Origin of the sequence: Pseudoalteromonas sp. MMG007 (genome assembly GCF_018100985.1) — a bacterium.
Classification (GTDB): Bacteria; Pseudomonadota; Gammaproteobacteria; order Enterobacterales; family Alteromonadaceae; genus Pseudoalteromonas.
This window is the reverse complement of record NZ_JAGJEI010000006.1, coordinates 1-115343: the sequence shown is the minus strand read 5'-3', so window position 1 is coordinate 115343 and position 115343 is coordinate 1. Positions and strand designations below refer to the sequence as shown.

97 protein-coding genes and 3 pseudogenes (1 of these 100 running past the window's edge) are annotated in these 115343 nt (G+C 39.5%); 29 read left to right on the top strand and 71 right to left on the bottom strand.

Annotated elements, in window-relative coordinates; all coding sequences use genetic code 11:
• The 22 genes from rng to J8L71_RS09525 all read right to left on the bottom strand — a co-directional run.
• Positions 1-593 carry the beginning of a ribonuclease G gene (gene rng, locus J8L71_RS09630; RefSeq protein WP_058547573.1) on the bottom strand. 880 nt of this gene lie to the left of the window's left edge, so only the first 593 of its 1473 coding nucleotides appear in the window; the start codon lies at positions 591-593; its stop codon lies beyond the left edge, outside the window.
• Between the two features lies 1 nt (position 594).
• On the bottom strand, positions 595-1164 hold the full coding sequence (locus J8L71_RS09625; protein WP_211000353.1) for a Maf family protein: 570 nt from the start codon (positions 1162-1164) through the stop codon (positions 595-597).
• The gene (mreD, locus tag J8L71_RS09620) at positions 1164-1643 is read right to left on the bottom strand and encodes a rod shape-determining protein MreD (protein WP_211000352.1); all 480 of its coding nucleotides are present in this window, start codon (positions 1641-1643) and stop codon (positions 1164-1166) included. The genes J8L71_RS09625 and mreD overlap by 1 nt, the downstream gene beginning before the upstream one ends.
• Positions 1636-2478 (bottom strand): rod shape-determining protein MreC, encoded by an 843-nt coding sequence (gene mreC, locus J8L71_RS09615; RefSeq protein ID WP_211000351.1) that lies wholly within the window; start codon positions 2476-2478, stop codon positions 1636-1638. Before mreC ends, mreD begins: the two co-directional genes overlap by 8 nt.
• On the bottom strand, positions 2478-3521 hold the full coding sequence (locus J8L71_RS09610; protein ID WP_007586338.1) for a rod shape-determining protein: 1044 nt from the start codon (positions 3519-3521) through the stop codon (positions 2478-2480). The genes mreC and J8L71_RS09610 overlap by 1 nt, the downstream gene beginning before the upstream one ends.
• 136 nt (positions 3522-3657) lie before the next feature.
• Positions 3658-5706 carry a formylglycine-generating enzyme family protein gene (locus tag J8L71_RS09605; protein WP_211000350.1) on the bottom strand — a complete coding sequence of 683 codons (2049 nt, stop codon included), beginning with the start codon at positions 5704-5706 and terminating at the stop codon, positions 3658-3660.
• A 121-nt stretch (positions 5707-5827) separates the two neighbouring features.
• Positions 5828-9568 (bottom strand): H-type lectin domain-containing protein, encoded by a 3741-nt coding sequence (locus J8L71_RS09600; protein ID WP_211000349.1) that lies wholly within the window; start codon positions 9566-9568, stop codon positions 5828-5830.
• Positions 9565-10056, bottom strand: a complete 492-nt coding sequence (locus J8L71_RS09595; RefSeq protein ID WP_211000348.1) for an agglutinin biogenesis protein MshP — start codon at positions 10054-10056, stop codon at positions 9565-9567. Before J8L71_RS09595 ends, J8L71_RS09600 begins: the two co-directional genes overlap by 4 nt.
• Complete coding sequence (locus J8L71_RS09590; protein WP_211000347.1) at positions 10046-10885, bottom strand: prepilin-type N-terminal cleavage/methylation domain-containing protein; 840 nt, start codon at positions 10883-10885, stop codon at positions 10046-10048. Before J8L71_RS09590 ends, J8L71_RS09595 begins: the two co-directional genes overlap by 11 nt.
• On the bottom strand, positions 10885-11424 hold the full coding sequence (locus J8L71_RS09585) for a prepilin-type N-terminal cleavage/methylation domain-containing protein (RefSeq protein ID WP_211000346.1): 540 nt from the start codon (positions 11422-11424) through the stop codon (positions 10885-10887). Before J8L71_RS09585 ends, J8L71_RS09590 begins: the two co-directional genes overlap by 1 nt.
• Positions 11411-11902, bottom strand: coding sequence for a prepilin-type N-terminal cleavage/methylation domain-containing protein (locus tag J8L71_RS09580; RefSeq protein WP_211000345.1), 492 nt, complete (start codon positions 11900-11902; stop codon positions 11411-11413). Before J8L71_RS09580 ends, J8L71_RS09585 begins: the two co-directional genes overlap by 14 nt.
• 8 nt (positions 11903-11910) lie before the next feature.
• Positions 11911-12438 (bottom strand): prepilin-type N-terminal cleavage/methylation domain-containing protein, encoded by a 528-nt coding sequence (locus tag J8L71_RS09575; protein ID WP_211000344.1) that lies wholly within the window; start codon positions 12436-12438, stop codon positions 11911-11913.
• A gap of 13 nt (positions 12439-12451) precedes the next feature.
• A complete protein-coding gene (locus tag J8L71_RS09570) occupies positions 12452-13042 on the bottom strand; it encodes a prepilin-type N-terminal cleavage/methylation domain-containing protein (RefSeq protein ID WP_211000343.1) in 591 nt (196 codons plus the stop codon).
• Between the two features lie 4 nt (positions 13043-13046).
• Complete coding sequence (locus J8L71_RS09565) at positions 13047-14267, bottom strand: type II secretion system F family protein (protein WP_211000423.1); 1221 nt, start codon at positions 14265-14267, stop codon at positions 13047-13049.
• Positions 14254-15981: a GspE/PulE family protein gene (locus J8L71_RS09560; protein ID WP_211000342.1), complete on the bottom strand. Its 1728-nt coding sequence runs from the start codon at positions 15979-15981 to the stop codon at positions 14254-14256. The genes J8L71_RS09565 and J8L71_RS09560 overlap by 14 nt, the downstream gene beginning before the upstream one ends.
• Entirely contained in the window at positions 15978-17117 is a 1140-nt protein-coding gene (locus J8L71_RS09555) for a tetratricopeptide repeat protein (protein ID WP_211000341.1), read from the bottom strand. The genes J8L71_RS09560 and J8L71_RS09555 overlap by 4 nt, the downstream gene beginning before the upstream one ends.
• Positions 17114-18016 carry an AAA family ATPase gene (locus J8L71_RS09550; RefSeq protein ID WP_211000340.1) on the bottom strand — a complete coding sequence of 301 codons (903 nt, stop codon included), beginning with the start codon at positions 18014-18016 and terminating at the stop codon, positions 17114-17116. The genes J8L71_RS09555 and J8L71_RS09550 overlap by 4 nt, the downstream gene beginning before the upstream one ends.
• 2 nt (positions 18017-18018) lie before the next feature.
• Positions 18019-19674 carry a pilus (MSHA type) biogenesis protein MshL gene (mshL, locus tag J8L71_RS09545; protein ID WP_211000339.1) on the bottom strand — a complete coding sequence of 552 codons (1656 nt, stop codon included), beginning with the start codon at positions 19672-19674 and terminating at the stop codon, positions 18019-18021.
• A complete protein-coding gene (locus tag J8L71_RS09540) occupies positions 19658-19984 on the bottom strand; it encodes an agglutinin biogenesis protein MshK (protein ID WP_211000338.1) in 327 nt (108 codons plus the stop codon). Before J8L71_RS09540 ends, mshL begins: the two co-directional genes overlap by 17 nt.
• Positions 19962-20651, bottom strand: a complete 690-nt coding sequence (locus J8L71_RS09535) for an agglutinin biogenesis protein MshJ (RefSeq protein WP_211000337.1) — start codon at positions 20649-20651, stop codon at positions 19962-19964. Before J8L71_RS09535 ends, J8L71_RS09540 begins: the two co-directional genes overlap by 23 nt.
• The gene (locus J8L71_RS09530; RefSeq protein ID WP_247655255.1) at positions 20648-21247 is read right to left on the bottom strand and encodes a PilN domain-containing protein; all 600 of its coding nucleotides are present in this window, start codon (positions 21245-21247) and stop codon (positions 20648-20650) included. Before J8L71_RS09530 ends, J8L71_RS09535 begins: the two co-directional genes overlap by 4 nt.
• On the bottom strand, positions 21244-22167 hold the full coding sequence (locus J8L71_RS09525; protein WP_211000336.1) for an MSHA biogenesis protein MshI: 924 nt from the start codon (positions 22165-22167) through the stop codon (positions 21244-21246). Before J8L71_RS09525 ends, J8L71_RS09530 begins: the two co-directional genes overlap by 4 nt.
• Before the next feature lie 76 nt (positions 22168-22243).
• Between J8L71_RS09525 and J8L71_RS09520 the strand changes: the two genes are divergently transcribed.
• Positions 22244-23152, top strand: coding sequence for a pyridoxal-phosphate dependent enzyme (locus J8L71_RS09520; protein WP_211000335.1), 909 nt, complete (start codon positions 22244-22246; stop codon positions 23150-23152).
• A gap of 20 nt (positions 23153-23172) precedes the next feature.
• On the opposite strand, the gene J8L71_RS09515 is transcribed toward J8L71_RS09520, so the two are convergent.
• The 3 genes from J8L71_RS09515 to J8L71_RS09505 all read right to left on the bottom strand — a co-directional run bounded on the left by J8L71_RS09515 (position 23173) and on the right by J8L71_RS09505 (position 27140).
• Complete coding sequence (locus J8L71_RS09515; protein WP_211000334.1) at positions 23173-24861, bottom strand: EAL domain-containing protein; 1689 nt, start codon at positions 24859-24861, stop codon at positions 23173-23175.
• A 183-nt stretch (positions 24862-25044) separates the two neighbouring features.
• Positions 25045-25752: a single-stranded DNA-binding protein gene (ssb, locus tag J8L71_RS09510; protein ID WP_211000333.1), complete on the bottom strand. Its 708-nt coding sequence runs from the start codon at positions 25750-25752 to the stop codon at positions 25045-25047.
• A gap of 20 nt (positions 25753-25772) precedes the next feature.
• A complete protein-coding gene (locus tag J8L71_RS09505) occupies positions 25773-27140 on the bottom strand; it encodes an MFS transporter (protein ID WP_211000332.1) in 1368 nt (455 codons plus the stop codon).
• Positions 27141-27302: 162 nt separating this feature from the next.
• Here J8L71_RS09505 and uvrA point away from each other — a divergent pair, with 162 nt between their 5' ends.
• Positions 27303-30122 (top strand): excinuclease ABC subunit UvrA, encoded by a 2820-nt coding sequence (uvrA, locus tag J8L71_RS09500; protein WP_211000331.1) that lies wholly within the window; start codon positions 27303-27305, stop codon positions 30120-30122.
• Positions 30123-30198: 76 nt separating this feature from the next.
• Here the strand turns inward: uvrA and J8L71_RS09495 are convergent, their stop codons facing one another.
• Positions 30199-32343, bottom strand: a complete 2145-nt coding sequence (locus J8L71_RS09495) for a winged helix family transcriptional regulator (RefSeq protein ID WP_211000330.1) — start codon at positions 32341-32343, stop codon at positions 30199-30201.
• A 280-nt stretch (positions 32344-32623) separates the two neighbouring features.
• Here J8L71_RS09495 and J8L71_RS09490 point away from each other — a divergent pair, with 280 nt between their 5' ends.
• Positions 32624-32989, top strand: coding sequence for a hypothetical protein (locus tag J8L71_RS09490; RefSeq protein ID WP_211000329.1), 366 nt, complete (start codon positions 32624-32626; stop codon positions 32987-32989).
• Between the two features lie 36 nt (positions 32990-33025).
• Positions 33026-33946 carry a TraB/GumN family protein gene (locus J8L71_RS09485; protein WP_211000328.1) on the top strand — a complete coding sequence of 307 codons (921 nt, stop codon included), beginning with the start codon at positions 33026-33028 and terminating at the stop codon, positions 33944-33946.
• Between the two features lie 123 nt (positions 33947-34069).
• On the opposite strand, the gene trpS is transcribed toward J8L71_RS09485, so the two are convergent.
• From trpS to rpe, 3 genes are read right to left on the bottom strand one after another with little or no spacing between them, the layout of a single operon-like run.
• Positions 34070-35074: a tryptophan--tRNA ligase gene (gene trpS / locus J8L71_RS09480; RefSeq protein ID WP_211000327.1), complete on the bottom strand. Its 1005-nt coding sequence runs from the start codon at positions 35072-35074 to the stop codon at positions 34070-34072.
• 33 nt (positions 35075-35107) lie between these two features.
• The gene (locus J8L71_RS09475; protein ID WP_211000326.1) at positions 35108-35773 is read right to left on the bottom strand and encodes a phosphoglycolate phosphatase; all 666 of its coding nucleotides are present in this window, start codon (positions 35771-35773) and stop codon (positions 35108-35110) included.
• The gene (gene rpe / locus J8L71_RS09470) at positions 35773-36456 is read right to left on the bottom strand and encodes a ribulose-phosphate 3-epimerase (protein WP_211000325.1); all 684 of its coding nucleotides are present in this window, start codon (positions 36454-36456) and stop codon (positions 35773-35775) included. The genes J8L71_RS09475 and rpe overlap by 1 nt, the downstream gene beginning before the upstream one ends.
• A 214-nt stretch (positions 36457-36670) precedes the next feature.
• On the opposite strand from rpe, the gene J8L71_RS09465 reads away from it, so the two are divergent.
• Both J8L71_RS09465 and J8L71_RS09460 read left to right on the top strand, forming a co-directional pair.
• Complete coding sequence (locus J8L71_RS09465) at positions 36671-36967, top strand: hypothetical protein (RefSeq protein WP_211000324.1); 297 nt, start codon at positions 36671-36673, stop codon at positions 36965-36967.
• Positions 36968-36970: 3 nt separating this feature from the next.
• Positions 36971-37156, top strand: a complete 186-nt coding sequence (locus J8L71_RS09460; protein ID WP_211000323.1) for a DUF2970 domain-containing protein — start codon at positions 36971-36973, stop codon at positions 37154-37156.
• Here the strand turns inward: J8L71_RS09460 and J8L71_RS09455 are convergent.
• The 9 genes from J8L71_RS09455 to J8L71_RS09415 all read right to left on the bottom strand — a co-directional run bounded on the left by J8L71_RS09455 (position 37113) and on the right by J8L71_RS09415 (position 46010).
• The gene (locus tag J8L71_RS09455) at positions 37113-37970 is read right to left on the bottom strand and encodes a Dam family site-specific DNA-(adenine-N6)-methyltransferase (RefSeq protein WP_211000322.1); all 858 of its coding nucleotides are present in this window, start codon (positions 37968-37970) and stop codon (positions 37113-37115) included. The genes J8L71_RS09460 and J8L71_RS09455 overlap by 44 nt on opposite strands.
• A gap of 53 nt (positions 37971-38023) precedes the next feature.
• A complete protein-coding gene (locus J8L71_RS09450; RefSeq protein WP_211000321.1) occupies positions 38024-39358 on the bottom strand; it encodes an AAA family ATPase in 1335 nt (444 codons plus the stop codon).
• The gene (gene aroB, locus J8L71_RS09445; RefSeq protein WP_211000320.1) at positions 39358-40428 is read right to left on the bottom strand and encodes a 3-dehydroquinate synthase; all 1071 of its coding nucleotides are present in this window, start codon (positions 40426-40428) and stop codon (positions 39358-39360) included. The genes J8L71_RS09450 and aroB overlap by 1 nt, the downstream gene beginning before the upstream one ends.
• 28 nt (positions 40429-40456) lie before the next feature.
• The gene (aroK, locus tag J8L71_RS09440) at positions 40457-40975 is read right to left on the bottom strand and encodes a shikimate kinase AroK (protein ID WP_004589350.1); all 519 of its coding nucleotides are present in this window, start codon (positions 40973-40975) and stop codon (positions 40457-40459) included.
• Positions 40976-41159: 184 nt separating this feature from the next.
• Positions 41160-43253 carry a type IV pilus secretin PilQ family protein gene (locus tag J8L71_RS09435; RefSeq protein ID WP_211000319.1) on the bottom strand — a complete coding sequence of 698 codons (2094 nt, stop codon included), beginning with the start codon at positions 43251-43253 and terminating at the stop codon, positions 41160-41162.
• Entirely contained in the window at positions 43240-43779 is a 540-nt protein-coding gene (locus tag J8L71_RS09430; protein ID WP_211000318.1) for a pilus assembly protein PilP, read from the bottom strand. The genes J8L71_RS09435 and J8L71_RS09430 overlap by 14 nt, the downstream gene beginning before the upstream one ends.
• Complete coding sequence (locus J8L71_RS09425) at positions 43776-44381, bottom strand: type 4a pilus biogenesis protein PilO (RefSeq protein WP_211000317.1); 606 nt, start codon at positions 44379-44381, stop codon at positions 43776-43778. The genes J8L71_RS09430 and J8L71_RS09425 overlap by 4 nt, the downstream gene beginning before the upstream one ends.
• Positions 44371-44943 carry a PilN domain-containing protein gene (locus J8L71_RS09420; protein WP_211000316.1) on the bottom strand — a complete coding sequence of 191 codons (573 nt, stop codon included), beginning with the start codon at positions 44941-44943 and terminating at the stop codon, positions 44371-44373. The genes J8L71_RS09425 and J8L71_RS09420 overlap by 11 nt, the downstream gene beginning before the upstream one ends.
• Positions 44931-46010 carry a pilus assembly protein PilM gene (locus tag J8L71_RS09415; RefSeq protein WP_211000315.1) on the bottom strand — a complete coding sequence of 360 codons (1080 nt, stop codon included), beginning with the start codon at positions 46008-46010 and terminating at the stop codon, positions 44931-44933. Before J8L71_RS09415 ends, J8L71_RS09420 begins: the two co-directional genes overlap by 13 nt.
• A gap of 131 nt (positions 46011-46141) precedes the next feature.
• Between J8L71_RS09415 and J8L71_RS09410 the strand changes: the two genes are divergently transcribed.
• Complete coding sequence (locus J8L71_RS09410) at positions 46142-48634, top strand: PBP1A family penicillin-binding protein (RefSeq protein ID WP_211000314.1); 2493 nt, start codon at positions 46142-46144, stop codon at positions 48632-48634.
• A gap of 61 nt (positions 48635-48695) precedes the next feature.
• On the opposite strand, the gene metL is transcribed toward J8L71_RS09410, so the two are convergent.
• Together metL and metB are read right to left on the bottom strand one after the other, a co-directional pair.
• Positions 48696-51041, bottom strand: coding sequence for a bifunctional aspartate kinase/homoserine dehydrogenase II (metL, locus tag J8L71_RS09405; RefSeq protein WP_211000313.1), 2346 nt, complete (start codon positions 51039-51041; stop codon positions 48696-48698).
• Between the two features lie 267 nt (positions 51042-51308).
• Positions 51309-52496, bottom strand: a complete 1188-nt coding sequence (gene metB / locus J8L71_RS09400) for a cystathionine gamma-synthase (RefSeq protein WP_211000312.1) — start codon at positions 52494-52496, stop codon at positions 51309-51311.
• 268 nt (positions 52497-52764) lie between these two features.
• Here metB and metJ point away from each other — a divergent pair, with 268 nt between their 5' ends.
• On the top strand, positions 52765-53085 hold the full coding sequence (metJ, locus tag J8L71_RS09395; protein WP_002958371.1) for a met regulon transcriptional regulator MetJ: 321 nt from the start codon (positions 52765-52767) through the stop codon (positions 53083-53085).
• 65 nt (positions 53086-53150) lie between these two features.
• Here metJ and J8L71_RS09390 read toward each other — a convergent pair whose 3' ends face one another.
• The gene (locus tag J8L71_RS09390) at positions 53151-54392 is read right to left on the bottom strand and encodes a malic enzyme-like NAD(P)-binding protein (protein WP_211000311.1); all 1242 of its coding nucleotides are present in this window, start codon (positions 54390-54392) and stop codon (positions 53151-53153) included.
• A gap of 522 nt (positions 54393-54914) precedes the next feature.
• A complete protein-coding gene (rpmE, locus tag J8L71_RS09385; protein ID WP_002958369.1) occupies positions 54915-55130 on the bottom strand; it encodes a 50S ribosomal protein L31 in 216 nt (71 codons plus the stop codon).
• Between the two features lie 230 nt (positions 55131-55360).
• Between rpmE and priA the strand changes: the two genes are divergently transcribed.
• From priA to J8L71_RS09360, 5 genes are all read left to right on the top strand, one after another.
• A complete protein-coding gene (gene priA, locus J8L71_RS09380) occupies positions 55361-57547 on the top strand; it encodes a primosomal protein N' (RefSeq protein WP_211000421.1) in 2187 nt (728 codons plus the stop codon).
• 20 nt (positions 57548-57567) lie between these two features.
• Positions 57568-58095 (top strand): SPOR domain-containing protein, encoded by a 528-nt coding sequence (locus J8L71_RS09375; RefSeq protein ID WP_211000310.1) that lies wholly within the window; start codon positions 57568-57570, stop codon positions 58093-58095.
• A gap of 79 nt (positions 58096-58174) precedes the next feature.
• Positions 58175-58693, top strand: a complete 519-nt coding sequence (gene hslV / locus J8L71_RS09370) for an ATP-dependent protease subunit HslV (protein WP_002958366.1) — start codon at positions 58175-58177, stop codon at positions 58691-58693.
• An 11-nt stretch (positions 58694-58704) separates the two neighbouring features.
• Complete coding sequence (gene hslU / locus J8L71_RS09365; RefSeq protein WP_211000309.1) at positions 58705-60033, top strand: HslU--HslV peptidase ATPase subunit; 1329 nt, start codon at positions 58705-58707, stop codon at positions 60031-60033.
• A 62-nt stretch (positions 60034-60095) separates the two neighbouring features.
• Positions 60096-60470: a gamma-butyrobetaine hydroxylase-like domain-containing protein gene (locus tag J8L71_RS09360; protein ID WP_211000308.1), complete on the top strand. Its 375-nt coding sequence runs from the start codon at positions 60096-60098 to the stop codon at positions 60468-60470.
• Between the two features lie 29 nt (positions 60471-60499).
• On the opposite strand, the gene J8L71_RS09355 is transcribed toward J8L71_RS09360, so the two are convergent.
• The 3 genes from J8L71_RS09355 to J8L71_RS09345 form a co-directional block, all read right to left on the bottom strand.
• Positions 60500-62380 (bottom strand): methyl-accepting chemotaxis protein, encoded by a 1881-nt coding sequence (locus J8L71_RS09355; RefSeq protein ID WP_211000307.1) that lies wholly within the window; start codon positions 62378-62380, stop codon positions 60500-60502.
• Between the two features lie 109 nt (positions 62381-62489).
• Positions 62490-63521 (bottom strand): MJ1255/VC2487 family glycosyltransferase, encoded by a 1032-nt coding sequence (locus J8L71_RS09350; RefSeq protein ID WP_211000306.1) that lies wholly within the window; start codon positions 63519-63521, stop codon positions 62490-62492.
• The gene (locus tag J8L71_RS09345; RefSeq protein ID WP_211000305.1) at positions 63518-64057 is read right to left on the bottom strand and encodes a phosphatase PAP2 family protein; all 540 of its coding nucleotides are present in this window, start codon (positions 64055-64057) and stop codon (positions 63518-63520) included. Before J8L71_RS09345 ends, J8L71_RS09350 begins: the two co-directional genes overlap by 4 nt.
• A gap of 205 nt (positions 64058-64262) precedes the next feature.
• Here J8L71_RS09345 and rraA point away from each other — a divergent pair, with 205 nt between their 5' ends.
• A complete protein-coding gene (gene rraA / locus J8L71_RS09340; protein WP_058547623.1) occupies positions 64263-64760 on the top strand; it encodes a ribonuclease E activity regulator RraA in 498 nt (165 codons plus the stop codon).
• 1 nt (position 64761) lies between these two features.
• Positions 64762-65805 (top strand): formimidoylglutamase, encoded by a 1044-nt coding sequence (locus J8L71_RS09335; RefSeq protein ID WP_211000304.1) that lies wholly within the window; start codon positions 64762-64764, stop codon positions 65803-65805.
• Positions 65806-65838: 33 nt separating this feature from the next.
• On the opposite strand, the gene J8L71_RS09330 is transcribed toward J8L71_RS09335, so the two are convergent.
• Together J8L71_RS09330 and J8L71_RS09325 are read right to left on the bottom strand one after the other, a co-directional pair.
• Positions 65839-67503 (bottom strand): GGDEF domain-containing phosphodiesterase, encoded by a 1665-nt coding sequence (locus J8L71_RS09330; RefSeq protein WP_211000420.1) that lies wholly within the window; start codon positions 67501-67503, stop codon positions 65839-65841.
• 122 nt (positions 67504-67625) lie between these two features.
• A pseudogene (locus tag J8L71_RS09325) lies at positions 67626-68742 on the bottom strand (amidohydrolase family protein).
• A gap of 182 nt (positions 68743-68924) precedes the next feature.
• Here J8L71_RS09325 and hutC point away from each other — a divergent pair.
• On the top strand, positions 68925-69632 hold the full coding sequence (gene hutC / locus J8L71_RS09320) for a histidine utilization repressor (RefSeq protein ID WP_211000303.1): 708 nt from the start codon (positions 68925-68927) through the stop codon (positions 69630-69632).
• Positions 69633-69673: 41 nt separating this feature from the next.
• Here hutC and J8L71_RS09315 read toward each other — a convergent pair whose 3' ends face one another.
• Positions 69674-70444 (bottom strand): NADP-binding protein, encoded by a 771-nt coding sequence (locus tag J8L71_RS09315; protein ID WP_211000419.1) that lies wholly within the window; start codon positions 70442-70444, stop codon positions 69674-69676.
• A gap of 248 nt (positions 70445-70692) precedes the next feature.
• On the opposite strand from J8L71_RS09315, the pseudogene J8L71_RS09310 reads away from it, so the two are divergent.
• From J8L71_RS09310 to J8L71_RS09295, 4 genes and pseudogenes are all read left to right on the top strand, one after another.
• Positions 70693-70881: pseudogene (locus J8L71_RS09310) on the top strand (hypothetical protein); the annotation flags it as partial.
• Between the two features lie 374 nt (positions 70882-71255).
• Entirely contained in the window at positions 71256-73964 is a 2709-nt protein-coding gene (secA, locus tag J8L71_RS09305) for a preprotein translocase subunit SecA (protein WP_211000302.1), read from the top strand.
• Positions 73965-74024: 60 nt separating this feature from the next.
• Positions 74025-74423, top strand: a complete 399-nt coding sequence (gene mutT, locus J8L71_RS09300; RefSeq protein WP_058547631.1) for an 8-oxo-dGTP diphosphatase MutT — start codon at positions 74025-74027, stop codon at positions 74421-74423.
• Between the two features lie 5 nt (positions 74424-74428).
• Positions 74429-75496 (top strand): phosphotransferase, encoded by a 1068-nt coding sequence (locus J8L71_RS09295; RefSeq protein ID WP_211000301.1) that lies wholly within the window; start codon positions 74429-74431, stop codon positions 75494-75496.
• Between the two features lie 100 nt (positions 75497-75596).
• On the opposite strand, the gene J8L71_RS09290 is transcribed toward J8L71_RS09295, so the two are convergent.
• The 3 genes from J8L71_RS09290 to pmbA form a co-directional block, all read right to left on the bottom strand.
• Positions 75597-77672: a M13-type metalloendopeptidase gene (locus tag J8L71_RS09290; protein ID WP_211000300.1), complete on the bottom strand. Its 2076-nt coding sequence runs from the start codon at positions 77670-77672 to the stop codon at positions 75597-75599.
• 257 nt (positions 77673-77929) lie between these two features.
• A complete protein-coding gene (locus J8L71_RS09285) occupies positions 77930-78412 on the bottom strand; it encodes a DUF721 domain-containing protein (protein WP_211000299.1) in 483 nt (160 codons plus the stop codon).
• 117 nt (positions 78413-78529) lie between these two features.
• Positions 78530-79879: a metalloprotease PmbA gene (gene pmbA / locus J8L71_RS09280; RefSeq protein WP_211000298.1), complete on the bottom strand. Its 1350-nt coding sequence runs from the start codon at positions 79877-79879 to the stop codon at positions 78530-78532.
• 144 nt (positions 79880-80023) lie between these two features.
• On the opposite strand from pmbA, the gene yjgA reads away from it, so the two are divergent.
• Positions 80024-80557, top strand: coding sequence for a ribosome biogenesis factor YjgA (yjgA, locus tag J8L71_RS09275; RefSeq protein WP_211000297.1), 534 nt, complete (start codon positions 80024-80026; stop codon positions 80555-80557).
• 112 nt (positions 80558-80669) lie between these two features.
• Positions 80670-82043: an oxygen-independent coproporphyrinogen III oxidase gene (gene hemN / locus J8L71_RS09270; RefSeq protein WP_211000296.1), complete on the top strand. Its 1374-nt coding sequence runs from the start codon at positions 80670-80672 to the stop codon at positions 82041-82043.
• Positions 82044-82119: 76 nt separating this feature from the next.
• Here the strand turns inward: hemN and J8L71_RS09265 are convergent, their stop codons facing one another.
• The 3 genes from J8L71_RS09265 to J8L71_RS09255 form a co-directional block, all read right to left on the bottom strand.
• Entirely contained in the window at positions 82120-82635 is a 516-nt protein-coding gene (locus tag J8L71_RS09265) for a DUF2489 domain-containing protein (RefSeq protein WP_211000295.1), read from the bottom strand.
• A gap of 12 nt (positions 82636-82647) precedes the next feature.
• Positions 82648-83244 (bottom strand): Der GTPase-activating protein YihI, encoded by a 597-nt coding sequence (gene yihI, locus J8L71_RS09260; protein ID WP_211000294.1) that lies wholly within the window; start codon positions 83242-83244, stop codon positions 82648-82650.
• 748 nt (positions 83245-83992) lie between these two features.
• Positions 83993-84625: a c-type cytochrome gene (locus J8L71_RS09255; protein ID WP_211000293.1), complete on the bottom strand. Its 633-nt coding sequence runs from the start codon at positions 84623-84625 to the stop codon at positions 83993-83995.
• Between the two features lie 283 nt (positions 84626-84908).
• Here J8L71_RS09255 and yihA point away from each other — a divergent pair, with 283 nt between their 5' ends.
• A complete protein-coding gene (gene yihA / locus J8L71_RS09250; protein ID WP_211000292.1) occupies positions 84909-85574 on the top strand; it encodes a ribosome biogenesis GTP-binding protein YihA/YsxC in 666 nt (221 codons plus the stop codon).
• A 3-nt stretch (positions 85575-85577) separates the two neighbouring features.
• On the opposite strand, the gene J8L71_RS09245 is transcribed toward yihA, so the two are convergent.
• From J8L71_RS09245 to polA, 3 genes are all read right to left on the bottom strand, one after another.
• Positions 85578-86096 (bottom strand): DUF1285 domain-containing protein, encoded by a 519-nt coding sequence (locus J8L71_RS09245; protein WP_211000291.1) that lies wholly within the window; start codon positions 86094-86096, stop codon positions 85578-85580.
• Entirely contained in the window at positions 86093-86680 is a 588-nt protein-coding gene (locus J8L71_RS09240; RefSeq protein WP_211000290.1) for a YceI family protein, read from the bottom strand. The genes J8L71_RS09245 and J8L71_RS09240 overlap by 4 nt, the downstream gene beginning before the upstream one ends.
• A 487-nt stretch (positions 86681-87167) precedes the next feature.
• On the bottom strand, positions 87168-89903 hold the full coding sequence (polA, locus tag J8L71_RS09235) for a DNA polymerase I (RefSeq protein ID WP_211000289.1): 2736 nt from the start codon (positions 89901-89903) through the stop codon (positions 87168-87170).
• Positions 89904-90427: 524 nt separating this feature from the next.
• Here polA and elbB point away from each other — a divergent pair.
• From elbB to J8L71_RS09220, 3 genes are all read left to right on the top strand, one after another.
• The gene (gene elbB / locus J8L71_RS09230) at positions 90428-91075 is read left to right on the top strand and encodes an isoprenoid biosynthesis glyoxalase ElbB (protein WP_211000288.1); all 648 of its coding nucleotides are present in this window, start codon (positions 90428-90430) and stop codon (positions 91073-91075) included.
• A gap of 225 nt (positions 91076-91300) precedes the next feature.
• Positions 91301-91696 carry a cytochrome c5 family protein gene (locus J8L71_RS09225; RefSeq protein ID WP_211000287.1) on the top strand — a complete coding sequence of 132 codons (396 nt, stop codon included), beginning with the start codon at positions 91301-91303 and terminating at the stop codon, positions 91694-91696.
• Positions 91697-91860: 164 nt separating this feature from the next.
• The gene (locus tag J8L71_RS09220) at positions 91861-94413 is read left to right on the top strand and encodes a diguanylate cyclase (RefSeq protein ID WP_211000286.1); all 2553 of its coding nucleotides are present in this window, start codon (positions 91861-91863) and stop codon (positions 94411-94413) included.
• Positions 94414-94429: 16 nt separating this feature from the next.
• Here the strand turns inward: J8L71_RS09220 and rep are convergent, their stop codons facing one another.
• Positions 94430-96448: a DNA helicase Rep gene (gene rep, locus J8L71_RS09215; protein WP_211000285.1), complete on the bottom strand. Its 2019-nt coding sequence runs from the start codon at positions 96446-96448 to the stop codon at positions 94430-94432.
• A gap of 161 nt (positions 96449-96609) precedes the next feature.
• Between rep and J8L71_RS09210 the strand changes: the two genes are divergently transcribed.
• Complete coding sequence (locus J8L71_RS09210; protein WP_138682595.1) at positions 96610-96873, top strand: accessory factor UbiK family protein; 264 nt, start codon at positions 96610-96612, stop codon at positions 96871-96873.
• 214 nt (positions 96874-97087) lie between these two features.
• Here J8L71_RS09210 and J8L71_RS09205 read toward each other — a convergent pair whose 3' ends face one another.
• The 8 genes from J8L71_RS09205 to ilvG form a co-directional block, all read right to left on the bottom strand.
• Positions 97088-97732 (bottom strand): short chain dehydrogenase, encoded by a 645-nt coding sequence (locus J8L71_RS09205; protein WP_211000284.1) that lies wholly within the window; start codon positions 97730-97732, stop codon positions 97088-97090.
• Positions 97733-97740: 8 nt separating this feature from the next.
• The gene (can, locus tag J8L71_RS09200) at positions 97741-98400 is read right to left on the bottom strand and encodes a carbonate dehydratase (protein ID WP_211000283.1); all 660 of its coding nucleotides are present in this window, start codon (positions 98398-98400) and stop codon (positions 97741-97743) included.
• 31 nt (positions 98401-98431) lie between these two features.
• Positions 98432-99607: a methyltransferase gene (locus J8L71_RS09195; protein ID WP_211000282.1), complete on the bottom strand. Its 1176-nt coding sequence runs from the start codon at positions 99605-99607 to the stop codon at positions 98432-98434.
• A 57-nt stretch (positions 99608-99664) separates the two neighbouring features.
• A complete protein-coding gene (locus J8L71_RS09190) occupies positions 99665-100699 on the bottom strand; it encodes an ABC transporter substrate-binding protein (RefSeq protein ID WP_211000281.1) in 1035 nt (344 codons plus the stop codon).
• 92 nt (positions 100700-100791) lie between these two features.
• On the bottom strand, positions 100792-102345 hold the full coding sequence (gene ilvA / locus J8L71_RS09185) for a threonine ammonia-lyase, biosynthetic (protein ID WP_211000280.1): 1554 nt from the start codon (positions 102343-102345) through the stop codon (positions 100792-100794).
• Positions 102346-102347: 2 nt separating this feature from the next.
• Positions 102348-104204: a dihydroxy-acid dehydratase gene (gene ilvD, locus J8L71_RS09180; RefSeq protein ID WP_211000279.1), complete on the bottom strand. Its 1857-nt coding sequence runs from the start codon at positions 104202-104204 to the stop codon at positions 102348-102350.
• A 99-nt stretch (positions 104205-104303) separates the two neighbouring features.
• Positions 104304-104546: an acetolactate synthase 2 small subunit gene (gene ilvM, locus J8L71_RS09175; protein ID WP_006793049.1), complete on the bottom strand. Its 243-nt coding sequence runs from the start codon at positions 104544-104546 to the stop codon at positions 104304-104306.
• Positions 104543-106192 carry an acetolactate synthase 2 catalytic subunit gene (gene ilvG, locus J8L71_RS09170; protein WP_211000278.1) on the bottom strand — a complete coding sequence of 550 codons (1650 nt, stop codon included), beginning with the start codon at positions 106190-106192 and terminating at the stop codon, positions 104543-104545. The genes ilvM and ilvG overlap by 4 nt, the downstream gene beginning before the upstream one ends.
• 666 nt (positions 106193-106858) lie before the next feature.
• Here ilvG and J8L71_RS09165 point away from each other — a divergent pair.
• Positions 106859-107737 (top strand): TraB/GumN family protein, encoded by an 879-nt coding sequence (locus J8L71_RS09165; RefSeq protein WP_211000277.1) that lies wholly within the window; start codon positions 106859-106861, stop codon positions 107735-107737.
• A 51-nt stretch (positions 107738-107788) separates the two neighbouring features.
• On the opposite strand, the gene J8L71_RS09160 is transcribed toward J8L71_RS09165, so the two are convergent.
• From J8L71_RS09160 to J8L71_RS09140, 5 genes and pseudogenes are all read right to left on the bottom strand, one after another.
• Positions 107789-109198 (bottom strand): ATP-binding cassette domain-containing protein, encoded by a 1410-nt coding sequence (locus tag J8L71_RS09160; protein ID WP_211000276.1) that lies wholly within the window; start codon positions 109196-109198, stop codon positions 107789-107791.
• Between the two features lie 52 nt (positions 109199-109250).
• Entirely contained in the window at positions 109251-110996 is a 1746-nt protein-coding gene (locus tag J8L71_RS09155; RefSeq protein ID WP_211000275.1) for a response regulator, read from the bottom strand.
• A 155-nt stretch (positions 110997-111151) separates the two neighbouring features.
• Positions 111152-113485 (bottom strand): fatty acid cis/trans isomerase, encoded by a 2334-nt coding sequence (locus J8L71_RS09150; RefSeq protein WP_211000274.1) that lies wholly within the window; start codon positions 113483-113485, stop codon positions 111152-111154.
• Positions 113482-113847 carry a hypothetical protein gene (locus J8L71_RS09145; RefSeq protein WP_211000273.1) on the bottom strand — a complete coding sequence of 122 codons (366 nt, stop codon included), beginning with the start codon at positions 113845-113847 and terminating at the stop codon, positions 113482-113484. Before J8L71_RS09145 ends, J8L71_RS09150 begins: the two co-directional genes overlap by 4 nt.
• A gap of 141 nt (positions 113848-113988) precedes the next feature.
• A pseudogene (locus J8L71_RS09140) lies at positions 113989-114748 on the bottom strand (VOC family protein).
• A gap of 301 nt (positions 114749-115049) precedes the next feature.
• Here J8L71_RS09140 and J8L71_RS09135 point away from each other — a divergent pair.
• Complete coding sequence (locus J8L71_RS09135) at positions 115050-115241, top strand: hypothetical protein (RefSeq protein ID WP_211000272.1); 192 nt, start codon at positions 115050-115052, stop codon at positions 115239-115241.
• The last annotated feature ends 102 nt before the right edge of the window (positions 115242-115343 follow it).

The window sequence follows — 115343 nt, the reverse complement described above, 5'->3', positions numbered from 1 at the left end:
GTAATTCTCTCCCAAAGCTTTCTTAAGAAACCAGCGTCGTGACGTAGCTCTTCTTCACTTGCACCCTCAGCTGCAGTACGCACAATGAAGCTACCATTATCGTCGCCATACTCAGCCACTATTTTTTTAAGGCGTGAGCGCTCTTCTTCTGTTTCTATACGCTGACTAACACCTACATGGGTAGCATCAGGCATAAATACCAAGTAGCGAGATGGGATAGTGATATCGGTAGTAAGCCTTGCACCTTTAGTACCTAATGGGTCTTTAACCACTTGCACCATAATGTATTGCCCTTGGCGGACAAGCTCGCGAATATCTTGTACTTTTTTAATAGGCTCGTCGTCAACACCTTCAACAATTGAGGCGCTGTTTACAATATCAGATGCGTGTAAAAAAGCCGCTTTATCTAGGCCTATATCTACAAACGCAGCTTGCATACCAGGTAAAACACGGCTAATTTTTCCTAGGTAAATATTGCCTACAATGCCGAGGTTTCCAATTCGCTCTAATTGAATTTCTTGAAGTACACCATTTTCGATCAGGGCAACACGGCTTTCACTTGGCGTGACATTTATTAGTAATTCTGTACTCATGCTACCTTCTTAAGAATGCTTGTAATAATTGTTCGGTCTCGTATAAAGGTAAGCCTACAACGGCAAAATAGCTACCTGCAATGTGAGTTACAAAGCGACCACCCAACCCTTGGATGCCATAGCCACCGGCTTTATCAAGTGGCTCTTTTGACTCCCAATAGTCATTTATCTCTTTATCAGTTAATGTTTTAAAGGTTACATCGGTACTGACTACGCAGCTCACTACGTCAGTTTTATTGGCAAATGCGATGGCAGTTAAGACTTGGTGTGTGTTACCTGATAGGCGTTTTAGGGTGGCTGTAAAATCGTTTTTATCTCGAGGTTTACCAAGTGACTCGTTATCGATAACAACGACGGTATCACTGCCGAGTACTGGACGGTCTGTATAACCAAGCGCAACACCACTTTGCGCTTTTAATCGTGCTAAGCGTTCAACAAGGGCGCTAGGTTGTTCATTTGGTAGTGGGCTTTCATCGGCATCAACACTAAATTGTGTAAATTCGATGCCTAGCTGACTCAATAACTCTTTACGGCGTGGGGAGGCTGATGCCAAATATACTGCACAAGTCATTACCTGATCCTAAAGTGTCTACGGTATTTACGAAGTAGTAAAAACACCCAAAACCAGCTCACCATACCGGTTGCTACTGGCCATAAATACTGAGGATTAAAATAAACCCCTAACAAAAAGTGATTTAGCCAAAACTGCATTAAGTGATACAGCGTTAAAAATAAACCAATCAGTAAACTTTGTTGCCAAAGCGAGAAGTTACGAATTTTTTGAAAGTTACTTGCAGTAACAAATATACATATAGAAAATGTTAGCGAATTTACGCCAAGCGGAGAACCAGACGCTAAATCTATGAGTAAGCCAACAACCCAAGCCGCGCCAATATTTAATCTGTGCGGGACGGCCAGAGACCAATACATAAGTACAAGTAAAACCCAGTCGGGTCTAAACGGTTCAAATGAAAACGGCAGTGGCATTAATGCCATTATTAAAGCAAAAAAGATGCTCAGTGCAATTAACAATGAATAGCGGTCAATCATCGTTGGTTTGCTCCTGTTGATTACGCCATAAAATAACAAGTAATCGAATACGGTCTAGCTGCGCTATAGGCTCTGCAAATACTTGTGCAAATGGGCGCCCTTCATCACGGTTTATCTCTGTGACGACTGCTACAGGGTAACCCTCTGGGAAGGTCCCGCCTAAGCCGGATGTAACAAGTACATCACCAATTCGTACATCTAAGCTATGTGGCACGTGAGAAAGCTTAACAACGTTAATTTTACCAATACCTTCAACCACGGTACGTACATCGTTTCGTAATATGCGTACAGGCGTTGCATGCGTTGTATCGGTCATCAGCAAAACGCGCGATGTAGTAGAACCCACCTTAGTAAGCTGCCCCACTACACCCATTTCATCAATTACAGCTTGCCCTTCACTAAGCCCATCAGTAGTACCCCGATTAATAACGACCTGGTGACTGTAAGGGTTAGAGTGTACAGAGAGCACCTGAGCAATAATTTTGCGATTAGATTGCTTAGCCGATGAGCCTAACAAAGCGCGTAGCTTTTGATTCTCTCTCGCTAAAAATTGGTACTGCTGCAATTGTTCGCTTTGAAGCATTTGCTTTTTTTTCAGCGCTTCATTTTCAGTAAGGAGTTGCTCGCGAGTGTGCAAACTTTTAGCACCTAAGCTAAATAATTCGTAAGGTAAATTAGCAACGTAAATTAGAGGGCTTACAAGCGTGTTAAGAGTAGTACGTACAATCGTACCGCCTTGCGTGTATCTGTCTCCTACTATGAGTACGATACTCAAAAGCACTGCGACAAAAAGTCGCAGTTGCAAAGAGACTGTGCGTCCAAACATTAATTTCATTAGTCGTAACTAAAAACATCACCACCATGAACATCGATCATCTCAAGTGCTTTACCACCACCGCGTGCTACACAAGTAAGTGGATCGTCAGCAACAACAACCGGAATGCCTGTTTCTTCCATTAATAAGCGATCTAAATCTTTTAATAATGCGCCACCACCAGTCAGGACCATGCCGTGCGCAGAAATATCAGAAGCAAGCTCTGGTGGCGACTGTTCAAGTGCAACCATTACTGCACTTACAATACCCATTAATGGCTCTTGCAGTGCTTCTAGTATTTCGTGAGAATTAAGCGTAAACGAACGTGGAACCCCTTCTGCAAGGTTACGGCCGCGCACTTCAATTTCAATCGGTTCATCTGTTTTAAACGCAGAACCAATTTGATGTTTAATATTTTCAGCTGTCGCTTCACCAATTAAGCTACCAAAGTTACGACGCACATAATTAATAATAGCTTCGTCAAATTTATCACCACCGATACGTACTGATGATGAGTAAACAACACCGTTGAGTGAAATAATAGCAACTTCAGTAGTACCACCACCAATATCAACAACCATTGAGCCTGTTGCTTCAGATACAGGTAAGCCTGCGCCAATTGCCGCAGCCATAGGTTCTTCAATTAAGTAAACTTCACGAGCACCCGCCCCCATTGCAGATTCGCGTATCGCGCGTTTTTCTACTTGCGTTGCACCACACGGTACACATATAAGTACACGTGGGCTTGGGCGCATAAAGTTATTATTGTGTACTTGTTTAATAAAATGCTGGAGCATTTTTTCTGTTACAAAAAAGTCAGCAATAACACCGTCTTTCATTGGGCGAATTGCTTTTATATTGCCAGGGGTACGACCTAACATAAGTTTTGCTTCCGTTCCTACAGAGGCAACACTTTTAGGTCCACCAGCTCGTTCTTGGCGAATAGCTACAACAGAAGGTTCATTAAGTACAATACCTTCGTCTTTTACATAGATTAGGGTATTGGCTGTACCCAAGTCGATCGATAGATCGTTAGAAAAAATACCACGGAGTTTTTTAAACATGAGGCTGGATGACCTTTGAAATACGTTCTTATATTAGCTGCCTCACTTTAACATGCTTGAATAGATGAGCAATATAAAGCGCAGCTGCCTTTTTAAATTTTCGGAAAAAAGGAAGCAAAGCTTCCTTATTGAGTTTTTATCGTTCGCGAACTAAGCGAAAACCAATGTAGTTAGATCTAAAGTCAGGCGCTAAAATTAAGCGCGTAGATGCACGTGCAAGACTTGGTGCAAAATTCCACGCTCCGCCTCTAACCGCCACATCTGACTTACCAGATTCTTTGCTGGTCCATTCCCATGCATTGCCTACGGTATCGTATAATCCAAATGCATTAGGAGAAAAAGACCCTACCGGTGCAGTGCGTCTGTTTGACCACTCGCTACCACACCAACCACAGTTTGCTAAGTTTTTACCAATTTCGTTACCCCAAGGGTATTCTGTTTCGGTTCCTGCGCGGGCGGCATACTCCCATTCAACTTCGTTTGGTAAACGAAATTGTTGACCTGTTTGACCTGATAACCACTCAGCGTAAGCTTTAGCATCGTTATACGTTAAACACACAGCCGGAAAGTCACTGCCCTGCTCAAAACCGGGATTGCGCCAATTTAAATTAGCTTCCCATACTGGTTCACCATTTAAATAATATGCACACCCTTTGTTTTGCTCTGCTTGCGTTTTATAGCCCGTGTTTGCTACAAATTTTTCGTAGTCTCCCACGGTTACTTCTTTGCTTTGCATAGCAAAAGAGTTCGCTATCACTTTTTCAATTACTGGACGCTCATTGGCTAAACCGTTGCCATTTATGTCGCCCATTTTAAATTTACCTGCAGGAATAACAACAACCGGAGTTTCTACGTTTGTATTGAGTACATTAACGTTTTCACTAACCTGACGAGTTTTTATTTCTGGTTGCTCACGGGTGTAGGTCGGTGCAGCAATCGACTCAGGCTTTTTTACTAACTTTGCATGAATAGTCTGTGCTTTATTCAAATCAACACGAGCTTGAAATGGCTTATAACCTAACTTTCGCACTTCAACATTGTGTACTCCACGCGGTAAACGTGTAATTAAACGTGTTGAACCAAAGCTAACGCCGTCAATAAATACTTCATCATCGTATACATTAGAGCGTAATGTTAGCTCTACTGTTTGACCCTGCTTTTTATTAACTATTGTAGGGTAATCTCTTTTAACAGCTGCCGATTTAACCGAATAATCGCGCACGGGTTGTTTTTTTAAACGAGAAACCGAAACAGTGCTGGCATTATCCTTGGTATTACTGAATGTTAACTGACTATCAGTAAATGTTGTGCCGTAGGCTGGTTGATAAGTTGCAGTGAGTGGCGTGCCATACTCTGAGCAATAACGATTATCAATACTTAATAAACTACATAAACGGCTGCTGTTTACTTCGCCGCGCATAGTAACGCTTAAATTAACGTTGTAATTACCTTGTCCGCTAAAGGCACTATTTACTACGTGGCTACTTAGAATTTGTACTTGAGCGCCCGCTAAATTGCGTTTTGGCTCAACAATGCGTTCTTCTGTTAAATTTGCAAATATTTGATCGACAAAGCGTTTAGTCGCTTTTTGGAGGCCCATTTGTTGGCCGCGCTGCTCACATGCCGCAAGCGTTTCTGTACGCTTACAGTTAATAGTGTGGTTAACTTCAAGTGTACCTTCGCGCGTAAACTCGTTACGTAAGCGCTCTACACGAGCTGTAGTTAACTGCTCTTTTAAGCTCTCTAAAGTATTTAACAGCGTATGCTTCGCTACACGAATTTGTTCAATGTCTTTACGGTGGGATGCAATTGCCGCCAACTGCATAGAAATATCATCTTTATTTTGCTTATGATCAACCACAGCTTTTTGATAGCGCGACTGCGCTGCACTAATATCAATAGTTGGATCGTCAATCAAACGACGGTACATTTCGTTCATCGCATCGAGCGCTTGGTTTTTTTCTTTATCTAGCTCTGTGGAACGAGAGCGAAGTAGCTCTAATTGATTTTGTAACTGACTTTCTTCTTTAAGATGTTTTTTAAGTATTCTTGTCGAGTTATCGTATTCTGTTTGTTTAACACTAATCTCTGACTCAATTCCAGTTACTGTTGCTGTGTCTTGTGCAAATGCACTAGTAGCTAACAAACTAGCTGAAATTAACAGAGATAAAGGAGTAATTCGCATATATTCCAGTCCCAAAAAGCGGCAATTATTTGGTCGTTATTATTTTTTATAATTAAAGCCTTATGCTATGTACTTGCAGCACAAAACACAAGCTTTGTTCAATTATTATCTTAGTTTACAACTATTCGCGTGTTTCACGCCAGTAAATAACCCGATCATTTCCTCTAAAGCGGCCAAATTGTAAAATAGCATGAGGATTAAGCTGTGTGCCATCGCCTTGCCAGTCCCATTTTAGCCAGTCATTAGTATTATATTCTAATGTAAATTCACCTGACCCATTGGTTTGGGTATAAATACCATTATTTGTAGGGTAGTTGCCCGACTCTAATTGCCCAGATACTCCTGCTGCATACTCATAGTTTAATATAGGGCTCGAAGGCGCTACTTGTGTAATTTGAGTATGCTCAAACACGCTGCAATTATCTTCTGCATTATTAACAAAACCACTACCGTTGTAATGTTGAGCCTGCATAGGAACAAGTAAAGGGTCTAAGTCAGAACCTGAATTATTGCCAAGCACTAAACGTCCAAACTTAAACTCTATGGGTACAGAGTTTAACCTTACGCTATTGCAGCCACCTGAGCATGTTGTTTGGGTATTAGGTTTATCGTTTGCACCTACAAGTGTTGCGCCTTCAATGTTATTTAGGGTTGCCATTAAACTAACCATAGAAAAAGGACCATCAGGCTGATCTACACCTAACCTTTTAAGCGTGGTATTAATTTGGCTCATTTGCCATTGACCATCGCTTATATCTCCCCAGCTGTTATTACCGAGGTTTACAAGTCGGCTGGTAAAACTTGTTGCGGGTATATAATTACCGGCTTCGTTATTTTCAGCGTTAATAAATACTAAAGATTTATCAAACCCATCACGGTAGTTTGCCATTAACTGACTGTTCTGGTTTTGTGCTTGTACTGTAAAGCCAAGCTCAAATGGTTGCTCAAGGTAAGTTAAATTACTGCCATAACGTGTACATTGTGCAGCAGCTTGTATGCCCAATATTTGAAACTGCGAAGGTGCAAAACGGCCGACGTTATAAAGCTCTCCCTTTACATCACCAGCGCCAAAGTAATCTGCATCTTGCAGCCCTGCGGTTAAATCAACAATGCCTACTTGGTCGTAATTATACTGCGATATAGATTCGCTTAAGCTTCCTGTATCACTAAAAGCAGCAGTAATCACAGCTTCAAGCGTACCTGACACACCTGATACAGGGGCTTTAATTGTAGCCGCTACTAACGGTTGCTCTGCAATAAAGTGTTTAGCAATGGGGTTATTGCTAATGTTGCTGTAATTATCAGGATTACCATCATTATTACTATCTTGCCCTGCAAGCCATTGCACAGCATTCATCTTTAAGTTAAATGCTTCACCGGTTAGTCTAAACAAACTACCATTAGAGTCTGCTGCGTAACCATCATTTTCAACGCTCATTGCGAGCCCAAATGGTTTAATAACATACTCATTCGAGCTACCTGTTAAATTAACCGACAGATTAGTTACGGGATCTAATATGAGATTGGTTTTTACATTTAGGCTGAGTTTACCTGCATCAGGATAATTAATAATAATGGGCGCTTTAGAATCATTATCAAAATTTATAGTAAAAGTTTGGTGCGCCTGCTCAACACTATAGTCATTATTGTTATTGCTTAGTACAACAGGGTCAGTACAGCTCGCCCCTGCACTGCAGGTATAGGCTAAATCTAAGTTTACATCACCACCTGCAGGAAAAGCAGCTTCGCATACGCCGGTAGTAGTATTTGTTTTAACTGCCTGGATTGAGAGCGCTTTAGCGTTAAAACCTATGTTTGAAGGTTTAGCTGATAACTGAGTAGGTATAGTTGTGTTGCCATCGGTTTCATTATTAAAAATAAACCCCGCATCTGAAAACGTCACTTTACAGCCACTGAGCCCCACATTATTACCTGCAATATAACAGCGAAGCGGTGCTGAAGGGTCTGCGGTGTTATAGCCAAAAGTGACACTACCAGTTGTGCGCTTTGCAAACTCGACCACTGTAGAGCCGGTAAAACTAATATCTTCTCCTGTAACCCAGCTCTGTTGAGCGCTATTATCTGGCGATAAATTAAAACTAGACGGTTCGTCAAACAATAGATCACACGCATCGTTTGCACAGGCCGTAAGCGTCATTTCTTTTGCTTCACACGTTAACCCCTTGTTATCACTTATTGATAAACGATAATGATCTAAAGTTACCGGCTTATAAATACCACAAAACCCAGGGATACTTTCAGGGACTGTTAGTGCATCAAATGTTGAACTTCCTTCTGTAATGACTTGTGTTGCAGAAGTAATAGACCCTTTATATGTAACATTTTGCGCTATTCTTACTTCACCTGTTGCGACAATATATGCTGAGATATTCGCATCTGCGGCAATGGCCACTGCACCATCAACATAAATTGCTAAGTATGCCCCCGGTGCCACTTCTATATTAGTTTTACCAATATTTAAAAATGAAGTAGATACAAGAGATGTTGTGTCTTTTAAAAAAATCCGTGTGGGTGCTGTTACTTTATATTGTGTTTCAAGCATACTTAGCTGCAGCTCATCGTAAAAATAATCCCCTGCAAGCGAATTAGGAATAGGACCTGTTGAGCTACCATCGTTTGTAACTGTCGGTACCTGTGCAGCTTGATTTGGCTCTAATGAATTATAGCCACTTGCAACACAGCCTTGCCCGTTACACAAAGGGGGGTTCGTTAATGCTGTAGAAATTAAATTTGTCGTGGTTACAAATTGTGCATTACCATCTGTTATTTCAACCCCCTGAACAAGCTGTACTTCACCATTATTGTAAGTAGATATAGCGCCGGGAAATAAGGTCTCGCAATCTAAAATATCACCATTAAACACAAAGGTACTGGTCATCGCGAGAACTGATGCTTCTTCTTCAACATGATTTCGTTCGTTATCTGCGTTACGGTCCTCATCTACCACCAACCCCAATCGGTCTGTTCTGAGGTTACAACTTCTCAGCCAACCCCCGTCCTCTTCCAAACGTGAATTTTTACTCGCCACTACCAAAGGAGCTACAGCAAAGTCGTTCGTAAAATTAAAGTAATTACACCCATTACTCCATCCATCAACCTCAAAGCCAGTAAAAAATGTCTCCCATGAAACCTCTACACCATTATCGTCGCTAAAAGTACGATTACTTCCAGGTTCTACAGCCATATAAGCAACGGTTTCACTTTGAATAACACCCAAAGCAGTTTCAGATGCCTCAAGCGCTATATTTACAGCACTAGTTGATAACGAACCACTTTCTACCGCTACAGTTAAAAATGGTATTAATGCCTCAGAGGGAGGATTGCCATCAATACTATTAAGCGTTTGCAAAGAATGAAAAAAGTTTGGCCTTTGAGAAAAGGGCTCTGCGAAAACTAACGACTTATAACTTTTAGGTGTGATCGGTGAAAAACCTGATTTAGAACCATATTGTAGCTCTAGCTGCAAATCGGTACTCCCGACTTCCATAACTGTTCCATCGGGAAATTCATGCACACCGTATTCAACAGCTAAGTAATGAGCGCCCATACTAACGTGTCCGCCATCTTCGCCTGAGGGCTCAAGCGGTAATGCCTCAAAGCCGGTTGTGGTTATATTGCGTATCCTTATTATTGCAGGGTTTCCGCCTTGATTTGTTGAGAGCATAAACACGGCTGGAGGCGTTATATATTGTTGCTGAAAATTTATTTTTGTCCAAATAGGCGACGTATATGTATCCTGTAATTCAATATAACGCCCTTCTATTTTAGGCGGTACGGCGTATGCGTAATTACAAAGCAACACGCTACTAAAAAATATAATGACTAATGCATTTTTCATCATGGTAACGTTTTAGCCTCTACGCTTAGTGTTCTTTGTGTTTGCCAATAGTCTTTTGTGCAACTACTCCCTGCAGGGCAATCAAGTGCAGCACACGTTGCACTGCTTTGAAGATAATATATATTCACAAGCCCATTAGTTGTGCTGCTATCGGGTAAACCTATATATTCATCGCAACTTATCACTACTTTACAGTTAGCTAAGTATGTAGTTTGGTAGGTTAAATCAGTAGTGACTGATGCACAGCTTTGAACTGAGCTATTTACAGGAAATAGTTGCGTTAAACCACTTTCAAGGCCGCTTTGCGCCGCCATATAGGCACGAGCGCCGTAATACTCAATCGTGTTTTGTTGCGATGCACCAGAAAGCACTTTAGCTAATGCTAATCCCAGTGCTAATAAAGCAATAATAATGACCAAAGAAACGATTATTAAGTTTCCTTTTTGTTTACTGGGTAAGGCTTTTCCGTGAAGATTTTTTTTAAGGTACATTAGGAATATGCACCTCATGGTTAAAGCTCATAACCTCAGTATCGTTAAATTGCATTTGCGCATTTACATTAAGCACAGCGTTTCTTTGTAAGGAGGGCGAATCCAGAGTAAAAAATAAATCACTCGCTAAATTGTTAGCAATATAAATACCTAATAAATCCCGTTTAACACCACTGATTATTTGTAAGCTCACGGCATCCAATTGTTTAACAGTAAAACCGTAATTGGTATATCTATATAAATACTGCCCTTCAACGCAAAAACTTACAGGTTGAGAGAGTAAATAAAGGCGCTTACTTGGCGACTCCTCGGCAAATGCTTTACTAAATTGCCACTCATCAATTGCACTCGCTGAACTATTAAATGCAGATACTTTTAAGCGCTTATTATTATTCTCATCGTATATATCAGCACTGCTTAATGGGTATATCGTTGCCCAATCTCCAGCTTGCGGCTGCGTTAAATTATTAAGTGCAAAATCAACAGCGCTAACATTAAAAGGTCCTAAGGTAGGTAGATAATTTGTATAGTGAGTGGCCGACAAAAACGGCGTAAACTCTAAACATTGCTGAACGCTACACGCGCCACGGGCATTGTTATCGCAAGAAAGCCTAAGTGAGTTTGGTGTAGCATGGCGTAACTCTTTGCTTATACGCGTTATTACAAAACGAGCCTGCGCAACGGCTTCTTGGCGCTCTATACCTTGTGAATAGATGCTGACACCTGCACCAATGAATGAAAATGCGCTTACCGCTAAAATACCAATGATCACCATAACAATTAATAGTTCTATAAGCGTAAATGCATATTGATACTTAGCTGCTTGCATTAGTAGTTTCCTTTATATGCACTAAATCCATAAACCTCACCGAGAGATGAAGTAACTTCAATAGTAATTCGCTTAAAGGTTGTGCCATCGTTATTCGTTGATTCGTTAAAGTCACTATCGTATTCAACATCAATAACGATATTAAAGTCGCTGTATTGTGCTAACGCCTCTCCTAAACTATTTGTAATAGGCTGATTAGAGAGCGAAATATAATCATCAACATCGTTGTAGTTAGTTCGGGTCTCTGAGTTGTCAGCCCCTAAATCAGCAGGTGCGGTACACGCCTCAGCACCTAGAGATATTTCGCCACATCGCTTAAAAGGAGGACTTCTGTCGCTGTGTTCATCAAATGATTTACTTTGGATCTCGTTCATCAGAGATTGGCCTAATTCTGATGCTCTTAAAGCAATAATAGGCTCTGCACTTTTTTGTGCCTGAGGGGCAATTAACGCAGTAATAATGCTAAGCGTTATAGCAAGCATGACTATGCCTATGATCAGCTCTATTAATGTAAAGCCCTTAATTTTATGGGCATGCATAAATAAGCCCTTCACCACTTATACATATAGCAGCCAAGCCAACATCAATTTTACATTGTGTTGTACAGGTTTGATTAGCACGCCCTAGCGGATCAAAGCTAATTTCAGTAAAGGTGTTTGCATTACTATCTATCGCGTTAAAAGTAATATCGCTACGTTGCGTGTTGATTTGAACAACTAAATGTTCGCTGTTGTTGGCGTCTGCGTTACCTAAACATGTATCTGGCGCGGGTGGCGCGATAAGCGTGGGAGTTATATAAAGTTTATGGCAACTGGTTGTTGCTGTATTTTGCATTGCACGTAATTGCACTATTCTAAGCGCATTTAAAGCACTATCTCGATATGAGTAGGCATCTTCTGTTGAGCTTCCCAGAAATTTGGGAACTGCCGTTACCGACAGTATTCCCAATATCACCAGAGTAATAATTAACTCAATGAGTGTGAAGCCACGCAACCGTTGCTTACAACTGCTTTTCATTTATGTAATTAACAACCATCTGTAACTAAAGTGATTCCAGGCGCTGTTACAACTGTTTTGATTGGCGCTGTTGTTGTTGTCGTTGCTGTTGCTTCTGTATACTCAATTCTACAATCATCGCCTTGCTTATAACTATTTGGGAAAATAATCACTTTTGTACCATCTACAACTAAATTAAAATCAGCAGTATTATCTGCTGCAAATTTTACATCTAGGAAAGCTTCAAAATCATCTTGAGTTGCCTTTGGATAACCATACACTGTATTAACAGTCTCAGCATCAACTGTAACTGTAGCCGTTTCTTCTTTGTGATCACTAGCAATAATAGACTTACCGTTTACGATATTCATACCACTGCGAATAGAGCCTTGTAAGCCCTCAAGTGTTGAAGCATTAGCATCACCTTGCAAATTTAAGAAACGTGGAGCGGCAGTAACAGCCAAAATGCCTAAAATAACGATTACAATAATCAATTCTACAAGCGTAAAACCTGCTTGCTTATTCAATGGTAAGTTGTTTAACGATTGCGTTTTCATAAGTAAGCCTCTTTTAATTACTCAATTTAAATACTTGTACTTTTCCTGTTTGAGGAAAGTATGAAAAACCAGCCAAACCAGGTACAACGGCACCATTGGTTGGTATATTTTTAAGATCAAGGGTGATAGTTAAATAGTAGATGCATTGTGTATTTTTTGCATTGTACCTAACTAAAAAACTTACACTTTTCACTTTTGATACTTCATTACTTAGTGTACTACTTGGTGCATCTTGTAAAATTGCACTTAATACCTGGCGACACCTTTTTGCATTACTTGCCAGTGCGCGAGTATCTGTTTTTGTTGTTTCATCACTGGTTGGCGTGCCTTTAATTCCATCTACACCAACTATTACTCCCCCATAATTTACAAAAGTAGTATTAAGCTTGCCGCTAGGCCGCCCTTCTAATTCCCATTGCCCTTTAACTATACCAACAGCAGAAGAAAAACCACCAGCAACTGTATCTACACTAGCGTTATACGCCTGATTTTTTATACCTAAATACTGGGGTATAGCGAAACTCATAATAATCGCGAGTAAAATAACCACGATCACCAATTCAAACAACGTAAAACCTTTTGAGTAAACTCTCGAGGCAATCACTGTTTTAATTACCTTTAATTGCCGACATCATGTTCCACATAGGCATAAAAATACCTAATGCCAATATGAGCACCATAATGGCAACAAACACAGTTAATATAGGTTCTATTTTTGCGGTTAAACTACGTAAGTCATAATCAACTTCGCGCTCATAATAATCTGCGGCCTCTTGCAGTAACTCATCTACCCGGCCGGTTTCTTCGCCTACGGCTACCATTTGCAGTACTAACTGAGAAAATAAAGTTGAGCTTTTTGATGCCCTAAGCAAACTATCGCCTTTTTCTATATCTTGGCGCATTGTTATAATTGCTTTTTCCATATAGCTGTTATCAACCGCATGTGCAGTGAGGGATAAACCCGTAGTCATCGGAACGCCAGAGCGAAGTACCATAGCTAAGCTTTGGCTATAACGTGCAAGTAATGTGCGCTTTAAAATATGGCCAATGAAGGGTATTTTTAACTTGTGTTGATCCCATTTAAAACGACCTGCGGTAGTCGTTAAGTAACGACGAGTAGCTAATACAGCGCCAATCCCCAGTACTAGTAACAACCACCAGTAATTAACAAAAAAATTGCTCGTACCAATTAAAATTTGTGTCATTAAGGGTAGTTCAGCATCAAATTTTGCGAACATACTGGCAAAGGTAGGTATTACAAAAATATTTAAAATAACCATGGCCGCAACCAACGCTAAAATAACGAAAGTGGGATAACGCATAGCTGCTTTTATTCGCTTACGCGTTTCTTGTTCTTTTTCAAAATAAATAGCTAATTGATAAAAAGCATCCTCTAATCGTCCTGAACCTTCACCTACCATCACCATCGACACCGTTAACCGGCTAAATACTTCATTATGAATAGCCATGGCACTTGATAAGTCTCGTCCTTGCTCCAGCTGCTTAGTCACTTCTACTAGTACATTTTTAAACTGTTTATTTTGCGTGGTGTCAGCAAGGCCCATCATTGCACGAATTATGGGTATACCCGCTTTGAGCAAAGAATACATTTGCCTAGAGAACATGATCATGTCATCAAGTGTTATTTTTTCGATAAATAAATTATCGAACATTTTAATATTGTTTTTGGTTTCAATCTGAGTGATTGAAATGGGAATAAACTGACGTTTTATTAAGCTATCAGCCACGCCAGCTTGGTTATTGGCCTCCACCTGCCCTTTAACTAATACACCCTTGCTATCTTTTGCTTTATAGCTATATAGCTGCATCATCATCCCCTACAATTTCCGGGATATACTCTGCGACTTTAAATACCTCATCTAACGAAGTAATACCTTGTTTGGCGTAATTTAATGCCATAGTTGAAAGTGGTGAAAAGTTTGCGCTCTTTTTAGCTGCTTTTGAAAACTCTTGAGTGTCATTTGCACGTAGCGCGTCCATCATTGCGTCATCCATTTCTAACAGCTCAAAAATACCTACGCGTCCTTTATAACCACTATGATTACATGCAGTACATCCTCGGCCTTTAGAAAAGTGAGCATCAGCGGTGTCTTCGCCTAAATACTTTAACCAGCTCAACTCTTGATGATCGGGTAAATAAGGTACCTTGCAATCGTTACATATACGCCTAACTAAACGCTGGGCAATAATAGCGCGTAGCGAGCTTGCAACTAAATAAGCGGGCGCGCCCATATCAATCAAGCGCATCGCGCTGGTTATTGCATCGTTTGTATGCAATGTAGATAAAACTAAGTGTCCTGTAAGGGCTGCTCTTAAGCCGATATCAACCGTTTCTTGGTCTCGCATTTCGCCGACCATTATTATGTCGGGATCTTGCCTTAACGCCGTACGTAAAATACTCGCAAAACTCAAACCTATCTTACTATTAATTTGTACTTGGTTTATTCGCCCAATACGATATTCAACGGGGTCTTCAACAGTAATAATTTTACTTTCTTGCTGATTTAGCTCACTCAAAGCGCCGTATAATGTGGTGGTTTTACCAGAGCCGGTAGGCCCGGTAACAAGCACCATTCCGTGAGGGCGTTTAATAATACTGCGTACACGCTTTAATACATGTACAGGCATGCCTGTTTCATCTAACGATAACAATCCAGCCGATTGGTCAAGTAATCGCATTACAACTGATTCGCCATGTTGCACAGGCATCGTTGATAAACGAACATCAATGCTGTGACTACGCACTTTAATATTAAAGCGCCCATCCTGTGGTAGGCGTTTCTCAGAAATATCTAAGCCCGACATTAGCTTTAAACGCAGAACCAGTGCAGAGGCTATTTTCACTTGATTAAGAGTATGCTCTTGCAGCACACCATCTACACGTTGGCGTATTCTCAGTAATCCTTCATCCGGCTCTATATGTATATCGGAGGCACGAACTTGAACCGCATCTTCAAAAATAGATTGCAGTAGCTTAACAACCGTTGCGTCGGATGTTTCATCTCCTAAAGAGTTTAGATCAAACTCTTCTACATCTTCATATTCTTCATGAAGCTGCGCTGCAAAGTTAGTTATCTCGTCAGTGCGACGATATACATTATCAAAGGCTGCCAATATTTGGCTTTCTTGCACTACGGCTAAATCAATTCGTTTAGGGGCAAGCATAGGTGCAAGCTGATCAAGCCCTCTTAAATCAGCAGGATCGCTCATTCCCATTAAAACAGAATCGCCATGATCTTCGATAACTAAAGCTCGATAGCGCCGGGCATACACTTCAGATAAAAGCTTAGAGATATCCGGCGATAGCTTACGTTGAGATATATCTAAAAAAGGAACATTCAATTGCTGAGCTAAAAATCTAAGTAACTGCGGCTCACTAATAAACTCAAGAGAAATAAGAGTTGCACCCAATTTACGGCCCGATGATGCTTGCACATTGAGCGCTTCACTTAATTGTGCTTCGGTGATCATTTGCTCATGAACGAGTAGATCCCCTAAACGCATTTTTAAACTCGGTCTCATACGACCTCCTTGAGCGCAACTAAACGCTGTAATGCATGCTGGGTCATGGCTGTATTTAATCCACCTAAGTCTAATGCCACTTTATAAAGTTGCTTTGCATCAAGATATTCTCCTAATGCGTCTTTAGACGTAGCAAGTGCAAGCCACCATTTAGCCTGACTTGGCTGCAACTGTGTAAGGTGTTTAAAACTATTTAATGCTTTTTGATGATGACTAGCACTTTGGGCAGCAGTACCTTGAAGCACCCAAAAATCGAGATTAGCTTGACTCTCAAACTCTTCACTTAAAAGCTGTAATACAACGTCGTACTCACCTTGCATAATTAATATTTTGCTTAACATTACGCGCCACTCAAGCACATTCGCATTTAAGGAAATACCTTCTTGTAAAACGAGTTGGGCCGAATTTATATCTTGTTGTTTAAAGTAAGTGCCCGCTAATAAGTTTCTTGCCTCTACGTGTAAAGGAGACTTCATTAAAATTAAATTTAAATCGCTTATTGCTTCATCGTACAAACCAAACTGTATTGCCTGCTTGGCCCCTGTTAATAGCTCAGCCTGTATAACTTGCTCTGATTTGACTATGGCTTCGCTCTTCACCATTACATTATTTTGCAGAGATTTTTTTTCTGGTTTTGTAATATCGCTACTAACGTCTTGCGTATTTTTAACATCAAAGGCTTTAGCTAAAGCGTCATTCTCAGTCTTGTTAGCAAGGCCTTTAGCAATAACAGGTTGAGTTTGTTGAACCTCACTTTCTACCATTAATTGTTCGCCAGGCTTTTGCTGGATATTAACTACAGCTTTATTTTGGGTAGAGGGATGACTTAACTGTTCATCATTAGTAGCTGAATACGTTGTGGAAGGGGCTTTTTCTAAAGGCGGCTTATCAACTAAAACATCTGTTTTTGCACTAATATTTTTTATTTGTTCAATCGTTGGAGGGAGTGTTTTAGTGCTCGCGGGTAAAAATACATAAGCGGCATAAATAACTAACAACATAATTACTATAACACTTACTTTAAAAGCAATGTTACGAACGTCATATACAGGCTTAACTATAATGCCGTTTTCAATATTTAACTGCTTTGCCTCTCGTTGCTCAATGTTTTTGAGCATATTATTAATCACGCTCATAGCCATTGCCTCCACACCCAAATGGCGGCAATGGCCAATACACTAATCGCTATAGCGCTGTAGCTCCAGTATTGGCCGGTGCGGTATTTAGCACAGTCTTCGGTATCTTTAATGGCAAGCTGAATATGCCGGGTAGTAATTTGATTTAACCCCTCCCCATACGCTTGCAGTAATACTTTATGACATAAAATATTTACTAAACGAGGTATACCACGGCTTGCTCGCGCTATTTTTAGCCCCGTATTATTGCTAAACAAAGGAGGCTGATTAAATCCAGCCACTTGCAGGCGATGGTTAATATAGTAAATAACTTCAGCTGCTGTCATTGATCTTAATTTATAAGAAAAACTAATACGCTGGCGTAGCTGCCTTACTTTATTATTTGCGAGTTTTTCATCAAGCTCAGGTTGTCCAAACAATACAACTTGGATTAGTTTTTCACTCTCCGTCTCTAAGTTTGTAAATAAACGCAGTGCTTCTAGCGTCTCCAAGCTTAGGCACTGAGCTTCATCAATTAATAACACTACCCGTTCGTTATCTTCTTGAAGGTCTAGTAAGTAGTGATTAATAAGTTGAGTTAGCGCCTGCTGATCAAGCGCTTTATCTACATCCATGCCAAGCTCAACGGCAATAGCCCAACGTAACTCTTCTGGGCTTAAATAAGAGTTAGGCAAATAAGCTACTATGTAATCGGGCTCAAGTTGGTTTAATAATTTTCTACAAAGTAATGTTTTTCCGGTCCCTACCTCTCCGGTTACTTTAATAAACCCCTCTCCCATATCAATCGCCGTTGTTAACACTTGCATGGCTTCATGGTGCGGTTCAAGCGCACAAAAAAACTCAGTGTTAGGGGTTAACGTGAAAGGCATTTCACTTAAATTAAAAAAGTTTAAATACATGGTTAGTTTTCATACCATGTTTTTAAAAGCTGACGGCTTTCGCCTTGTTGCTTTTTCCAGGTGTCTGGCATAACCACTGTCGGCTTTATTAAAATAATAAGTTCTTTTTTCTCTTGGCGCTTACGAATGCTTTTAAATAAATTGCCAAACATAGGAATATCACCAAGCACGGGGGTTTTAGACTCCTCGTCTTCTGTAGAGGTTTGCATTAACCCACCAATAACGACTATTTCTCCGCTTTGTGCACGGATCACCGTATCTGACTCCCTTATATTACTTTGCGCTAAAGGCAACTCGAATCGCTGATCGTCTAAAGTAATAACTTTTAGCTGCTCCTCGGTTTCTGTTACTGAAGGATGTACATGTAAAATAACCGATCCATATTTATCAATCTGCGGTGTAACATCTAATGCTATCCCTGAAAAAAACGGTGTTAAATCAATTTCTGGAGACGTTGTAGTAGATGTACCCGTAACGGTAGTACTCGATACATTAGTAACAAAATATTCGTCTTGGCCTACTTTAATAACTGCTTTTTGGTTATTTGTAGCAGTTACCCTTGGGTTAGAAAGCATTTGCACATCACCTTGTGTTTCAAGCAAGTTGATTACCCCGTTAAAATCACCTTTTTGAATAGTTAACGAAGACGCCCCTCCAATAGCCGCTGAAATACTATTACTGATTGTTGAGCCCCCAGTCGTTGCAAACGAAATACCCCCTTCTAAACCACTCGAAATACGCTCCCAATTAACACCTTGCTGGTATTCGTCTTTTAGCGTTACTTCAATAATTTTTGCCTCTAAAATTACTTGGCGCTGTAGGTTTTCTTGGCTTTGATTCAAAAATTCTTTTAGCTGACTTATTTCACTCGGTAATGCATTAACTGTAACCAAGCTTGCTTGCGGGCTTGCAATCACATAACGACCATCGCTTACACCAATTAATGATTTAAGGGCAACTTCAAGCTCTTTCCAAAAGTCGTTTTGGTTAATAGTTTGAATACGCGATCCATTTAACTCTAAGTTTTGATTACTGCTGCCAAATTCACTACTTTGCTGATTACTACTAGAACTTGAGCTCCCTGAACTATTACCACCTTGTCCAAATTGGCTCACACCACCAGCAACTACACTCACTGTAGACTGCCCATGGCGCTGCATCATTAAATAATTAACAGGTATCGTTTCTGTACGCATTTGTGCTGGAAGCACTTGAACAATTCGCCCTTCATTTACAATATCAAGTGGGTACATGCGCTTAATGACTGCAATAACCTCATTAAAAGTCACATTTTTTAAGTTTATGCTAATTGAACCGCTGACCTCAGGATGCACAGCCACACTAAAAGGTGTTCCATCTGTTAGGCCTGCAAAAAAAGCACCTACCTCTACATTATTTGCAGCAACGTCAAAGCGTTTAATGGCGAGTTCATCACTTATAGTTTGCTCGTTATTAATTGAAGAAAGTAAGCTTTGAGTAAGCGCACTGGGCATTTGTAAAGGCGCTATCTCTTTTGTTTTTACCGGAGCCTGTGCTAATTCTTGCTCAATATGAGGCTTAATTTCTTTACCTGGTTTAAAACTATGGCACGCAGTTAAAAATGTGGGTATTAATAAAAGAACAAGCCACGGGCCAGATAAGTTATTTTTTAATTTCATAATCATATAATTCTAATTTTATTTGCTTATCGTCATTTGCTAATACAACTTGCTTTGAGCTAATGCTTAGCACCCGAAAACCATCAACAGCATCATTTACTTGGTAAATATGGCCGGAAATAATAGCCTTGAATTTACTGCTGCTTTTAATAATAGTCTGTAATTTAAGTTCGCTACTTGGCGTACTGTTTTTTATGCCACTTACAAATTTGATAGGTTGTGTTGGGTCGCGTAATTGTGCAAATACATTGGGTGTAATTACACAAATAATAACGCTCGCAAAAAAACTATAACGCAATAAATTTTTCATTCGCGCTCACCGTCGCTATTTGTAAAGTAAGCTCAGCGTCAGGGTACGTTGTTACCTGATAGCTAAACTCCTGTATTAATAATTTATCTTGGCTACTCTTTAATGCTGATAAGTACTTTTGCAAATTAAAGTAGCTACCTTGTAAAGTAACTACCATTTGATGTTCGAAAAATAATGTTTGAGTGTCATGCTCACCTAATTTTTCTACATCAATCGCTCGTGCTGGGTTTACATTAAAGCTAATAACACTCACGTCGCTACTGTCGACTAATAAATTTTTCAAAACGGCAGGTACATTTTTAGCAGCAACAAACCCTTGGCTAAAACGGTTAAGTTGGTTATTTATTTCATCTATTTCATTTCGAGTTTGCGCTATTTGTCCTCTTAAAACTTTTGTATAGTCATGGTTTAGCGCTTGGTTTAACATCGAAAGTTGTGCATTAATCTGCTGCCACTCTTGAAGAACAGCATTATGCTCAGTACGGATATTAGCGACCTCATCTTGCTTAGGAAAAATCACAAACCAAAGCCCCAAATAAATTACTACAAATAAACCTACGAATAATGTTGAGTATTTTTCACGCTTTTGAAGCGAGGCAAACTGTGTTTGATATTTGACCCATGTTGGCCAACCTTTTTTGTCCTGGTTATTTGAATCTTGATTCATTGTGTCGCGCCCTCTTTCCTAAGATCGCTTGCGACACTAAATACGCTGACACCATCGCGAGTAGATAACTCCATAACAGAAAATTCTTTGCCAACAAAAAAAGGCGATTGCTTTAAGTTATTAAACCAAATAGGTAAAAATTTTGACTGTGCAGCTTGCCCCTCAAAAGTAACTTTTTGCCCTGCAAATTTAATATGCGTAAGCCATATATTAGGTTCGTGATATTTAGCCAAATCTTCCATTACCTGAGCGTAGTCTGCCGTTGACTGATCTGAGCTTTGCTCTAAATAACTAAATATTTGCTTTTTATGTAGGATTTCTTGCTGAAGTGTTTTTAGCTCATTAATAAATAATGTTTTATTTTGCTTGTCTGCAAGTTTTTGCTTTACGAGTTCTAATTGAGCCTTGCCTTGTTTGATGTATTGTTTATTTTTTTGTAACTCAAGTTCACTATTGTGGGCTTTATAATTATAAAAAGCCCATGTAAGCGCAATAATTAGTACAGCTCCAAACCAAAGCGTAAGCAAGCCAGACAAAGGAACAGGATCCCGCCTTACCCTCAGTGATTTTTGATAAAAGTTAATCCGAATTTTCATAACACTGACCCTGGGTCAGTTAATTGATAAGCCGCCCCTAAAGCATAGTAAAAATTAGGCTCTAAATGCTCAGATAACTTAATATTAGGTACAAAATCAACCACTTTAATCTGTAAAAATTCAGCAATACCGGCTCGAAGTGCCAACGACGATAAGTCATCACATTGCAGATGAATACTGCGTATAGGAGGTTGCTTTAGTTGGCTTTCAAAAAAATCCATAGAGCGTTGTATTTCAAGGCCTAATGCCTCTACCTGCTCTTGGTTTTGATCTTTATCTGAAATTCCTAGAAAACCATTTAATCGTCTAGCCAGTAATAATTGCCCATCACGAATTATTAAAATCCGTGGCTCGTGCCCTACATGCTGAACAATAAGCATATGTGCCTCTTTGTGCGATCCAAACAAAGTGACTAAAATCATTTCTTCAGAAGTCATTGCGCGTAAAACAGATTTAGTATGTTCAAAGCTATCAATGAAAGGGAGAAGTTGTAGCTTATTAGTAATAAACACGTTCATTTTGCTACTTTGCATAGGTAGCGTAATTGGGTAATCGATAAAATCTGCAACTATATTTTCAGGTGCTATATCAACGAGGTCTTTAGCCGTCCAGGGCAATGATTGAATGATCTCTTCATCACTTAAATTTGGCTTATCCATTTGCACTATTTGATAGAAGGAATGAGGAATAACAATATTAACTCCGCATACATCTGAAGATACTTCATTTATACACGCCACCATCGCAGTGGTATAATCAGCTTGCTCAGAAACATTTACACTGTGGGAGCTATAGACAGACCATTTATTCTGGCTTTTTTTCAGGCAGACTGCATTTACAGTATCAGCGTAAGCTGCAACACCAATAGCTGTATTACGATCTAAACTACGGTTCAACCATGAAAACAGCTTTTCTTTCATATAGCTACTATTGTTAATAAGATATAAAATAAGTGTCGTACACTTATTTTATTTTGCAAATTGAAAACAAATAAAAATGCCTAAATCATTCGAAATCAATGAAAATAACCATATTCAACACATAGATAGTCTGTTTCTAAAAAAGAAAAATATTTCTTTAGGTGTAAAACGCGACGATTTGCTACACCCGCTAATAAGTGGCAATAAATGGCGAAAATTAAAATATAATTTAGCCCATATGCGTAAGCTCAATAAAACAGAATTGCTTACTTTTGGCGGTGCTTTTTCAAATCATATTCATGCATGTGCGGCTGCTGGTAAAGAGTTTAATATTAAAACTCATGCGATTATTCGCGGGCCAGTTCTTGATGAGAATAACCCAACAATTCAATTTGCTAAGCAATGTGGTATGCAACTTCATGCTGTTAATCGAATAGAGTATAGGTTACGTCAAGATGAACAATACCTTGCAAAACTTCAAGCGCGCTTTCCTAATGCATTTATACTTCCTGAGGGCGGCACCAATGAACACGCATTATTAGGATGTAAAGAATTAGTGCACACCTTACCCGAACACGATTATTTAGTTTGCCCTACAGGCAGTGGAGGCACACTTGCAGGACTTATTGAAGGCAGTAAGCAAAGTACGCAAGTGCTAGGTATAGCAGTGCTAAAGCAAGCCCAATACTTAATTGATGACGTAAGAAAACTTAGCAATAAAGCCAAAAATCAAAATAATTGGCAGTTGCTAACAGACCATCATGATGGTGGATATGGTAAGTTTTCATCAGCGCTTTGGACGTTTTGTCAAAACATGAAACATACCTATAACCTCCCGTTAGAACCAATTTACAGCGGAAAAATGATGTATGCGCTATGGCAACTTATTGAGCAAGACTACTTTCCTCCAGGAAGTAAAATAATTGCTGTGCATACAGGGGGGTTGCAAGGGTTAAATGGCCTTAAATACAGAGGGTTAATTTAACTTTATAAAATAAACACGCCCTAGTGAAATACTGCATGAGTAAATTCTTGTAGGGGCTCTGAAAAATAAAAGCCTTGAGCTCCCACTACGCCTAATTTTGCGAGCATAAATAACTCTTTTTGAGTTTCTACACCCACTGCAAATACAGGTAAATTTAAATAACGAGCAGATTCCACTATTTTTGTTATTTGTTTTTGGTTATCAGGTTTTTCATTTAACAAATGCACCAACTCATACGACAATTTAATTGCGCAAACTTCGCTATACTCTACTAATGACGCTATTTTTTCACTGCTTTTCACATTATCAATCACAAGCTGCGAGCTACTTTGTCTAATTATATTTAATGGCTTAGTTATCGAATTTCTATGAGCAAAAAAATCAGCTTCACTTATCTCAAACTGTAATTTTGCGTTTAACTTTAATTCAGTGAGTTGACTGGGCAGCCACTCCCAAAACTCATTATTAAACCAGTTGTTAGGATGCAAATTAATACTTACGATTAATGCTGATGCTTCACTTAACATTAGTTTTTTAACTTGGCCTATTACCGCCTTATCTAATATTAAAGCATCCTGATTACTGTAATGCTGATTAATAAAATAACGCGCAGCTAGTAAGCCATGTTGGCTATGGCGAACTCTCATAAGCACTTCATGCTGTAATATATCACCAGTGGAGAGCTCAAAAAGAGGCTGAAAAAATAATATAAACTTATTCTTTTTTATATTTTCTATCACTTGTTCGCTAGAAAGCTGCGTATCTTGGCTATGATTTAAAGGAAGGCGGTGACAATGTTGCAGCAAACTACTTTGAGATAACGTAAGTGCCGATTTAGCCAACTGATAAACAGTCACTTTGTCAGCACCTAAACGATAATTGCACGCCCCGACTTTAATATTTTTACGGATAATTGTTTTTTGATGATTACGACAAAGCAAAAATACAGCCTTATGAACCCTTTCAATGTCGCGGTCTAACTGCGCAACAGATACATTTTGTAAAGTAACACCTAAGTAGTGAGTGTTTAGCAACTCAACAGATACACATTTAAGCTCGGGAAAGCTTTTAACAATGGCAACTTTAAAGGTAGCCTCTTTGTCTGTATTTTTGTCAAAATTACAAGTGTATTCAATAAGTAAAAATAAGCTATGAGACGCTAAGCTCACCCCATATAAAGAACTTAATTCACAATTTTTTACCGGCTTAGTTACCCCTCCCTCTTCATATTTTTGCTTAATAAGTTTGGGGGATTTTATTAAGGCCTTTTGCGCGGCCTTTGTAGGTGCCTCTTTTAATAAGCTCCACCAACAATAAAACCAACAAGCAGCGCCTATAATAACTAAGTTTAATAAAGCAAATAAGTAGCCTTGCTTTACCCAAGCAGAATAATGATAAATACTTAAACTTAATGTTTTATAAGTAAATACGTCATGCTCAACGCTTACCAAATGCTTAAAATGTTCTGCCGGCACTTCAGGCTTAAGCATAAACCCTTCGCTTTTTACCAGCGCAGCTAGCACTTCATTATTTATAGAGGGAGCTAAATTTAAATCGTATATTTGTTTAACTAATTGCTGCCCAGATGTATGTATTTTTTTATGAAGAGCGTCGTTTAATAAAAAATTTAAACTCACAACAATTAGCCCTACAAAAGCAAAATACATTACTTTGAACTGTTTTAAATGCCAAATATTGCTGTGTTGCATGGCGCACTCACTCGTTAAGTTAATAACCAAAGTGTTGTTCAATATTTGCATAAGCACAAGGGTCTAAACCAAGTTTAAATATTTATCGCAAGTGTTAAACAAAAAACCCAGTTTTTACACTGGGTTTAGTTTAATACTTCATTAAAAAGTGATTTATATTTACACTTTTAGATTATACGTTTCCTAGAACGGAATATCGTCATCAAAGTCTATCGTTGGTTCCATAGGATTTGATGCGCCGCCTTGAGGAGCGTTTTGTGGCTTAGGTGCAAAACCACCTTGCTGCTGTGGTGCACTATTTTGCTGTGGAGCAAAGCCACTATTGTTTGATTGCTGATATTGGCTATTTTGCTGTGGTGCAGGCGCTGATGCAGCTGGACGCTGTGCTGGTGCTGCTTGCTGTTGTGGTGCGTATCCACCTTGCTGGCTGTTTTGACCTTGGTTGTTTTGACCATAGCCACCGCCTTGCTGATTATTTTGGTAACCGCCACCTTGTTGGCCGCCTTGATTACCTTGATAGCCACCACCTTGCTGATCGCCACCGCGAGCGCCTAGCATTTGCATTTGCCCCGTAAAGCCATCAACAACGATTTCAGTTGTGTATTTTTCTTGGCCTTGTTGGTCAGTCCATTTACGCGTTTGAAGTTTACCTTCTACGTAAATTTGTGAACCTTTACGGCAGTATTCGCCAACAATTTCAGCTAGTTTTCCAAAAAACACTACACGGTGCCATTCCGTTTTATCAACCATTTGGCCAGTGTTTTTATCTTTATAGCTGTCTGACGTTGCTAAGGTAATATTTGCTACACCATTGCCATTAGGCATGTAACGAACTTCAGGATCTTGTCCTAAATTACCAACCAAAATTACTTTGTTCACACCGCGTGCCATGGAACCATCTCCTATAAACGTTAGATTAAACCAGCTACTTTACGTGCTTGGTCTAGGTCAAATTCTTTATCATTAATCTTTAAATAGCTGCGGCTTTCGTCGCGTACTACTGTTGCTTCTATTACGCCAGGTAAAGCAACTAGCTGAGAAGCAAGTGCTTGGGCTTGCTCTTCAGAACTTAAATTGGTCATTAAACTAATAACTTTACTTTTCGGTGGGACTTGCATTTTCCACGCAATAATAAGCCATATTAACCCAACAAGTGCCGCTGCCGCAAACACAGCTTGCGTACTTGTTGTTTGGGCAACGTAACCCCCTAAAATACCACCTAAAAAAGCCCCTAAAAACTGGCTAGACGAATACCCGCCCATCGCCGAACCTTTTTGGCTAGCGGGCGCAATTCGCGATACGAGCGCAGGCATAGTGGCTTCTAAAAAATTAAATGCTACAAAATAAAGCAACATACAAATGGCAATACCAACCACACTATTTACCCAAATAGACATAGCAAACATACTAATAGAAAGCAGTGCTACTGAGCCAATAAACGCTTGTTTTTCTTTTTCTTTTTTAATGGCAACAATCATAATTGGGACCATTAAAATAAACGCTAAAAGCAATACCGGAATATATAAATACCAATGGTGGTTTGCCACTAAGCCATCTTTTATTAGCTGGCTCGGCAGTACCACAAAAATAGTAGTTAGCGTTAAATGTAGCAGTAGCACACCTGCATTTAAACGCGATAACTGTGGATGCTTAATAAGTTTTTTAATGTCGCTAAAGCTTGCCAACGTATCACCTTTGGGGGCTTTATTAACGGCATTGGGCACTAAAAATAAAATAATACCAATACCAAACACAGCGAGTATTGCTGTTAACCAAAATACGCCTGCCACGCCCCAAGACGCTGCAACAATAGGCCCTAATAACATCGCAAAGGCAAAGCTCATGCCTATGCTCATACCAATCACAGCCATTACTTTAGGGCGTTGTTCGTCGCGGCTTAAGTCGCTGGCAAACGCAAGTAATGCACTGGCTATTGCTCCCATACCTTGCAACGCTCGGCCAACAGTAACCATTTGAATAGATTCGGCAAGTGCAGCAATAACAGAACCCAGCGCAAACACAACTAAGCCACCAACAATTACTTTTTTACGGCCAATTTTATCAGACAAACGCCCCATAGGTATTTGCAGTACTGCTTGGGTTAAACCATAAGCGCCAATTGCAAAACCTATCCACATAGGCGAAAAACCATCAAGCGATTGGCCATAGATAGCCAATACAGGCATCAGCATAAACAAGCCGAGCATTCTAAATGCAAACACACTCGCCAGCGATACAGCGGCGCGTTTTTCTCGTGAATTAAGTGAAGATGCGGTCATTATCTGCGTAATCTTACGATATGAAAATTTAGAGTGGGATTCTACCACAAGCTTGGCAATAATTAATCGCCTATAAGTAAGGATTTTTTCGTTGATCATTGATTAATAATGTTTCGTATTATGCGATACTGAGCAAATAATTTTGGTAATAAACGAGATAGCATGGAAAACATTGAAGTCCGAGGCGCCCGTACGCACAATTTAAAAGACATCAGCCTAACCATCCCACGTGATAAATTAATTGTTATCACGGGCCTATCTGGTTCGGGAAAGTCATCACTGGCATTTGATACTTTATATGCAGAAGGACAGCGTCGTTATGTTGAGTCACTTTCTGCCTACGCAAGGCAATTTTTATCGTTAATGGAAAAGCCTGACGTTGATCATATTGAAGGCCTCTCTCCCGCCATTTCTATTGAGCAAAAATCAACATCGCACAATCCTCGCTCAACAGTAGGTACCATTACCGAAATATACGATTACTTGCGTTTAATGTTTGCCCGCGTGGGCGAGCCACGATGCCCAACCCACGACTTACCACTTGCAGCACAAACAATTAGCCAAATGGTAGATACCGTTTTGGCACTGCCAGAGGGCACTAAGCTGATGCTTTTAGCCCCTGTGGTTAAAGAGCGTAAAGGTGAGCACGTTAAACTGCTTGAGCAGCTTGCAAGCCAAGGCTATATTCGCGCCCGTATAGACGGCGAAGTATGCGATCTATCCGATCCGCCAACGCTTGAGCTTCATAAAAAACATACTATTGAAGTGGTTGTTGATCGCTTTAAAGTAAAAGACGGCCAGCAGCAGCGTTTAGCAGAGTCATTTGAAACCGCACTTGAGATGTCTGGCGGTGTGGCAAATGTAGCCTACATGGACGACAGCAGCATTGAAGAAATGCTGTTTTCAGCCAACTTTGCCTGCCCTACCTGTGGCTACGCAATGACTGAATTAGAGCCGCGTTTATTTTCGTTTAATAACCCTGCCGGCGCGTGTCAAAGCTGTGACGGTTTAGGCGTACGCCAATACTTTGATCCTAACCGCGTAGTACATAACCCTGAACTAAGCTTGGCCGGTGGTGCAATAAAAGGATGGGATAAACGCAGCTTTTATTACTTTCAAATGCTTCAAGCGGTAGCCGAGCATTATAAATTTGATTTAGATGTACCATTTGAAAAACTTGCTAAAGAATCTCAAAAAATTATTTTAGAGGGCTCAGGGCAAACTAAAATTGCTTTTAATTACCGTAACGACAGAGGCGATTTAATAACACGCAACCACGAGTTTGAAGGCGTGTTAAATAACATGAACCGTCGCTATCGCGAAACAGAGTCGAATTCGGTGCGCGAAGAGCTCGCTAAATATCAAACTAGCCAAGCGTGCCCTAGTTGTCATGGCTCTCGTTTACGCCAAGAAGCACGCCACGTATTTATAGGTCAAACAAACCTGCCTGCTATTACTACCATGAGTATTGGCGAAGCGATGGACTTTTTTGAAGGCTTATCACTTACAGGTCAAAAAGCCCAAATAGCAGAAAAAATCCTAAAAGAAATTCGCGATCGTTTATCGTTTTTAATTAATGTTGGCCTTAATTACTTATCACTTGAGCGCAGTGCCGATACCCTCTCCGGTGGTGAAGCGCAGCGTATTCGTTTAGCCAGCCAGATTGGTGCGGGCCTTGTAGGTGTAATGTACGTACTGGATGAGCCATCAATTGGTTTACACCAGCGCGATAATGACCGTTTATTACAAACATTGGTGCATTTACGCGACCTTGGTAACACTGTTATTGTTGTTGAGCATGATGAAGACGCGATTCGAGCAGCCGATCATATTATTGATATTGGCCCAGGTGCGGGGGTGCACGGCGGCCACATTATTGCACAAGGTACACGCGACGATATTTTAGCCACTAAAGACTCAGTAACTGGCCAGTTTTTATCAGGCGTGCGAAAAATAGAAGTACCAAAAGAACGTAACCCAACCAGCGATAAATGGCTTGAGCTATTTGGCGCAACAGGTAATAACCTTAAAAATGTCGATTTAAAAATTCCGTTTGGTTTAATGACGTGTATTACCGGTGTATCTGGCTCTGGTAAATCAACACTTATAAACGATACGCTATTCAAACTAGCGCATACTGAATTAAACGGCGCAACCACAGCAGAAGCCGCGCCTTACAAGTCAATTAGTGGCCTTGATCATTTTGACAAAGTAATTGATATTGACCAAAGCCCAATTGGTCGTACACCGCGTTCAAACCCTGCGACGTATACTGGTATTTTTACGGGTATTCGTGAGTTATTTGCCGGAACACAAGAATCACGTTCTCGCGGGTACAAAGTGGGTCGCTTTAGCTTTAACGTCAAAGGTGGACGCTGTGAAGCCTGCCAAGGTGATGGCGTAATTAAGGTAGAAATGCACTTTTTACCTGATGTATACGTACCGTGTGATGTATGTAAAGGGGCACGCTATAACCGTGAAACCTTAGAAGTACAATACAAGGGTAAAAATATTCATCAAGTACTCGAAATGACCGTTGAAGACGCGCACGACTACTTTGATAAAATACCTGCAATAGCGCGTAAACTTAAAACGCTCATGGACGTTGGTTTATCGTATGTGCGCTTAGGACAAGCAGCTACTACGCTCTCTGGTGGTGAAGCTCAGCGTGTAAAACTTGCCCGTGAACTTTCTAAACGCGACACAGGTAAAACACTGTACATACTTGATGAGCCCACAACCGGCCTTCACTTTGCCGATATTGAACAGCTACTTGTTGTATTACATCGCCTGCGCGATCATGGTAATACCATTGTGGTAATTGAGCATAACTTAGATGTGGTTAAAACCGCAGACTGGGTGGTTGATTTAGGCCCAGAAGGTGGCGCTGGCGGCGGCGAAATACTCATTGCAGGCACGCCTGAAGAAGTAGCCGAATGTGAGCGCTCGCACACAGGGCATTACCTAAAGCCATTGCTTTAATATAAATTATAAAAAGCACCAAGCAGTTTAACTGTTTGGTGCTTTTTTATGCGTACTGCTTTGCCTTATTACCTAGCTATTCATCCCAACTCATTTGTACTATTTGCATGTCTTTATACTTAGATCCTGTAAACAATATTTCATTGTTTTCGGTCACTATAAAACCAATAGGTCGAAAGTCCACGTGTATATCTTGTATAGTTTGATCGTGTAAATTTAGTCTAGCGACTCTAGAAATAGAATCTGAATAATAGAAATAGTCTTTGCTAACTCCATACGCAACTGACTTTTTGGCGTTTTTAGGTAATTCCCAGCTTTGCCTATCTGAAAGGCGAATTAACTGATTATCATTGGTTACGTACCCGTTACCTTTACCATCTGAAATGAGTTTATTAGCTTTTATACCTTCTATCACACGTGTATCGCGCGTTACTAAATTAAATTCTGCCAATATATTTTTTGAACCAAGTTGCTTAACATAAATAATGCTGTCGTTATTTTTTGACCAAATATAGCTTACTATTTTATGCTTATTAAATTCTTCAAATGGATAAAATTTTTGAGCGTTTACGTCATAAAGTGAAAAACCTTTGTTTTTCATGAATATCATGCGTTGCTTATTAGGAGAAGCTCTTAGTCCTCCTAATACAAAAGTTGATGAGCCATCATCGTAATTAAAAAAGCTAAGTTGCTTTGTAAGACCATTTTGAGAAAGCCACAATTGACTGGTGCCAGAACGCTCTGATACAAAAACATGGGCTGTCCCTTCCTTATTAATTATTTCAGCAATGTTGTATTCGTCTTTATCACTTTTATAAAGTGCTTCATACTCAGGATTATCACTAAAAGGGTCTGTAGCTTTAATAAGCGAGTATGCCTGTGTCATTTTTTCCGAGTAAAATAGGCTGTTATCAGAGTGAACCGCTATATAATAAGGGGTTATTTTTGGGGTTACTGTTAGCGTGTGTTTAACAATGTTTTTTTCATCAAACATAATGGTAGAAAGCTCAGAGCCCTCAAATACTATTATGCCTTTATCATCAGGAAGCCAGTCAAACGCAAAGCTAATTACGCTTTTCTTTGCTTTAAATAATCGCTTGGTTTCATGGGTCTCAAAGTTGTAGCTAAATACAGAAAAAGGCTTTCCTTTTTGACTAAGTATATACGCTATTTGATCACCAGATTGGGATAAACGCGGCATGATTACGCCATACATTACCCCTGGTGGTGGGATCACTATGAATTCTTTTTTAAGTTCTAAATCGAATTTATATAAACCTGACCCCTCATGCTCATTTTTATACTCGGTGTAATAAATATGCTCTCCACTTTCGTCTACTTGGGCATAACCTGTGTATCTAAGATCACACTCTTTAATTGAGGTGGCCTCTCCTATAACAGGAAACTGGCTTAGATCAACGAGTACCATTTCGCACTTTTGCAGCTTTAAATTGGTAGCTTGTAATAACACCGAGTGCTGATTTAACTGCCACGATAAAATGGATACCTGAAAGCCAGGATAGGTAATTTCAACTTCCCTTTGATCAGAAAGTCGTTTTACAAATGCATGCATTACGTCATTTTCCGGCTCTACATTAGTGTAAGCTAAAAACCGTTTATCGGAGGATAATTCAGGGTGAACCTCACTGCCTATATTCCATGTACTTGCCACCTTATTTACCGTTATCTGTTTAACCTTATCTTTAGAAGGAGCGCTAACAGACAGTAATACTACCCATGCAAAAAAGCATAAACATACAATGGCTAATAAAGAATAAAAGATGGGCTTTTTAAAACTGCTTTTTTTAAAAGATTGAGTGGAAGTTGCTTCTACAGCATCCTCATTTTTTGAACTTAAAACAGGTAGCTCATTCAATACTTGTGGGGAGGTATCAGCATCGTTAACTTGCGATATACGCTCTGGAATAACCGTTAGACTATAACCCTTCCGGTAATGCGTTTTTAAAAGTGGTGCTTTTTCGATTGGATGAGCAAGCTGCTTTCTTAGCTCTGAAATTGCACGGTTAATCGCGTTATCGTCAACAAAGTTTTGCTGCCACACACGTTCTATGAGCGTTTGGCGAGAAACTATTTGTTGTGGGTTACTTATAAAATGCAGTAAGAGCTTAACTAGGAGTGGATCTAATTCCCTTTCTAAGTTGTTTGAAGTAATCACACATCGATTACTAATAAATTGCCAAGGTCCGATTTGATAATTCATAGTCTTTAGATATTTTTATTTTTTAAAACACTACCACATGCACCTTATATTTTATAGTACCTATATTGAAACATTATAATACCAATATAAGGTTTAAGGTTAACCACTTGATTTTAATTCACTTTATTACAATAAAACCTTACTAATTAATTGCTCACAACTAGATAAGCGACTCTTAACAAATTCAGTAATATTATTTAAACCGTCATCAACAAGCAGCTTTTAAAAATCATTTTTAATATTGAATTAGCTGCATTTTAAAATATAAAAAGGTTTAATTATGAATAATAAAATTAAAAAAGCACTACCGGCTCTACTATTAGTAACTACCTTTGGTGCAACTTCTGTAATTGCAGCTGAAAGTACTCAACACACAATTCAACCAAATACACAGCAATGCATGATTGGCGAAAGTACAATGTCATCTCAGCCTATTAGCAATAAGAAGCAAAGTACAAGCTCAGTAGGTACTAGCAACTCTTTAAAAAGTAATGTCGATACCCAAACCTTATTTTCTAAAATAGATGAGTCTATATCAGCTGATATCGACTCATCTATGAGCAAAATCAATTCGCAAATTGATAAAAGTCTTTCACAAGTAACGTCATCAATTACAGCCTATGTAAGTACCCTATTATCTAACTAAAAATAATGATTTAACCAATTACACTAAGGAATTGATATGAAAAGCTTCACAAAAAAAATAGTTTCAGCCAGTGTTTTACTTAGCTGCAGCCTTCTAGCTTCTGCGGCGCAAGCTCAAAGCTCTGTATGGCAAGTAAGTAAAGGGAATGACTCATTATTTATTGGCGGTACTGTACATATATTACCAAAGTCAGAAATGCCTCTACCTACAGAGTTTGGCCATGCCTATGCACAAGCAGATACTATTTTTTTAGAAGCACCACTCACTGATCCATCAGATGCAACGGCTCAAATGCAAATGCTAAAGGCGCTATCATATTCAAATAACGTAAAATTGAGCCAAAAATTAGACCCTCAAGTTAAAGCTTCGCTTGAGAATAAACTTAGTGAGTTTGGGGCTAACCTTTCAAAATTAGATAGTTTTCGCCCAGCAATGGTTAGCATTATTTTAATGTCGATGGAGCTACAAAAACAGAACTTATTAGGTGAAGGCGTTGATGCGTACTTTGCTAAAAAAGCGACTAAAGATAATAAAACAAAATGCTACCTAGAAACAATGGAGTTCCAACTAGAACTTTTCAAAGCTATGGGGCAAAACAACGAAAATAATTTTATTAAATATAATTTAGCCCAACTCAATAACTACGGCGATATCTTCAAAAAACTTGTATCTGCATGGCGTGAAGGTGATACCAACACACTAAATCAAGTAGCTATAAAAGAAATGCAGAAAACCGACCCTAACTCTTATAAGCAACTGATAAGCGATAGAAATAATAACTGGCTACCAAAAGTTGAAGCGATGTTTGGCAACGATGAAAGCGAATTTATACTTGTCGGAGTAGCCCACCTGGCAGGCCAAGATAGTTTACTTACATTGCTTGAAAACCAAGGTTATACGGTTTCTTTATTAGATGTTGATAACGTAGTAGCTGCAACTACGAAAGAGGCTGAATAATGGATAAAACAGATAAGTTAGCCATGTCATTGCTACTTATCTTTGCATCTTTAATGCTGATAAGTGTTGTATAAAAAAAATGCCGCTAAATATAGCGGCATTTTTACTTTAAACTAAATCAAATTATGTACGAGGAATAAACCCTAGTGCATCGTAAACCGATTTAAGAGTTTTTTCTGCACGTACACTGGCCTTTTCTGCACCTGCTTTCATGATGCTATCAAGTAGGTTTTGATCTTCTCTGATCTCTTTAAAACGTGCTTGGATTGGCTCAATCATATTTACTACCGCATCGGCAGTGTCTTTTTTCAGATGGCCGTACATTTTACCCTCAAACTCAGGCACTAAATCTTCGATTGAGCGCTTAGTCGCTACGCTTAATAAAGTAAGTAAGTTAGAAACACCTGGCTTTTCTTTGCGATCAAAGTAAATACGCGCTTGCTCATCTGAATCGGTTACTGCTTTTTTAAGCTTTTTCTCAATCTTTTTAGGTTCATCTAATAACATGATGTAACCGTTAGGATTTTCGTCAGACTTAGACATCTTTTTAAGCGGGTCTTGAAGGCTCATTACGCGGGCGCCAAACTCAGGAATATATGGCTCAGGTAATTTAAATACATCGCCATACAAGTTATTAAAGCGAGTAGCTATATCTCGAGTTAACTCTAAATGCTGCTTTTGATCGTCCCCTACTGGTACTTGATCAGCTTGATATAATAAAATATCGGCTGCTTGTAATACTGGGTACGAAAATAAACCTACGTTTACATTGTTAGCATGCTTAGATGATTTATCTTTAAACTGGGTCATGCGGTTTAGCTCGCCCATTTGTGCGTAACAATTTAACACCCATGCTAGCTGTGCATGCTCTGGCACTTGTGATTGAACAAAAAGCGCAGACTTTTCAGGGTCAATACCGCATGCCGCATATAAAGCTATACCATCTAGCACACGAGTGCGCAGCAACTCTGGCTCTTGGCGAACAGTAATTGCATGTAAATCAACAAGCATAAAGAAACTTTCGTGGTCTTCCTGTAGCTTTAGCCACTGGTTAATAGCGCCAACATAGTTGCCTATTGTCATACCACCGGTTGGCTGAATGCCGCTTAAAACTACTGGTTTACTCATGATTTTCCTTTAGTGTTTAGTTAGTTAAAAATTTTAACGCTGTGTAAGTGTCGGTATTATATCTAAGAAGTTATCGCATAGGTACTGCGGATTAAAATCGCTTAGCTTTTCGCCTTGGTTGTAGCCATAATTTAAAGCTATAACATCAATTTTAGCGGCATGTGCAGCGAGTATATCGCTTTTAGAGTCGCCAATCATAATGGCTTTGCTTGGTTCAACATTTAACTTGTTACATGCAAATAACAGAGGCTCTGGTGATGGCTTTTTTACCATGTCGTCACCACATACAATTACTTCAAAATGGCTAGTAAGAGAAAGCTTATCCAGTAGTTTTTCGGTAAATATACGTGCTTTATTAGTAATTAATGCTTTTGGCATGCCTCGTAATGCACTAAGACCCGTTTCTACATGCTGGTACAGTACACTGTACTCACCAACTTGCTGCTCATAATGTTGATAAAACAAAATAATGGCTTTATTACTAAGTGTTTCATCAAGATGTTCACTTATTTGCATATCGCCACTAAGTGCACGCATTACTAATGTTTCAACGCCATTTCCTACCCAGCTCTCTACAAGGCTTTGGCTAACAATAGGAAAAGCTAAATCGCTAAGCGTTAAATTTATAGCTATGTATAAGTCGTAAACGCTATCAACTAAAGTGCCATCAAGATCAAATAAAGCTACATCGTATTTCATTACTTTACACTTCCTAGCTGCTCACGCATTTGATCGATCACTACTTTGTAATCAGGCTGATTAAAGATTGCAGAGCCAGCTACAAACATATCGGCTCCTGCTTCTGCCGCTGCAGCTATGTTATCAACCTTAATACCGCCATCTACTTCTAAGCGAATATCACGGCCTGATTCAATAATACGCTGCTTAGCTTGTGCTAACTTTTCAAGTGTATGAGGTATAAAGCTCTGCCCGCCAAAGCCTGGATTAACCGACATTAGCAATATTGTATCTAGTTTATCGATAACATGGTCGAGGTAACTTAAACTAGTAGCAGGGTTAAATACTAAACCCGCTTTACAGCCATGATCTTTTATTAACTGAATTGTGCGGTCAATATGCTCGCTAGCCTCTGGATGAAAAGTAATAATAGAAGCACCAGCCTCAGCAAACAAAGGTATAATACTATCTACAGGTTTCACCATTAAATGCACATCAACAGGCGCGGTTACACCATAATCTCTTAGAGCTTTACACACCATAGGACCAATAGTGAGATTAGGCACATAATGATTGTCCATTACATCAAAATGCACTACATCAGCACCTGCAGCGAGAACTTTATCTACATCTTCGCCCAGTTTTGCAAAGTCAGCCGATAAAATTGAAGGCGCTATTAAGTATTTTTGTTCAGGGTTTAACATAGTAATCCGTCAATCAGTTAAGTATGGCCTTAATGTAACGTAATTGCTGACGTTTCCCAAGCAATACGCGGCAAATTAGGTATAACTAAAAATACCAATTTAAATACATAAGTATTTATTTATAAACAGTTTTAGCTATTATAGGTAAATATTAGTTTGTTATTTATACAGCTTTTGTTATTATTAAAAAAGTAACTAATTTTAGGCTAATATTATGCGTGCATTTAAAACAGGGATCTTAATTGCGTCGGCATTATTATTTATTGGAGCAATTAGTTTTGCACCAAGCTCTGAGCAAGATTTAAGCTTAGTTAATAATTGCCAGCATCAAACCGTAAGCACTAATTCACAAAACGTGATTGCATGTGCAAAAGTAGAAGAAGACTCATCGTGGTTTTCATGGCTAACGGGCGATAGCCGCAGTGCTCAATTTCATTATTTAGATTTACTAGAGCTTTTAACTAGTTCTGAAGAATCTAAAAACCCGCCTTCGTTAAAACCTCTATTTTAAATAATGTTGCAGCTTATTAGCGCGTTTCAAAGTGTGCTAGCTGCATTTTTTGGTGTTCAATCAGAACATAAACGCAAAGCTGACTTTAAACAACACTCTCCAGTCACTGTTATTACAATCGCAATGATACTTTTTATAGTTTTTATTATCGTAATTTACGCAGTGGTTGCTTGGGTGCTAAATACATAGCCATTAGCTCATCAACTTTGTTTCGTGATCCGCCTTTAGGGCTAATAGTCCGCTTTACTTTAATTTGTTCAAGCGATGCTTGGCTATAAATTTTTCGCGTCCATACCGTATCGTGATTAGAAATAAGCACTGGTGTATTATTTTCAAATGCAGCTTGCTCGGCCAAGTTGGCGAGATTTGCTTGATCATCTAAATTGAACCCTCCTTTAGCGTACGACGTAAACGAAGCCGTTTTACTTAATGGCACATAAGGTGGATCGCAATAAATAACAGCGTTACTGGGTACTAACTTAAAAACGTCGTCGTAACCTAAGCAGGTAAAAGTAGCTTTTTGTGCTTTTTCTGCAAAAAAGTACATTTCTTTTTCAGGAAAGTAAGGCTTTTTATATTTACCAAACGGTACATTAAAAATACCTTTTAAGTTATACCTACAAAGCCCATTGTAACCATGGCGATTCATGTATAAAAAAAGCATAGCCCTTTCATATACATCGCTACTTTGATTAAACTGTACTCGGTATTCGTAATAAGCATCTGCGTGGTTATTCAAATCAACAAATAACTTTTTGGAATCACTAATAAACTCGTCAGGCGAGTTTTTTAGTTCTTTATACAAATTGATTAGATCAGCATTTATATCGTTGAGAATATAGTGTTTAAAACTACTATTTAAAAACACCGAACCAGCACCAACAAAAGGCTCAACCAGCGTATCAGCATGCTTGCTAGCTTTATTTAATCGCGCATTTATATCTTCAACGAGGCTGTACTTTCCGCCGGCCCATTTAAGGAAGGCTCTACTCTTTTGTTGCATTGGCTCTTTACTTCAATCTGCTGTTGCGCGATTTTACACTAAAGTAGTGTATTTTACTGATCAACAAGTGCAATTTCTTGTTTTATTTTACTCATTTTTTTATAGAAAGGTTTGTTTTTTCTAACCTGAGCAGGCAAATTGGCCATCGCCGATTTTGCTTCGTTTAAACTGGTAAAATTACCAAAAGTAACCACCCACCACATCTTATTATTACGCATTGTTTGATAGGTATGAGTGTGCTCTTGTAGATTATATTGAGCAATAAATTCATCACTTACTTTTTGCTGAGTTACTGCAAGTAATTGTATAACCAAACTGGCATCAGCTTGGTTTAAGTACCAACTAGTATTTAAATCAGTCCTAGGCTGCCCTGCTTTATTTACTATTTCAGCTATTGGCGTTTTAGACTCATTAATATTTAAGTTACTCGCCTTATTGTTCTGAGCATCATTAACAGTGATCTTGTCTTGGTTTGTAAGACTTTGCATAATAGCGGGAACATCATTGATGTGTACTTTTTCAGACACTGATTGCTCAGGAGCTATTTGAGCTAATGAGGGGTTACTTATTGCTTGTTCGTTTTTGACACTCGCTTTAGCTACTTGTTCTACAGGGATTGCGGTAGTTAGCACTTGCGGCTTTTCTTGCTGATAGTACTCCTGCCACCACTGCGTCATGTCTGACTTATAAAGCAAACCAATTATTAAAAGCATAATCAGCAACATTAAAATCAATAAATGCAAACGCCAAGAGACTTTATCCTTTACAATTACATCAGCAACATGTTCATTGGGCTGCCAAGCTAGCAGTAAACTCGGATTGCCGTGTGCTTCAGCCAAAAACGTACTAAATACAGGATCCTCATCATAGGGTAAATCAGTAAAGTACCACTGCATCAACATCTTACTTTCTTTAAGTGTTAATGCTTCTAAGTAAATCTCAACGGCATTACTGATAGGTAGTTTAGATTGCGAAGCAATCATAATATACAGAGTATTAGGACTGTTTTTTGAAAGTAACTCCAGCTCAACTAACATTTCATCAGACAACTGTTTGCCACCATCAAGTACCCACAAGCAAGGCCCACACGGTTGTTGTTGCAGTAGCTGATAATAATTTTCAGACAGACTCAAGGTATGATCGATTAGCGGAGAATTAAAACTTTGCTCTAATAAGTCACTCATCAGCTGAGCGTCAGTTGTTTGGGCACTTATATGCACAAATGCTTTATTAAAGTCGTTATACTTATCGGTAATGAAGGTTTCGAGCATATAGCTTTTACCAAGCCCAGAAGTGCCTAGTAATACAATTAAGTTTTGCCCGTATTCAAATTGCAGAGCAATTCTATCCACCAACGCCGCACGGCTTGGTAAAATTTGCGCCTGCATTATTGCTCGATTAACGCTCTAACTTGGTCGTCGGATACGTCATCTACCAATGCGCATTGACCAAATTGAGTAGGTAAAATAAAGCGGATAGTGCCTTTTTTATTCTTTTTGTCTTTACGCATGTGCGTTAAAAACTGCTCACTAGTCATTTCGCTTGGAATTTCGGTAGGTAAGTCGTAAAGCTTAAGTAACGCTATTATCCTACTTACTTCACTTTTCGATAAGTCACCACGAGTATGTGCAAGTTTTGCAGCTAATACCATTCCCGTTGCTACAGCTTCTCCATGCAGCCATGCTCCATAACCCATTTGAGCCTCTATTGCATGAGCAAATGTGTGGCCTAAATTAAGTAATGCACGAAGGCCATTTTCTTTTTCATCTTGTGCAACGATAAGCGCTTTAATTTCACAACATCTATAAATGATGTGCTGCAAACTTGCTTCATCTAGCCGCTGTAGATTTTCTACATTTTGCTCAATAAAAGAAAATAGCTCGGTATCGTAAATCAGGCCATACTTAATAACTTCGGCCATACCTGCTGCAAATTCGCGCGCTGGTAATGTATGAAGCGATTTAGTATCAATAAAAACAGCTTGCGGCTGATAAAACGCCCCAATCATGTTTTTACCCAACGGGTGATTTACAGCTGTTTTTCCCCCTACTGATGAATCGACTTGCGATAAAACAGTAGTTGGAATTTGTATAAATGGCACACCGCGCTGGTAACACGCAGCGACAAAACCAGTTAGATCGCCAATAACACCACCGCCTAATGCAATTAAGCAGGTGTCTCGACCGCAGTTGTTTTGCAGTAAAAAAGCAGATATTTTTTCAAACCATTCTAACGACTTATATTGTTCACCGTCAGGAATGATAAAAGAAAGAGGATTCAGTTCAGCTAACGAATCAAGCAAACCTTTTAGATATAAAGGCGCTACGGTGTCGTTAGTAATGATGATAGGCCGACAATCACCAATATGGTGAACAAGGCGGCCATTATCTTGAAGTGCAGATTGACCAATAAAAATAGGATAACTTCGCTCGTCCAAATTAACAGTTAATTCAAGCATGCTTTGTTATTTCCTTTATTATTGGTTTTTAAAAATCTAATTTCTCGATGATTTGGTTAGCAACAACTTTAGCGCTTTGCTCATCAGTGCGTACAACAAAATCGGCAACTTCTTTGTATAGTGGCTCGCGTTCTTCTGCTAAGCGCTCTAGTACATTACGAGGTGCTTCTTCAGTTTGCAGTAATGGGCGACGCTTGTCGCGTTGCGTGCGTGCAACTTGTTTTTCTATAGGTGTCTCTAGGTATACAACGATACCACGAGCCGAAAGCTTGTTTCGAACTTCTTTGCTCATTACTGAACCACCACCGGTAGCAAGTACAATACCTTGCATTTCGGTTAAATCGCCAATAACAGACTCTTCTCGAAGTCTAAAGCCTTCTTCACCCTCAAGATCGAACACCCATGCAATATCTGCACCTGTGCGGCGTTCGATTTCTTGATCAGAATCAACAAATTCAAGGTGTAATTGGTCAGCGATGTGACGACCAATCGTGCTTTTGCCAGCCCCCATGGGGCCAACTAGAAATATATTACGTTTCTCAGCCATATCTTTTAGTACAAACGAACTCTAAAATTTGAAATAAAACCCCGCCTAACGACCTGGCCCCAAAATTAAGGAGGGGATTATCTCAGTAATTGCCGGGGTATTTCAAGTCAATTAGAATAAAAAGCCATATAACGAGCAATTAATCTAAATAATTGCCCATTGATTAACAAAATAGCACTAAATTTTAGTCTATTTGTATTTTTGGCGTCACGAAAATGAGTAGTTCACGTTTTTCATTGAACTCACTCGTACTTTTAAACAACCTTCCTAAGTAAGGAATATCACCTAAAACTGGTACTTTATTTGTAGTATTTATTATTTGCTGTTGAAATATTCCACCCAGCACTACAGTTTGGCCATTTTCAACAAGCACTTGTGTTTGGATTTCTTGAGTATCAATAGATACCGCTTCACCTGTACCCGTTTGTACTGTGTCACCCCGAGTATCTTGCGTTATTACTAGATCCAAAATAACTTTATTATCAGGCGTTATGTGAGGCGTAACCTCTAAACTCAATACAGCCTTTTTAAAGCTTACCGTCGTTGCACCACTTGAGGCAGACTCTGTATAGGGAATTTCAGTCCCTTGCTCAATTCGTGCTTTTTGTTGGTTTGCTGCAATAATGCGTGGGCTTGCAATAATCTCGCCTTTATTTTCCTCTTCGAGTGCGCTTAACTCTAAGTCTATTAAAGTACCATTCGCCAACTTAGCAATATGTAAACCAATACTCGCCGCAGGATTAGTAATCGGTAAGTTTACGTTTAGCCTATCAGTTAAATCTGGAATGGTACCGTTAGATATAGTTTCTGCCCCCTCAAGTGAACCAGAAATGCCATCGCTATCTTGCTGATCGCTAAAACCCCAGCGCACGCCTAAATCCTCAGTGACATTGTCGCGTACAGTGACCATACGAGACTCAATAACAACTTGCTGGACCGGAATATCAAGAGTTTCAATCATACGTCGAATATTCTCAATACTCTTAACAGTATCTTTTATTAATAAAGTATTAGTACGTAGATCTACCGATACACTACCGCGAGCAGTGATGATACTGTTTGTATCTGTTTTTAATAGATCAGCAAAATCTTCTGCTTTAGCATAATTTAATCGAATATATTCACTATAAAGCGGCTCTAAGTCTTCAACTTGTTGCTTAGCTTTTAGATCTTTAGCTTCACGTGCTGCAAGCTCCTCTGCAGGCGCCACCATTAGAATAGACCCATCCATGCGCTTATCTAAGCCTTTAATGCGTAGTACTACGTCAAGCGCTTGATCCCATGGCACACCATCTAAACGAAGTGTGATATTACCGGTTACTGAGTCACTTGTTACAAGGTTAAAGTCGTTATAGCCTGCAATAATTTGTAATGCTGCACGAACAGAAATATCTTGAAAGTTTAAGGTCATAGGACGACCTTGATACTCAATCCCACCATCTAAATACGCGTTTTGTGTCCCATCTTTTTCTACAGTGAGTGTTAAAATATTATCTATTTGCTGATAGGTAAATGTAAATTGAGCATTGGGTTCAATAACAACTCGACTTAAACCTTCTTCTTTAAACGTTTCGATATTGCTTACAACAGTACCGAAGTCTAAAACATCTAGTTCATAAAGTAAGTCATCTAAAATATCTGTATGGTGAAAATCAGCATAAATTTTGCCGCCGCTCTCATGCACTTCAATTGCGGCTTGAGTGTCCTGTAAAAATACGAGTACCTTTGCTTCGCCTTTCTCACCTCGTCTAAAGTCAATTGATTGAATTCGATTTATGTAATTTCCACTTACATTATTTGAATCCACAGCAACATCTTCACTATCAGACTCTGTTAGTGGATTTTCTGACACACGTATTGACACTAGATTATTATGAACCTCAGTTTCATAAATTTTTAACCTATCAAGATTTACGCTTACTTTAAGGCCCTCGTCAGTCAAAATATTGGTCACGCTGCTGATGCCCGCTTGGTTGACAGCAACATCATTTAAACCCACTTCAAGCTCAGCGGTATCAAAAAACATCTCAATGCGGGCTGGACTATTAAAAACCTGCACTTTTGGTTCAAGCGTTAATTCTTCATCAAAAACAAGCTGTAATTCAGTCTCACCTTTGAGGAGCGGATTATAACGAACATCATAAAGTAGTGGCCCTGCAATGGCTGCATTTGCGGTTATTAAAGCGATTGCCGCCAATAATGACCGTGAAATGCTTTTAAGCCAAAGTACATCCTTATGCATGTTATTTTTACCTTTTTTATTATTAATCTGCGCCATCTATTGCCGCCTCTAACATTTCTAATTTAGTCAGGCGCTCTTTCCAACAACCAGACCCATCAGGAATTAATTCCACCAATTCTATATAATCATTATTTACTACTTGCACTTTCCCATCGTAACTACCAAGGTAATTTCCAACAGTTACGCGGTGTAGTGTGTCGTCTGCCGCAGTTATTAATGCCCAAACTTGGCCGCTAGAGCCAATAGTGCCTTTCATAGCTAAGTTGTCTAGTGGGTATTTTTCTAAGGGCTCACGGCGGCGCTCTGGATCAGGGTGCAAACAGTTCTTTATTTGTGTTAGTTTATTTTGAATTATTTCTGGCTGCGGCGCTACAAAGGGACTACGTAGTCGCTCAGCACTATATTCAAAAATTTCGAATTTAGTCAGCTCCGGAATTGATTCTACTTTTGCCGTAGTACTTGCTTTTACTTGGTCTATAAACTCTCTTTGTTCTGAGGTGTCATCATTACAACCACTCAGAACTAAAACAATGACTACTGATATAAGACGAAGGAGATTCATTTTTTTCTCCCTTCTTCATAACGGTATGTTTTGGCCACAACACTAAATGTTAGTTGTTTATCGCCTGATGATAAAATAGAGAAATCATGCAAGCTCACAATACGCGGTAACTGAGCGACTTTCCCTACAAACTCACCAAATTCATGATACGTACCTATTACTTCTATTTTTATAGGTAGCTCTGTATAAAACTCTTTTTCTACTTCAGGAAGCCAACCAATTTTTAAAAACGTCAGCCCACTGGTTGTACCTACATAAGATAAATCATCTAATAAACCCGGTGTTTCGTTTGAGGTGGGTAAGCGCTTCAATAGTTGAGAAAATTTCTCTTCCATATCAATCATTTGCTGTCGGTAAATGTCAAGTTTGCTTGCTACTGCGTATTTAGTCCTGTAAGTAGTACGTAGCTCAATTTCTTTAGCCACTGCACTGTGGTAACTATCAATTTCATCAGAGACTAATAAGCTATAGCTAAAAAATAAAACAAGCAAAGTCACAAATGCGCAACAAATTGCTTTAACTGCAACCGGCCAATCGCCAATATTATCGAGCTCAATCTCATTCCAATCTATTTCGCTTAGCGCTTTAAAATCAAGGCTCATCGCTAACCTCACCAATTTGGTCAAAAGGTTTTACATAAAACTCCATATTAAAATCACTGAGTAAACGCGAAGATTGAGCACCGGCCACAATGCCCTGCATTGATGGACGCTCTAATAAATATGAACTTTGAACTTGGCGAAGCATTGTTGATAAACGGTTATTAGACTCACTACGCCCTTTAACGTGAATTTGACTTCCTTTACGCTCAAGTTTTGTTAAATAAACACCTGCAGGCACTATTTTAGCTACTTCATCCATTATCTGAGTACCCAAATTTCGGCTACCCTGTAATTCTTCAATAAGCCTCATTCGCTGCTGTAAGTTTTCTTTCTTTTTATCCAACCCTCTAATTTCACTTATTTTTTTATCTAGCGTGCTAATTTCTGAACTTAAATAATTATTTTTTAAATTTTGTCCATCTTTTAAGGCGCTGTAATAAGAGCTGAGTAAGTACATACATGCGAAACAAATCATAACAACACCAATTAGCATGATTACAAACTTTCTTTTAGATTCTTCACGCTGTAGCTCACGCCAAGGGAGTAGATTTATATGTGGCATGATGAAAAACTCCTTAATGCCAGGCCCGTTGCTATCGCAAACTGCGTCCTATGACGCTGCATTACATTACGATCTACTTTTGGTGAGATTTCCATATTAGTAAAGGGCTCTGCAACTACGGTATGGATACCTAGTTCTTCGATAAGTAATCGATCAATACCTTTAATCATCGATGTACCACCAGTAAGTACAATATAATCAATTTGCTCTTTTCCACTGGTCGTTAAAAACATTTGTACTGCACGACGAACTTGCTGCAGCAATGATGTCTGAAAAGGCGCTAATACTTCAAATGTATAATTAGGCGGCAAATCCCCTGACGTTTTACCGATTTCTGCCTCATCAAAGCCTTTATTGTAATAGCTAACAATGCTGCTGGTGTATTGATCCCCCCCAAATACTTGATCTCGGGTATAAATGGTTTCACCAGCTTGAACAACACTAACAAGCATGAGTACTGCGCCAATATCAATCACTGCTACACACTGATTAAATGCGTCACTCGGTAACTGTTGATAGTAAACATCCATAGCTCTACTTAATGCGTAGCTTTCAACATCAACTATTTTAGCTTCTAAGTTAGCTGTTTCAAGCGCACCAACACGAGCCTCTACACTTTCCGTTCGAGCGGCTGAGAGCAATACATTCATTTTGCTCGGATCGGCCTCATTGGTAGAGAGCTTTTCAAAATCTAAACTCACTTCATCAAGAGGGTATGGAATTAAACTATCGGCTTCAATTTCAATTTGCGATTCAAGTTCAGCATCAGTTAACGATACATCCATGAAAATTACTTTGGTGATAACCGTTTGGCCCGAGACAGCCACAGCAGCAGATTTTAGCGACTTAGGTAACTTTCTTTTTAATTTTAAAATTACGTTTCCTATCGCTTCAATATCTTGAATAGAGCGCTCATTTATAGCGCCTTTTGGCATAGGTTCAATTGCAAGTGCTTCTAGTCGAAATCCCGTTTCAACCTCACGTAAAAGCACAGCCTTAATTGAGTGCGATCCAATATCAATCCCTACCATCATCGGTGACGGCTTTTGAAATAGTTGACTTAGCATGTTTGCAACTTGGCCTTTGTTTTAATAATAAACAAGTTATAATTTTTATCTGAAAAAATATTATTCATTTTTTAATCAATATATACTAGCAGTCAAAACTCGCAATTGGGAGTCCATTTAGGGAAATATAAGTGATTTTATTAAAACGAACTTTACAATTTTTTATCATTTGTACGTTAATTAGTCTGATTACATTAATCAGCCTTTATTACTACGTTAAACCTGATATCCCCAGTGTGCAAGTTTTAAAAGACGTGCAATTACAAACTCCTATGCAAGTATTCACTAAAGATGGCCTTTTGATCAATCAATTTGGTGAAAAACGTCGTATTCCTGTCACTATTGATGAAATACCACAGCCCCTGATTAATGCATTTTTAGCAACTGAAGATAACCGTTTTTACGACCATGTCGGCATAGATCCCATCGGTATCGTACGCTCTGCTATTGTGCTTATTTCTACCGGTGAGAAAAAGCAAGGTGCAAGTACTATAACGATGCAGCTTGCGCGAAACTTCTTTTTAACGCGCGAAAAAGCGTATATCCGTAAAGTTAAAGAAATATTTATAGCCCTACACATAGAAAATATATTAACTAAAGACGAAATTTTAGAGCTCTACCTTAATAAAATAGAGCTAGGTAACCGTGCATTTGGTATTGGTGCTGCAGCACAAGTTTATTATGGCAAAGAGTTAAAAGATTTAACACTTGCACAAATGGCGATGATTGCAGGCTTACCCAAAGCCCCTTCTGCGTTAAATCCTATTCGCAACCCTACTCGAGCAAAAGCTCGCCGAAATGTCGTTTTAGGACGCTTATTAACGGAAAACTACATCACCCAAGAACAATATAATGAAGCAACCAACCAGCCTATTACCGCTTATTTTCATGGCGCAGAGATAGATTTATACGCACCTTATATCTCAGAAATGGTTCGAGCTGAAATGGTATCTCGTTACGGAGTTGATAAAGCCTATAACTCGGGCTTTAAAATTTTTACATCCGTTGAATCTCGTGTGCAAAAAGCAGCGCAAACAGCGTTAGTTAATAATTTGCATAATTACGATATGCGCCATGGCTTTAGAGGGCCTGTTGATGTTTTATGGGATCCTGAAACACAACCAGCTTTAACACAGCAGCAAATAATCGATAAATTGAAACCAGTAAATGAACTTGGCGATTTAAACGCTGCGGTTGTATTAAGAGTAAGCGAAAAGAGCGCTGATGTTATTTTAAAAAATGGCCAAAAGACTACTCTTGATTGGGATAATTTAAAGTGGGCGCGTAAATACATTACTCGTTACCGCCAAAGCTTTGCACCCAAAGCAGCCACCGATATTTTGAGCCCGGGTATGCAGATATGGCTACGTAAAAATCAAGACGACTCTTACATACTTAGCCAAATACCAGAAGCTGCCAGCGCTATTGTGTCGCTTGATCCACAAGATGGCAGAATTAAAGCAATTGTAGGCGGTTACAGTTTTGAGCAAAGCCAATACAATCGCGCAGTTCAGGCTAAGCGCCAAGTCGGTTCAAATATTAAGCCTTTTATTTACTCAGCAGCACTTGAGAAAGGTTATACGCTGGCATCCATATTAAACGATGCCCCTATTAACCAGTGGGATAAAAGCCAAGGCGTTGCATGGCGACCTAAAAATAGCCCTGCTGTTTATAATGGCCCAATACGTATTCGTCGTGCCTTAGCACAGTCTAAAAACGTAATTTCAGTACGTTTACTGCGTGGTGTTGGCCTGCAACGCACAGCTGATCACTTATTAAAGTTTGGCTTTAAAAACTCAGATATTAACCGTAGTGAGTCCCTTGCCCTTGGAAGCGCCTCAATTACACCTTTAGAGCTTGCTCGTGGTATGAGCAGCTTTGCTAATGGTGGCCATTTAATAGAACCTTATTTTATCTCAGAAATTCAAGATGCTTATGGCAATGTATTATTTAAAGCTAACCCAGCGATTGCTTGTGACGAAAGTGCGACTCCTGTAAGCAATGAACTTATGCTAAACAATAGCACTGATGAAATAGAACAACCTCGTCGATGTGCTCCTCGCGTTATATCTAAACAAAATGCGTTTTTAATAGCTGATGCGTTGCACAGCGGTATTTGGGGCGGGGGTAGTTGGGCGCATAAAACTGGCTGGAGTGGTACAGGTTGGCGCGCACAAGCATTAGAACGTCGTGATCTTTCTGGTAAAACGGGTACCACCAACGATTCTGTTGATACCTGGTTTAGTGGTTTTAATAGTAAAGTGATGACCTCTGTATGGGTAGGGTTTGATAACCCAGGAAATCCGTTAGGTCGTTCAACTTATAATAACAACCTAGATAGTAATCAAATATCCGGTGCAGAGTCAGGTGCAAAAACGGCTCAGCCAGCATGGGTTGAGTTTATGAGAGCTGCACTTGAAGGCACTCCTGAAGCACCCATTGAGCCACCCGAAGGGCTTGTCTCTATTCGTATTGATTTAGCGACTGGTTTACTTAGTCATAAAAATGATTATACAAGTCGCTTTGAGTATTTTGAAAAAGGTACAGCACCGACTAAATACGTGCTATCACAGCCTAACGATATATTTGAAGAAGATACAAAAACAGAAGAAGAGCTATTTTAAAGCATCTATATAAAAACAGCGGCTTAATTTAAGCCGCCGTTTTTATACCTACATATATAACTTATTTTAAGTTTTGCACAAGCCAATATAAATCAGAATGGATACCTGCCGCAGTTACTTCACTACCCGCTCCAGGGCCTTGAATAACTAATGCATTGTCGCTGTACCATTTACTGTTGATCACAAAAATATTATCGCCTGGCGTTAAGTTTGCTAACGCATCACCGTTTGGCACGTAGGTAATACCTACTTTTGCAACAATGTTATCGTGCGTAATCTCTAATACCCCTGTGTATCTAAGCACAGCATTTTGAGCTTTGGCTGCTGCAGCGTGTTCTTCAATAAAGCCATCAAGCTGCATTTTTTTATCTATAAAGTCGTCCCAGCTACCTTGAGCAAGTTCAACTGGCATGAGCGCCGAGAGGCTTATATCGTCCAGCTCAAGCTCTACACCTAGCTCTCTGGCTAAAATAAGTAACTTACGCTGCATGTCACGCCCAGATAAGTCTTCACGCGGATCTGGCTCTGTAAAACCCATTTTTTGCGCTTCAAGCACTAACTCTGAAAACGCGATACTGCCATCATACTTACTGCATAACCACGATAGTGTGCCAGAAAACACACCTTCTATTCGCGTAATTTTATCGCCACTATTTTGTAAATCAGCTAAAGCGAAGTTTATAGGTAAGCCTGCCCCTACACTTGTGTTATAACGCCAGTGTAGGTTGCGCTCTGCTAAGTTATTTATAAGGGTTTGATACCAACGTGTAGGTGCTGTGCCCGCATATTTATTTGCACTAATTAAATGGCAATCATTTTGAACAAAGCCAGTATAAATCTCGCTAAATTGCTCGCTAGCTGTAATATCAATTACAACTTTATGCTCGTAATCAAGCTCGCTGATTGCATTTAATAAATCACTAGTTTGGTATTTTTGTGCCTCAAGCTGCCATTGTTTTTTCCATGTTTGAGAGTTAACTCCACTTGGATTAAACAACATCTCTTGAGAGCGCACCAAAGCAACTAATTTGATACTAAAGTCACTACCTAAACGCTCTAGTTGCTTGGTCAATTGGTGTATAAATACTTCACCTACATTGCCTAGTCCTGCAACTATAATCGCGATTTCTTGGCCTTTATTAACTAGCTTATCGTGCAATGTGCTTAGCACATCGCTATCAATAAATTGGTCAGTTAGTAATAAAACGTAACCATTATCTTGATGCACAAAACGCGGTTTTATAGTTTGCTCAGCTAATACCTCTAAAGCTTGTAGGTTAAGTGTGCTGACGTCTTGCTCTGGTGCAACAACAGCACAGCCGTTCAAATTTGACTCACTAATATTAGCTCTACCAGCAAAATAATTAATAACTTGATATGTTTGTGCAGCCGGTACGACTAAATACACTTCGCCATTATGGTTAAAGTGATGAAGACTATGCTGAATAAGCTGGCTAACACTTGCAACCTCACCTTCACTCAAGCCTTCTACTGTTAATAAATCAACATTTTGTAGCGTCGTTATAAAGCGCTTTTTCTTAGCTAAGCCTTCTTTAACAATACGAGTTGGACTTGCTTGAACATCAAAACTACTACGTACGGCTAGTTTTATATCGGTATTCTTTAAAGGCGATAACGTTTTGGCATGTAAAACAGGGTTACCCAAGCGTGCCAGTAAATTGGCTTGAGTACGGCACACTTTAGCGTACTTAATTGCTTTTTTTACTTTACGCGGATCGGTACTAAATACACCTTGCGTGTCAGTCCAAATGCATACCTGTTTGGCATCACAATAATTGGCAAGTAATGTAGCACTGTAATCACTACCATTTCGACCAAGCGTTACGGTATCGCCAAGTGTATTTGCAGCTATAAACCCAGTTACTACATTCACTTTATTGGCATCAATGACAGTGTTACATTGCAGCTTATTTTGAGCATGGCACAATTCGCCATCATTTAAAGTAAAAAGCAGGCGGGCATCGTGTGCGCCAGCATGTGTATTTAACTGTTGTAAATACGCAGCCAATAATCGCGCAGACCATAACTCACCGTGGGCAAGTAGCTGCGCTTCTTTGAGCTGCTCAGTTTGCGCTAAGCTTGCAATTACATTTAGCTCTTCGAGTAATGTTTTAAGTGCATCGCACTTTAAATCAGCTTGTAACAATTGATCAATTAAATCACTTTGATGGTTGTTTAACTGCAGTAAAATATCAGCGACAGCTTGTTTATCTTGCTGCTGATAACTTTGCCACAACGACACAAGTGTATCTGTGGTTTTGCCTGCCGCAGATACCACAACACAGTCGCCAGGCTGAGTATGCTCAATAATTATTTTAGCTACGCTTTGATAGCGCTCACTAGCACTTAAGCTTGAACCACCAAATTTATGTACACAATTGACCATGTTTATACCAATTCGCTTAATTAAATTGTTTATTTTGAGGTAAGAAAGCCGTGTCGATAACAAGGCAAAAGTTTAGTTATTATCACTAATTACTCCTAAATTGCTCTACCTCCTGCATTCATGCAGTCGTATATGAGAAATTTTTAACGAAATTAGCGTACGGTTTAACTCCTCAAACCGGCTAGGTGTTATTGCGCTTTGGTACGACTACCAAAGCGCTGGATGAGTTGCATTTAATTCTACATTCCCATCAGGCGTACCAGCCCCTTAACCTATGCGGTTACCGTTTTTGTTTTGTCCTGGTTTTACAAGGTTAAAAACGCGCTCGAAGTCGGCAACTAAATCGTTTATATCTTCAATACCTACCGAAATACGAATGAGCGTATCACCCACTCCCGCTTCTAAACGGGCTTTAGGTTCCATTCCTGCATGCGTCATCGTTGCAGGGTGACAAATTAAGCTCTCTACGCCACCTAGGGACTCCGCTAAGCTAAATGCTTCAAGGCTTGTTAAAAATGCTGCAGCATCGTTAACATCACCTTTAATATCAAAACTCACCATACCACCAAAGCCAAGTTGCTGAGCCTTTGCTAATGTATGTTGAGGGTGTGACTCAAGGCCTGGGTAGTAAACCTGGCTTACAAATTCAGAGCTCTCAAGGTACTTTGCAATTGCAAGCGCATTTTCTTGATGCTGCCTTAAACGTACGTTTAAAGTGCGTAAACCACGAAGCGTTAAATAACTATCAAACGGTGCACCTGTAATACCAATGTTATTTGCCCACCAAGCAAGCTCATCACCAAGTTCTTGTGTTGCAGCAATTACGGCGCCGCCTACAACATCCGAGTGGCCATTAATATATTTAGTCGTCGAGTGAACAACAATATCTACACCAAATTTGATTGGGTTTTGCAGCGCAGGTGATAAAAACGTGTTATCGGCAGCAACAAGCGCCCCACACTGCTTAGCTATATCAGTCACAGCTTTAATATCGGTTAGACGCAGTACTGGGTTACTTGGTGTTTCAATCCATATTAATTTAGGTTTTATGGCTAAAATTTTATTTAAGCTTTCTTGTTTAGTTAAATCTAAAACTTCGAGTTTTAGTAATCCGCGTTTTTGCAAAGACGTAAATAAACGGTAGCTTCCACCATAACAATCATGTGGAATTACTAAGGTATCGTCATTATTTAATAACTGAGTCGCTAAATGCACCGCAGCCATACCTGTGGCAGTGATAATGCCACGCGCACCACCTTCAAGTTCAGCCAGCGTTTCGGCTAATATATCGCGATTAGGATTACCGCTTCGTCCATAATCGTACTGGCGCTTTGTATCAAAGTCGGCAAACGAATACGTAGTCGACAAATAAATTGGCGGAACTACAGCGCCGTGGTGTTTATCTGCATCTACGCCGTTGCGAACTGCAATAGTCGCTTTGTTTTTTTCGCTCATATTCGTCACCTGATTAATTTGGATGTTTAGACGTCCAAAAGAGTAAGTTATCTGTTTTAATAAGTCAAAGATTTTAAAGCTCTAGATGGCTAAAAATAACAGACCGATAAAACTTGAATGAGGCTATATTTACTATTACAGCCAGCTTATTAAGATAGATTGGTATCTATTATTTGACTATCTTTTTTAAATCGATAGAATTTCACGCATATTTACACGCTTTTTACGCCGTGTTAGAAATTAATAATCTGAGGCAACGATACATCTTATGGCTAAATGGAATGGTGAGTATATTCACCCATACGCAGAACACGGGAAAAAATCAGAGCAAGTTAAAAAGATCACCGTTTCGATCCCGCTAAATGTATTAAAAGTTTTAACGGATGAGCGTACGCGCCGTCAAATAAATAATCTTCGCCATGCAACAAACAGTGAGTTGTTATGCGAAGCGTTTTTGCATGCATTTACGGGCCAGCCATTACCAAATGACGATGACCTACGTAAAGACAATGCAGAAAAAGTACCTGAAGAAGTTAAAAAGATAATGCAAGAAATGGGCTTAGAAGTGCCTATTTTAAACGAAGAATAAATCGTTACCTTTTTAAACAAAAAAACCTCAGCATTGCTGAGGTTTTTTTGTTTAAGCGCTATACACTACGCCATATAATTTTCAGGTAAGTCAATTTGCGCAACACCTGATTCTACCGCAGCCTCAGCAACGGCTTTAGCTATGCGAGGCAATAAACGTGGATCCATTGGCTTAGGAATAATGTAGTCTGCGCCAAACTCAAGCTTATCAACACCTGCAGCTTTTAACACTTCAGCTGGTACTGGTTCTTTAGCTATGCTTCGGATAGCCTCTACGGCGGCAATTTTCATTTCATCGTTAATAGCACTCGCACGTACATCTAGTGCGCCACGAAAAATAAACGGAAAACATAAAACATTATTTACTTGGTTAGGGTAATCAGATCGTCCCGTTGCCATAATTAAATCGTTGCGTGCGCCATGCGCAAGTGAAGGATCGATCTCAGGATCTGGGTTTGAACATGCAAACACCACAGGTTTTTCTGCCATTAGCTTTAAATCTTCGGCAGCTAATAAGTTAGGACCCGAAACCCCCACAAATACGTCAGCATCTGCAATTACATCTTGCAATGTGCGTTTGTCGGTATTATTAGCAAAAAGTTTTTTGTATTCGTTTAAGTCATCGCGACGAGTATGAATAACGCCTTTGCGGTCAAGCATATAAATATGTTCGCGCAATGCACCACATTTAATTAAAAGCTCCATACAGGCCACTGCAGCAGCACCTGCACCTAAACAAACTATTATCGCATCCTCGATTGACTTACCTTGTACTTCCAGCGCATTTAGCATACCAGCTGCCGTTACAATGGCGGTACCGTGTTGGTCATCGTGAAAAACGGGAATACTACAACGCTCAATTAATGCTTTTTCAATTTCAAAACACTCTGGTGCTTTAATATCTTCAAGGTTAATCCCACCAAAAGTATCCGCAATATTTGCCACGGTATTAATAAAATCTTCAGTGGTGCGATGCTTAACTTCAATATCGATAGAGTCGAGCCCAGCAAAACGTTTAAATAAGAGCGCCTTACCTTCCATAACAGGTTTAGAGGCTAAAGGCCCTAAATTACCCAGTCCTAAAATTGCAGTACCATTAGTAATTACCGCAACAGTATTGCCTTTACCTGTATATTTATAAGCATTAGCAGGATCTGCTGCTATTTCACGAACGGGTTCGGCAACACCAGGGCTGTATGCGAGCGCGAGATCTTGTACCGTCTCAGCGGGCTTGGTTAGTTCAATACTAATTTTACCTGGTACTGGGTGTGAGTGATAATGTAGTGCTTGTTCACGAAAGTCTGACATAACGCGATGGTATCCTGCAATTTAAGTTAAAGTGAGAGGTGGTGTCTTGGGTAAGATACCCTTATTATTTTTAAATTCCAAGCAATATCAGGTCTATCCTGTTATATGCTATATCCTTTAATTTTAATAGGTTTTTCAGTAACTTTGCTGAATTATACCGACATTAAATAAATAAAAATTCAATTGAAATGCACATATTGAGGTGCTTTTATGTGCCAAATAAATCTCATAAAATGTACGTTTAAAGTATCAATATAAACTTAAAATATTAGCCTATTACATCACTTTAAAAACATATAACTCCATGTTAACTACTTTTATCAACCTAGTTATAAAATGTACTAATTAAAATATAGAGAATATATATAGATTTGTCTTTAAAGGTTTATGCATAGTCAGAATAATAATAGGAAATAGTTATGCACGAGTGGGCACTGCGCAAGAAGCTTACTTAAGTCATTTTATAAATTTTAGGCATAAAAAAAGCACCCTAAGGTGCTTTTTTTAACTAAACAGCAATAATTACTTCTTGCTGCTAAGTGCACCGAAGCGCTTGTTGAAGCGATCAACACGGCCGCCAGTGTCTAAAATCTTTTGCTTACCAGTGTAAAACGGGTGACACGCAGAACATACGTCTAAGTGAATGTCTTTACAAAGAGTTGAGCTAGTTTCGAATTTGTTTCCGCATGAACATGTTGCAGAAATTACTTCGTACTTAGGGTGAATACCTTCTTTCATAGGAACCTCTAGTTAAGGCCGCATCGCTCTCCAAACCCGAAGTCTGGCACCATACGTCGTTAAAACAAATTTGTTGGTCGCGGATTTTATCCAACAACCCCCCCCTGCACAAGCATTAATTAAGTTTTTTGATAAAAAAGTGAACAACCTCTTTCTACAGTACTATTGCTTATAGGTTTTTAGGCGTATTTTTAGTACATTAGGCAATTAATTTTATGGGTGAAGTTGTTATGCGTTTTGTTGAAGTTGCTATTAAAGTCCCACTACCACGGACTTTTGACTATAAAGTAGAAGAGCAACTCAACGGGTTATCAAGGCAACTTGAGCCGGGTATGCGGGTTTTGGTGCCTTTTGGTAACCAAAAAAAAGTCGCTGTTATTCTCAGCATTAAAAATACGACTGACGTACCTGATAACAAAATAAAAAATATAATAGAAGTCATCGACGACACCCCTATTTTAAGCGCCCAGCACCTAGATTTACTTAGTTTTACCGCCAAGTATTACTGCTATCCACTTGGCGAAACAATACATATTGCGCTACCGGGGGCTCTTCGCCAAGGTGAATCACCCGATAAAACCAGTATTAATATGGTTACCCTTACTGAAAAAGGCGCAAAAGTCCCTTCGCTAAAAGCTAAAACTCAGTTAAATCTATTAAAGCAGCTATCGCAATCAGGTAAGTCATCGTTAACTGAATTAAAGGCCCTTGGCTTTAGTAAAAAAACAATCGATAGCCTAATAGATAAAGAATTAATAACACAAACTATTGAGCACGATAACGAATGGCAAAGCCTTGCGCCTACTGTTGGTAGCAAGCCTGTACTAAATAAAGAACAAGCTGTTGCCTGTACTGCTATTAATCAAAGCACTGGCTTTAAAAGCTTTTTATTAGAAGGAGTAACGGGCAGCGGTAAAACCGAAGTATATTTACAGTGCCTTGAGGAAGTTTTAAAGCGTGGCGAGCAAGCATTAGTACTAGTGCCTGAAATAGGCTTAACCCCGCAAACTGTAAACCGTTTTCGTCGGCGCTTTCCTAATACACCCATTATGTTATGGCATTCGGCTCTTACAGATAACGAACGCTTACAAACATGGCGTTTTTGCGAAAAAGGCAGTTGCGCCATAGTGATAGGCACACGTTCGAGTATTTTTTTACCCTTTTTTAAACTCGGTATGATAGTGGTTGATGAAGAGCACGACTCATCATTCAAACAACAAGACACCCTACGTTATCACGCTCGAGATTTAGCCGCTTACCGTGCTTTTCAGCACAAAATACCGCTTATTTTAGGCAGTGCAACGCCCGCACTCGAAACACTGCACAAAGCTATAAACAATAAGTATCAGCTTTTAAGCCTTACTGAACGAGCGCAAACAGCCACCGATAATCAATTTAAATTACTTGATATGAAAGGGCAGCCCGACCAAGCAGGAATTGCACATGCAAGCCTTGCGACTATGCGCCAACATTTGAACCGGGGTAAACAAGTGATGGTATTTTTAAATCGTCGTGGTTTTTCTCCTACTCTTATTTGCCATGAGTGTGGCTGGCTAAGCGAGTGCAAACGCTGTAGTACCAGTGCTACTTTTCACAAAGCGATAGGTCAAATGATTTGCCATCACTGTGGCGATCAATACCATGTTCCACATCAATGCCCTGACTGCGGAAGCACGCAAATATTTCCAAACGGTAAAGGGACTGAGCAAATAGAAGAGTTTTTATCGAGCGAGTTTCCTGACACACCAGTAACACGTATAGATCGCGATTCGACCCGCCGCAAAGGGAGCCTTGAAAAAGCACTGGATGAAATAAATCTCGGGGGCGCACGCATTTTAGTAGGTACACAAATGCTTGCTAAAGGTCATCACTTTGCAGATGTAAGCTTGGTCCTTATTTTAGATGTAGACAGCGGTTTATACTCTTGCGATTTTAGAGCAACAGAACACTTAGCGCAGCTAGTTACGCAAGTAGCAGGACGTGCTGGTCGCTCTGGCGAACCTGGGCAAGTATTATTACAAACGCACTTTCCAGAGCACCCTCTTTTACAAGATTTAGTTAATAACGGCTATCAAGACTTTGCTCGTTTTGCTTTAAGCGAGCGGGACGACGCTGATTTACCGCCAATCACTAATATGGCGATTGTCAGAGCACAAGGACACAGTATTAAACAAGTCGTCGATTTTTTGACAGATTTGGTTCCTGTAAATGGGGTATCTGGTATACAATTGCTGGGTCCGATCCCCGCACCTCTTGAAAGAGTTGCAGGCATGTATCGTTTTCAATTACATATTCAAGCGCAAGATCGCCGCGTATTACACCAGTATCTTTCGCAAATGGTTGATTATTTAAGTACTAGCAAACTCGCCCAAAAAGTTCGCTGGAGTTTAGATGTAGACCCTATAGACATGATTTAGGTTAAGGCCACAATAACACCATGGCACAGCACGATTATATTAATAAAAAGCCTGCAGGCAGAAACAGTAAAAAACAAGCACCGGCTAAAAAGCCCTTCCCAACCCTATTAGTAATTATCGCCTTGTTACTCGTTGGCGGTTTTGCTTATGGGTTATGGTTTATAAAAAATAATGCCGACCCAAAACTGGTAGAAAAACAAGCCAACCCAACTCCTGCAAAAAAAGTAGAAGTAGCGATACCACGCACTCCTGAATTTATTAAAGAAATTAGAGAGCACGAAATTCAGGTTGAGGTAAAAGAAATTGAGCAAAAAGGTCCGTATGTTATGCAGTGCGGCTCGTTTAAAACTCATGCACAAGCCGAATCGCTTAAAGCTAAGATAGCGTTTGCTGGGCTAATTTCTGAAATAAAAGAAGCAAAAGGCAGCAATGGAATTTGGTACAAAGTACGCTTAGGCCCTTATAAAACCAAACGCCAAGCTGAAAGCGATAAAAACAAACTAAAACGTGTAAAAATAGTCGGCTGCGGAATTTGGGGCTGGACTTGAAAATAAACCATTCACCCATATAACCTCATCATAATCGTTTTTTACGAGTTGCCAATGCAACTCGATGATGAGGAATAACATGACCACTATTGTAAGTGTACGCCGCGGCGACAAAGTAGTAATCGGCGGCGATGGCCAAGTTTCACTTGGTAATACCGTAATGAAGGGCAATGCTCGCAAAGTTCGACGTCTTTATAATGGCAAAGTAATCGCTGGTTTTGCTGGCGGTACTGCTGATGCCTTTACCCTTTTCGAACGCTTCGAAAGCAAACTAGAAATGCATCAAGGTAACCTTACCAAAGCTGCAGTAGAAATGGCCAAAGATTGGCGCAGCGACAGAGCCCTTAGAAAACTTGAAGCCCTCCTTGCGGTTGCCGATGAAACGGCCTCTTTAATCATTACTGGTAATGGTGATGTTGTGCAGCCAGAAAACGACCTAATTGCCATTGGCAGCGGCGGTAACTTTGCCCAATCAGCAGCGACTGCTCTATTAGAAAATACAGATTTAAGCGCTCGTGAAATAGTAGAGAAAAGCTTAACTATTGCAGGCAATATCTGCGTATTTACTAACAACTTCCAAACAATCGAAGAATTATAATAGGAATTGCTATGTCTGCTATGACTCCAAGAGAAATCGTTCACGAGCTTGATCAACATATTATTGGTCAAGCTAAAGCTAAAAAAGCAGTCGCTATTGCACTTCGCAACCGCTGGCGCCGTATGCAACTCAATGATGATTTGCGCAGCGAAGTTACACCAAAAAATATTTTAATGATTGGTCCTACAGGTGTAGGTAAAACAGAAATTGCACGCCGTTTAGCAAAATTGGCCAATGCACCATTTATTAAAGTAGAAGCGACTAAATTCACGGAAGTGGGTTATGTTGGTAAAGAAGTTGAAACCATCATTCGCGATTTAGTTGATGTATCGATTAAAATGACTCGCGAGCAACAAACTAAAAAGTTTAAGCACCGCGCCGAAGAAGCCGCAGAAGAGCGTATTTTAGATGCACTTTTACCACCAGCGAAAGATCAATACGGTGAAACGCAGCGTGATGATAATTCATCAACTCGTCAAACGTTTCGTAAAAAACTACGTGAAGGTCAGCTTGATGATAAAGAAATCGAAATTGATTTAGCGCAAGCACAGCCAAATGTAGAAATTATGGCGCCTCCTGGTATGGAAGATATGACCAACCAGCTGCAAAGCATGTTTCAAAACATGGGTGGCGACAAGCGCACTAAACGTAAGTTAAAAATTAAAGAAGCCTTTAAGCTATTAACGGAAGAAGAAGCCGCTAAATTAGTTAACCCTGAAGAGCTAAAAGAGCAGGCTATTTTTGCAGTAGAGCAAAATGGTATTGTGTTTATTGATGAAATAGACAAAATCTGTAAGCGTGGCGATTCGTCTGGCCCAGATGTTAGCCGTGAAGGCGTACAGCGCGATCTACTACCGCTAATTGAAGGTTCAACGGTAAATACTAAGCACGGTATGGTTAAAACAGACCACATGCTATTTATTGCCTCTGGTGCATTCCAAATGTCTAAACCATCAGACATGATCCCAGAGCTACAAGGTCGTCTACCAATTCGTGTTGAGCTTGAAGCTCTCACTGCTGATGACTTCAAACGTATTCTTACAGAGCCGCATGCTTCACTTACTGAGCAACAACGCGAACTTCTTAAAACGGAGCAAGTTGATGTTGAGTTTAGCGATGATGCCATTGAGCGTATTGCTAAAGCCGCTTGGCAGGTCAATGAAAAAACCGAAAACATCGGTGCTCGTCGTCTTCATACTGTAATGGAAAGGCTGATGGAAGAAATTTCATACGATGCCTCTGAAAAAGCAGGCTCATCATTAATAATCGATGCCGCTTATGTTGAAAAACACTTAGGCGCACTTGTTGAAGATGAAGATTTAAGCCGCTTTATTCTATAGAGCGAATATAAACGTTATACTAAAAGCCTCCAGAACGGGGGCTTTTTAATGGGACATATAAAATGAAACACGTAACAAAAGTACATTATCACAGTGTGAGCAGAAACCTTGATGTTTACTTTGATGATAACAGTAAAGCTGTATTTAGCTGTGAGTTTTTACGTGTTCACTCCCCTTCAGCAGAGGTGCAAGGCCACGGCACTGGCCCAATGAAGTTAGTACTTAATAAGCAAGCTGTAGGAATAAAAAATATAGTACCAGTTGGTCATTATGCACTGCGTTTAGATTTTGACGATGGCCATAATAGCGGGCTATTTAGCTGGCGCTACTTTGAAAAACTACAGCAGCAACAAGATACGCTATGGAGTGAATATTTAGCACGGGTAACTGAGCACGAAGAAAGTAAAGATAGCGTGCCTATAAAGTTTGTTCCTTAATCTTTATAGACACGCACTATTAAGCGTTATTACACCTTAAACTTATCAATTGCAGTAAACAGAACACGTGCTTGCTGAGACACCTCTTCACTTGTCTGCGCGTTATTAGTAGCATGTCCCGAAGCATCTTGTGCAATATCCCTTATCCGTACCACGTTTTTATTTACCTCAGACGCTACCTGGCTTTGCTCATCAATCGCAACGGCTATTTGAGTACTCATTTCCATGATAGTTTGTACATCTTCGGTTATATCACCGAGTAGCTCACCGGCTTTAATGGCCTGCGATGCGCTTTCATCTCCTTGTGAGCGACACTGGTGCATAATACTAACCACCTCTTGAGTGCGTTGTTGCAGGGTATTAATAATCCCCTCTATTTCACTAGTCGATTCTTGTGTGCGCTGAGCAAGTGAGCGAACTTCATCTGCCACTACTGCAAAACCACGTCCTTGCTCTCCAGCCCTAGCTGCTTCAATTGCTGCATTAAGCGCTAATAAGTTTGTTTGATCTGCAATGGCGCGGATCACATCAAGCACAGAGCCAATGGTTTCGCCGTCCTTTTCTAATTGCGATACAACGCTTGATGCATTACCTAATGAGCTAGATAAATCTCTAATATGCTTAACCGTTGAGTTAACTTCGTTACGCCCTTGCTGTGCGCTTAAGTTGGTTGATTCTGCTTTTTTAGCTGCGGCTTCTGTATTATGAGAGATATCTTGAATAGTTGCCTGCATTTGCGTTGCAGCTGTAGCTACCATGTCTGCTTCATGTAATTGCTCTTGCATACCAGAACTTGTAGCTGCTGTACTTTCAGATAAGTGCTCAGTAGCCACATTTAGCGTATTTAAAGCGGTGTTAACCTCATCAATCAGATTTTTAAAGTCACCAATTAAACTATTAAAGTCTATGGTCATAGTGGTAATTTCATCTTTACCTGTTTGCTCAATCATCACTCTTAAATCATTATTACGACGAATATCATTAATAGTATGATAAACACGTTCAATAGGTACAATAATGGAATGGCTCGTAAAATAAACTAGCGCTAATACAATTACACCTGCAATCACAAAAACTAAAATAGCTAAAAATTGAGCCTGCTCTACACTTTGCTCTACTTGTAACTTAGTGTCTTTAACTATTTGCGTAACAATTGCGTCGCTTTTATCTACGCTATTACGCATTATTCCAAGCGCGCCCGACTCAAGGTCCAGTCCAAGCTCAGTTTGTGCCTGCACAAGTGTTTTGAACTCATCTTGGTATGTATCAATCAGAGGAATAATTCGTGTTTTATATTCGCTTGGTAGTTGCGCTGAAGCTATCTGCTGTTTAAATGTATTAACTCCCTCATTAAAACGCCCTAGATACTTAGTATCAAATCTCAGCATAAAATCTTTTTCTGAGCGTCTTAGCTGTAGCATTGACGACAACAATTGGTAGTTTTGTTGCTCCTTTAAAAGCTGCTCAACTTCATGAACGGAGCTTCTTAACTTACCGTACAAGCCTTCGGTGGGGGTTAGGCCTATCTCTTTTTGAAGCTTAACAACAGTACTAAAATTATTATTGTAGCTACTTATTAGTTGCTCAAAGCGCTGAACTTGCCCCTGCGCTATACCTTGGTCATCCATTAACTGTGTTAACTTTTTTACTTTATCACTTAAATGTTCAAAATCTGTTTCAAATGCAGCTAACGCATCTTCTTGTTTATAAAATAAAAAGTTTTTTTCATATTTTCGCAATGCTAGTGCATGCACGTTAAGCTCTTCTGTCAATTGAATAGTCTTGTTTAAACTAAGGGTTGTACGTGATTCATAAATGATCACGCATAAAAGAACCACCATTGCTAAACCAACAACCACAGCGTTTAATTGTAAACGTCGTTTAATAGTTAAGTTTTGTAAAAAATCCATCGTAAATGCCTTTGTTTAATATGCATTTATAGTATAGCTTACTCAGTGACCAGGCTCATTAAATTAACGACTTTTTTGCTTTAATTCGCTTTTTATACATCCTTTATCACTAGAAATTTACACCTCCCCACAAACCTCTATGCAGTGAGTGAGTATTATCCCACTGCTTTTTGAGTAGCCAATCAATTAAAGGGGTAGGATCACTTGGATAGTTAATTTGCTTGTTTTGCGGTGCACTGTTCCAATCATCAAGTGCTTGTGGGTTTAAGTAATTCATAACGTGCGCCATTCCCATGGCAAGCAATGTTTGTGCATTTGCATCTTGTTCAAATTGCCCTTCTAGTGGTTTTAATAAGAGCTTTTTCCCTAATTTTAACGCCTCACTAGCCAATTCAAATCCTGCATTACCTATCACGCCACTTGTGTTTGCTAAGTCATTTAAAAAACCAGTTCGAGAAGGAGACCGTAAATGTATATGCCCAATCGATTTATCTTGGGTATGGGGGTGGTAACAATAAAACTCTTTTTCAGGAAAGTCTTTCAAATAATCAACAATACTATCTAGGTTTTCAAACGGTAAATACACCAACACTTTGTTCATAACAGCAACCGGATTACCATGTTCATGGTTTGCAATAAACGGTGGAATAATGTTGTGCGCAAAAGGTTGCCAATGCACGCCTAAATAAGTATTTGCAGGTGCATAAGTTTTAATAAGAGACTTTCTTAATATGCCATGGCCAAATATCGGTACGCTGTCTGCTAAAAATGCAGCCTGATGGCTTATTCCCACCACGGGTATGCCCGCTCGCTTTGCAGCCCAAGCCGATACAGGTTCAAAATCGTTAAGTACAAAGTCATACTGTTTTACATCAAATGCTTTTATATCACTGACTAATTTACACACCCTGGCCTTTTTAAGTGTTTGCAGCGCTTTAACTTGCCCATTTTGAGTGCTAAACGATAAACCGCGAAATGTCTTGTAGTCAGAAAATTCATGCATATCAAAGTAATCTTTATTTGCACGCCCTGAAAAAACATAATCTACGTCTATTCCTAAATCATTGAAGCGGCTAGCCATAACTCGAGCTCGCGTGATATGACCATTACCAGTACCTTGAACCCCATACAGTATTTTCATACAGTCACCACCAGCATTAATGCACATAAGCCACATGAACTACCGATAGCTGCTCCAATAATAATATCTGCCGGGAAATGCACGCCCAATATCACTCTAGACAATGCAACACCAGTAGCCCACGCAAAACAAAGTAAGCCTAACTCAGGGAAAAAGTGACCTAAAATAGTCGCCACCAAAAATGCAGCTGCACTGTGCCCTGATGGCAAGCTAAACTTATCGCTTGGCACAATATAGGCATTGGTTACCAAACAATCGCATGGGCGAATGCGTGCAAATCGATTTTTAGCTAAAAAATAAATAGGTCTTTCAATAACAAAGCCTAATAGTACCGTAGCAGGAAGTAGTTGATGCTGTTCATTACTACTTAGCCACCACACTGCGGCACATAGCAATAAGTAAAGCGCACCATCTCCGCTTTTTGAAAAGCCAAGCGCCGCTGTTTTAAACCATTTTGGTGAATTGTAATTAAATAAAGTTAAAAACAATTGCTCATCCATTCGAGCTACTTTTTTAAGTACACTGTTATTAGTCATCACTTACTCCTAGCTGTATACTATCCGAACACTTTTTTAGCTTAGGCGTTGTAAATAACAATTGAGTGACGCTTTTAAGACACTATTGTTGCTATTGACGATCTTACGCGTATTTTGCTTAAATTTACTGCTATTAAGTCGTTGTTATTGCTTATAAGGAGGGTATACTGAGTTATAACTTAATGTATATTTTGAGGATAAAATAATGGATTACAGCACTTCTGATTTATGTGATCACTTTGCCGATGTGGTTGACGTGCTTGAACCTATGTTCATAAACTTTGGTGGACGCCATACCTTTGGTGGCCGCATTAAAACAGTTAAATGTTTTGAAAATAACGAACTGATCCGTGAATTACTTTCTCAAGATGGTACAGGCTCGGTGCTTTTAATTGATGGCGGTGGTTCAACACGCCGTGCGCTAATTGATATAGAGCTTGCAGAACTTGCCTTTGAAAACAACTGGCAAGGTATTGTTGTTTATGGTGCAGTGCGCCATGTTGACGAGCTTGAAGACCTAGATTTAGGTATTCAAGCAATTGCATCTATCCCGGTTGCTGCTGATAGCGAAGGTGCGGGTGAAGATGGCATAGGTGTTAACTTTGCAGGCGTTTCGTTTTTTGATGACGATTTTATTTATGCCGACAGCACTGGCATTGTTTTATCTGCTGAAGAACTAGAATTGGAAATCGTAGAAGTATAACGTGACCAGTTACTTAACAGTATATGATGAAAGCGCGGTTAAGGCTCTTTGCACTACCCGCGCAAACGAAACCAAAGCTTGGCAGTCAATGGCCCTGCTAGACACCCAAGTAAACGTTCAACAAGCACTAATAGATGCAGCTCAATTTGGCATTCGCTATGTATTACTTGGTATTTGTGAAGATATCGGTCCCAGAGCGAATTTAGGAAATAAAGGTGCCCACCAAGCTTGGCCTGCCTTTTTAAAGCGCTTTTTAAACCAGCCTCATAATCAATTTATTGCAACTCAAAAAGTATTACTACTTGGTGAAGTTAATACCACTGATTTAATGCTGCAAAGTAACCCGCTAAGTGCAAAACAGCCTGAGCAATTAACTCAGTTGCGTGAACTTTGCAGGCAGCTTGATGAACGTGTAGAAGCCGTTTTAAGTTTAATATTTAAAGCAGGTCTTGAGCCTATTGTAATAGGTGGCGGACACAATAACTGCCTAGGTATTATAAGAGCTTTAGGCAAACATAACCAAAGCCCTATCAATGCCATAAATTTAGACCTTCATGCCGATTTCAGACCATGTGAAGGTCGCCATGGCGGTAATGGTTTTACCTATGCCTATCATGAGCAGCACTTAAATAACTATCATGTAATTGGTTTGCACGAACTTAAAAATAATCAGGCAACACTTGATGCAATGGCCCTAGCCAATCACAGTTTTACTAGTTATCAAGCAATTGCAGTAAGAAGAGAAATAACGCTAAGTAGCGCTGTCACTCATGCACTTCACAACACCGATAATTATGCACTAGGTATTGGGGTTGATTTGGATAGTATAACTTACATGCCAGTAAGCGCTTATAATTGCAGTGGTTTTAGTGTTGCTGATGCTGAACATTTTGTACATTTAGCCGCGAGTAATCGCCGCGCTAAGTACTTACATTTATGTGAAGCAGCGCCTAGCCAACACCCTAACGGTTTAGACGCTAGCGCTGAGCATACAGGGCAAGTATTAAGTGCGCTGGCAAATAGCTATTTACAAGCTAAAGAGTAATAGACATGCTCCTTAGATAAATGGCTGGGTTGGTTACTCAGTTATATCCATACGCCACTGTTTCAACCAACTCATCAAACCAATACTACTTAACGGATGACCAAAGTAATAACCTTGAGCGGCATACGCTTTTAAACTTTTGACAAATTTTAGTTGTTCAAGAGTCTCTACGCCTTCAAATATGACTTTAGTCTTTTGTTGGTTATGCATTTCAACCATGCCACTTACTAAGCTACGTATATTATTTTGATTGCTAAAATCGGCTGTAAGCGAGGGCGCCACTTTAATATATTCCACAGCCAAACTTGGTAGCTTAGAAAGCAGTACAGGGTTATCACCTAAGCCATCAACACATACTTTTAGGCCAATATTATTTAATCTAGCGATCATCGCTCGGCTTTTATCATCAAGACTTGTGAATATATGTAAAGGGCACTCAACTATTAAGTCGCCCGGCTCTAATTGATGCTCATTTGTTACCAAATCTACAAATTCAACAAATTCTTCATTGAGCATTTCGGGGCCAAACACATTAATACTCAGTGGTACAGTAATGCCTTCGATTCTCAATGCCATTGCAAGCTCTGCCGCTCGCTCAATCACAAACTTAGCTAATGGATAAGCAAGTCCTGCAATTCTTATATCGTCAATAAAACGATTGGCAGATAAAATTCCCTGTTTAGGGTGTTGCCAGCGCAGTAACAATTCTAAAAATTCAATCTGGCCACCGTCATTGCAAATAACGGGTTGAAAATAAAGTTCAAGTTCACTAGCAAAATCAATATTAGCAAGCTCTTTTAAACGCGCCTGCTGCTCTAGCTGCTCTACCATCATTTGTTGATGATAAGGCACAACTTTTCGATTTGGGTGGCTATCAAGGGCAAGGTAAACAAACGATATTAAATTATCAAAGTTACTGTCTTGCCCATCACAATTTACATAACTTGCGCGGGCTTTTACCTCTACCGTACAATTAGCTACATTAAAAGGCTTTAGCGTTGCCCCTAATATTTGCTCAATCACTTGTTCATGGAGGTGCTTCTGGTTTGCTAAGCTACAAATAAATGCAAAATTTAATCCGCCTAAATGGGCTAGCTTTTCATGGCTACTTATAGATATGATTTCATCACTTACTAAGGATTCTTTAATTCTATTAGCCGATTGAGCTAAGAGAATATCGCCAAAATCGCGTCCAATATGCTGGTTAACTTGCCCAAACCCTTCTAGTCGAATTACCACTAAAACTGCATTTACTTGGTTGTCTTCACACCACTGATAGTAACCTTGGCGTAGCTGCTTTTTATTCGCAAAAATAGATAATGGGGACTCTTCCATAAACGTCTCATCAATACTTTGAGGCACTATAACAACCTCTTTTTCTGCTCTTTCATCATTTAAAAAGCCAACAATGGCTAACAATAATATGGCAACTACTATCCAAAAAAGTGGTACTGCTAATAATAAATGAGTCGAAAATAACACAATAAATAATAGCCCCGCAGCGGCGCTGACAATAATCATGCTCCAGTTATTTCGCTCAAAAGCCTGCCACGAATGAAAGCAAAAACCAAAAGCCAGTAAAATAGCTAACCAAGCCGCACCACTACTTAAAATGGCTAACCCAACAACCCCAGTACATAAATAACTAAATTTAATACTGATATTTTTAACAGAGAATAACGTAGCGATCATCGCCATTAGCAGCGCACCGCTAAAAAAAACAGGGAAGTTACCGTCAGTCAAAATATTCAAGTTCATGCCACTCCATTAGCTAAAAAATTTATTAAAGACATGTAAATATGGACAAAAATAATACAAGACTAATTGATTCTACCCAAAATCCATAAATTTGATAGCTTATTTACGCCAAACGGGCAGCTTAATTGCGATGGGTGACTTATGTGCCTATGCGCAATATCAGCTCTTGTACCTACCTTAAGTATTCCTCGGTCTTTTAAATTCAAAACCTGTGCTGCATTTATGGATACGTCTGCAAGCACCAGCTCTGGCATAAGCCTAAAAAAGGTACACACCATACTTATCATTAATTACAAAGAGCATAAAGGTGAAGTACCAGAATTAAAGTCACTCAATAGGAGGTAACGGCGTTTCTCGTGAAAAATAAAATACACTGGGTAGTAACACAGCAATAATCCCAGCTTGTGCCATCGCTTTTATAGGATCTTCATCAAGGTATTCGATATGATCAGCCGACAAGCCTTTAAATTCAGCTACCAGCTATGCAGTGCGCTGATTAGATAACTGCTCTGCATGGCAGCATTTTATAGGCAGGTTATATCTTTTAGCAGCTTCAAACACTTGCTTAGTTTGCGCATAACTAAAGGCCACATTTTCACAAAAACATCAACTGCACCTGCACCTGCACCTGCAGGTTATTTGCAATCACTTGCTCAAGTATATTGGTGCACATTAATTTTATATATTCATCAGCGCGCCTTTGTATTCAGGGGGGTAATGCATGAGCACCTAAAAACGTCATTTACACACCAATAGGATTGGTGTTCACTTAATAAGTGGGCCGCTTCGAGTATTTTAAGCTCATTTTTAACATCAAGCCCATAACCCGATTTAATTTCAACAGTTGTAACACCTTCAGCTAGTAATTACTCGAGTTCGGCTGCACGAGTCGCAGCAACTGTACTTGCTATACCGCCACCTTGAGCAGTTATTTACTCATAGTTACACTCTGCTAGCGTTGTTCAAACTCTTGTGACTAGAGCCTGCATATACTAAGTGAGTATGAAAATCTATAAGCCCTGATGTTAACCACTGCCCTTTAATACTAAGTGCAGGCATTGCAAACACATCAAAACTTAGCAAATCCGATTGCTTACCTAACCACGCAATCTGCCATTTTTTTATGGCCAAGGCTACATTTTCTATTGCTCCATATGGAGCATCTATAGCGCTGTTCATAGTGGCAATATTGGCATCAATAATTAGTAAGTCGAAGTCATCTAGTTCATTTTTAATATTTTATTATGTATGTTCCCCCTCTAATTTGCTTAAAATATAATCTAACCATCCGTCTTGTATATACAAGGTAATTATGTCATCTTAACTAACATTGTTTATTATAAATACAGCGCATTTATTCAATGACAACACCTAAATTTGCTCAGATAAAACAATTTATTGTCGATAAAATCAAAAATGGTTCGTGGCAAGAGGATCAGCGCGTCCCTTCAGAAAATGAGTTAAGCAGCCAATTTAGTGTAAGCCGTATGACTGCACGCCGTGCTTTAAGCGAACTTACTGACGCGGGCATTTTAACTCGAAGCCAAGGCTTAGGTACATTTGTAGCTAGTTTTAAATCGCAGTCATCATTACTGGAAATAAAAAATATTGCCGATGAAGTTAAAGAACGCAGTGGCCGCTACAGCTGTAGTGTACATATTCTCGAATCTATTAATGCAGTAGCGCCTATTGCAATTGCACTTGGAGTAGAAATAGACAGCGTAGTTTATCGCAGTGTACTTGTGCATAACGAAAACGAAAAACCACTGCAAGTTGAAGAGCGCTTTGTAAACCCAGGTATTGCAAAAGGTTATTTACAGCAAGATTTTACAATGCTTACTCCGCACGAATATTTATCGAGCGTGGCTCCACTTACCCAAGCCCGCCATACTGTAGAGGCAGTGATGCCCAACGATGAAATGTGTCAGTGGCTTAATCTATACAACGAAGAACCTTGTCTGCAAGTAATCCGCCGTACTTGGTCATCCATAGGCATAGTGAGCTTCGCACGACTTGTATCGCCTGGGAGTAAATACCGCTTAGGTGGGCATTTAACATTTAAAAAATAACCTGAATTCAAAATAAAAACTTATATCAAGCACAATTCAGTTTAAATTGCGTACTGATAGCTAAATCCTAATGCTTCAATAGCTGAGCCCAGCACCTTACGCTCAGCCACTTCATCGCTTGTAAAGGTGGGCATTTCGCCGCCATGCTCTGCACATTTTTGAGCATAATAATTCGCTTTCGTTGGGTGTGAGGGGTTCACCACATTGTAAATATTTTGCCCAGTATTAAAGTTTTCGATTACCGAAAAAATAGCATTTATTACATCTTGTTGGTGCACCATATTAACCACTTGTTGACTCGATGTGTTTAGCTCTTTACCTGCAACAAAACGACCTGGCTCACGATTTGGCCCAAGTAACCCAGCTAAACGCAGTACTTTACCGCCTTGTGCGAGTACTTGCTCTTCAGCATCGTATAGTTTTATTTGTCGCTCATTTGTACACGATATCTCACTAGTTTCGCTATAAATACCAGCTTCTTGGTCATACACCCCGGTGGATGAGCATAATATAAAGCCTTTTGCATTTAGCTGTTTAGCAAGAATAAGTGCCGCGGCTAAGGTCTCTGGATAGTTGCTCTGAGTGTTACGGCTACGCGGAGGGATAGCGCACACCCAATAGGCATCGCGTAAATCCACTTCGTGTTTTAGCTTGCCATCAACTAATGTAAGTTGGCGCTGAAAATCATCGCTATGCTCTTCACTTTGGTGAGTGCCCTGTACATCCCAACCTGCTTGCTTGGCTTGTACACACAATGCATGACCAAGCCAACCCGCTCCTAGCACTACTAATTTATTAGCTTTATCTTTCATTTTTTGCATAACCCTTCATTTTAAACGCATAATTAGTGCTGTCTATCTGACTTCGTAGCGATTTTAAGTAAGATACAACTTACTAAATAACAATAATACGTACACTTATGCTAAATAATTTATCATTACGGAAGAAAATATTATTATTAATTGGTGAAACAATCACAGTTTTACTAATAATAGCTTCAACTTTTTTTGTTAAATATATCGCAGACCTTTCCAGAGTTAACATAGAGCGCGAAGCACCAAGTTATCAAATTGCCACCTCTACTGAGGAGCAAACTGTGGTCTCAGAGGATATTAATACCAGCCTTTCGGCAATAAATAACTTAGTAAATAGTACAGCCGATCATGCTTATACACTTGCCGATGAAGCGCCTGATTTAAGTGACTTAGCAACTGCACTTAATAAAACGGTTAACCAGTTTAAATTATAAAATGCGGGGCAGTGATGTAGAGCGCTAAGTATACAACTTAAGCGCTTACTCCCCCCCTTGTTTTTAATTTATTAATCACCATATCTTTACAACTTGCGGCTATTTTTAGCGTAATTAAATCAGTTAAAGTAATTTTTACGTACGAGATCAAAATTTTCTGTTTTAAATACACATCTTTTTGTTGAGATAGTTTGTTGTTTGCCAGAGTCTGGTATAGTAGCGCACGTAATAAACAGTGCTTTTTGAGCACTTTAATACAAAATTGCTAATTAATATGTTCTACGTGTTATGTAAAAGCACATATTAATTACCAATTGTAAAAAATGGGTTAGCCGACACTCGGTTAACAAAGAATACATTGTAACGGTTTTATCATGATATCTAATTTATTTACCAAGATTTTTGGTAGTCGCAATGACCGCACTATTAAAAACCTAAGAAAGACGGTCGCGCTAATCAATGCGCTAGAAACGCAATTAGAAGCGCTTTCTGATGAAGATTTAAGAGCTAAGACAGCTGAGTTTAGAGAACGTTACGACAACGGACAAAGCCTTGACGACATTTTACCAGAAGCATTTGCTGTGGTACGTGAAGCGTCAAAGCGTGTAAATGGTATGCGTCATTTCGACGTACAGCTATTAGGTGGTATGGTTTTACATCAAGGTCGCATTGCAGAAATGCGTACCGGTGAAGGTAAAACACTCACAGCAACACTTCCAGCCTACTTAAATGGCTTAACAGGCAAAGGCGTACACGTAATTACCGTGAACGACTACCTTGCTAAACGTGATGCTGAAACTAACCGCGAGTTATTTGAGTTCTTAGGCCTAACTGTTGGCTGTAACGTACCTGGCATGATGCCACAGCAGAAAAAGCAAGCTTATACTGCCGACATTACCTACGGTACAAATAACGAATTTGGTTTTGACTACCTTCGTGACAACATGGCATTTAGCATTGATGAACGCGTACAGCGCCCATTGTTTTATGCAGTAGTGGATGAAGTAGATTCAATCCTAATCGATGAAGCACGTACACCGCTTATTATTTCAGGCCCTGCTGAAGATAGCTCTGAGCTATACATCGAAATCAACAAAATAGTGCCGCTTTTAGAGCTTCAAGAAAAAGAAGACGAAGAAGGCGTTGAAGGCGATGGCGATTACACAATCGACGAAAAGTCTAAGCAAGTTCATTTAACTGAACGTGGCCAAATTAAAGTTGAAGACTTATTAAGTGAGCGCGGTTTAATTGAAGAAGGCGACTCGCTTTACTCAGCAAGCAGCATCACCCTTTTAAGCCATGTATATGCAGCACTACGCGCTCATAAGCTTTATCAAAAAGATGTTGATTACGTTGTTAAAGAAAACGAAGTCATTATTATCGATGAGCATACAGGGCGTTCAATGGAAGGCCGCCGCTGGTCTGAAGGTTTACACCAAGCTGTTGAAGCTAAAGAAGGTGTAAAAATTCAAAACGAGAACCAAACGCTTGCTTCAATCACTTTCCAAAACTACTTCCGTTTATACGAAACGTTAGCAGGTATGACAGGTACAGCCGACACTGAAGCATTTGAATTTCAGTCAATTTATGGCCTAGATACTGTAGTTATGCCAACTAATAAGCCGATGATCCGTGATGATCGCGCCGATTTAGTTTACCTAACGCAAGAAGAAAAATACGAAGCCATTTTAATTGATATTAAAGATTGCCAAGAGCGCGGACAACCTGTGCTTGTAGGTACTATTTCGATTGAAAGCTCTGAGTATTTATCACAGTTTTTACGCAAAGAAAAAATTAAGCACAACGTACTTAACGCTAAATTCCATGCGCAAGAAGCTGACATTGTATCGGATGCAGGTTTACCTGGTACTGTTACTATTGCAACCAACATGGCCGGTCGTGGTACCGATATCGTGCTTGGCGGCAATTGGAACAGTGAAGTTGAAAAACTAGAAAATCCAACAGATGAGCAAATTGCTGAAATTAAAGCAGCATGGAAAGTTCGCCATGATGCAGTAATTGATGCTGGCGGTTTACACATCATTGGTACTGAGCGCCATGAATCGCGCCGTATAGATAACCAATTACGTGGTCGTTCTGGTCGTCAAGGTGATGCCGGCTCTAGTCGTTTTTACCTATCGATGGATGATGCGCTAATGCGTATATTTGCCGGCGAGCGCATGACTAACATGATGCGTAAACTAGGCATGCAACGCGGCGAAGCAATTGAGCACCCATGGGTTAACCGCGCAATTGAAAACGCACAACGCAAAGTAGAAGCACGTAACTTTGATGTACGTAAGCAACTACTTGAATACGATGATGTAGCAAACGATCAACGTCGTGTTGTTTACTCTCAGCGTAACGAACTGCTTGAAGAAGGCGATATTTCAGAAACTATCACAGCTATCCGTGGTGATGTACTTGCTGGTGTTATTGACCAGTACATTGCACCGCAAAGCCTTGCTGAGATGTGGGATGTGCCTGGCCTTGAAGAGCGCTTAAAACAAGACTTCCTAATTGAGCTGCCTATTTCACAATGGCTAGCTGATGACAATAAACTCTACGAAGAAAAACTTCGTGAGCGTATTGAGCAAGCGGTTGAGCAAGCTTACAAGCAAAAAGAAGAGCAAGTTGGCGACTCTGTACTACGCCAGTTTGAAAAAGCGATTATGCTACAAAGTCTTGATCAGCACTGGAAAGATCACCTTGCTGCAATGGATCACCTACGCCAAGGTATTCACTTACGTGGTTACGCGCAAAAGAATCCTAAGCAAGAGTACAAACGCGAGTCGTTTGAACTGTTCTCTGAAATGCTTGAAAACTTAAAAGTTGATGTAGTTGGCATTTTAAGTAAAGTACAAGTACGCGCAGAAGAAGATGTTGAAAAAGTAGAAGAGCAACACCGCAAGAGTGAAAACGCTCCTCGCGAATACCAACATGAAGAAGCTGAGCACGTAGGCGGCGAAGCACCTCAAAGCGCAACCGTAATGGCTAGAACAGAGCCAAAAGTTGGCCGTAATGATCCGTGTCCTTGTGGTTCAGGTCACAAATTCAAACAGTGTTGTGGTAAATTAAAATAACCACGTATTGTAAGTAATTAAAAAGCGACGCTAGCGTCGCTTTTTTTATGGAGTAAAAATATGACAATAAAAATAGTAAATGTAGCCGTTGGTGTTATTAAAAAAAACAATGCCATATTTATTTGTAAGCGCGGTGATGAGCAACACCAAGGTGGCTTGTGGGAATTTCCGGGTGGCAAAGTAGAAGCTGGCGAAAGCGTATTTGCAGCGCTTAAGCGTGAACTAACAGAAGAAGTAGGAATCACAATTCACAGCTCCAGCCAGCTAATGGTGATTGAGCATGACTACGGTGATAAATGTGTAAAACTCGATATTCATGTCGTTAGTAATTTTAGCGGTGAAGCACGTGGCGCTGAAGGACAACCAAGCGAATGGGTAGCCATTAGCGAGCTTAGTAACTACGACTTCCCTGCGGCTAACGCTGATATTATTGAAAAAATACAAGCTCGATACGCGTAAGTAAAATGAATACGTTAATTCAAAATAAGTTGAGTGAGCTTTTAGCGCTAAACCCCGAACAAACTCAGGTTAGCGCTATAGGTAGCGGGCACATAAATACGACGTGGCTGCTTAGTAATGCATCGCAGCAATTTATTGTGCAAAAGCTCAATACCCATGTATTTAGATACCCTGCGCACCTCATTAATAATGCAAAATTAATTGAGCAGCACTTATACGCTAAAAAGCAAAGTAACAGCTACCCGCTTGAGATTGTTAAACACATAAGCACACGCAGCAACGAGTACTTAATAAGCATTGAAAACGAGCAGTACCGAGTACTTAACTTTATTAGCCAAAGCTTTAGTGAAGATGTGGTTAAAACCACAGAGCAAGCACATCAGGCAGCTTTAGCATTTGGCACCTTTGCAAACGCCCTTCACGATTTTGACGCCACATTGCTTTACACTGTTATTGAGAATTTTCATAACTTAGCTATGCGCTTTAAGCAATTAAATTCAGCTATCAATACAAGTGCAGAGAAGCGGCTCACTCGCTGTGAAAGCGAAATAGCCTATTGCTTGTCGCAGCAGCATTTAATTAAAGAACTCAGTGACATAGCCTCTGACTTACCTATTCGCGTATGCCATAACGACACTAAAATAAATAATATGCTGTATTGTAGTAATACGCATAAAGCAAAAGCGGTTATCGATTTAGATACCTGTATGGCAGGGTTTTTACTGTACGACTTTGGTGACATGGTACGTACATTTTGCTGCGCTGAGGCAGAAGATTCGACCAACCTTGATAAAGTAGTTATTCGTAAAGAGATTTTTGAGGCGCTCGTTAAGGGCTACCTAGCTCCCCTTCAGCCTGTTATGAGTAAGTCAGAACAATCAAGCTTGTTGCTTGGCGCTAAAATTATGCCGTTAATGCTTAGCGTGCGTTTTTTAACTGATTACTTAAATAACGATGTGTATTTTAAAACCACTCATGCAGAACATAATTTAGAACGAGCTCAAAACCAATTAGCTCTGTACAAAAATATTTTAAGTAATGAAAGCTGGATGCATAAAACCCTCATGCAATAGCAGCAATGTTATTGGTATAAAAAAACCAGCAAGCTAAACACTTGCTGGTTTTTTATTAACTAACCTAAATTTTGGTTAAGCTAATTAAAATAAATATCAATTACCAAATTTTTACGCGATCTTCTGGTTTGATATACATTTTGTCGCCTTCTTTTACGTCAAACGCTTCATAAAATTCTGGCATGTTCGACAAGATACCGATTACACGGTAGTGGCTTGGTGAATGTGGGTCTGTCATTAAGCGGTTACGTAACTCTTCATCACGATACTTACGACGCCAAATTTGAGCCCAGCCCATAAAGAAGCGTTGATCGCCTGTGTAACCATCAATTACCGGCGCTTTGCTATCGCCTAAAGATAACATATATGCTTTATGCGCTACGGTTAAGCCACCTAAATCACCAATGTTTTCGCCAAGCGTTAGCTCGCCGTTAACACCTGCATCTTCAAACGGTTTGTACTCATTGTATTGTGCCACTAGTGCACCTGTGCGCTCTTCAAACTGTGTAAGGTCAGTCTCGCTCCACCAGTTACGTAAGTTACCGTCACCGTCGTATTTAGCACCTTGGTCGTCAAAACCGTGGCCTAGTTCGTGGCCAATTACCGCGCCAATTGCACCGTAGTTTACAGCATCATCTGCTTCTAAATTAAAGAATGGCGGTTGTAAAATGGCGGCAGGAAATACAATTTCGTTATTTACCGGATTATAATAAGCATTTACCGTTTGCGGCGTCATGTGCCACTCAGAGCGATCAACAGGCTTGCCTAATTTAGCAATCATGTCTTTGTAAGCCCATTCACTGTAACGAATGTAGTTACCTACTAGTTCATCTGAATTGATTGTAAGCTCAGAGTAGTCTTTCCACTTATCTGGGTAACCAATTTTAGGGGTAAATTTATTTAGCTTCTCTTGGGCAGCAAGCTTAGTTTCAGGGCTCATCCACTCAAGGTTTTCAATAGCTACACCGTAACCTTTAATTACGTTATCAACTAGCTCTTCCATACGCGCTTTCGCTTCTGGCGGGAAGTTATCTTTAACGTACACTTTACCTAAAATTTCACCCAGTACACTGTTAGAAGCATCAACTGCTTTTTTCCAAAGTGGCGCTTGCTCTTCTACACCACGCAATGTTGTGCTGTAAAAGTTAAATTTAAGATCAACAAAATCGTCACTAAGTAGCTGTGCATAGCCACTCACAAAATGGAATTTCAAATAGTTTTTCCACGTTGTTACGTCTGTGTTTTTATACACATCGGCAAATGCTTCTAGGTAGCTTGGCTGACGCACAATAATTTCTTGTATATCCACACCAGCGTCTTTAAAAAACGTAGCTAAATCAAAATCGCCCATTAGTTTATCAGCATCGGCAACCGTCATCTTATTATACGATTTTGTTGCATCACGGCTTTGTACTCGGCTCCATTGTGCATCAGCTAAAGACTTTTCAAATGCGATAACACTTTTAGCGGCTTCAGATGCATTTTTAACACCTGATTTAGCTAAAATATCGGTCATGTATTGCTCATAAGCTGCACGAATTTTAGTAAACTTTTCGTCATCTTTTAAGTAGTAGTCACGATCTGGTAAACCAAGGCCCGATTGCGATAAGTACAACGCATATTCGCTTGAATTTTTAGCATCGTTATTTACAAACCAACCAAATGGTAAGCTAGCACCTTGCTTTTGAATTTTAGCCATAAGGCCAGCTAAATCAGCTTTAGACTCAACACTATCAATTGTATCTAAAGAAGGCTGAAGTGGTGTAATTCCCATTTCATTACGCGCGCCTTTATTCATGTAGCTTTTATAAAAAGCACCAATCTTATACTCGTCACTGCCCGCTTTAGCCATGTTATTAGCAGCCGCGCTTTCAAGAGCCACTTTCATCGCTTTTTGCGACTCGTCATATAACTGCGAAAAAGAACCGTAGTTAGATTTATCGCCTGGGATCTCTGTTTTAGCAAGCCACTGACCATTTATATGATAATAAAAATCATCCTGTGCACGTACAGACTCATCCATGTTGGCAAGGTCTACACCTAACTCAAGCGTTTTTTCTGCAGGGGCCGTGACTGCTGCAGTTTCGGTGGCTTTTGTTTCTTGTTGTTTTTCACCGCAACCTACTAGGCCAAGCGCAAGTGCAATACTTGCGGCGGTAATAGTTACTTTCTTCATAGTTATTCCGTTTGTTAGTTAGAATTTAATACCAACTCCATTAAATTCTTGAATATAGCAGGAATAAAAATAGCACTGCCTACACGCTTTTACTTAATGGAATGGGTATCAAGAGCGAACTCAGATAAAAGTACGCCATATGGGTATAATAAACCCCATTAAACAAACATTAAAATAGAATATGTAACAAAGTATTTTGAATGCGATGAGCAAACGAAATAGCCCTACCAATGACAAATTATTTGAATTTCAAAAAATTATTTTTTTCCGTGTAGAGCCAGGCGTTCTAATTTTTCTTTTAGAGAAGGAGGTGCTGATGCAGCAATCGCATTTAAATAATCGGAGGTTTGAGTGCTCATTTTACGAGAATTCCCCGTAGCTGCGCTTTGTGCTTGGCTTTTATTGCCAGTAGCGCTTAATCGCTGAGTAGCTTGCGGGTTTGCAGTAATTTTTATTTGCCCAAGCTCAGCCATTCCTGCTGCTCTAAAGTGTGACTGCATATCCATTTTCAAATAATTAAGCTTAAGCGCGATAGAAGCCGATACAGCCTCAATCATTAACGTACCATCACGGTAGTTACTCACTCTGCACTTTTCGCTCAGCTTAGGTCCTAAAAACTCTTTTAATAGAGTTTGCTGCTTATCAAGTGCTTGGCTTTTACCTGCATAGGCCGACAAGCGGTTGTTAAGCCCCGCCATAATGTCGGTTAGCGGCTTTGGTGCATATCTATCTTTTGCCATTTAACACCCCATAAATTTAAATAAAGCATTGTTAAGCCAAGCACGTAAATGTTTGACTTAACTGAGCGCTTTTATATTATACCAATTCGCCTAATTAAGTATTATTGCAAATTGCTATTAAGCGCCTGCTATTTGCATTTGCTCTATAAGTACTGAGCCAGTTTGAATACCGCCTCTGCGCTCAATATCGCCACCAATTGCACTAATGCCTTTAAACATATCTTTTAAATTTCCGGCAATAGTAATTTCACTTACAGGGTATTGTATCTGGCCGTTTTCGACCCAAAAACCAGCTGCTCCACGCGAGTAGTCACCCGTAACGGTGTTTACACCCTGGCCCATAAGCTCAGTAACTAGTAAACCAGTACCCATGGTTTTTAATAAAGCCGATAAATCGTTATGAGTTTGTTCAACTAACCAGTTATGTATACCGCCAGCATGGCCTGTTGGCGTCATATTCATTTTACGTGCAGCGTAACTTGCTAATAAATAGGTTTGTAGCTCGCCACCTTGGATTATTTCACGATCAAGCGTTTTAACCCCTTCGCTATCAAAAGGCGATGATGCTAAACCTTTTAAAATATGTGGGCGCTCAGCTATATTTACACAGTTACTAAATACCTGTGTGCCAAGGCTGTCGAGTAAAAAACTCGACTTACGATAAAGTGCACCACCACCAATGGCCGATACTAAATGGCCAAACAGTGAATTAGCAATATCAGCTCTAAAAATAACAGGCACTTTCATAGTCCCTAGTTTTTGGCTGTTTAGTTTAGCGAGGGTTTCTGCAGCGGCTTCAAGCCCAACCGCAGCGGCATCATTTAAACCAGCTTGATCGCGCGCAACGGTGTAAGCAGAGTCGCGCTGCATATGCTCGCCTTCTTTACCTATTACCATAGTGCTAATGCTATGACGAGTCCGAGGAAAACCTGCAATTAAGCCATGGCTGTTGCCATATACACGTAAACCTTGGTGCGATGAAAAGCTGGCACCGTCTGAATTAACAATTCGCTCATCTGCATTTAATGCAGCTTGCTCTGCGGCATGACAAAGCTCAATACCTTGCTCTGGGCTTACATCCCACGGGTGGTATAAATCTAAATCTTTTGGTGCAAACTCAAGTAATTCTTTATCAGCAACGCCATTAAATGGGTCATCAGATGTAAATTTAGCTATGTCTATCGCTTTTTCTACAACGGTACGCAGTGTTTTTGGATTCAAATCGGCGGTAGACGCAGAGCCTTTATTATTACCAACGTATACACTTATACCTAAACCACCGTCTTGGTTAAATTCAATGGTTTCTACTTCACCCATACGTGTACTAACCGATAAACCAGATGTGCTCGACATCGCAGCTTCTGCAGCTGTTGCACCCAACTTTTTTGCATGCTCAAGCACTTCGGCTACGGCATCTTTTACTTGAGAGATTTGAGAATAAATTGGATCGTGTTGTTGGCTTTTCATAAATTAAGTCCTGAGCCTTAAGGCAATATTGCACGCATTTTTTATAGTTAAATGCTAACACACTCACTGCACCACATCAGCTAATATTAATCACTAAAAGAATCGCGTATAATGGCAAAAGTTATTTTTATTTAAGAGCACCCCATGGCAAAGAAAAAAGGCAAGCCTGCTGAAATTGAAGAAGAAATTATATATGTATCAAGAACGGAGCTTAAGCGCGAAGCGCAAGAGTTTCATCAGTTAGGTTCTGAAATTGCCAAAATGGGTAAAAAACAGCGAGAGCGCCTACCATTAAATGACGATTTAAAAGAGGCCATGGTTGTTGCTGATAAAATTAGTAATAAAAGTGATGCTTACCGTCGTCACTTAAACTACATTGCAAAAACGCTTCGTACTGTAGAAAACATCGAAGAAATTAAAGCAATAATCGATGTAATGCTAAATAAAAATAACCAAGCTGAAGTATTGGTTAAAAAAATTGAGCAGCTTCGCGCAGACTTAATTGAGCAAGGTGATGATCTAATTAATGACACCATTGAGCAGTTTCCTGAGCTAGACCGCCAACAGTTACGCCAGTTAGTTCGTAATGCGACCAAAGAAGCTAAAGCTGAAAAGCCTGGTAAAGGTTACAAAGAGTTATTTCAGTACCTTAAAGATGCTCATACAGTGACTTACTAGCGTTAAAAATAAAGTTAAAAAGGTGCTGCGGCACCTTTTTTTGTTGTAGATCAAAAACTCTGCTTACAAAGCTTTTTATAATTTGCACCTTATTAATATAAAGGTGCGCGTGATGATAGAACTTCCAAAATGGGATGATTCCCTAATAAACAAATATAATGTTTCTGGTCCTCGCTACACCTCTTACCCTACGGCACTTTCTCTTAGTGAAGGTTACAACCAGCAAGACTTGCTAAGCGCCATTGAGTCATCATCTAGTCGTTCACTATCTTTGTATATACATATTCCGTTTTGTAGCCAACTTTGTTATTACTGCGGCTGTAATAAAATTATTACTCGTCATCAATCAAAAGCAGATGTGTATCTAGATTACCTTGCTAAAGAGATTAAAGCCCAAGCTTCCCTATTTAAACACTACACCGTAGAGCAATTACATTTAGGTGGTGGAACTCCCACTTTTTTAAATACCAAGCAAATGACTCGCTTAGTGACTTTATTAGAGCAGCATTTTGATTTTACTCATACAACTGAGCGTGGAATAGAGATAGACCCACGCTCACTTAGCGACAACATGCTCGTTGATTTGCGTGTGCTAGGCTTTAACCGCGTATCGTTTGGTATTCAAGATTTTAATGACGAGGTACAACTTGCTGTAAATCGCCCACAACAAGCCAGTAAAGTTAAACAACTAATTACTCAAGCGCGCGAGCTTGGTTTTAAATCAATTAATGCAGATATGATTTATGGGCTTCCACTACAAACACCTCAAAGCTTTAAGCATACTATTGAGCAATTAATTGCGTTAAACCCTGACCGTGTATCGGTATTTAATTACGCACATTTACCGGAGCGCTTCGCTGCACAGCGTAAAATTAAAAATGCAGATTTGCCTAGCGCGCATGACAAACTGACTATGTTCAAAAACACTCTTGAACAAATGACTCAAGCTGGATATCAATTTATTGGCATGGATCATTTTGCTCGCCCCGAAAACGAGCTAGCAACTGCACAAAACGAAGCTAAGCTACACCGTAACTTTCAGGGTTACACCACACATGGTAACTGTGATTTACTGGGCTTAGGTGTATCGTCTATTTCACAAATTGGCAGTGCTATTTTGCAAAATCAAAAAGAGCTAAAGCAATATTATCATGCAACCGAAACACAAAGCGGCTGTGCGATTAATAAAGGGATGCATTTAAGTACTGATGACATAATACGTGCTGATGCTATTAAACAGCTTATTTGCCAGTTTGAGCTTAATACAGAAGAGTTTGCCAATAGGCATGGTATTGAATTTAATAGTTACTTTGCAGATGCTCTCACTGCACTTATACCGCTAATAGATGATGCCATGGTAACAATCAATAACAATACGATTAAAGTAACGCCGCGCGGTAATTTATTTATACGTATAATTTGCATGTGCTTCGATGCTCACTTACAAAAACAAATTAACGCAACGCGATTTTCCAGAGTAATTTAGCCTGAACTTTGGGAAATAAATACATCAACATAAAAAAAGCAGACCTAGGTCTGCTTTTTTACATTATCAATAGTACTTAATTAAACACTACTTTATCGCTGCCAGGAGCCGCTTTAAACTCTACAATAATTTTTGCGCAATCAGCTTTTATAGCATCATTAAGCTTTTCTTCTGCGCGCCAACGAGCCGTGTCTTGTTTAAAAATCTCTTTTTTAGAGTATTTTTTACGAGCATCATGCGTTGGCATTTCTTTAACTACTTCGTACATTTCAAAAATGCCAGGGTACTGAACCGTTAAATCACGCTCATCTTCAAATGCGTATTGAGACATAAGTACCCAAATACGCAAACACCCTTCTGAAAACTCACACTGCTCTTCGTTCATTGCACGAGCAATTAAATGAATGCTGTCGGCCAATTTAGCATTACGCTCTAAACGTGACTTTTTAAGCTTTTTTTGCTGCTCAGCTTGAGTTTTTGCAATTAGCTTTTTTTGTGCACTTAGCTTATAAAGCAACTGACCCGCATAAAATGCTAAGCCAGCAATAATCGCAGCACCTACAAATAAGGCTATGATCAACGCTGTACTCATTATTTGCCCTTACTATTTGTCGTCTTCGTCTAGCCATTCATTGGCTAAATCGTCAGATAAGTATTGATCGAAGTCAGCGTTGCTTTCACTTGCAAAGTCATCTTCGAAATCATCTTCAAACTCGTCTTCATCCTCATCTTCAATACCAAGGATTTTACATAAGGCCTGATGGCGAGCAATACGGCTATTAAAGTACTTAGCATCTTTACCGGTTAGCATTTCACCTTTTTCATGGCGCTCGACTAATTTTAGTAAGCGCTCATCATTTTCAAGCGCTTCAAGCTCTTGTTCTGGTGTAATCTCAGGCTCAGTAACCTTTTTAAGTTCAACCGTAGGTTTTAAGTTACGTTTCATTTCAACTTTAGGTTCAGGTGCTGTAGCAATTAATGGCACCGCTTTTTTACTGCCTACACGCTTATCTTTGGGCGTGTAACCGCCTTTTTGGCTATCATTATCTAATAGCTCAGGAGCGTTACGAGAACCAGGCTTAGCACCTTTGGTTTTTTTTACTCGCTGCTCTTTCAATGCGCGCATTTCTTTAAGTTTGTCTTGGCTTAGACGAACAGGTCCATTTGATGGGCTTTTGCGTGACTTTTTAGTTCTACTCATATCTTGATCATCTCACTTAAGAGGTTTTGAGCGAGGCGCAACTTAATGGGCATCGCAGTGCTGGCCTAGCCAGAAGAATTCAGTTTGCGCTATAGAGGTTGGGTTACTCATTAAAAAGCGCCTTAGCTAATAATCGCTAATTTTAAACGGTGGGTATTGTAACAGGACAAATAAAAAGGCGGTAGAGAAAACATCTCTACCGCCTGCTAATCTGAGCGCCATTATCTGGACACTTCTCCCTTCGACTTTTTAGTCTTTATTATTTTTATTATTATCAGTCCGTTTTGTTATTATGAATACCTTCCATGTAACATTCCCTTTTGTTTTTATTATTAAACTTCCATGAGCTTTTTATTATTCTCGGTCGTCCTGACTCTTTTTTATTATTTCCTTTAGTAGCAACATCTTGTGCTATGTAGCCGTGTCGCGCCATTTTCCTTTAGCATAATCCATTTTGTTATTGTTGTTTTGCGACAGTGGTTAATTTACTCGTTAATAATTTTGTTACAACTGGTTTATATAACTTTTATTATAATGATTACATTAACATGAGATGAAGTATTTAATTTTCAATTAGTTAACTTTAAACAAAAATTTAAAAGAGGACTTTTCTTACAGCTTAATATGGTCAATGTCTCACATAGACGAAGGGTTATATCGGTAAATTAACATACAAAAAAAGCAGCCTAAGCTGCTTTTTTCAACACATTATAGTGTATTATCTAGTGACGGCTTGATAAATACGACTTTAGTGTAAACCACCTAAGTACTGAGAAAGTACTTCAATGTCTTTATCTGTTAATTTCTTAGCTATATCGCCCATCATGCCGTTTAGGTCATTACTACGCGTGCCATCGCGGAATTTTTCAAGTTGAGACTTGATGTATTCTGGATGTTGAAAAGAAATTTTTGGAAACTTAGCTAATGATGAACCGTTACCACGAGGGCCATGACATGCTGCACATGATGGAATTCCACGTTCTGCATCGCCCGCTTTAAAAAGCATTTTACCAACTTCAACCACATCTTTAGGTGTTGAACCTTCAGACATATTCAATGAAGAGAAATAGGCAGCTAAATCTTTCATGTCTTGCTCGCTAAGTGGCATCGCCATAGCGCTCATAACCGGATCCATACGACCTTCTTTACCGCCAGAAGTCATACCTAATTTTAAATCCTGAAGTTGCTTAAGGATATAATCTGGATGTTGACCTGCAAGCTTAGGGTAGATATTAACCGGCGCATTACCATCTGGGCCGTGACAAGCCGCACACGTTGCTGATTTTTCTTTACCTGCGTTTACATCGCCATCGAATGCTGTTGCGTTGCTTGCTGACAACGCACCAAGCAATATTGTTAAAGATAGTGCTATTTTTTTCATGGTGAATTCTCTGTTTCCGACCCTGTATCATCTACAATATAGATAGTTGTAATACATGTATTCTACACGATAAAAAATTCTCTGGCACGTTTTCTACTCATATTAAGCTTATAAATTATAGGGTTTTGACCTAGATTAAGCTTTAAGTGTCTTTTAATGTGCCATTTGTGCTGCTTTAAGGTGTTTAAATACGCTTTTTAATACATCCTTTATAGTATAAAATACGCGCCCTGAGTGAATTTAGTTTACTCAACATGACCATTTTTAAGTTTTAGGAGAGCCTGTGCTCAAATCTCGTATCAAATATAATACTGCGTCTTTCGTAACAAGCGCTCCAGACATTACTAAATTACCTGCTGATACGGGAATTGAAGTCGCGTTTGCTGGTCGCTCTAATGCAGGTAAATCAAGTGCACTTAATGCGCTTACAGATCAAAAGCTAGCTCGTACCAGTAAAACACCAGGGCGTACTCAGCTAATCAATACCTTTGAACTTGCCGATGTTGACAACATGCGCTTAATCGATTTACCTGGGTATGGTTTTGCTAAAGTGCCAATTGAAATGAAAAAGAAATGGCAAAAGTCGTTAGGTGAATACCTGCAAAAACGCCAAAGCCTAAAGGGTATCGTGGTATTAATGGATATTCGCCATCCGTTAAAAGACTTAGATAAAGATTTAATTAACTGGGCTATAGGTAGCGAAATACCAGTACTTGCCCTTTTAACAAAAGCAGACAAGCTTAAGCAAGGTGCGCGTAAGGCACAGGTATTACAAGTACGTCGTGAATTAAGCGAGCTTGATGGTGACATTACTGTACATGCATTTTCATCGCTTAAAGGCACAGGCTTACCTGAAGTTGCTAAAAAGCTAGATGAATGGTACTTAGGTCCCGTTGTAGCAATTCCACCACAAGACAAACAAAGCGAAGAAACAGACCCTAACGCTTAATTGCTAAGAAAGATAAAACTTTTCTTCTGCTGATTTTATATAATAGCCGCGCTCATCTTCTGCGGCTATTTCAGCCCACTGATAAAACACACTTCTATTTATACGTGCACAGCAACCATACGGTAGCTGTAAATAGGGCACGGCTATACCTTTATAGTTTTGTATAGCTAATGGCTGATCAGCACTTATGAGCCATTGCCTAGCAATATTATCTATACAACACAAAACCTTTCCTTGTGCTGTATTTTCAAAACGCCAGTCCACAATTATAAATGGCGCATCTTGCACCTCTATCGCTATTTTTTCGACTGGGGTTTTTAGGTAAAACTGCGTACCTTCTTTACATAAAACACTGGCGAATAGCTTCACCATAGCAATGCGAGTTATCTCACTGCCATCGTAAAACCATTGCCCTTGCTCATCAATAACAATTGGCAGCTCACCACAATGAGTTGGCTGCCAGCTGTCAAACGGTTTGCTTGGCTCGCTTAATTGTTTACTAAGCTGTGCAAGTGAGATCACTGTTTTTTAAGTGTTAGTGCAAATGTAACGGGTACAGCTGTCGCTATTGACGGTAATCCCGCTAATTTTTGTAGCTGTTTAACACCTTCCGTTACGCCAAAATCATCACTATTAATAATAATCGGTGTGAAAGATGACACGCTTAAGTCACCGTTTTGTAAGCTAGTTACTAACACATCTATTTTGAATGGCTTTTTATTTCCATGAAAATCAAGTTCAGCATCAATACCTTTAAGCACATGCTGGCCTGGCTTTTTAACACGACTAAGTTCTTTAGCTAAATCAGCACTTAAAACAGCATTTGGAAATTTACTCGCTTCAAATAATAGTTTAGCTAAACGCTCATTACGGATTGGGATAAGCGTTTCTGCAGAGCTTAAGTCGACATTTACGCTAAACTTACCGCTATCTGTAAGCATGCCCTCGAGGTTGGTAAAGTGATGGGCCTCTGCAACTGAATCTTTTTTAATTGATACAAAGCTCAATTGGCTTTTATCATTAACAAGCTGCCAATCAGCCTGAGCAACATTAGAAATGACTAAACTTGATAAAGAAAAACCTGCAATAGCTAATGCTTTAAACATAACGCACTCCTTAGTAATAAAATGAAAATAATAGGAATCAAAATAATAGCACTTTGATGGTATCACCTGAGATGTACCCAAACCACCTCAAAGTAACGAATGGATAACGCGATAAGCAAAATTAATAAAGCTGAGTTTTTAGGAGCAGAATAAAAAACGGCCCACCAAAAATATGGCAGGCCGGTATAGCAAACTGGGGAGAAGCTATCAATTTGTTGCACCCTTTCAGATGCATCATCAACAGGATGTCCTACAGGATGAGGACGGGCGGGACTTTAACAAAAGAGCGCATAAAAATACAATGATATTCCTTAAAAACAGTTCGAATTGACGAACATATAACTATTTAATACAAATAGTTGCTTAAATTAACCTACTTTTAACTAAACCTTGTTCACAGCAAAAATCTAAATCATTATTGCGCTAGTTTTTTACAGTCATAAAAAAAGCGCCTAGTGGCGCTTTAAAGTAAATAAATAATTAAGTATTAGTGAGCTTGTTCCCAGTTTTCACCTTCATCGGCTTCTACTATTAAAGGCACATCAAGTGTGGCCGCTTGCGACATGAGTTCACAAATTTGTTTTGTGTACGCTTGTGCACAATCCGTTTTAATCTCAAATACCAGTTCATCGTGAACTTGCATAAGTAACTTAATCGTATTTGGTGCCTGCTCGCTTACCCAGCTATGTACACTTAACATTGCTTTTTTAATAATGTCTGCCGCTGTGCCTTGCATTGGTGCATTAATTGCTGCACGTTCAGCACCTTTGCGTCGAGCGCCATTGCGCGCATTGATTTCTGGTAAATGCAGGCGACGACCAAAAATAGTTTCAACATACCCATTTTCAGCGGCTTTTCCGCGGGTTGTTTCCATGTATTCAAGTACACCAGGGAAACGCTCAAAGTATTTATCAATATAGTGCTGCGCTTCGTGGCGTGGCACATCAAGCTGACGCGCTAAACCAAAGGCTGACATTCCATAAATTAAACCAAAGTTTACTGCTTTAGCTTTACGGCGCATATCTGTGGTTACATCATCAAGCTCAACACCAAACACTTCAGCAGCAGTTGCACTGTGAACATCTAAACCGTTTGCAAAGGCATTAAGTAGGCCTTTATCTTGCGATAAGTGCGCCATAATACGCAGCTCAATTTGGCTGTAATCGGCAGCTACAATTTTATAACCTTCTGCGGCTATAAAGGCTTCACGAATACGGCGTCCCTCTTCAGAGCGAATTGGTATATTTTGTAAGTTAGGATCGGTTGAGCTTAAACGCCCTGTTGCTGTAACCGCTTGATGATAAGACGTATGCACACGTTGCGTTTTCTCATTGACCATTAACGGTAATTTGTCGGTATACGTTGATTTAAGCTTAGATAATCCGCGATGTTCAATAATTACTTTTGGTAATGGATAATCATGAGCAAGCTCTTGCAGTACCTCTTCAGCCGTTGAAGGCGCACCTTTAGGTGTTTTTTTAATAACTGGCAGCTCAAGCTTTTCAAATAATAGAACTTGTAATTGTTTTGGTGAGCTTAAGTTAAATGGTTCGCCCGCTATTTCAAATGCTTCTTTTTCAAGTTCAAGCAAACGCTCACCTAAGCGTTGACTGTGCGCTGCAAGCATGTTGCTATCAATTGCTACACCTGTGCGTTCAATATCCGAAATAACATTTACCAAAGGCATTTCTATTTCTTCAAATACCGATTTTAGCTTTTCATCTGCCTCTAGTTTAGGCCACAGCACTTCGTGTAAACGCAGAGTTATATCCGCATCTTCAGCAGCATAAGGCGCGGCTTTTTCAAGCTCAATTTGGTTAAAGGTTAGCTGCTTTTTACCTTTGCCAGCAATATCTTCAAAACTAATATTTTTATGGCCTAGGTATTTAAGTGCTAATGAATCCATGTCATGGCGTGTGCCTACGCTATTAAATACGTACGACTCAAGCATAGTGTCAAACTTAATACCGTTAAGTTCATAACCGGCATTAGCCAGCACACTTTTATCGTACTTAAGATTTTGTCCTACTTTGGCTTTATTTTCATCAGCTAAAATTGGCCCAAGTTTTTGCATTACAAACTCAAGACTTAATTGCTCTGGTGCTCCTGGGTAGTCGTGCGCAACAGGTAAGTAAGCTGCTTCACCCGCTTTTACTGAAAAGCTCATACCGACTAACTGCGCTTGCATATAATCAAGGCTGGTTGTTTCGGTATCAAACGCAAATAACTCGGCACTGTTTAACTGCTTAATAAGCGTATCAAATTGTGATTCGGTTAAAATAGTTTCGTAATGTGCATCTTCAACTTTTGGCAGCTCATTTGCCTCAGTAGGCACATCTAAATGTGTATCTGCGGTTTTAGGATCATCCAATAGCTCAGCTAACCAACGACGAAATTCGCATTCACCATATAATGCAATTAACTCATCTTTATTTGGCTCTTGAAGCTTAAAGGTATCAAGATCAGATTCAACCTCAACATCACATTTTATTGTTGCAAGCTCATAGCTTAAAGGCAGATGATCAAGCGCTGTTGCTAACTTTTCACCAATCTTACCTTTAATATCGCCTGCGTTATCCATTACACCTTGAAGCGATCCGTATTTTTGAAGCCACTTAACAGCTGTTTTAGGACCGCACCCTTCAACACCTGGTATATTATCAACCTTGTCACCCATCAATGCTAAATAATCAATAATTAGCTCTGGACCTACCCCAAATTTTTCTACTACGGTTTGTGGGTCTGAAATACTGTCGGTCATGGTATTAATAAGTGTTACATGCTCATTTACAAGCTGAGCCATGTCTTTATCACCCGTTGAAACGAGTACATGACGTTTTTGCTCTGATGCAATGCGTGCAAAGGTGCCAATTACATCATCGGCTTCAACACCTTCAATGCTAATAAGCGGAAAACCCATTGCTTTAATAATGCTGTGTATTGGTGCTATTTGCGTGCGTAAGTCGTCCGGCATAGGCGGGCGGTTAGCTTTATACTCGCTATACATATCATTACGAAAAGTTTTACCTTTGGCATCAAACACCACTACCATGTGCGACGGATCATATTGTCTGATCAGGCTTTTAAGCATGTTGATCACACCGTAAATAGCCCCGGTAGCCTCGCCTTTTGAATTAGTTAAATGCGGCGGAGAATGATAAGCACGAAATAAATATGAAGAGCCATCAACTAAAATGAGTGGGTTTTCGGGGATCTGAGCCATGGTGAATTTGGATCCTAAATACAAAAAATTAAGGTAATTGTAAGCATGCCATAAGGCAGTAAATAAAACGACTGTGAATTATCATCCGTCGTGGTATATAAATTAGAGCAAGCTGTGGATAAGTATGTAGATAACAGCCACAGGCTATTCTTCCGAAGCAATATGAAATGCTTAGAAAATACTTTAACTGCTTGTTTTTGTTTAAAAAAGATAATACGAGGTTCTTTTTTTATTATTTTAAACCAATGTGGAAAAAGGTTTTCTAACTGTTACATCCGCTGTTAGTCACTTTGATTATTTGTATCCATTTAAATAACCGGAGGAGTATTCTAGCATAATGGATCAAAGATCATAGCGATCCTTTATAATTTTTTTAGAGGCGAAGTGATCGCAAATGGCATAAACCGCAAAATAACTTGCTCAGCGAATGCTTTTTATACTAAAAATTTATTTTAACGAGAAATTTTGAGCATGTTAGACTTCACCCAATCGACTTATGAAAATGATTTTAGGAGCACAAAAGCATGAAAAAAGTAGCCGTAATTTTAGCAGGGTCTGGTGTTTTTGATGGTAGTGAAATTAATGAAGCTGTACTTAGCTTATTACATATAGCTAAAAATGATGCTAACTATCAGTGTTTTGCACCAGATATAGCGCAGCATCACACTATAAATCATATCACGGGTGAAGAAATGCCTGAAACGCGTAATGTGCTTGTTGAAGCCGCACGAATTGCTAGAGGCGACATTAAATCGCTGAAAGAATTAGACGTACAACAATTTGACGCGCTCATTGTTCCTGGTGGTTTTGGTGCAGCAAAAAACTTATGTGACTTTGCTCTTAATGGTGCAAATGCAACTATCAACGCTGGGGTACTTGAAGCGGGTAAAGCATTTGCAAAAGCTAAAAAGCCAGCAGGTTATATGTGTATAGCTCCGGCTTTGATCCCCTTTATTTATGATGATGCTTCACTTACTATCGGCACTGATGAAGATATTGCAAACGCATTAACATCGCTCGGCTCTAAGCACGTAGACTGTGCGGTTGACGATATTGTAATTGATCAATCAAACAAATTAGTAACCACCCCTGCATATATGCTTGCACAATCGCTTGTTGAAGCCGATGCAGGGATCGAAAAACTTGTACGCAGCGTATTATCTATGAGCTAACTTAAAATGACTTTGCTTGTAATGTAGCACATTAACTTTATTTGTTTACTTTACAAAATAACGTTAATTTTTAAATTTTATTGCGTTAACGCAAAAATTAGTCAGTTTTATTAATAAAATAGCCTCTTAGCGTTTTATAAATTGCTTCAGAGAGTTATAATCGGTTTAATTTCCGTCATCTATAATCGTGATTGATCACGTTCAAATCGAAGTGAGCAAGGCAAAATGAAAAAACTAACAGCTGCAGCATTAGTAATGCTAGCAACCACCGCATACGCACAGCCATATGATAATTCTATGACTGAAGATGCAATAAAAAAACGTCTCGCGCCGGTTGGTGCTGTATACCTTGAAGGCGACAAAGCGGCTGTTGCTGCTGAGCCTACAGGCCCACGTTCAGGTGAGCAGGTTTACCAAGGTGCTTGTTTTGCATGTCATGGTACTGGTGCATTAGGCGCGCCTAAATCAGCTGATGACTGGGCACCGCGTATAGCCAAAGGTAAAGATACTTTACTTGAGCACGCACTAAATGGTTTTAATGCAATGCCGCCTAAAGGGACTTGTATGGATTGTTCTGATGACGAGATTAGCGCTGCTATCGATTTCATGACATCTAAGTAAATACTATTTAGTAATGTAAGAAGGCTTACCTTAGGTAGGCCTTTTTTAATGCCTTTTTAACGCTTTTAGCCACATTTTTACCACAATACTTACTTGACCTGTCCCCTTAAAAGTGAAATTATAAGAACAATAACTATACAATAAAAAATCGCCGGTCAACGTCATTGGAAGATAAACTCACTGTACCGAGTAAGTTAGCGTATCAAAATAAAAAGCTCAAAGCGCTATTAGAAAAGTACAAGCAATCTCACCATCTACAAAGTGCCCTGATACAATTATCAGAGCAAGCGAGCACTGTTGCCGAGTTAACCCTACTTTACCCTGCCATCCACGATATATTGCAAAAATACTTACCGAGCAAAAGCTTTTATGTGGTGCTTTCCAATTCGTATAACAATTCATTGGAACTCTCTTATTTTTCAGATGAAAAAGACGGGATTGCTGTTCCACTAAACCAATCTAATAGTTTTGATGAAGGGGCTACGGGTTATATCTTTAAGCAGGGTAAAACAACCTACTTTACTAAAAAGCAAATGCAGCAAGCTGCAGCTAATGGCTTGTTTAAAGCATTAGGAACACCCGCAGAGCATTGGGTAGGCGTACCTGTTTATCAAGAAAAAAATATTATAGGGGTACTCGCGGCACAAAGTTACGATACCCAGCAAGGGTATAGCGGTGAACAAATACAGCTATTAGAAGTAATGTCGCTTTATTTGGCAACGGCAATTGAGCGGGTAAAAAAACGTGAGTTACTTGAGTCAGAAGTAAAAATTCGTACCCGTGCACTTACGCAAAGTAATGATGCGTTGAATATTGAAGTGGAGCAACGAAGACACGCACTACAAAGACAACAAATATTATTTAAAATTTCTGAGCTTGCCACACAAGCAAAAAATCTTGATGATGCCTATCTTCAAATACATCAAATAATAAAAACCATTACTTATGCCGACAACTTATATATTGCGCTATATAACAAAGACAGTGGATGGATAGACTTTCCCTATTACGCTGATGAATTTAGAGAGATAGCAAAGCCACGGCGTTTTGCTAAAGGTTATAGTGAGTTAGTAATTAGTACTGAGCAAACACAACTCATACACCCTTGTAGAGCTAGGGAGCTATTAAAAAGCGGCGTAGTACAACGCTCAGCCCCTGTCCCTTTAGAGCAAAAAGCAACGAGTTGGCTTGGTGCTCCTCTCAAAACATCGCAAGGTGTAATGGGCTTAATTGTTTGCCAAGCGTATAATAACAAACACATTTTCAGTCAAGACGACAGTGAACTAATTACCTTTGTATCCCACCAAATTGCAGCTGTTTTACAAACTAAGCTAGCTAATCAAGCTATTGAAAAAAGTCACCAAGAGCTTGAGTTTAGAGTTAGTGAAAAAACAAAAGAGCTTCAACAAACAAATCTGCATTTGCAAATGCAAATAGATGAGCGAAAAAAAATTGAACAGCAACTTTATCACGATGCTCATCACGACTCATTAACTGGCTTACCCAACCGTAGCTTATTTTTAACACAGCTAGAAAAAACACTACAAAATTATCAGCGCTTTCCAGAGCATCATTTTGCTGTACTGTTTATTGATTTAGATAAATTTAAAGATATAAACGATCAGCTAGGGCATCAAGCTGGCGATCAGTTTTTAATAAGCGTGGGTGATTTGTTTGCTCATTGTATACGTGAGCATGATTTACTTGCACGTTTAGGTGGCGATGAATTTGTTATTTTATTAACTCATCTAACTGAACCACAACAAGCAGAAGATGTTGCGAACCGTATTATTGAGATAATGAAAAAACCATTTTGCAGTAAAGGCACGTGTATTAAAAGTGGTGCTAGTATTGGTATTACGTTTTCACAACCACAATATACTCATACAGATGAAATTATACGTGATGCGGATGCAGCGATGTATTATGCTAAAAATTCAGGTCGAGACCGCTACGAGCTCTATCATCCATTATTAACGCAATCAATTCCTACACAAGAATCACAAACACTTCATCATCTAGACCTGCTCCCAATGCATTTTAAAAGCAGCGAAATTATTACACTTAATGAACAATTTCAATCAGAGTCTTTATTTGAAGCCTTTGGCGAACACCCTGTTTTAGGTTGCACTAGTTTTGATATTTTGAAAAAGTTTGCAACTGATAAAGATCAGCACGTACAAGTTGAATTAGAATTATTGCAACAAGCGTATTCACAAGCCATTAGTGCGGGGGTCGCAATGGCACTTGTACCCTGTTCAAGTATTTTGCTTGAACAACTGGAGTTTATTGTTTTTACCGAGGTATTGAATAAACAACAAGGGCAAAGTCAGCTTTGCTTATTATTTGATGAGCAAGAAATTCGCCATGCCAGTGCTATGCAAATAGATAACCTTAAAAAGTTATCCCAGTTAGGGTTTTCTGTAGGGCTTAATAACTTTGCCAAGGATAGGTGCGAGCTAAACTTACTAACTGAAATAGACTTTGATTATTTACTACTTAGCTCAACATTTAGTAAACGTGTATTACAACAAGATAGCGTTGATTTACAGCTACAGGGGGTACTTGCAATTACCCAGCTTAAGAATATGAAAGTGATTGCAAATGGCCCGTCCATACTTAATTTTAGAGCCCTATTAGATAAGCACGGATTAGCTTTTTTTGTAGGTAAGCAGCACACGCTCACACACACACAAAACATATCTGCGGTGTCTTAGTCGCAGCTAAGTTAAGCTACTCTGGCTTTTTAAGCATAGCCCGTAAGTTTGCAACACGAGCTTGACCTTTTTCCATTCGCTCAGCTTGAGTGTTAGGCGCTTTTTTATTCTCAAACGCCAAATCGTCTTGCGGTAACTCTTGTACAAACCGGCTTAGCTCCGTTTGCGATGTTTCTCCAAACTGACGACGTATTTTTGCATACGTTAGTGTCAACTCTTGTTGGGCACGGGTAATACCTACATAAGCCAAGCGGCGCTCTTCATCAACATTGTCTTCATCAATACTTACTTGGTGAGGTAAAAGCCCCTCTTCCATACCAACCATAAACACATACGGGTACTCTAAGCCTTTTGATGCATGCAGAGTAAGTAGTTGCACTGCATCTGACTCATCTTCTTCCTCGTTGCGCTCAAGCATATCGCGAAGGGTTAGTTTACTTACAACTTCAGCGAGCGTCATCGGCTCATTGTCAGCATCGCCTGTGAGCATATCGGTGATCCATCGATATAATTCAGAAACGTTCTTCATTCGCATTTCAGCCGCTTTTGCACTCGGTGATGACTCATACAAGTACGCTTCGTAGTTTATGTTACGAACCAAATCTTTGACGGCTTCGAGTGTATCGCTGCGCACTGCATTATCAGATAACTCCACTACCCAGCGAGCAAACCCCGAAAGTGCATTTAAGCCACGGCCTTTAAGTCTGTAGCCTAAGTCGTTATCAAAACAGGTGGCAAATAAACTTTGGTGCTTTTCGTTTGCAAGCGTTCCTAACTTTTCAAGGGTGACTGTACCTATTTCACGACGCGGTGTATTAACAATACGTAAAAAGGCGTTATCGTCATCCTGATTAACGAGTAAGCGTAGATACGCCATAATATCTTTAATTTCTGAGCGAGAGAAAAACGACATTCCACCGCTTATTTTATAGGGTATTCGGTTGCTCATTAATGATTTTTCAAAACCACGAGCCTGATGATTCCCGCGATACAAAATAGCGTAATCTTTATAACTCGTTCGCTTCATAAACTTATGAGATATGATCTCTGCAACCACACGCTCCGACTCGTGCTCTTCATCACGACAACCAATTACTTTAATGGGTTCGCCGTAACCTAACTCACTAAATAATTTCTTTTCAATATCGTGCGGGTTATTTGCAATCAGTATATTTGCCGATTTAAGAATCCGTTGTGCACTACGGTAGTTTTGCTCAAGCTTTATTAGCCTAAGGCCTGGGTAGTCTTTACTTAAAAGAATTAAGTTTTGCGGCCTTGCACCACGCCATGAGTAAATAGATTGGTCATCATCACCTACCACAGTAAAACGTGCGCGCTCGCCAACAAGTAGCTTAACAAGCTGATATTGACTGGTATTGGTATCTTGATACTCATCCACTAGCAAGTACTTAAAGCGCTGTTGCCATCGCTCTCGAGAAGTCTCGTTATTAGTAAGTAACAACGTTGGGATCATAATAAGATCATCAAAATCTAATGCGTTATAGGCCCGTAGCTGAATTTGATAACGCGCATATAGCTGCGCAAATAAAGACTGCTGTGCATCACGTGCCTCACGCACTGCTTGCTCTGGTAAAACGAGTTCATTTTTCCAATTGCCTATTTGCATTTTTAATAGCTTGAGTAAGTCTTTATCGTTTTTTAATTCGTCTTCTGTTAAATCGTTTAAAAGCTGGTTTGTGTCTTGATCATCAAATAACGAAAAGCCCTCTTTAAAGCCTAACGTTTTTAACTCTTTTTTTATTATTTCAAGGCCTAAGGTATGAAACGTTGATACCCATAATCCTTTTGCCTCTTGCTTACTAAGCGTTTGTAATACGCGCTCACGCATCTCTTTAGCGGCTTTATTTGTAAACGTTACAGCTGCAATATTTCGCGCTTTGTATTCACATTGTTGTACCAAGTAAGCAATTTTATTTGTTATAACACGAGTTTTACCAGAGCCTGCGCCAGCTAACACTAAGCATGGACCACTAATATATTTTACTGCTTCATCTTGTTTAGGATTGAGTTTCATAACGACCAAAGAGATTTAAAAGACGCGCAATTTTAACGTAACCACCACAGCAGGCAAAGCAATTGCCTTAATTAATTCGATAAAGATGATCATGTGTTAAATACAGTGGGTATAAGGTAATATGAGTTATTATCATTTTAGGCAAGGCCGAAGGGACAATTATGATCAACCCAGCAAAACTTGAAGAAATTGCAAAGCAAATCACGAGCAATATGCCACAAGGTGTAAAAAATTTAGCGGACACACTTGAAGGTAAAACTAAGCAAGTTTTACAAAATAAGCTTGCTGAAATGGACTTTGTAAGCCGTGAAGAATTTGATGTGCAAAGCCAAGTGCTAATTCGTACTCGCGAGAAATTAACTGAATTAGAAGCAAAAGTTGCCCTACTTGAGCAGCAGCTAAGTGCTAAAACAGACGCTGAATAATCAATACCAACCTGCATAAATCTTTGATCAATTTAACGAATTAAATTGCACTATAACGTCGTTAAAAATTTTTTATTTAGAACAAATAGATACAAAAATTTTTGCCTAGTTCTAGCGTAATTTTCTTAACGTTAAATAAACCTCATATATAAGCAGATTGGTATAAGCGTAAAAATACACAAGGCAGCTTAGGCTGCCTTTTGTATTTTTAGCTTTATTTAAATAACTCATCGAGCACGTAATACGATAACGCAGCTTGCTGCTCAATGCTCACCGTATACATTTTTTTCGCAACTTGCTTGCCCGTAATTGGCTTATACCGCTTTAAAAAAGGTAGCATTGTAATAACCGGGAAAAGATAACTCCCTATTTTTTCGGCCACTCTTAATTGTTTACGCTCACCGAGTAACAAAGAAGGCTGAAAAATACTGCACTTAGCAAAATTAAGCTGCTTAACGTGAAGTTCAAGCGCCCCTTTCATTTTTAAGTACGCGCTGCGGCTGTGTGCATTAGCCCCGCTTGAAGAAACTAAGCAGTAATGGGGAATATTGTTATTTGCAGCTAATTGCGCCGCTATAAATTGATAATCAAAATCGACTTTACGCTGCTCAGCTACTGAGCCCGCTTGCTTAAGTGTGGTACCTAAGCAAGAGAAAAAAACATCGCCTTTAATTAGCTCTGAGTGTTGAGTCAGCTTATCAAAATCAATCACATGATTTACTAATTTAACATGCGAGATGGCTAAATCACGACGGCTTAAAGTCACTACCTTTGAGTAATCTTCACTACTGAGTAGCTTATGCAGTAACTCATTTCCCACTAAGCCTGTGGCACCTATTAAAACCGCCGTTTTAGCCATGCGCTTAATTACTCACAACCCGCTTTTTGAAAAACGTGTTGTATCGCTCTTTTATAACTTTCTGTTTCTTCCTCGGCGCAGGTGACAACTGCTTCTAAGTCATGCAAATGACCATTTTCAAGCCCGTAAACCCAACCATGAACCGTTAAATCTTGGCCCTTTTCCCATGCGTCTTGCACTATGTTAGTTCTACACACATTACGTACTTGCTCTATTACATTGAGCTCGATAAGACGGCTTAAACGCTGTTTCTCATCCATAGTATTAAGGTGCTCAAGGTGCTTTTCTTTTACATCACCAACGTGGCGTAACCAGTTATCAATAAAGCCAAACTTAGCATTGTCCAATACAGCTTGTACGCCACCGCAACCGTAATGACCTACTACCATAATATGTTTTACTTTTAGCACTTCTACCGCGTATTGCATTACTGACAAACAGTTGTGATCGGTGTGCACTACAACGTTTGCTACATTGCGGTGTACAAATAACTCACCAGGTAATAAATCAACTATTTGATTTGCTGGAACGCGAGAATCTGAGCAACCAATCCATAGATACTCTGGATTTTGCTGCATTGATAAAATTTTGAAAAACTCAGGGTTTGCTTCACTCGTGCGTTTAGCCCAGCGTTTGTTATTTTCGAATAAATTTTTTAGCTTTCTCATTGCGTCTCTTATTAAGTCGAGGACAGGGAATTTAATTTATATTGGCAAGGATCAGTATATTACGAGGCGTTAACTGCTTTTCGCAAAACGTTTTAATGTTTACTTGATAACCTTGCTGCTGCAAATATAAAGCACGATCGAGCACAAGCCAAACTTCTATTGCCCTTCTGAATACATGTCGAACCAGTTCAATTCGGTCAGTGACTGTTTTTCTCTTCTGGCCAACACTTAAAAATAACTCATAATCAATATCTTGAGGTAACGTTAATGCTTTCTTTTCAGCAGCCCATGAACAAAATGATTTAAATGAATCTGAAAATATTGCCTTATTAACCGATGGGACACTTACATAAGACTGTTCATTCGTTATCGACTTTCTAAGCGCATCAAAGCCGAGTCGCCATTCAAGCTCCGTTTTACGCACTTTATCTAATCGAGATGGAGCGGTAACCGTTTCTTGTAAAGCCAACTTTAAATCTCGATGAGTTAAATTAAGCTTACTTTGCTTTGCGGTTTCACTCATTGCTTGATAGTTATTTGGCGTATACAAATGATAGCAACAGGGGGAGAAGCTAATTTGTTTAGCTTTAGCAAAGCATGCTTTTTGCATAAATACTTGATGTAGTGCACCACATGCATGCAGTGCAACAGCGTGAGTGTCTTCGTTAAAAAAAGACTGAGTGTCGTCACTAAGCACATCGGCTTGGCTAAAGTGCATTGGTAAGCCTTGCTGCTGAGCACTTTTTTGTCCTTGCTCACATAAATTAGCCTGAAGCTCAATACTGTGCACACTACTTGCGCCATTAAAAGCAAGCATTCTGCCTAAGTGCCCTTTACCTGCGCACCACTCTAAAACAGGTTGGGTAGTATTAGGTAATGCCGATACAAAGTCTTGTAGCTGCTCAAACTTGCGCCCTTTTATACCGGTACTAATCCAAAATGGGTATTCACTGCGAGATACATCAATTTGCGGGATTTCGCACAGGGTTTCTAGGTCACTTACGTTATTTATATATGGAGTAAAAAATTCATACAACCGCGCTTGATCGCAATCAAGCTCAGCGACTTGTTGATCAGTTAAGCTATTAAGTAAGGTCGTTAACTCAGGCCACGGAAGGCTCTCAAAATCAAATGCAGTACATTGCCAATAGTGGCGAGTACTCATTAAAAATGCATCTAGAGCAAAAAATCGTTCAACTAACGTCATAGCAACTTAAACTAAAATAAAGACGATTTATTATACCAGTTAAGTGCTTTTACACGTCTACTTTTTACTAAAAATAAGCCGTAAGTACAGCGGAATAGAAATTATGCTCACCAGTATTGCAGCAATTAACATCCACGATAACTGCATGGTTTCTGGCTCTTCGTAGTTATAAATAAAGCCAGCTTTTACTTCATCAAACTCATTTTGCCCAATGCCATATAAGTCAGCTATGAGCCGCCATTTTGCCATCGACATATTACCTAAATTCGTTGTTGGCGGTACAATATACTCCCGCAAAACCTCTGCCTCGTACGCTAATTGATGAAAGTTTTTATGTGTAGCGTATTTTAACTGCGTAACAGAAATAGTCTCATCCATGTTCATCATGGCATAACGCCACCCTTTCAAACTTGCTTGATAAAAGTTCTCTACTGTTTGAGGATGCTTTTTAAGCATATATTCGTTAGTAAATAAAATATCACTATAAACGTCCATTCCATATCTTTGCGGACACACAAGTCTGTGGGCTATGCCTTGCTGCGTCATGTTATAAGGCTCATTCGTCACATAAACCTGCATTGCGTCAAGCTTGTTTTCTATCCATGCTTGCGTCGGATTTTTACCGCCATAGACTTCGAGTTTATCGACATCTATTCCGCTGCGTTTAAGCATGACTAAAAGCTCAGTTCCATCTATTCTACTTACCTCAGTAATACGCTTATTAACAAAATCCCGAGGGTGAAAAATGTCAGACGTATCTCTAACCATCCAACAATAAGGAGAAAATTGTAAAATTGCAGCCATTGCAACAAAAGGTTGCCCCATAACTTTTTGTTGTAAAATACCTGAATGCGCAACGCCAAATTGGGCGTTATTTGAAGCCACCGGAGAGAAAGTATCGGGCATTGATGGGTTGGCTGGCTTAATTGTTACGTCTAGGCCGAGTTCTTTATAATACCCTTTTTCTTTGGCCATGTAGTAACCGGCAAATTGAAATTGATGAGTCCATTTTAGTTGTAACGTAACAGATTCTTGTGCAAAACACGGACTACAAAAAAACAACGTTACGAGTATTAATCCTTTAATAGGCAACTGGGAGTTCCAAATAATGGTAAATACTTGTAACTATATGTAAAAATAGAGATAAAGCAAGCACCCTACTAAGGGTGCATACTTATAGATAATTAAGCTGAAATTAGGTTTTCGGCTTTAAGATGTTGGGATTGAGTAGTTAAAAACTGCGTAAAACACGGGTTTTGTGTTTCATCTTGAACACTGTAACCTAGACGGTTTAAGTGCTCGTTAAACATATCAAACTGACTTGGTTCAATAGCAAAACCAGCCAATACATTCCCCATTGAGCCACCGTGGTTACGATAATGAAATAGCGTAATGTTCCAATTACTACCAAGCGTATCTAAAAAGCGCGCAAGGGCGCCTGGGTATTCTGGAAATTCAAAACGCAGTAATCGCTCGTGTAACTGCTCTGGCGCTTTACCACCAACCATATAACGTACGTGCAATTTAGCGAGTTCGTTGTCTGATAAGTCACAAAATGCATAATCGTTTTTGGTGAGGTCTTGTTTTAATTCGTTGAGCTCTTGCTCACCTTGGCGCAGTGCAATACCTACAAAAATTTGCGCTTCACCTGGGCCCGCATAACGGTAGTTAAATTCAGTAATAGCGCGCCCCCCTAAAGAAGCACAAAACTGTTTAAAGCTGCCTTTTTCTTCTTTGATGGTAACGGCTAGTAACGCCTCATTTTTTTCACCCAATGCTGTGCGCTCAGCAACATAACGCAGGCGATCAAAGTTTAAATTTGCGCCCGAAAGCACAGCGGCTAAATGCAGTCCTTTTAAACCCGATTGCTGGCTCCACTTTTTAAGACCTGCTGTTGCAAGAGCCCCAGAAGGTTCTGCAATTGCGCGGGTAGAGACAAAAATATCTTGCATAGCGGCACATATTTCATCGCCAGTAACGGTCACAACCTCATCGCAAAACTTTTGCGCTAAGCGAAATGTTTCACTGCCGATTATTTTTACCGCTACGCCATCGGCAAAACTGCCGACACGATCAAGCTCTACAGGTTTCCCTGCTTTAAGTGCAGCTTGCAGACATGCACTTTCATCTGCCTCTACACCAATAACTTTTATATCAGGGCGTAATGACTTGATATAAACAGCCATACCTGCAAGTAAGCCGCCCCCGCCCACAGGTATAAATACTGCATCAAGCTCGTTTAGTTGCTGCATTAACTCGCGAGCAACTGTACCTTGCCCAACAATAACATCGGGATCGTCGAAGGGCGGAACAAATACACCATTTCGCTGCTCTGTAAGTTCAAGCGCATGTGCTTTTGCAGCATCGAATTGATGTCCATGTAGTACCACTTCACCGCCCAGTGCGCGTACCGCACTTACTTTTATTTCAGGCGTGGTAACGGGCATAACAATAGTGGCTTTATGACCAAGGTACGAAGCACTAAGTGCCACACCCTGAGCATGGTTACCAGCCGATGCCGTAATAACCACAGACCCTTTAGGTAACTTATTTAATTTATTATAAGCACCGCGTAATTTAAACGAATACACGGGCTGTTGATCCTCACGCTTTAACCAGACATGGTTGCCTAATTTAGCACCAAGTTCAGCCATTTCGCTGACCTCAGTGACTTTAGCCAAAGGCTCCATATTTGCTTGAATGATAGCGCGAAAATAATCGAGCTCTTGAGAAACCATAATTAGCTAAGCTCCTCCAGTTTGGCCAAATCACGTACTGCGCCTTTATCGGCACTCGTTGCAAGTAGTGCATATGCTTTTAATGCAGACGATACGTAACGCTCACGATCAACCGGTTTGTAGGCTAATTTTCCGCGTGCTAGTTGTTTTTGCTTACGCGCTTCAAGCTCTTCATCGCTTAATGCCAAGGTGATTTCACGCGTAGCAATATCAATAATAATTTTGTCACCATTTTCAACATACGCAATAGCACCACCACTTGCCGCCTCTGGCGATACGTGGCCAATAGATAAGCCTGATGTACCACCTGAGAAACGACCATCGGTGATTAATGCACACTTTTCAGCTAAGCCTTTTGATTTTAAGTAGCTCGTTGGGTAAAGCATTTCTTGCATACCTGGGCCGCCTTTAGGACCTTCGTAACGAATAACAACTACATCACCCGCTTTTACTTCGTCGTTTAAAATGCCTTCTACTGAATCATCTTGTGACTCGTACACCACTGCAGTGCCTTCAAAATGTAGCATTTCATCAACAACACCCGCGCTTTTAACAATACAACCGTCAACCGCTAAGTTACCTGAAAGCACAGCTAAGCCGCCATCTTGTCTAAATGCATGTTCAACACTTCGGATACAACCATGTTCTCGGTCGTTATCGCCTTCATCCCAACGGCACTCTTGGCTCATTGCTTTTGTAGTACGAATACCAGCAGGGCCTGCACGGTAAAACTTTTGTGCCGCTTCGTTTGTAGGATCCGTCGCATCCCACTTTTTAACAAGCTCGCCCATAGTCATACCCGCAACGTGGTTTACCGATAAATCAACTAAACCGGCTTTACCTAGCTCACGCACAATCGCCATCATGCCACCAGCGCGATGCACATCTTCTATGTGGTACTCTGGTGTAGCTGGGGCTACTTTGCATAAAAATGGGGTTTTACGAGAAAGCTCATCAATGTGCGACATATCAAAATCTACGCCGGCTTCTTGTGCCGCTGCTAATAAGTGCAATACGGTATTTGAAGAGCCACCCATGGCAATATCAACAACCATAGAGTTCATAAAGGCTGTTTTGTTAGCAATAGCGCGTGGTAACACGTCGTGATTATCTTTTTGGTAGTACTCACGACATAAATCAACAATACGAGCCCCCGCCTCTACATATAACTGCTTACGATCTTTATGGGTTGCAAGCGTTGTACCGTTACCCGGTAGTGCAAGGCCAATAGCTTCTAATAAGCAGTTCATTGAGTTTGCAGTAAACATACCCGAACACGAGCCACAGGTAGGACATGCTGAGCGCTCTACTTGCTCTGAATCTGCATCACTTACTGTTTCATCTGCACCTTTAACCATGGCATCAACTAAATCTAGTTTAATATCGATGTTAGCAAGTTTCGTTTTACCCGCTTCCATTGGTCCGCCCGATACAAAAATAACCGGTATATTTAAGCGTAGCGCCGCAAGCATCATTCCTGGGGTGATTTTGTCACAATTGGAAATACAGATCATCGCATCGGCGCAGTGCCCATTAACCATGTACTCTACTGAGTCGGCAATTAAATCGCGAGAAGGCAGTGAGTAAAGCATGCCACCATGGCCCATTGCGATACCGTCATCAATAGCGATGGTATTAAATTCTTTTGGCACACCACCCGCCTGAGTGATTGTTTCAGCCATTAACTCACTAAGCTGATTAAGGTGTACGTGCCCTGGTACAAATTGTGTAAACGAGTTAACTACAGCAATAATTGGTTTACCAAAGTCTGTGTCGGTCATGCCTGTTGCGCGCCATAATGCACGTGCGCCTGCGCGTTTACGTCCTTCAGTTGTTGTTGCACTTCTTAATTTAGCCATAGTTACCTCTGTTTTGCCGCTCTGTAAGCGGGCATTCCTCATTCTAAAAATTGGTGAGTAACTGTTATTCAATTACTCGTAAATTTGTGTCGTTAGCAATTACACAGCTTGTTGTTGTAAATTTTGTAAAGTGATTTCTTTAACGTCCACCAGCTTATTTAACTGGCTTGTTAAAAGATGGATTGGTTTATCGCTGTCTACTGTCATTGCAACATTGTAGTGGCCATCATCCATATTGAGCTGAAAATGCGTAAGGTCAAAACCACGGTGGCGCACTACACGTAAAAAACGCTCGACCGCTATACTTTGGCTCTTTAATGCAATAGTTAGGCTGTGTTTCATTGTGCTTTCTCCGTCATCATTTCGTCATTTGCAGCCCCTGGTGGTACAAGTGGCCATACATTTTCTTTATCGTCTATGCAGGCATGTACTATGTACGGCCCTTTACTGTTAACTAATGCTGTTATTGCATCATCAACTTGATTTGCATGTGTAATTGTTTGCCCAGGAATACCAAATACAGCGGCTAACTGAACAAAATCAGGGTTATCTGAGAGGTTTGTTTCAGAGTAACGTCCTTCGAAAAATAGCTCCTGCCATTGGCGAACCATACCTAAGCGTTGGTTATCTAATATTAGTATTTTTACTGGTAAATTGTTACGGCGAATTGTCGCAAGCTCTTGAATGTTCATCATGATTGAGCCATCACCCGACACCGTTATTACAAAATCGTCTGGGCGCGCTACTTGCGCACCAATGGCGGCAGGTAAACCAAAGCCCATTGTGCCTGCACCACCACTACTTAAATGGTTGCTCGGGTGGCTAAATTTCATGTGTTGCGCTACCCACATTTGGTGCTGACCCACATCGCAGCACACTACGCCTGTTTTTGGCATACGCTGGCTTAATTGGTTCAATAAATACGGGGCAAATACTTTTTCGCCTGGGTAGTCGTAGCGCCACGCATGCTTTACGCTTAACTGCTTATTTGTATCGCACCATGCTTTAGGGGTTACAAAGCACTCAAGTGCAGGTAATGACGTTTTTAAATCAGCGATTAATGAGGCTTTAGCTGGTTTACGCTTACCTACTTCAGCCGCATCAATATCCAAGTGGATTACTTTTGCTTTGGCTGCAAATTTAGCTAAGTTACCTGTTACGCGGTCATCAAAGCGAGCGCCTATACATACAAGTACATCACACTCTTGTACTGCTATATTAGCGGCTTGTGTACCGTGCATACCTAGCATACCTAAGTAATGTTCGTAATCTGGTAATACACTGCCTAATGCCTTAAGTGTGGATACTGCTGGCATCTGCGTTTTATTTAAAAACTGCATTAACTCATTTTGCGCATCAGCAGCTTGCACGCCGCCGCCAACATACGCAACAGGTTGCTTTGCTTCACTTAATAACTGATTTGCAATAGCCACTTGGTTTAAATCAAGTTGCGGTAAGTATTCATCAGCCGCTAACCAAGGTTTAAATGGGACTTGCGCCATTTGAATGTCTTTTGGAATATCTACAAGTACAGGGCCTGGGCGTCCACTTTGCGCTAAGTGCATGGCCTCTTGCAGTATTTCGGCTAAATCTTCTGCTCGCTCTACCATATAACTATGTTTAGTACATGAAAGTGACATACCCAATACATCTACTTCTTGAAATGCATCTGAGCCAATGGCTGCAGTAGGTACTTGGCCGGTAATTGCTAACAATGGCACTGAGTCCATCATCGCATCGGCAAGTGCTGTTATTAAGTTAGTTGCCCCTGGGCCTGAGGTTGCTAAACATACGCCTAATTTACCTGTGCTGCGGGCATAACCTACAGCAGCAAAGCCAGCACCTTGCTCATGACGAGTAAGGTAATGTTTGACTGGCGCGCCATACAGCGCATCGTAAATTGGCATAATAGCTCCGCCTGGGTAGCCAAATACCTCTTTTACGCCGTGCTTGGCTAATAAATCGATTGTTAGTTCTGCGCCTGTCATTAATTAATCCTCATTCCTCAGTGACAACCCAATTAAATACTTACTTAAAACTTATAGCTAAAATCTTTAAAACTTTGTACTTAAAACTAAAAAGCCCTCCGAACGGTTAGGTGCGGAGGGCTTTTTAATGCTTAAGTTTATAGCACTACGAAGCCCTCGCGGGAATAATCACCACGATAATAATCAGGACTAGGTTAAGTGCATTTGTAAGCATGTAATTAATACCAAATTTAAATCATTTGTTACGAAAGGTAATCTTTCGCTCTGTTATGTATTAGTACCGCGCTGAGCCCTTTAAGTCAATACCAAACTCAATTCAAAAAAAACACTAAAACTCAAATTAAGTGGTTTTAAAATTCACCATAAATCCATTTAAAGGATTTTTTATGCTTTAATTTCAAGCATGGAAATTCACTATTCTTATATCTCTCATTTATGGTTTGATTAATTTTTGAGGTTTTTTGCAAATAAAAAATATTTATTTTCCTCAGGGAATACGTAGGTTCTCTTAAGCAATTCTTAAGTGTTGTTACATAGCATGACGCTGTTATTTTAAACGAGCCTAAATAACGAAAATAATATCCTTACGTTTAATTTAACACTGCCCATAATGTGAATTTAGGTTAGTATTTATCTAACTCAACAATGAGATTTTAAGGACAAGCCATGAAAGCAATACCTCGTATTAGTCACCTTTTTATTATAGTGCTGTTTACAGTACTTAGTTTTAATAGCCTTGCGGCACCGGCTTTATATAAAGTAGAAAAAAACGGCACTAGCTCGTATTTGTTTGGCACAGTTCACGTAGGTGATGCCAGCATGAAAGGTTTGCCAAAAAAAGTAACCGAGGCTATAGATCAAAGCGATGAAGTGATTGTAGAGGTGGATATTAGTAAACTCACGCCACTGCAAATGCAGCAACGCTCAATGCCTTTTATGATGCTTAAAGACGGCAAAACTTTACAAACAGAACTATCAAAACAAAATTACAATAAGCTTAAAGATTACTTTGCTAAAAAGTCGATTGATATTGCTATGTTTAACGGCCTAAAACCGTGGGCTGTAATGGTAACCATGATGCAAATTGAGTTTCAAAATGCAGGTTTTTCTGATCAAACAGGCATAGATAAGCAAGTACTTGCTTACGCTAAAGAGCAAAAAATTAAGATAGGCGAGCTCGAAACGCTAGAGCAGCAGTTACAAATGTTTGATGGTATGGCGCTGTTAAGTAACGAAATGATTGAAGAAACGTTTGAGCAGCTTGCCGATATTAATACCTATTTCATTAAGCTAGTAAACGCATGGAAAAATGGTGATATGGATACGCTTACCGAGTACTACAACATGAGTTTTGACGAGAGTAATTACGGTGAAATAAGCGAGCAAGTTATGCTAGTTAATCGTAATGATAAATGGGTTGAGCAACTAGTGCCTCGTTTAGCTAATGAAAAACTATTTATTGCTGTTGGTGCGTTACACCTGCCAGAGCAGCATGGTTTAATAAAGCAGTTAAAAGATGAAGGTTTTAGCGTTACTCGCCTTTAAATTATAATCTTGAAGGCTAGGCGTATTATGCTTAGCCTTTTGCTTTAATGCTTAATGAAAATCTTCCATTTTTAAGTAATTCTCTATTCCTTTAATTTTGTCTGCCGCGTGATGATTGACATAAATCACAGTACTTGTATTAGCCGCGCATACTTTCTCGATTAATACTAACACCCGTTGCCTATTCGCTTCATCTAGCCCTAAGCAGGGTTCATCTAAGATAAGTAATGTTGGGTGTTTTACCATTGCACGTACAATTAATAACATACGCTGATCGCCATAAGATAGCTGGGTAAATGAGGTATTTTGTTTATCGCTTAAGCCTATTAATGCAAGCCACTGCTTGGCGATATTTACTTGTGAATCATTCGGTTTTTGATATAAACCAATGCTGTCATAAAATCCTGAAATAACAGTATTAAGCGCCGAAATACTTACTCGGTAATCCATATGAAGTGCATTTGATATAAAACCTATATGCTGCTTTATATCCCAAATACTCTCTCCTGTGCCACGTTTAAACCCAAACACTTCAATGTCATTGTTATAGCACTGTGGGTTGTCTCCTGTTATTAAGCTTAATAAGCAGGTTTTACCTGAGCCATTAGCTCCACTTAGCTGCCAATGCTGATGCTTTTTAATAGTCCAGCTTAAGTTTTTAAATACCGTTATATCACTGTAACTAACCTTTGCATTATTTAATTTAACTAAAGTCTCGCCTGCAAATAGCGATTGTAACTGAGTGCTATCGGGCTTTGGTACACTTAATGTAGTGTGCTCTAAATGCAGTAATTTTAGTAAGTCGTTTAACTGTTCAACACTTGGGTTAGCTAATGTATGGATTAAGCACCCTTGGCTAACATAACCATAATGAGAAATAAAAGCAGGGATTTCATCCAGACGGTTTAAGACAAAAACAAAAGTAATTGTTTTACTAAGATCTACTAGTATTTGATTAAGCTGAAGGCACGAATCCGCATCAAGTCCATCAAAAGGCTCATCAAGCACCACTAAATCACAGCTTGAGCTAAGCGCATTAATAAGTAATAACTTGCGGGTTTCACCTGTTGATAGGTCTCTAAAGCGCCTGTTTAGTAGCGTATCAAATTTAAAAAGCTCAATAAGTTGAGTTAAAAGGCTACTGTGTTGGTTTTGCGAGGTAAATATAAGATCTTTTACTAGGCTTTGCTTTTCATGCTCTAACTCATTTGCAAGTAACTGCTTTTGCGAATCAGACGAGACCAATATTACTCTATCAATACTACTTAACCGTTTGCCACTCTCACACTGTGCCTCGCCTATTAAGGTAGCCGTTAGCGCTGATTTACCTGCGCCATTACCGCCTAATAATAGCCAATGTTCCCCCAAATTAACTTGCCAATTTAAAGTACTAATATTGTAACGGCTTTTACCCTGCCCTTTTAAATAACCATTAAATTGCTGAAGCGTAATTGACTGCACGTGTGTTTCCGAGTAAACAATAAAACAATAACTTAGCGCATATTTAAAGTACTTAGCAAGTACCTTCACTGTAAGTGAAATTAATTTCACGTATGCTATTTAAAGCATCCTCAATTGCTTGTTGGCTGATAGGTTTATGGATATGAAAATTAGCTCCATTTTTATAAACTTGCTCCATATCATCATCTGAGGTATTTGCTGTTACGGCTATAATTGGCATGGTTTTATTAAGCTCAGAACGTATTATTTTTATTGCTTCAAATCCATCCATCACTGGCATATTTAAATCCATAAAAATAATATCGTATTCATTTTTGCTCACCATATCGCACGCTATTTCTCCATTTACGGCGCATTCGTAGCTTAAATTTAAAAGAGTAAGTATACGTGTGAGTAACATAGTATTAAGTGGGTTATCCTCAACAACTAAGCACGTTAGATTGCTGTTTAATGTATGCTCATCAAGCGCTTCTTTGTGGCTTATTATTGGTAGACTTAAAGTTACTATAGCGCCATGCGGTTCGTTGTTTTTAAAACTAATTGTGCCATGTAGTGCCTTAACTACATACTGTACGCGGGTAAGTCCGGTTCTTAACCCTTGAAAGTGATTACTCTGTTTGAACGAATCAAATTCAAGGTCAGCAACTGCCTGAGAAAAACCACAACCAGTATCTTTCACAGTTAAGCAAAACTCATTATTTAAAAGCTTTGCAAATACATTAATTTCACCTTCGGCAGTAAATTTAATCGCATTGCTCATCAATTCAGTAAACATGTGCTGCAAGCGCTGGTGATCTAATTTACAAATACAATTTAACGATTCATCTAAATGACTCGTTAATTTTATACCTTTTTGCTTACATACATATTCATAAGCTATCACTACTTTATTGCACGACTCTAATAGGTTTTCATCTTTTAAATGGGGTACCCACTTCCCTGCACTTAATGCCTGCAGGTCTTGTAGCTCATCAAGCATGGATATTAATCTGAGAGAGCAATATTTTGCCTGAGTTTTAATACTTTCTTGCTCAGAAGTTACCTCTAGCGCTTCTATAGATGTGATTAAACCCTGTAAAGGTGTTCTAAATTCGTGGCTTGCTCTGGCAATAAAATGCTCTTTGTTTTGGCTAATTTGTAGAACAAAATCTTTTTGTTTTTGTAATTCAGACAGCGTATTTGTTACCTCTTTCTCCATTGGCATAAAAACAAATCTTAGCTCAATTAGTAGTAATATCATGGCTAATAGCCAGCATAATATTTCTAAATTAGAAACCCAGTTAACCTTACTGAGCGCGCTTTGCTCATATAAGCTAACAGCCTTATCGAGATTTAATAAAAGCGTTTCTACCTCTTCAATAGAAAAAACTGACTGCTTTACCTCTCCTTTTTGGTATAACAACTTCTCTGCTTCTAATATGTATTGTGTGACGCTTTTATCTAGTTGTACTGGCTCATATAGGTATAACTTTATAAGTTCAGGCGTTAAATATTTATATTCCCCGTCAGGGTTTTGCGCTAATAATTGTTGATGAGCAGATTTAAATACATTTAAAGATTTTTTTAGAGATTGAGTGTGTAATGCAGAGTAGTTATTTGTGTTAAGTATAGTATTACTATGCCATGCTATTTTTTGCGAGAGCATCCTTTGCTTACCTGCAATATTAATAATTTTAGCATCAAACTTTTGAACCGAAATACTTAATTGGAGTAATAATGCAGAACCACTGATCAAAAGCGCAATAGCTAATAACGCCCATCGGTATCGTTTTCTAACACTTTTGATAATATTGAACATGTAAGAGCCTGTTTTTTTATTTAAGTGTAGCCTAATTTTATGGAACGCAAAATCAGTAAGAGTAATACCATTTATATGATTAAGTAAGCTACGTTTAGACAAAAAAGCGATGACAATAAAAACCCAGCAAAAGCTGGGTTTTATACAGTTAAACGTTATCTATTTTCTAATCGGTTGTAATCAAACATTCCATGTTCTATACCACGATACTCTTTTGCCACAGAGTGTAAAATGTCGCTGTATTGCCAAAACTGTGGATGAGTACGGCGTATTCCAAATTTACTTTTTAAAGCACGATAATCAGCTTCAATTTGCATCATTGGCAACTGCTCGGCAAATGCACTAACTTGTTGCTCGTTATTTAAATACCAAATAGCAGCAGGATAATCACCTATAAAGCCAGGTACTATTGTAGCTGTATCTTCATCATAGGCGCGCTGGCCATCTTCGTTTAATAAACTCGATATATTATAGTGTGCATTATGATGGATGATTGTATAACCTTTATGGCTATTATCAGCTTGCTTAACAAGTACAAAAGAAATTTGAGGCAATAAATTAACCGCTTTAGCAGGCATATTATTTATTGCACTTAACGGCTCTGGCACTTTAGTGTAATCGTACCTCTCACTTAGTACAGGCGCTAAAGTCTCCTTCATTAAAGCGTATAACTCGTGCTGTGGGTTATCGGTTTTATACTCAATACCGCTTGGCTGGCTAAATTCGCGATTATTTTTAAAGAACTTAGATAAATCTGGTGGCGAGTTACGATACCACTGCTTTTTAATTTGATTACGCTTTGCCTCTGGCAGCAATGATAAAAAGTTTTGCTCGCCCTCTAAACGTAAAAAATCCATATATAAGCGTGTCACTAATTGATGACCAATATTTCCGTACACATCAAAACCGGCTACAAGTAAATAGTGGATGCGCTCAAATAAAGCATAATCAAGTATCCAAGTTGTTTTAGGCTCTTGTCCTATAAAACCTTTAACCACAGTAGCACTGTCAAAATGACGAAAAATAGTTAAAGCTGCGTTCTTATTATGCCCATCACCTTTCCAAAGCAAATCGGTTGTAAGATGCTCGCCACCTTTAAACATCTCGTTTGCAAGCTCAACTTTAGCCTGTAAATATTTTTTTTCACGTACTGAATATTTAACCCAGCTAGAGATAGGTAATGCATTACTTTCTTCAGCTGCAGGAAGTTCTAAAGCATCTTCGTGCTGTACAAGCATTTGCCCTACAGCAGGTGTGGCTACTTTATCAGGGTCAGCAAAAGCTACCCAAAAATGATCATTAATGACGTTTAGCGCAATCTGACCACGACAAACAGGCCCTTTTATAAAACCCATAATAATAAGTTCTGCTTCATCAAGCATAAACTGATACTTAGAATTAATCGGAATTACTTCAAATGTTTTAAATGGATTTGAAGCCGACTCAGCTTTATAACTTGGCATTTTAGTTACGGTGTAATCAGGCGCAATAAACTGCTCGTATAAACGCAGTAACTTAGCTTCATTAAGCTCAAGTGGTAAATGTGTTTTAGAAAGAATAGTTGAGCGTTCTTGCATGAAACGATAGTAAACACGGCTAACTTTAGGATCATCATATGGGCGGCGCGTGTTGATTAGCTTTATTGTTTCACCAGGGGGCGTACTTGAACGCACAAGTTTAAAAAAGCTTTGTGGGTTTTCTGGAGTAAAATAAATGTGCGCTAAAAACCAATGTTCATATATATAACGGGCTGATAACTGATACTTTAAATTATCTTGATTTAAAAATGCTTCCCAGCCTTTTATCTTGTTTAAATCAAATTGGCTAGGTGGCTTAAGGTGCGACATTTTACCGCCACCTTTAAGCCAGTTTTGTAAATGATTAAACTCTTCCCGCGATACCCCAGGTAAACCATAAGGCATACCTGCATGAGGTTGCTCATCCGCAAGTCGACCAAATTCGCCCATTGTGGCACATGTTTGCGAGCGACTAAGTGAAAAATCAAATTCATCATCTAATACTTCATTAGCAGGTAATTCATGGCTTTGCTTTAATACCAAACTATTAAATAGCACGCTACCAGCTAAGTTGGCCTCTTCTGTTTGAACGCGCTCATTAAGCACAGGCGTAAAGTTTTTCTCGCGCCATTGCTTTGTATCAGTGGCATCAAATAATAAACGGCTCGGCGTAGTGGCAAGTAAACGTGTTCCATCATAAACAAGATCTTTGCTTAGCCCACGATCAATCCCCTCAGGAGATGAAAGCTTCAGCTGACAAGGCGCATCATAACATCCATGACATACAACACAGCGAGTATCGAGTACTGGTTTTACATTTTGTAAAAAATCAGCCCCAGCACCCGTGGTATGTGAAACAATACGCTCCTGTGTTTGCTCTGCACCAAATACATTATCGTAATGAGCATTGCCTAAATATGCACACCCACTCAAAATAATCAGTACTAAGGGGCTTATTAGTATTTTTTTCACTCTTCATCCTCATCACCTAAGTCAAATGTTGGCATCATATCCATTTGTGGAGACACAAACGTTTGTTGCTCTGAGGTATTTAGAACCACACTTAATAAAGGACCATGAGTTAAAGTAATTTGCGCATCGTGCTCTTGTTCTAAAGTTGCTGAGTACACCGAATCTGTAATTAATAGCTGGTAATTACTTAGCGTAATAGCAACACTGCTACCTTCGCTCGGGTTTTGGCAAATTTGAGTTAATAACTCATCATTTAACGCAATAGAAATTTCAAAATCAGGTTGCTCTAAATCTCTTTCACTTAAAGTTTCATCAAGAAGAAATAAAGGAAGGGTTAAGTTGCTATCTTGTTCAATTTCCATTGTGCTCTCAGTGCTACTAGCTATTTAATTATGTGCATTATAGCAAGAAAAATTAAACAATAATTCATAATGGATAGTCAAATAACGTGGGGAACTTAGTTATTGGTATTAAATAATATTATCTTTAATACCAGCATATATTTACGTTAATGAACTACTAAACATATCTGATTGTATTACCGAAAATACAGCACCTTGAGGATCGCAGATAACACTTGCCCGCCAAGCTCTTTAACTTTTTTAATAGCTGTATTGCAATTTTCAACAGCAAAATAAATCATCCAATGAGGAGGAATATCTACTGGCCACTCGTTTGTCATCTCAAGCATCCCTGCGATAGGTTTACCATTAACTAAAAATAAGGTGTATTGCATATTATCCATTGGCTTTGTTTCACTTTGCCAACCCAGCAAAAAACAGTAAAAATCTTTACTTACTTTAGTATCTCGCGTTGCCAACTCATACCAATATGGCGTGTTTAGCTCCTCAACACGTTTACACCCTTTATGCGCACTCCCTTGCCACAGAGCAATAGTTGCTCCAACAGGATCTTTTATCATTAATATTCTGCCAGCATCCATTACGTCATGAGGACCCGCAATAATTTCAGCACCAGGCTTTTTGCTTTTAAAGCACATTCCTCGACATTATCTACAGTAATATATGCCAACCAATAACTCGAAACACCCGCAGTAACCTGTTCTTGATCCATTTTATACATAGCTGCAATATCATCACCTTGTTTTTGCAGCATGGTGTAATATAAGTTTTCTCCAATTGGCTGATCATCATATCCCCAATCAAATAATGAAGTATAAAATGCTTTACCTTCTTTCCAGTTATGAGAGCAAAGCTCAGACCAACAAAAAGTACCATGCGGATGATTTTCAATTTTACTCATTATAAATCCCTTATTATTCTAATTTTATATAACTGAGTTCTGTACTCTATTTGTAAATTTATAAAGTAACAGTTATTAGATTTAGACTAGAGTAATAATTGTTCTGAGTCGACAAAAAGAAATACATGCCAGGAAGGTTTAAATAAAAGCTATTTTAGTGAGGCCAAGGCTAACACCCAATCTACTCACTTTTGATTGCCAACAGCCGTGGAGAGTTACAGTAAAATGTTACTGTCTTGGCCGACTGCGATATTGCGTGATTTTAGTGTCATTTAACATGCTTTTAGCGTCAGGAGTCGCTATGCCCGACCTCCGTGATAAAGGCTTGATGAGTGTCTATCAATTGTGCGTATTTCACTTTTCTGCAGACGTAAAAAAGCCCGACTCTTTCGAATCGGGCTTTCTACAATTTGAAGTCGGTGCGCTACGCAGTAGAATGTTCTACTTTCACATAGCAAATGGGATACTATCATTGGCCGGGGCTCGCCTTTGAGGTGTTTTGTTTGATGTATAGGAATACCCTGGAGTACAGGAGATACGAGAGCGGCAACTACTGAGCTCTGCATGGGCCCTTGGCTATTTTACTAAACCCCAA

Coding starts and splice junctions, on each gene's coding strand:
- J8L71_RS09625 (WP_211000353.1), bottom strand. CDS start 1,164: ATGACTTGTGCAGTATATTTGGCATCAGCCTCCCCACGCCGTAAAGAG.
- mreD (WP_211000352.1), bottom strand. CDS start 1,643: ATGATTGACCGCTATTCATTGTTAATTGCACTGAGCATCTTTTTTGCT.
- mreC (WP_211000351.1), bottom strand. CDS start 2,478: ATGAAATTAATGTTTGGACGCACAGTCTCTTTGCAACTGCGACTTTTT.
- J8L71_RS09610 (WP_007586338.1), bottom strand. CDS start 3,521: ATGTTTAAAAAACTCCGTGGTATTTTTTCTAACGATCTATCGATCGAC.
- J8L71_RS09605 (WP_211000350.1), bottom strand. CDS start 5,706: ATGCGAATTACTCCTTTATCTCTGTTAATTTCAGCTAGTTTGTTAGCT.
- J8L71_RS09600 (WP_211000349.1), bottom strand. CDS start 9,568: ATGATGAAAAATGCATTAGTCATTATATTTTTTAGTAGCGTGTTGCTT.
- J8L71_RS09595 (WP_211000348.1), bottom strand. CDS start 10,056: ATGTACCTTAAAAAAAATCTTCACGGAAAAGCCTTACCCAGTAAACAA.
- J8L71_RS09590 (WP_211000347.1), bottom strand. CDS start 10,885: ATGCAAGCAGCTAAGTATCAATATGCATTTACGCTTATAGAACTATTA.
- J8L71_RS09585 (WP_211000346.1), bottom strand. CDS start 11,424: ATGCATGCCCATAAAATTAAGGGCTTTACATTAATAGAGCTGATCATA.
- J8L71_RS09580 (WP_211000345.1), bottom strand. CDS start 11,902: ATGAAAAGCAGTTGTAAGCAACGGTTGCGTGGCTTCACACTCATTGAG.
- J8L71_RS09575 (WP_211000344.1), bottom strand. CDS start 12,438: ATGAAAACGCAATCGTTAAACAACTTACCATTGAATAAGCAAGCAGGT.
- J8L71_RS09565 (WP_211000423.1), bottom strand. CDS start 14,267: ATGCAGCTATATAGCTATAAAGCAAAAGATAGCAAGGGTGTATTAGTT.
- J8L71_RS09560 (WP_211000342.1), bottom strand. CDS start 15,981: ATGAGACCGAGTTTAAAAATGCGTTTAGGGGATCTACTCGTTCATGAG.
- J8L71_RS09555 (WP_211000341.1), bottom strand. CDS start 17,117: ATGAGCGTGATTAATAATATGCTCAAAAACATTGAGCAACGAGAGGCA.
- J8L71_RS09550 (WP_211000340.1), bottom strand. CDS start 18,016: ATGTATTTAAACTTTTTTAATTTAAGTGAAATGCCTTTCACGTTAACC.
- mshL (WP_211000339.1), bottom strand. CDS start 19,674: ATGAAATTAAAAAATAACTTATCTGGCCCGTGGCTTGTTCTTTTATTA.
- J8L71_RS09540 (WP_211000338.1), bottom strand. CDS start 19,984: ATGAAAAATTTATTGCGTTATAGTTTTTTTGCGAGCGTTATTATTTGT.
- J8L71_RS09535 (WP_211000337.1), bottom strand. CDS start 20,651: ATGAATCAAGATTCAAATAACCAGGACAAAAAAGGTTGGCCAACATGG.
- J8L71_RS09530 (WP_247655255.1), bottom strand. CDS start 21,247: ATGAAAATTCGGATTAACTTTTATCAAAAATCACTGAGGGTAAGGCGG.
- J8L71_RS09525 (WP_211000336.1), bottom strand. CDS start 22,167: ATGAAAGAAAAGCTGTTTTCATGGTTGAACCGTAGTTTAGATCGTAAT.
- J8L71_RS09520 (WP_211000335.1), top strand. CDS start 22,244: ATGCCTAAATCATTCGAAATCAATGAAAATAACCATATTCAACACATA.
- J8L71_RS09515 (WP_211000334.1), bottom strand. CDS start 24,861: ATGCAACACAGCAATATTTGGCATTTAAAACAGTTCAAAGTAATGTAT.
- ssb (WP_211000333.1), bottom strand. CDS start 25,752: ATGGCACGCGGTGTGAACAAAGTAATTTTGGTTGGTAATTTAGGACAA.
- J8L71_RS09505 (WP_211000332.1), bottom strand. CDS start 27,140: ATGACCGCATCTTCACTTAATTCACGAGAAAAACGCGCCGCTGTATCG.
- uvrA (WP_211000331.1), top strand. CDS start 27,303: ATGGAAAACATTGAAGTCCGAGGCGCCCGTACGCACAATTTAAAAGAC.
- J8L71_RS09495 (WP_211000330.1), bottom strand. CDS start 32,343: ATGAATTATCAAATCGGACCTTGGCAATTTATTAGTAATCGATGTGTG.
- J8L71_RS09490 (WP_211000329.1), top strand. CDS start 32,624: ATGAATAATAAAATTAAAAAAGCACTACCGGCTCTACTATTAGTAACT.
- J8L71_RS09485 (WP_211000328.1), top strand. CDS start 33,026: ATGAAAAGCTTCACAAAAAAAATAGTTTCAGCCAGTGTTTTACTTAGC.
- trpS (WP_211000327.1), bottom strand. CDS start 35,074: ATGAGTAAACCAGTAGTTTTAAGCGGCATTCAGCCAACCGGTGGTATG.
- J8L71_RS09475 (WP_211000326.1), bottom strand. CDS start 35,773: ATGAAATACGATGTAGCTTTATTTGATCTTGATGGCACTTTAGTTGAT.
- rpe (WP_211000325.1), bottom strand. CDS start 36,456: ATGTTAAACCCTGAACAAAAATACTTAATAGCGCCTTCAATTTTATCG.
- J8L71_RS09465 (WP_211000324.1), top strand. CDS start 36,671: ATGCGTGCATTTAAAACAGGGATCTTAATTGCGTCGGCATTATTATTT.
- J8L71_RS09460 (WP_211000323.1), top strand. CDS start 36,971: ATGTTGCAGCTTATTAGCGCGTTTCAAAGTGTGCTAGCTGCATTTTTT.
- J8L71_RS09455 (WP_211000322.1), bottom strand. CDS start 37,970: ATGCAACAAAAGAGTAGAGCCTTCCTTAAATGGGCCGGCGGAAAGTAC.
- J8L71_RS09450 (WP_211000321.1), bottom strand. CDS start 39,358: ATGCAGGCGCAAATTTTACCAAGCCGTGCGGCGTTGGTGGATAGAATT.
- aroB (WP_211000320.1), bottom strand. CDS start 40,428: ATGCTTGAATTAACTGTTAATTTGGACGAGCGAAGTTATCCTATTTTT.
- aroK (WP_004589350.1), bottom strand. CDS start 40,975: ATGGCTGAGAAACGTAATATATTTCTAGTTGGCCCCATGGGGGCTGGC.
- J8L71_RS09435 (WP_211000319.1), bottom strand. CDS start 43,253: ATGGCGCAGATTAATAATAAAAAAGGTAAAAATAACATGCATAAGGAT.
- J8L71_RS09430 (WP_211000318.1), bottom strand. CDS start 43,779: ATGAATCTCCTTCGTCTTATATCAGTAGTCATTGTTTTAGTTCTGAGT.
- J8L71_RS09425 (WP_211000317.1), bottom strand. CDS start 44,381: ATGAGCCTTGATTTTAAAGCGCTAAGCGAAATAGATTGGAATGAGATT.
- J8L71_RS09420 (WP_211000316.1), bottom strand. CDS start 44,943: ATGCCACATATAAATCTACTCCCTTGGCGTGAGCTACAGCGTGAAGAA.
- J8L71_RS09415 (WP_211000315.1), bottom strand. CDS start 46,010: ATGCTAAGTCAACTATTTCAAAAGCCGTCACCGATGATGGTAGGGATT.
- metL (WP_211000313.1), bottom strand. CDS start 51,041: ATGGTCAATTGTGTACATAAATTTGGTGGTTCAAGCTTAAGTGCTAGT.
- metB (WP_211000312.1), bottom strand. CDS start 52,496: ATGAGCGAAAAAAACAAAGCGACTATTGCAGTTCGCAACGGCGTAGAT.
- metJ (WP_002958371.1), top strand. CDS start 52,765: ATGGCTAAATGGAATGGTGAGTATATTCACCCATACGCAGAACACGGG.
- J8L71_RS09390 (WP_211000311.1), bottom strand. CDS start 54,392: ATGTCAGACTTTCGTGAACAAGCACTACATTATCACTCACACCCAGTA.
- rpmE (WP_002958369.1), bottom strand. CDS start 55,130: ATGAAAGAAGGTATTCACCCTAAGTACGAAGTAATTTCTGCAACATGT.
- priA (WP_211000421.1), top strand. CDS start 55,361: ATGCGTTTTGTTGAAGTTGCTATTAAAGTCCCACTACCACGGACTTTT.
- J8L71_RS09375 (WP_211000310.1), top strand. CDS start 57,568: ATGGCACAGCACGATTATATTAATAAAAAGCCTGCAGGCAGAAACAGT.
- hslV (WP_002958366.1), top strand. CDS start 58,175: ATGACCACTATTGTAAGTGTACGCCGCGGCGACAAAGTAGTAATCGGC.
- hslU (WP_211000309.1), top strand. CDS start 58,705: ATGTCTGCTATGACTCCAAGAGAAATCGTTCACGAGCTTGATCAACAT.
- J8L71_RS09360 (WP_211000308.1), top strand. CDS start 60,096: ATGAAACACGTAACAAAAGTACATTATCACAGTGTGAGCAGAAACCTT.
- J8L71_RS09355 (WP_211000307.1), bottom strand. CDS start 62,380: ATGGATTTTTTACAAAACTTAACTATTAAACGACGTTTACAATTAAAC.
- J8L71_RS09350 (WP_211000306.1), bottom strand. CDS start 63,521: ATGAAAATACTGTATGGGGTTCAAGGTACTGGTAATGGTCATATCACG.
- J8L71_RS09345 (WP_211000305.1), bottom strand. CDS start 64,057: ATGACTAATAACAGTGTACTTAAAAAAGTAGCTCGAATGGATGAGCAA.
- rraA (WP_058547623.1), top strand. CDS start 64,263: ATGGATTACAGCACTTCTGATTTATGTGATCACTTTGCCGATGTGGTT.
- J8L71_RS09330 (WP_211000420.1), bottom strand. CDS start 67,503: ATGGCGATGATCGCTACGTTATTCTCTGTTAAAAATATCAGTATTAAA.
- hutC (WP_211000303.1), top strand. CDS start 68,925: ATGACAACACCTAAATTTGCTCAGATAAAACAATTTATTGTCGATAAA.
- J8L71_RS09315 (WP_211000419.1), bottom strand. CDS start 70,444: ATGAAAGATAAAGCTAATAAATTAGTAGTGCTAGGAGCGGGTTGGCTT.
- secA (WP_211000302.1), top strand. CDS start 71,256: ATGATATCTAATTTATTTACCAAGATTTTTGGTAGTCGCAATGACCGC.
- mutT (WP_058547631.1), top strand. CDS start 74,025: ATGACAATAAAAATAGTAAATGTAGCCGTTGGTGTTATTAAAAAAAAC.
- J8L71_RS09295 (WP_211000301.1), top strand. CDS start 74,429: ATGAATACGTTAATTCAAAATAAGTTGAGTGAGCTTTTAGCGCTAAAC.
- J8L71_RS09290 (WP_211000300.1), bottom strand. CDS start 77,672: ATGAAGAAAGTAACTATTACCGCCGCAAGTATTGCACTTGCGCTTGGC.
- J8L71_RS09285 (WP_211000299.1), bottom strand. CDS start 78,412: ATGGCAAAAGATAGATATGCACCAAAGCCGCTAACCGACATTATGGCG.
- pmbA (WP_211000298.1), bottom strand. CDS start 79,879: ATGAAAAGCCAACAACACGATCCAATTTATTCTCAAATCTCTCAAGTA.
- yjgA (WP_211000297.1), top strand. CDS start 80,024: ATGGCAAAGAAAAAAGGCAAGCCTGCTGAAATTGAAGAAGAAATTATA.
- hemN (WP_211000296.1), top strand. CDS start 80,670: ATGATAGAACTTCCAAAATGGGATGATTCCCTAATAAACAAATATAAT.
- J8L71_RS09265 (WP_211000295.1), bottom strand. CDS start 82,635: ATGAGTACAGCGTTGATCATAGCCTTATTTGTAGGTGCTGCGATTATT.
- yihI (WP_211000294.1), bottom strand. CDS start 83,244: ATGAGTAGAACTAAAAAGTCACGCAAAAGCCCATCAAATGGACCTGTT.
- J8L71_RS09255 (WP_211000293.1), bottom strand. CDS start 84,625: ATGAAAAAAATAGCACTATCTTTAACAATATTGCTTGGTGCGTTGTCA.
- J8L71_RS09240 (WP_211000290.1), bottom strand. CDS start 86,680: ATGTTTAAAGCATTAGCTATTGCAGGTTTTTCTTTATCAAGTTTAGTC.
- polA (WP_211000289.1), bottom strand. CDS start 89,903: ATGGCTCAGATCCCCGAAAACCCACTCATTTTAGTTGATGGCTCTTCA.
- elbB (WP_211000288.1), top strand. CDS start 90,428: ATGAAAAAAGTAGCCGTAATTTTAGCAGGGTCTGGTGTTTTTGATGGT.
- J8L71_RS09225 (WP_211000287.1), top strand. CDS start 91,301: ATGAAAAAACTAACAGCTGCAGCATTAGTAATGCTAGCAACCACCGCA.
- rep (WP_211000285.1), bottom strand. CDS start 96,448: ATGAAACTCAATCCTAAACAAGATGAAGCAGTAAAATATATTAGTGGT.
- J8L71_RS09210 (WP_138682595.1), top strand. CDS start 96,610: ATGATCAACCCAGCAAAACTTGAAGAAATTGCAAAGCAAATCACGAGC.
- J8L71_RS09205 (WP_211000284.1), bottom strand. CDS start 97,732: ATGGCTAAAACGGCGGTTTTAATAGGTGCCACAGGCTTAGTGGGAAAT.
- can (WP_211000283.1), bottom strand. CDS start 98,400: ATGAGAAAGCTAAAAAATTTATTCGAAAATAACAAACGCTGGGCTAAA.
- J8L71_RS09195 (WP_211000282.1), bottom strand. CDS start 99,607: ATGACGTTAGTTGAACGATTTTTTGCTCTAGATGCATTTTTAATGAGT.
- ilvA (WP_211000280.1), bottom strand. CDS start 102,345: ATGGTTTCTCAAGAGCTCGATTATTTTCGCGCTATCATTCAAGCAAAT.
- ilvD (WP_211000279.1), bottom strand. CDS start 104,204: ATGGCTAAATTAAGAAGTGCAACAACAACTGAAGGACGTAAACGCGCA.
- ilvM (WP_006793049.1), bottom strand. CDS start 104,546: ATGAAACACAGCCTAACTATTGCATTAAAGAGCCAAAGTATAGCGGTC.
- ilvG (WP_211000278.1), bottom strand. CDS start 106,192: ATGACAGGCGCAGAACTAACAATCGATTTATTAGCCAAGCACGGCGTA.
- J8L71_RS09165 (WP_211000277.1), top strand. CDS start 106,859: ATGAAAGCAATACCTCGTATTAGTCACCTTTTTATTATAGTGCTGTTT.
- J8L71_RS09155 (WP_211000275.1), bottom strand. CDS start 110,996: ATGTTCAATATTATCAAAAGTGTTAGAAAACGATACCGATGGGCGTTA.
- J8L71_RS09145 (WP_211000273.1), bottom strand. CDS start 113,847: ATGGAAATTGAACAAGATAGCAACTTAACCCTTCCTTTATTTCTTCTT.
- J8L71_RS09135 (WP_211000272.1), top strand. CDS start 115,050: ATGCCCGACCTCCGTGATAAAGGCTTGATGAGTGTCTATCAATTGTGC.